General features: G+C 60.0%; 101 protein-coding genes and 4 pseudogenes (1 of these 105 only partly in view). 40 read left to right on the top strand and 65 right to left on the bottom strand.

Annotated features, from left to right (window positions below; all coding sequences use genetic code 11):
- From AACY30_RS07450 to AACY30_RS07420, 7 genes and pseudogenes are all read right to left on the bottom strand, one after another.
- A protein-coding gene (locus AACY30_RS07450; RefSeq protein ID WP_339470722.1) for a CheR family methyltransferase crosses the window boundary here: on the bottom strand, positions 1-364 show its 5' end (the start). 446 nt of this gene lie to the left of the window's left edge; only the first 364 of its 810 coding nucleotides appear in the window; it begins with the start codon at positions 362-364; its stop codon lies off the left edge, out of view.
- Positions 365-373: 9 nt separating this feature from the next.
- The gene (locus AACY30_RS07445; RefSeq protein WP_339420649.1) at positions 374-913 is read right to left on the bottom strand and encodes a chemotaxis protein CheW; all 540 of its coding nucleotides are present in this window, start codon (positions 911-913) and stop codon (positions 374-376) included.
- 39 nt (positions 914-952) lie between these two features.
- Positions 953-2,611: a methyl-accepting chemotaxis protein gene (locus AACY30_RS07440; RefSeq protein WP_339540085.1), complete on the bottom strand. Its 1,659-nt coding sequence runs from the start codon at positions 2,609-2,611 to the stop codon at positions 953-955.
- Between the two features lie 29 nt (positions 2,612-2,640).
- The gene (locus tag AACY30_RS07435; RefSeq protein ID WP_339540084.1) at positions 2,641-4,680 is read right to left on the bottom strand and encodes a chemotaxis protein CheA; all 2,040 of its coding nucleotides are present in this window, start codon (positions 4,678-4,680) and stop codon (positions 2,641-2,643) included.
- Positions 4,681-4,720: 40 nt separating this feature from the next.
- The gene (locus tag AACY30_RS07430) at positions 4,721-5,008 is read right to left on the bottom strand and encodes an STAS domain-containing protein (RefSeq protein ID WP_339470715.1); all 288 of its coding nucleotides are present in this window, start codon (positions 5,006-5,008) and stop codon (positions 4,721-4,723) included.
- 23 nt (positions 5,009-5,031) lie between these two features.
- Positions 5,032-5,400 (bottom strand): response regulator, encoded by a 369-nt coding sequence (locus AACY30_RS07425; protein ID WP_058423391.1) that lies wholly within the window; start codon positions 5,398-5,400, stop codon positions 5,032-5,034.
- Positions 5,401-5,409: 9 nt separating this feature from the next.
- Positions 5,410-6,357, bottom strand: a pseudogene (locus AACY30_RS07420) (methyl-accepting chemotaxis protein); the annotation flags it as partial.
- A gap of 502 nt (positions 6,358-6,859) precedes the next feature.
- Here AACY30_RS07420 and AACY30_RS07415 point away from each other — a divergent pair.
- Both AACY30_RS07415 and AACY30_RS07410 read left to right on the top strand, forming a co-directional pair.
- Positions 6,860-7,240, top strand: coding sequence for a cupin domain-containing protein (locus AACY30_RS07415; RefSeq protein WP_339470710.1), 381 nt, complete (start codon positions 6,860-6,862; stop codon positions 7,238-7,240).
- 618 nt (positions 7,241-7,858) lie between these two features.
- Positions 7,859-8,188 carry a hypothetical protein gene (locus AACY30_RS07410; RefSeq protein ID WP_339540083.1) on the top strand — a complete coding sequence of 110 codons (330 nt, stop codon included), beginning with the start codon at positions 7,859-7,861 and terminating at the stop codon, positions 8,186-8,188.
- A gap of 6 nt (positions 8,189-8,194) precedes the next feature.
- Here the strand turns inward: AACY30_RS07410 and AACY30_RS07405 are convergent, their stop codons facing one another.
- From AACY30_RS07405 to AACY30_RS07390, 4 genes are all read right to left on the bottom strand, one after another.
- Entirely contained in the window at positions 8,195-8,830 is a 636-nt protein-coding gene (locus AACY30_RS07405; protein ID WP_339470705.1) for a LysE family translocator, read from the bottom strand.
- Positions 8,831-9,105: 275 nt separating this feature from the next.
- The gene (locus tag AACY30_RS07400) at positions 9,106-9,672 is read right to left on the bottom strand and encodes a hypothetical protein (protein ID WP_339420661.1); all 567 of its coding nucleotides are present in this window, start codon (positions 9,670-9,672) and stop codon (positions 9,106-9,108) included.
- 36 nt (positions 9,673-9,708) lie between these two features.
- Positions 9,709-11,787: a hypothetical protein gene (locus AACY30_RS07395; protein ID WP_339540082.1), complete on the bottom strand. Its 2,079-nt coding sequence runs from the start codon at positions 11,785-11,787 to the stop codon at positions 9,709-9,711.
- Positions 11,788-11,841: 54 nt separating this feature from the next.
- Positions 11,842-12,225, bottom strand: a complete 384-nt coding sequence (locus AACY30_RS07390; protein WP_339470769.1) for a c-type cytochrome — start codon at positions 12,223-12,225, stop codon at positions 11,842-11,844.
- A gap of 178 nt (positions 12,226-12,403) precedes the next feature.
- Here AACY30_RS07390 and AACY30_RS07385 point away from each other — a divergent pair, with 178 nt between their 5' ends.
- From AACY30_RS07385 to AACY30_RS07360, 6 genes are all read left to right on the top strand, one after another.
- A complete protein-coding gene (locus tag AACY30_RS07385; RefSeq protein WP_339540081.1) occupies positions 12,404-12,784 on the top strand; it encodes a response regulator in 381 nt (126 codons plus the stop codon).
- A gap of 195 nt (positions 12,785-12,979) precedes the next feature.
- Positions 12,980-13,594, top strand: a complete 615-nt coding sequence (locus AACY30_RS07380; protein WP_339540080.1) for a biliverdin-producing heme oxygenase — start codon at positions 12,980-12,982, stop codon at positions 13,592-13,594.
- Positions 13,591-15,834, top strand: a complete 2,244-nt coding sequence (locus AACY30_RS07375; protein ID WP_339540079.1) for an ATP-binding protein — start codon at positions 13,591-13,593, stop codon at positions 15,832-15,834. The genes AACY30_RS07380 and AACY30_RS07375 overlap by 4 nt, the downstream gene beginning before the upstream one ends.
- A gap of 176 nt (positions 15,835-16,010) precedes the next feature.
- Complete coding sequence (locus AACY30_RS07370; RefSeq protein ID WP_339470688.1) at positions 16,011-16,217, top strand: hypothetical protein; 207 nt, start codon at positions 16,011-16,013, stop codon at positions 16,215-16,217.
- Between the two features lie 112 nt (positions 16,218-16,329).
- On the top strand, positions 16,330-18,222 hold the full coding sequence (locus tag AACY30_RS07365; protein WP_339470687.1) for an alkaline phosphatase family protein: 1,893 nt from the start codon (positions 16,330-16,332) through the stop codon (positions 18,220-18,222).
- A 137-nt stretch (positions 18,223-18,359) separates the two neighbouring features.
- A complete protein-coding gene (locus tag AACY30_RS07360) occupies positions 18,360-19,373 on the top strand; it encodes a diguanylate cyclase domain-containing protein (protein WP_339470686.1) in 1,014 nt (337 codons plus the stop codon).
- Positions 19,374-19,424: 51 nt separating this feature from the next.
- Here AACY30_RS07360 and AACY30_RS07355 read toward each other — a convergent pair whose 3' ends face one another.
- Positions 19,425-20,453, bottom strand: coding sequence for an amino acid ABC transporter substrate-binding protein (locus AACY30_RS07355; RefSeq protein WP_339435960.1), 1,029 nt, complete (start codon positions 20,451-20,453; stop codon positions 19,425-19,427).
- Positions 20,454-20,597: 144 nt separating this feature from the next.
- Between AACY30_RS07355 and AACY30_RS07350 the strand changes: the two genes are divergently transcribed.
- The 3 genes from AACY30_RS07350 to AACY30_RS07340 all read left to right on the top strand — a co-directional run bounded on the left by AACY30_RS07350 (position 20,598) and on the right by AACY30_RS07340 (position 23,726).
- Entirely contained in the window at positions 20,598-21,491 is an 894-nt protein-coding gene (locus AACY30_RS07350; protein ID WP_339470683.1) for a LysR substrate-binding domain-containing protein, read from the top strand.
- Positions 21,492-21,580: 89 nt separating this feature from the next.
- Positions 21,581-22,834 carry a 2-aminoadipate transaminase gene (locus tag AACY30_RS07345; protein ID WP_339540078.1) on the top strand — a complete coding sequence of 418 codons (1,254 nt, stop codon included), beginning with the start codon at positions 21,581-21,583 and terminating at the stop codon, positions 22,832-22,834.
- Between the two features lie 172 nt (positions 22,835-23,006).
- Positions 23,007-23,726, top strand: a complete 720-nt coding sequence (locus AACY30_RS07340) for a hypothetical protein (protein ID WP_339540077.1) — start codon at positions 23,007-23,009, stop codon at positions 23,724-23,726.
- 73 nt (positions 23,727-23,799) lie between these two features.
- Here the strand turns inward: AACY30_RS07340 and ptaA are convergent, their stop codons facing one another.
- The 8 genes from ptaA to hmpA all read right to left on the bottom strand — a co-directional run bounded on the left by ptaA (position 23,800) and on the right by hmpA (position 32,557).
- Complete coding sequence (gene ptaA, locus AACY30_RS07335) at positions 23,800-24,894, bottom strand: pyoverdine biosynthesis transaminase PtaA (RefSeq protein WP_339540076.1); 1,095 nt, start codon at positions 24,892-24,894, stop codon at positions 23,800-23,802.
- Positions 24,895-25,043: 149 nt separating this feature from the next.
- Positions 25,044-25,931 carry a heme o synthase gene (gene cyoE, locus AACY30_RS07330; protein WP_049711593.1) on the bottom strand — a complete coding sequence of 296 codons (888 nt, stop codon included), beginning with the start codon at positions 25,929-25,931 and terminating at the stop codon, positions 25,044-25,046.
- Positions 25,932-25,942: 11 nt separating this feature from the next.
- Positions 25,943-26,284: a cytochrome o ubiquinol oxidase subunit IV gene (gene cyoD / locus AACY30_RS07325; RefSeq protein ID WP_010206434.1), complete on the bottom strand. Its 342-nt coding sequence runs from the start codon at positions 26,282-26,284 to the stop codon at positions 25,943-25,945.
- On the bottom strand, positions 26,284-26,910 hold the full coding sequence (locus AACY30_RS07320; protein ID WP_017734786.1) for a cytochrome o ubiquinol oxidase subunit III: 627 nt from the start codon (positions 26,908-26,910) through the stop codon (positions 26,284-26,286). Before AACY30_RS07320 ends, cyoD begins: the two co-directional genes overlap by 1 nt.
- A gap of 3 nt (positions 26,911-26,913) precedes the next feature.
- Positions 26,914-28,932 (bottom strand): cytochrome o ubiquinol oxidase subunit I, encoded by a 2,019-nt coding sequence (cyoB, locus tag AACY30_RS07315; RefSeq protein ID WP_339420675.1) that lies wholly within the window; start codon positions 28,930-28,932, stop codon positions 26,914-26,916.
- 3 nt (positions 28,933-28,935) lie between these two features.
- A complete protein-coding gene (cyoA, locus tag AACY30_RS07310) occupies positions 28,936-29,877 on the bottom strand; it encodes a ubiquinol oxidase subunit II (protein ID WP_339470768.1) in 942 nt (313 codons plus the stop codon).
- Positions 29,878-30,670: 793 nt separating this feature from the next.
- The gene (locus AACY30_RS07300) at positions 30,671-31,177 is read right to left on the bottom strand and encodes a disulfide bond formation protein B (RefSeq protein WP_339540075.1); all 507 of its coding nucleotides are present in this window, start codon (positions 31,175-31,177) and stop codon (positions 30,671-30,673) included.
- Between the two features lie 198 nt (positions 31,178-31,375).
- Positions 31,376-32,557, bottom strand: coding sequence for an NO-inducible flavohemoprotein (gene hmpA / locus AACY30_RS07295; RefSeq protein ID WP_339540074.1), 1,182 nt, complete (start codon positions 32,555-32,557; stop codon positions 31,376-31,378).
- A gap of 147 nt (positions 32,558-32,704) precedes the next feature.
- On the opposite strand from hmpA, the gene norR reads away from it, so the two are divergent.
- Positions 32,705-34,249, top strand: a complete 1,545-nt coding sequence (gene norR / locus AACY30_RS07290; protein ID WP_339540073.1) for a nitric oxide reductase transcriptional regulator NorR — start codon at positions 32,705-32,707, stop codon at positions 34,247-34,249.
- A 22-nt stretch (positions 34,250-34,271) separates the two neighbouring features.
- On the opposite strand, the gene AACY30_RS07285 is transcribed toward norR, so the two are convergent.
- Entirely contained in the window at positions 34,272-35,174 is a 903-nt protein-coding gene (locus AACY30_RS07285; RefSeq protein ID WP_339470674.1) for a DMT family transporter, read from the bottom strand.
- Positions 35,175-35,312: 138 nt separating this feature from the next.
- Between AACY30_RS07285 and AACY30_RS07280 the strand changes: the two genes are divergently transcribed.
- Positions 35,313-36,188, top strand: coding sequence for a helix-turn-helix transcriptional regulator (locus AACY30_RS07280; RefSeq protein WP_339470673.1), 876 nt, complete (start codon positions 35,313-35,315; stop codon positions 36,186-36,188).
- Here the strand turns inward: AACY30_RS07280 and AACY30_RS07275 are convergent.
- The 7 genes from AACY30_RS07275 to AACY30_RS07245 all read right to left on the bottom strand — a co-directional run bounded on the left by AACY30_RS07275 (position 36,185) and on the right by AACY30_RS07245 (position 45,990).
- Positions 36,185-38,686 (bottom strand): LuxR C-terminal-related transcriptional regulator, encoded by a 2,502-nt coding sequence (locus tag AACY30_RS07275; RefSeq protein WP_339540072.1) that lies wholly within the window; start codon positions 38,684-38,686, stop codon positions 36,185-36,187. The genes AACY30_RS07280 and AACY30_RS07275 overlap by 4 nt on opposite strands.
- Positions 38,687-38,915: 229 nt before the next feature.
- Positions 38,916-40,274, bottom strand: coding sequence for a DUF1329 domain-containing protein (locus AACY30_RS07270; protein ID WP_339470670.1), 1,359 nt, complete (start codon positions 40,272-40,274; stop codon positions 38,916-38,918).
- A 26-nt stretch (positions 40,275-40,300) separates the two neighbouring features.
- Positions 40,301-42,091, bottom strand: a complete 1,791-nt coding sequence (locus tag AACY30_RS07265) for a DUF1302 domain-containing protein (protein ID WP_339470668.1) — start codon at positions 42,089-42,091, stop codon at positions 40,301-40,303.
- A gap of 483 nt (positions 42,092-42,574) precedes the next feature.
- Positions 42,575-43,486 carry an SDR family oxidoreductase gene (locus AACY30_RS07260; RefSeq protein WP_049711581.1) on the bottom strand — a complete coding sequence of 304 codons (912 nt, stop codon included), beginning with the start codon at positions 43,484-43,486 and terminating at the stop codon, positions 42,575-42,577.
- 154 nt (positions 43,487-43,640) lie between these two features.
- Positions 43,641-44,546, bottom strand: coding sequence for an alpha/beta fold hydrolase (locus AACY30_RS07255; protein WP_339470667.1), 906 nt, complete (start codon positions 44,544-44,546; stop codon positions 43,641-43,643).
- On the bottom strand, positions 44,546-45,328 hold the full coding sequence (locus AACY30_RS07250) for a class II aldolase/adducin family protein (protein ID WP_339540071.1): 783 nt from the start codon (positions 45,326-45,328) through the stop codon (positions 44,546-44,548). Before AACY30_RS07250 ends, AACY30_RS07255 begins: the two co-directional genes overlap by 1 nt.
- 206 nt (positions 45,329-45,534) lie before the next feature.
- Complete coding sequence (locus tag AACY30_RS07245; RefSeq protein WP_339470663.1) at positions 45,535-45,990, bottom strand: flavodoxin; 456 nt, start codon at positions 45,988-45,990, stop codon at positions 45,535-45,537.
- A gap of 136 nt (positions 45,991-46,126) precedes the next feature.
- On the opposite strand from AACY30_RS07245, the gene AACY30_RS07240 reads away from it, so the two are divergent.
- Entirely contained in the window at positions 46,127-46,594 is a 468-nt protein-coding gene (locus AACY30_RS07240) for a PAS domain-containing protein (RefSeq protein WP_339470661.1), read from the top strand.
- 58 nt (positions 46,595-46,652) lie between these two features.
- Positions 46,653-47,258, top strand: a complete 606-nt coding sequence (locus tag AACY30_RS07235) for a hypothetical protein (RefSeq protein WP_339540070.1) — start codon at positions 46,653-46,655, stop codon at positions 47,256-47,258.
- 2 nt (positions 47,259-47,260) lie between these two features.
- Here the strand turns inward: AACY30_RS07235 and AACY30_RS07230 are convergent, their stop codons facing one another.
- Complete coding sequence (locus tag AACY30_RS07230) at positions 47,261-48,211, bottom strand: MerR family transcriptional regulator (protein ID WP_339540069.1); 951 nt, start codon at positions 48,209-48,211, stop codon at positions 47,261-47,263.
- Between the two features lie 215 nt (positions 48,212-48,426).
- On the opposite strand from AACY30_RS07230, the gene AACY30_RS07225 reads away from it, so the two are divergent.
- The 6 genes from AACY30_RS07225 (at position 48,427) to AACY30_RS07200 (ending at position 51,433) form a co-directional block, all read left to right on the top strand.
- Complete coding sequence (locus AACY30_RS07225; protein ID WP_065874470.1) at positions 48,427-48,984, top strand: antibiotic biosynthesis monooxygenase; 558 nt, start codon at positions 48,427-48,429, stop codon at positions 48,982-48,984.
- A gap of 57 nt (positions 48,985-49,041) precedes the next feature.
- Positions 49,042-49,752 carry a dihydromonapterin reductase gene (gene folM, locus AACY30_RS07220; RefSeq protein ID WP_339435951.1) on the top strand — a complete coding sequence of 237 codons (711 nt, stop codon included), beginning with the start codon at positions 49,042-49,044 and terminating at the stop codon, positions 49,750-49,752.
- 20 nt (positions 49,753-49,772) lie between these two features.
- Positions 49,773-50,333, top strand: a complete 561-nt coding sequence (folE, locus tag AACY30_RS07215) for a GTP cyclohydrolase I FolE (protein WP_339470655.1) — start codon at positions 49,773-49,775, stop codon at positions 50,331-50,333.
- A 2-nt stretch (positions 50,334-50,335) separates the two neighbouring features.
- The gene (gene folX / locus AACY30_RS07210) at positions 50,336-50,740 is read left to right on the top strand and encodes a dihydroneopterin triphosphate 2'-epimerase (RefSeq protein WP_339470653.1); all 405 of its coding nucleotides are present in this window, start codon (positions 50,336-50,338) and stop codon (positions 50,738-50,740) included.
- A 65-nt stretch (positions 50,741-50,805) separates the two neighbouring features.
- Entirely contained in the window at positions 50,806-51,102 is a 297-nt protein-coding gene (locus tag AACY30_RS07205; RefSeq protein ID WP_339420692.1) for a DUF1244 domain-containing protein, read from the top strand.
- Positions 51,095-51,433, top strand: coding sequence for a HopJ type III effector protein (locus AACY30_RS07200; protein WP_339435950.1), 339 nt, complete (start codon positions 51,095-51,097; stop codon positions 51,431-51,433). The genes AACY30_RS07205 and AACY30_RS07200 overlap by 8 nt, the downstream gene beginning before the upstream one ends.
- A gap of 185 nt (positions 51,434-51,618) precedes the next feature.
- Here AACY30_RS07200 and trxB read toward each other — a convergent pair whose 3' ends face one another.
- Positions 51,619-52,581: a thioredoxin-disulfide reductase gene (trxB, locus tag AACY30_RS07195; protein WP_003176041.1), complete on the bottom strand. Its 963-nt coding sequence runs from the start codon at positions 52,579-52,581 to the stop codon at positions 51,619-51,621.
- A 283-nt stretch (positions 52,582-52,864) separates the two neighbouring features.
- Here trxB and cysZ point away from each other — a divergent pair, with 283 nt between their 5' ends.
- Together cysZ and AACY30_RS07185 are read left to right on the top strand one after the other, a co-directional pair.
- On the top strand, positions 52,865-53,632 hold the full coding sequence (gene cysZ / locus AACY30_RS07190) for a sulfate transporter CysZ (protein ID WP_339420550.1): 768 nt from the start codon (positions 52,865-52,867) through the stop codon (positions 53,630-53,632).
- A gap of 54 nt (positions 53,633-53,686) precedes the next feature.
- Positions 53,687-54,889, top strand: coding sequence for a glycosyltransferase family 4 protein (locus AACY30_RS07185; RefSeq protein WP_339436059.1), 1,203 nt, complete (start codon positions 53,687-53,689; stop codon positions 54,887-54,889).
- On the opposite strand, the gene AACY30_RS07180 is transcribed toward AACY30_RS07185, so the two are convergent.
- The 7 genes from AACY30_RS07180 to rplU form a co-directional block, all read right to left on the bottom strand.
- On the bottom strand, positions 54,858-55,961 hold the full coding sequence (locus AACY30_RS07180) for an NADH:flavin oxidoreductase (protein WP_339470649.1): 1,104 nt from the start codon (positions 55,959-55,961) through the stop codon (positions 54,858-54,860). The genes AACY30_RS07185 and AACY30_RS07180 overlap by 32 nt on opposite strands.
- Before the next feature lie 194 nt (positions 55,962-56,155).
- Positions 56,156-56,638 carry a glutathione peroxidase gene (locus AACY30_RS07175; protein WP_339420547.1) on the bottom strand — a complete coding sequence of 161 codons (483 nt, stop codon included), beginning with the start codon at positions 56,636-56,638 and terminating at the stop codon, positions 56,156-56,158.
- A gap of 101 nt (positions 56,639-56,739) precedes the next feature.
- Entirely contained in the window at positions 56,740-57,204 is a 465-nt protein-coding gene (locus AACY30_RS07170; RefSeq protein ID WP_065874460.1) for a CreA family protein, read from the bottom strand.
- Between the two features lie 15 nt (positions 57,205-57,219).
- On the bottom strand, positions 57,220-58,338 hold the full coding sequence (proB, locus tag AACY30_RS07165; RefSeq protein ID WP_005791305.1) for a glutamate 5-kinase: 1,119 nt from the start codon (positions 58,336-58,338) through the stop codon (positions 57,220-57,222).
- A gap of 111 nt (positions 58,339-58,449) precedes the next feature.
- Positions 58,450-59,673, bottom strand: a complete 1,224-nt coding sequence (gene cgtA / locus AACY30_RS07160; protein ID WP_339470648.1) for an Obg family GTPase CgtA — start codon at positions 59,671-59,673, stop codon at positions 58,450-58,452.
- Between the two features lie 193 nt (positions 59,674-59,866).
- Positions 59,867-60,124 carry a 50S ribosomal protein L27 gene (gene rpmA, locus AACY30_RS07155; protein ID WP_003176049.1) on the bottom strand — a complete coding sequence of 86 codons (258 nt, stop codon included), beginning with the start codon at positions 60,122-60,124 and terminating at the stop codon, positions 59,867-59,869.
- Between the two features lie 34 nt (positions 60,125-60,158).
- Positions 60,159-60,473 carry a 50S ribosomal protein L21 gene (gene rplU / locus AACY30_RS07150; protein WP_003176051.1) on the bottom strand — a complete coding sequence of 105 codons (315 nt, stop codon included), beginning with the start codon at positions 60,471-60,473 and terminating at the stop codon, positions 60,159-60,161.
- Between the two features lie 239 nt (positions 60,474-60,712).
- On the opposite strand from rplU, the gene AACY30_RS07145 reads away from it, so the two are divergent.
- The 3 genes from AACY30_RS07145 (at position 60,713) to AACY30_RS07135 (ending at position 62,610) form a co-directional block, all read left to right on the top strand.
- Complete coding sequence (locus tag AACY30_RS07145; protein WP_339470647.1) at positions 60,713-61,681, top strand: polyprenyl synthetase family protein; 969 nt, start codon at positions 60,713-60,715, stop codon at positions 61,679-61,681.
- Positions 61,682-61,848: 167 nt separating this feature from the next.
- Complete coding sequence (locus AACY30_RS07140) at positions 61,849-62,190, top strand: zinc ribbon domain-containing protein YjdM (RefSeq protein WP_339420544.1); 342 nt, start codon at positions 61,849-61,851, stop codon at positions 62,188-62,190.
- 162 nt (positions 62,191-62,352) lie between these two features.
- Entirely contained in the window at positions 62,353-62,610 is a 258-nt protein-coding gene (locus tag AACY30_RS07135) for a PA4570 family protein (RefSeq protein WP_003194088.1), read from the top strand.
- A gap of 162 nt (positions 62,611-62,772) precedes the next feature.
- On the opposite strand, the gene AACY30_RS07130 is transcribed toward AACY30_RS07135, so the two are convergent.
- The gene (locus tag AACY30_RS07130; RefSeq protein ID WP_003176055.1) at positions 62,773-63,390 is read right to left on the bottom strand and encodes an FKBP-type peptidyl-prolyl cis-trans isomerase; all 618 of its coding nucleotides are present in this window, start codon (positions 63,388-63,390) and stop codon (positions 62,773-62,775) included.
- 204 nt (positions 63,391-63,594) lie between these two features.
- On the opposite strand from AACY30_RS07130, the gene AACY30_RS07125 reads away from it, so the two are divergent.
- The 3 genes and pseudogenes from AACY30_RS07125 to AACY30_RS27365 all read left to right on the top strand — a co-directional run bounded on the left by AACY30_RS07125 (position 63,595) and on the right by AACY30_RS27365 (position 71,362).
- Positions 63,595-69,264, top strand: a complete 5,670-nt coding sequence (locus AACY30_RS07125; protein ID WP_339540068.1) for a membrane-targeted effector domain-containing toxin — start codon at positions 63,595-63,597, stop codon at positions 69,262-69,264.
- Positions 69,265-69,442: 178 nt separating this feature from the next.
- Positions 69,443-70,507 (top strand): annotated as a pseudogene (locus AACY30_RS27370) (methyl-accepting chemotaxis protein); the annotation flags it as partial.
- The gene (locus tag AACY30_RS27365; protein ID WP_370467837.1) at positions 70,499-71,362 is read left to right on the top strand and encodes a methyl-accepting chemotaxis protein; all 864 of its coding nucleotides are present in this window, start codon (positions 70,499-70,501) and stop codon (positions 71,360-71,362) included. The pseudogene AACY30_RS27370 and the gene AACY30_RS27365, both read left to right, overlap by 9 nt.
- A gap of 319 nt (positions 71,363-71,681) precedes the next feature.
- Here AACY30_RS27365 and AACY30_RS07115 read toward each other — a convergent pair whose 3' ends face one another.
- The 4 genes from AACY30_RS07115 to AACY30_RS07100 all read right to left on the bottom strand — a co-directional run bounded on the left by AACY30_RS07115 (position 71,682) and on the right by AACY30_RS07100 (position 75,903).
- Positions 71,682-72,050, bottom strand: coding sequence for a glyoxalase superfamily protein (locus tag AACY30_RS07115; RefSeq protein ID WP_339420541.1), 369 nt, complete (start codon positions 72,048-72,050; stop codon positions 71,682-71,684).
- A 162-nt stretch (positions 72,051-72,212) separates the two neighbouring features.
- A complete protein-coding gene (locus AACY30_RS07110; RefSeq protein WP_339470640.1) occupies positions 72,213-73,679 on the bottom strand; it encodes an N-acyl-D-amino-acid deacylase family protein in 1,467 nt (488 codons plus the stop codon).
- Between the two features lies 1 nt (position 73,680).
- The gene (locus tag AACY30_RS07105) at positions 73,681-74,541 is read right to left on the bottom strand and encodes a MurR/RpiR family transcriptional regulator (protein ID WP_339420539.1); all 861 of its coding nucleotides are present in this window, start codon (positions 74,539-74,541) and stop codon (positions 73,681-73,683) included.
- Between the two features lie 12 nt (positions 74,542-74,553).
- The gene (locus AACY30_RS07100) at positions 74,554-75,903 is read right to left on the bottom strand and encodes a GntT/GntP/DsdX family permease (RefSeq protein ID WP_339540067.1); all 1,350 of its coding nucleotides are present in this window, start codon (positions 75,901-75,903) and stop codon (positions 74,554-74,556) included.
- A gap of 248 nt (positions 75,904-76,151) precedes the next feature.
- On the opposite strand from AACY30_RS07100, the gene AACY30_RS07095 reads away from it, so the two are divergent.
- Complete coding sequence (locus tag AACY30_RS07095) at positions 76,152-76,532, top strand: lysozyme inhibitor LprI family protein (protein ID WP_339470638.1); 381 nt, start codon at positions 76,152-76,154, stop codon at positions 76,530-76,532.
- Between the two features lie 4 nt (positions 76,533-76,536).
- Here AACY30_RS07095 and AACY30_RS07090 read toward each other — a convergent pair whose 3' ends face one another.
- The 4 genes and pseudogenes from AACY30_RS07090 to AACY30_RS27360 form a co-directional block, all read right to left on the bottom strand.
- The gene (locus AACY30_RS07090; RefSeq protein WP_339470637.1) at positions 76,537-77,982 is read right to left on the bottom strand and encodes a SulP family inorganic anion transporter; all 1,446 of its coding nucleotides are present in this window, start codon (positions 77,980-77,982) and stop codon (positions 76,537-76,539) included.
- 200 nt (positions 77,983-78,182) lie between these two features.
- Positions 78,183-79,076: an NAD-dependent epimerase/dehydratase family protein gene (locus tag AACY30_RS07085; protein ID WP_339470636.1), complete on the bottom strand. Its 894-nt coding sequence runs from the start codon at positions 79,074-79,076 to the stop codon at positions 78,183-78,185.
- Between the two features lie 103 nt (positions 79,077-79,179).
- Positions 79,180-80,076 (bottom strand): LysR family transcriptional regulator, encoded by an 897-nt coding sequence (locus tag AACY30_RS07080; RefSeq protein ID WP_339437461.1) that lies wholly within the window; start codon positions 80,074-80,076, stop codon positions 79,180-79,182.
- Positions 80,077-80,136: 60 nt separating this feature from the next.
- Positions 80,137-80,214: pseudogene (locus AACY30_RS27360) on the bottom strand (sulfite exporter TauE/SafE family protein); the annotation flags it as partial.
- On the opposite strand from AACY30_RS27360, the pseudogene AACY30_RS07075 reads away from it, so the two are divergent.
- Positions 80,198-80,797 (top strand): annotated as a pseudogene (locus tag AACY30_RS07075) (LysR substrate-binding domain-containing protein); the annotation flags it as partial. The pseudogenes AACY30_RS27360 and AACY30_RS07075 overlap by 17 nt on opposite strands.
- On the opposite strand, the gene AACY30_RS07070 reads toward AACY30_RS07075, so the two are convergent.
- Positions 80,743-82,149 carry an amino acid permease gene (locus AACY30_RS07070; protein WP_339540066.1) on the bottom strand — a complete coding sequence of 469 codons (1,407 nt, stop codon included), beginning with the start codon at positions 82,147-82,149 and terminating at the stop codon, positions 80,743-80,745. The pseudogene AACY30_RS07075 and the gene AACY30_RS07070 sit on opposite strands and share 55 nt — an antisense overlap.
- Before the next feature lie 137 nt (positions 82,150-82,286).
- A complete protein-coding gene (gene kynU / locus AACY30_RS07065) occupies positions 82,287-83,537 on the bottom strand; it encodes a kynureninase (protein WP_339540065.1) in 1,251 nt (416 codons plus the stop codon).
- A gap of 144 nt (positions 83,538-83,681) precedes the next feature.
- On the opposite strand from kynU, the gene AACY30_RS07060 reads away from it, so the two are divergent.
- Positions 83,682-84,155: an Lrp/AsnC family transcriptional regulator gene (locus AACY30_RS07060; RefSeq protein WP_339437464.1), complete on the top strand. Its 474-nt coding sequence runs from the start codon at positions 83,682-83,684 to the stop codon at positions 84,153-84,155.
- A gap of 111 nt (positions 84,156-84,266) precedes the next feature.
- Here the strand turns inward: AACY30_RS07060 and catA are convergent, their stop codons facing one another.
- From catA to AACY30_RS07045, 3 genes are read right to left on the bottom strand one after another with little or no spacing between them, the layout of a single operon-like run.
- A complete protein-coding gene (catA, locus tag AACY30_RS07055; RefSeq protein ID WP_339540064.1) occupies positions 84,267-85,196 on the bottom strand; it encodes a catechol 1,2-dioxygenase in 930 nt (309 codons plus the stop codon).
- Between the two features lie 41 nt (positions 85,197-85,237).
- Positions 85,238-85,528 (bottom strand): muconolactone Delta-isomerase, encoded by a 291-nt coding sequence (gene catC, locus AACY30_RS07050; protein WP_065874670.1) that lies wholly within the window; start codon positions 85,526-85,528, stop codon positions 85,238-85,240.
- A gap of 12 nt (positions 85,529-85,540) precedes the next feature.
- On the bottom strand, positions 85,541-86,668 hold the full coding sequence (locus tag AACY30_RS07045; protein ID WP_339540063.1) for a muconate cycloisomerase family protein: 1,128 nt from the start codon (positions 86,666-86,668) through the stop codon (positions 85,541-85,543).
- A gap of 114 nt (positions 86,669-86,782) precedes the next feature.
- On the opposite strand from AACY30_RS07045, the gene AACY30_RS07040 reads away from it, so the two are divergent.
- Positions 86,783-87,658 carry a LysR family transcriptional regulator gene (locus tag AACY30_RS07040; protein WP_339420527.1) on the top strand — a complete coding sequence of 292 codons (876 nt, stop codon included), beginning with the start codon at positions 86,783-86,785 and terminating at the stop codon, positions 87,656-87,658.
- A 63-nt stretch (positions 87,659-87,721) separates the two neighbouring features.
- Here the strand turns inward: AACY30_RS07040 and AACY30_RS07035 are convergent, their stop codons facing one another.
- Entirely contained in the window at positions 87,722-88,702 is a 981-nt protein-coding gene (locus tag AACY30_RS07035) for an AraC family transcriptional regulator (RefSeq protein WP_339540062.1), read from the bottom strand.
- 311 nt (positions 88,703-89,013) lie between these two features.
- Here AACY30_RS07035 and antA point away from each other — a divergent pair, with 311 nt between their 5' ends.
- The 4 genes from antA (at position 89,014) to AACY30_RS07015 (ending at position 93,418) form a co-directional block, all read left to right on the top strand.
- Positions 89,014-90,405, top strand: a complete 1,392-nt coding sequence (gene antA / locus AACY30_RS07030) for an anthranilate 1,2-dioxygenase large subunit (RefSeq protein WP_339540061.1) — start codon at positions 89,014-89,016, stop codon at positions 90,403-90,405.
- Entirely contained in the window at positions 90,405-90,896 is a 492-nt protein-coding gene (gene antB / locus AACY30_RS07025) for an anthranilate 1,2-dioxygenase small subunit (RefSeq protein ID WP_339420524.1), read from the top strand. Before antA ends, antB begins: the two co-directional genes overlap by 1 nt.
- Before the next feature lie 41 nt (positions 90,897-90,937).
- Positions 90,938-91,945 carry an anthranilate 1,2-dioxygenase electron transfer component AntC gene (gene antC / locus AACY30_RS07020; protein ID WP_339470623.1) on the top strand — a complete coding sequence of 336 codons (1,008 nt, stop codon included), beginning with the start codon at positions 90,938-90,940 and terminating at the stop codon, positions 91,943-91,945.
- A 72-nt stretch (positions 91,946-92,017) separates the two neighbouring features.
- Positions 92,018-93,418, top strand: coding sequence for an amino acid permease (locus AACY30_RS07015; protein ID WP_339427499.1), 1,401 nt, complete (start codon positions 92,018-92,020; stop codon positions 93,416-93,418).
- Positions 93,419-93,500: 82 nt separating this feature from the next.
- Here AACY30_RS07015 and kynA read toward each other — a convergent pair whose 3' ends face one another.
- Positions 93,501-94,358, bottom strand: a complete 858-nt coding sequence (gene kynA, locus AACY30_RS07010) for a tryptophan 2,3-dioxygenase (protein WP_219269019.1) — start codon at positions 94,356-94,358, stop codon at positions 93,501-93,503.
- Positions 94,355-95,005, bottom strand: a complete 651-nt coding sequence (gene kynB, locus AACY30_RS07005) for an arylformamidase (protein WP_339470622.1) — start codon at positions 95,003-95,005, stop codon at positions 94,355-94,357. Before kynB ends, kynA begins: the two co-directional genes overlap by 4 nt.
- Before the next feature lie 299 nt (positions 95,006-95,304).
- Here kynB and AACY30_RS07000 point away from each other — a divergent pair, with 299 nt between their 5' ends.
- Entirely contained in the window at positions 95,305-95,649 is a 345-nt protein-coding gene (locus AACY30_RS07000; RefSeq protein WP_049711538.1) for a cupin domain-containing protein, read from the top strand.
- 64 nt (positions 95,650-95,713) lie between these two features.
- On the opposite strand, the gene mmsB is transcribed toward AACY30_RS07000, so the two are convergent.
- Entirely contained in the window at positions 95,714-96,601 is an 888-nt protein-coding gene (gene mmsB / locus AACY30_RS06995; RefSeq protein WP_339420520.1) for a 3-hydroxyisobutyrate dehydrogenase, read from the bottom strand.
- A gap of 14 nt (positions 96,602-96,615) precedes the next feature.
- Positions 96,616-98,133: a CoA-acylating methylmalonate-semialdehyde dehydrogenase gene (locus AACY30_RS06990; RefSeq protein ID WP_339540060.1), complete on the bottom strand. Its 1,518-nt coding sequence runs from the start codon at positions 98,131-98,133 to the stop codon at positions 96,616-96,618.
- Between the two features lie 131 nt (positions 98,134-98,264).
- Here AACY30_RS06990 and AACY30_RS06985 point away from each other — a divergent pair, with 131 nt between their 5' ends.
- Complete coding sequence (locus AACY30_RS06985; RefSeq protein ID WP_339420518.1) at positions 98,265-99,212, top strand: LysR family transcriptional regulator; 948 nt, start codon at positions 98,265-98,267, stop codon at positions 99,210-99,212.
- A 314-nt stretch (positions 99,213-99,526) separates the two neighbouring features.
- The gene (locus tag AACY30_RS06980) at positions 99,527-99,817 is read left to right on the top strand and encodes a DUF3077 domain-containing protein (RefSeq protein ID WP_339470620.1); all 291 of its coding nucleotides are present in this window, start codon (positions 99,527-99,529) and stop codon (positions 99,815-99,817) included.
- Positions 99,818-99,862: 45 nt separating this feature from the next.
- Here AACY30_RS06980 and AACY30_RS06975 read toward each other — a convergent pair whose 3' ends face one another.
- The 9 genes from AACY30_RS06975 to recC form a co-directional block, all read right to left on the bottom strand.
- Positions 99,863-100,810 (bottom strand): LysR substrate-binding domain-containing protein, encoded by a 948-nt coding sequence (locus AACY30_RS06975; RefSeq protein WP_339540059.1) that lies wholly within the window; start codon positions 100,808-100,810, stop codon positions 99,863-99,865.
- A complete protein-coding gene (locus AACY30_RS06970) occupies positions 100,810-101,658 on the bottom strand; it encodes an EamA family transporter (RefSeq protein ID WP_339437468.1) in 849 nt (282 codons plus the stop codon). The genes AACY30_RS06975 and AACY30_RS06970 overlap by 1 nt, the downstream gene beginning before the upstream one ends.
- A gap of 54 nt (positions 101,659-101,712) precedes the next feature.
- Positions 101,713-102,660 carry a TauD/TfdA family dioxygenase gene (locus AACY30_RS06965; RefSeq protein ID WP_339540058.1) on the bottom strand — a complete coding sequence of 316 codons (948 nt, stop codon included), beginning with the start codon at positions 102,658-102,660 and terminating at the stop codon, positions 101,713-101,715.
- A 345-nt stretch (positions 102,661-103,005) separates the two neighbouring features.
- Positions 103,006-103,497 carry an OmpA family protein gene (locus AACY30_RS06960; protein WP_339470616.1) on the bottom strand — a complete coding sequence of 164 codons (492 nt, stop codon included), beginning with the start codon at positions 103,495-103,497 and terminating at the stop codon, positions 103,006-103,008.
- A gap of 3 nt (positions 103,498-103,500) precedes the next feature.
- The gene (locus AACY30_RS06955; protein ID WP_339470613.1) at positions 103,501-104,763 is read right to left on the bottom strand and encodes a diguanylate cyclase domain-containing protein; all 1,263 of its coding nucleotides are present in this window, start codon (positions 104,761-104,763) and stop codon (positions 103,501-103,503) included.
- Entirely contained in the window at positions 104,760-105,335 is a 576-nt protein-coding gene (locus tag AACY30_RS06950; protein WP_339540057.1) for a YfiR family protein, read from the bottom strand. The genes AACY30_RS06955 and AACY30_RS06950 overlap by 4 nt, the downstream gene beginning before the upstream one ends.
- A gap of 141 nt (positions 105,336-105,476) precedes the next feature.
- On the bottom strand, positions 105,477-107,549 hold the full coding sequence (recD, locus tag AACY30_RS06945; RefSeq protein ID WP_339540056.1) for an exodeoxyribonuclease V subunit alpha: 2,073 nt from the start codon (positions 107,547-107,549) through the stop codon (positions 105,477-105,479).
- Complete coding sequence (recB, locus tag AACY30_RS06940) at positions 107,546-111,220, bottom strand: exodeoxyribonuclease V subunit beta (protein WP_339540055.1); 3,675 nt, start codon at positions 111,218-111,220, stop codon at positions 107,546-107,548. The genes recD and recB overlap by 4 nt, the downstream gene beginning before the upstream one ends.
- The gene (gene recC / locus AACY30_RS06935; protein WP_339540054.1) at positions 111,217-114,669 is read right to left on the bottom strand and encodes an exodeoxyribonuclease V subunit gamma; all 3,453 of its coding nucleotides are present in this window, start codon (positions 114,667-114,669) and stop codon (positions 111,217-111,219) included. Before recC ends, recB begins: the two co-directional genes overlap by 4 nt.
- Positions 114,670-114,885 lie beyond the last annotated feature (216 nt).

Genomic DNA, 114,885 nt, shown 5'->3' with positions numbered 1-114,885 from the left:
CCAGGCTGTAGGGCTCTTCACCTGTGGAACTGGCCGCGCTCCACACGCGAAACATCCGGCCCGGCGTGGCCTGGGGCAGCACGTGCTGACGCAGGAAGTCGAAGTGCTTGGGCTCGCGAAAAAAATAGGTTTCGTTGGTGGTCAGCAAATCCAGCGCAACCTGCAGTTCGCCCTTGCGCTGGTCATTCATGATCAGCTTGAAATACTCACCATAGCTCTGCAGCTCATAGTGCTTGAGGCGCTTGAACAGGCGCCCGGCCACCAAGGCTTTCTTGGCCGGCGACAGGTTGATGCCGGCCGCGCGGTACAGCCAGGTCTGGAACTGACCGAATTCACGATCGTCGATTGAGACGGTGTCTGACATGATCGAGCCTCAACGCGGGTCGAGGTCAGGGGCTGGCGCCTGGCCGGCCTCGGCGAGGCTGGACATCTCGTCGATGGACAGCACCTTGTCCACTTCCAGCACGATCACGAATTTGCCGTCGACCTTGGCCATGCCACTGATGAAATCCGCGCGAATTCGCGCACCGAAGCTGGGTGGCGGTTCGATCTGCGTGGTCGGGATTTCCTGCACGGCAGACACCGTATCGACCAGCAGCCCGATGTCCTGTGGCTGGCCGTCCTCGGTACTCGCCTCGATGATGATCACGCAGGAGCGCCGGGTGATCGCTGAGTTGGCCCGACCAAAGCGCGCCGACAAGTCCACCACCGGCACCACTGCGCCGCGCAGGTTGATTACCCCGCGCACGAAAGCGGGCATCATCGGCACCACGGTCAGGCTACCGTATTCGATAATTTCCTTGATCCCCAGGATGCCGATGGCGAACATTTCGCCGCCCAGCATGAAGGTCAGGTACTGCGCATCCTCATCGACCGCCACCGCGGTCTGCCGAGTCGTCATTACTGCGCCCATGTCACTACTCTCCCTTGTAGGCCCGCATCGATCGTGCGATCAGAAGCGGGTGAAATCCGATTCGTCCGGGGCACTGGCCATGGTGTAGGCGAAGGCCTTGCGCGGCGCCGTTGGTTTAGTGCGTGGCGGCTGACGGTTGGGCGTGCTGCCGGGGCCGTCCACGCTGTTGCTTTGCACCGCGGCCTTGGACGCTGAATCCAGCACGAAGAAACTCATGGCCTGTTGCAGTTGCTCGGCCTGGCTGCTCATTTCTTCGGCCGTGGCCGCCAGTTCTTCGCTGCTCGAAGCGTTTTGCTGGGTCACTTGGTTGAGCTGGGTCATCGCCGTGTTGATCTGGGCGACACCGGCGGCCTGTTCTTCGGACGCAGCGCTGATTTCCTGCACAAGGTCGGACGTCTTGTTGATGGAAGGCACCATTTCGTCGAGCAACTTGCCGGCTTTCTCGGCCATGTCCACGCTGCTGGAAGACAGTTCCCCGATTTCCTGGGCGGCCACCTGGCTGCGTTCGGCCAGCTTGCGCACTTCGGCGGCCACCACGGCGAAACCCTTGCCGTGCTCGCCGGCCCGAGCGGCCTCGATGGCGGCATTGAGCGCGAGCAGATTGGTCTGGTAGGCGATGTCATCGATGATGCTGATGCGCTGGGCGATTTTCTTCATCGCCACCACCGTCTGCTGTACCGATTCGCCGCCCTCGGTGGCTTCCTTGGCAGCTTTGCTGGCCATGCCATCAGTGACCTTGGCGTTTTCGGTGTTTTGGTTGATGCTGGCGCTCATCTGCTCGACCGACGCACTGGTTTCCTCGACACTGGCGGCCTGCTCACTGGTGGCCTGGCTCATCGATTGCGCGGTGGCGCTGACCTGTTCGGAGGCGCTGGCGAGGTTATCGGAGGCGTTACGCACTTCGCCGATGATATGTGCCAGCTTGCCGACCATATTGCGCATGGCGTTGAGCACCATGCCGGTTTCATCTTTGCCACCTGGCTCGATGTGTGCGTTAAGGTTGCCTTCGGCCAATTGCTCGGCGGCGCTCGCTGCTTGGCGCAACGGGCGGGAAATGATCCGCGCGATGAATATCGCCAGGCCCAGACCGATCAACAGGGACGCGACCAGTACCGCGATGATCGACACGCGTGAGCTTTCATACAGCACCGTGCCCTTGTCACCCGCGGCAGTCGCGCCGGCGTCATTGAGCTCGACCATTTTCTGCAGGCGGTTGGTCACCTCATCGAAATGCCCTCTGGATTGCCCCCTGAGCAAACTGCGGGCCTGGACCTCCTGGTTCTGACGGGAAAACTCCAGGACCTGCTTGCTGCTCGCAATGTAGGCGTCCCACGCGCTTTTCACGCTGAGCAGGAGTTGACGATCGTCATCGTTCGACACCAATTGCTCGTAGGTCTGCATGCGGGTTTCGAACTGCTGGCGCGCCTCGGTGGCCTCGCGTTCGGCCTGGGCCTTTTCTTCGGCCATCTCGGTACCGATGTGGCGGTTTTCTTTCAAGCGATAGTTGGCGGCATAAAAACGCATGCCTGCCGCTGCGCGCATGGATGGCATCCAGTTGCCCTTAATGTCCTGGGCGGCATGGTTGACGGCACCGAGTTGAAGGATAGCGAAGCCGCCCATGGCCCCGGTGAGCGCCAGTACCACCAGGAACGAACTGATCAGCTTGGTGGAAATTTTAAGATCGTAGAACCATTTCATCGGAGAACCTCCATGGAATTGCAAAGACATCAGCGGGCGACGACCGGTGGCGACTGAGGCGCCATGGACGTGCGGGCTTCCAGTTGTACGATTTGATTGAGCAGTGCCGGTACATCCAGGATCAGGGCCACCGCGCCGCTGCCCAGGATGGTCGAGCCACTGATACCGCGCAGTGCGCCGAACAACTTGCCCAAGGGTTTGATCACGGTCTGAAACTCACCGAGCAGGTCATCCACCACCAGCCCGGCCTTATGCTCGGCGTAGCGCACCACCACCACATTCTGGCGTCGGGCAACGGGGCCTTCATGGCTGAAGTGGTCACGCAGGTGCACCAACGGCAACACCTCGCCACGCAGGTCCAGATAGCCCGTGTCGCGGCTGGACTGGCGCTGGTGTTCATCCAGCTCGATACATTCCTGGACCATGTCCAGGGGAATCACGTAGGTGGATTGGTCGATGCCGACCAGGAAGCCATTGATGATCGCCAGGGTCAGCGGCAAGCGAATGCGCACCACGGTGCCCTGGCCGGGACGGCTGTCGAGGTCGACGGTGCCGCGCAACAAGGTGATATTGCGCTTGACCACGTCCATGCCGACGCCGCGCCCGGACAGGTTGGTCACGGCCTCGGCGGTCGAGAAACCCGCTTCGAAGATCAGGTTGTAGATCTCCTGGTCGGTGAGCACCGCGCCGCTGGCCACCAGCCCGCGTTCCTGGGCTTTTTCCAGAATGCGGTCGCGGTTGAGCCCGGCGCCGTCATCGGCGATTTCGATGACGATGCTTCCGGAGTCGTGATAAGCATTGAGGCTCAGATGACCCTTGCTCGACTTGCCCGCCGAACGTCGCACATCGGCGCTTTCGATACCGTGGTCCATGGCGTTGCGCAGCAGGTGCATCAGCGGGTCGCCGATCTTCTCTACCACGGTCTTGTCCAGCTCGGTTTCCGCGCCGCTGATGATCAGCTCGATGTCCTTACCCAGTTCCTGGCTGACATCGCGCACCACGCGGCGGAAGCGGTTGAACGTGTCGCCGATGGGGATCATGCGCAGGTGCAGGGCGCCATCGAGGATCTCTTCCACCAGCCCCGACACCGTCGAAGTGGCCTCCTGCAGCGGGTCGTTGTTACAGGAACGCGCCAACAGGCTTGCGCCGGCGCTGGCGATCACCAATTCGCCGACCAGGTTGATCAACTCGTCGAGCTTGTCGGCGTTGACCCGCACATAACTGCCGTCGCGGGTTTTCGCCTCGCTGTTCGCCGGCAGGCGCTGGGGCGAGGCGGGAGCCGGACCTTGCTCGGCTTGTGCGATCAAGTCAATGCCGATGGCGACGCTGCTTTCCGGCGTTTCGTCGACCGCGCGGATGTGCACGTCACAGTCGTCGCGCACGAAGTCGAACACTTCGTTGAGCGTGGCATGGCTGGCCGTCGACCGCAGGTCGATCTCGAAGCCCAGGTAGCAGCTTTCCGGGTCCCAGCTCTCCAGGGCGGGGATGTTGTCGGTCAGGGTGGTGACCTGCACCATGTGCCCCAGCGTATCGAGGTAACGCAGGAACGACAGCGGGTCCATGCCATTACGGAACACCTCCACGCCAAAGCGCAGAGAAATATGCCAAAGCACTTCGCCCCCCGGGTCGTCGTCCACCGCAGCGGGTACGACGTCGGCAGTGGCGGTGCGCAGCGGCTGATAGTCGCTCAGCGCCTCGCGCAAGGTCTCACCGCGCTCCAGCGCGGCTGGGGTCGGCGCCTCACCGCGGCTGGCAATCACGTCGATCAGTTCAAGCATATGGTCGCCGCACTTGAGCAGCAGCGCGATCAAGGCAGCGTCCACCGCCACACTGCCGTCGCGCAGTCGGTCGAGAACGTCTTCGACGATATGCGTGAACCCCACGATCGGCGCGAGGCCGAACAACCCGGCGGAACCCTTGATGGTGTGCGCGGCGCGGAAAATCGCGCCGATGGCATCCTGGTCGCCGGGGTCGCGTTCCAACTGCAGCAGGGATTGCTCCATGGCCTGCAGCAGTTCGCGGGCCTCGACGATGAAGGTCTGCAGTGCCTGATCGAGATTGATGCTCACCTGGACTTTCCTTGTCGATCAATGAACGGGGCAGTGCCGATTAAAGCGCGGCGCTGCGACACAGTTGGAGCGCCTGCATGACCGCCTGGCTCTGGCCGGTCACACTCAAGGCGGTGCCGGCAATGCCGGCTTCACGCTGGATGACTGCCAGCAACTGCAGGCCGGCACCATCCATTTCCGTGACCTGGGACAGGTCCAGGTCCAGGCGCGGCGCCGCGCCCATCTGCGACAACAACGCGCCCGCCAGTTCAGCGACGGTGTAGATCGTGAGTTCGCCGTCGATGCCCACATGGGCGGTGCCGTCGATTGTTTCGTGAGTGATCGGCATGTTGGTCTCCCTGGCGCCGGGTGTCAGGGCAGGATCAATTTGGAGACCGCCGCCAGCATCTGCGCCGGCTGGAACGGCTTGACCACCCACGCCTTGGCGCCCGCGGCCTGGCCTTCGGCCTTCTTCGATTCCTGAGACTCGGTGGTCAGCATGATGATCGGTGTGAACTTGTAGTTGGCCAGCTTCTTGACCTCCTTGACGAAGGTGATGCCATCCATGTTAGGCATGTTCACGTCACTGATGATCAGGTGCACTTTTTGCCCGGTCAGCTTGTTCAGGGCGTCCTTGCCGTCACTGGCCTCGATCACGTCGTAACCGGCGCTTTTCAAGGCGATGCCAACCACTTGCCGCACGCTGCTGGAGTCGTCGACCACTAATACATTCTTCGCCATGATGCGCTCCTAAAAGAAAGTGATGTCTTGAGAATTCTGCTGCACAGCCGCCTCGCCATGATGGAGGCGCCGTTGCTCATCGGTGGCGTAGGTGGCTTCCATGCGCGCCAGCCATTGGCGGGCGTCGATGGCCAGCGGCTGGTCCGGGGCCTGGTTGGCCTGCACGAGATGGTCATGCAGGGCGTGCATGTTGTCGCGCACGTGACTGAGGATCTGGCTGACCCGATCCTGGAATTGCAGGTTGACCAACACCTCGGTCATCTCATCCCGGATGCCGTAGCTTTCCTGCTTGAGCAGGTCGGCGGATTCGGCCAGGCGCCCAGTGATGCTCTGGAAACGTGTGAGCACCACTTGAATACTGTTTTCGGACTCCGCCACAGAATGGCTGTCCTGGTCGGCGCTGCTGGACGCGGCCTGCACCAATTGAGTAATGGCGTTATTGATGATGTCGACCTTCGCCGACATCTGCTGGCCCGTTTCACTGGACTTGCTCGACAGGCTGCGCACCGCATCGGCCACCACCGCGAAGCCGCGACCGGCCTCACCGGCACGCGCCGCTTCGATGGCCGCGTTGAGGGCCAGCAGGTTGGTTTGTGCGGCAATCGCCGCCACATCAGCGGCCATGGTGCGCAGTTCGCCCGTGTAGGCGGTCAGGCTGCGCACCTGAGCCAGGGTCTGATCACGGCTGGCTTGAGTGGCCTTGAGCGAATTGATCACCTGGCTCAACTCGCTGTCACTGCGCGCCAGCACCTCAAGCGCACCGTCGGCGGAGTGCCCGTCCAGTTCGCCGGCCGCGTGCTGCGACGCTTGTACCGTTTCCTGCAAGCGTGTGGCGATCCCGGTGAAACGGTTCGCCAGGCTCACGATCGCTTCTTCGGTCTGATCGCGCGAGCTTTCCACCTGCTTGGCCCAGATGGGCATGGCGCCCAGCAATACCTCATCGAGCTGTGCGCGGGAGGCCATGCCGTTATGGGCATGCGCACTTGACTGGCTTGCCTGCGCCTGCGCAATCGCTCGCTGCATTGCGTTGCGCTGTGCAACCGCGCTCCAGGCACAGGCACCCAGGCCGATCATCACCACTGCCGTGCAGGCCAGCAGATTGGCCATCGAGGTTGATTGCACGAGTATCCACAAAACGGCCGGCACGACTGGGATCAAGGCGAACCAACGGAAACGAGGATAAGCGGGAAGGTGCATGCGGCTGGATGAGCGCTGAGGCATGAATTCGGTCCTTGAACAGTGTTGCGCATGTAAACGACATAGAGTTTATCCGCTCTTTACGCCGCAACTTTAGGTCTGGTGTATGCCTTCCGTCTGGTTTGTGACCGATGTGTGAATGAGCGGGAAGTTAAGTGTAGGCGACGCCAGCCGACACGCTCAGACTGCTTGCAGGATCGTACAAGCGCCCTCGCCCCCTCGTTCGCTAACCTGACGACTCTTGTCTAGCAGAGTATCCGTCATGCCTCAGCCGCAGCCCCCGACAAAACCCATAAATCTCACCCAAAAAGCCGACCTGATCGACCAACAATGGAGCCCACGCGTCGTCGCCGAAATGAACGACTACCAGTTCAAAGTAGTACGCATCGAAGGCGAGTTCATCTGGCACTCCCACCCCGAAACCGACGAAGCCTTTCTGGTACTTGAAGGCACCCTGCGTATCGACCTCCCAGACGGCCCGGTTTATGTCGCACCGGGTGAGCTGTACGTTGTCCCGCGTGGCGTAGAGCACCGCACAGCCGCTGAAGGCGAGACCAAGCTGATGATGATCGAGCCACGGGGCATCTTGAACACCGGGCATGAAGGTGGGGAGCGTACGGCTGTGAATGACCAGTGGATCTGAGGCTGGCGTCGCCCGCTCGCTCACACCACTTACCGTGGCAGCCTTGAACAGGTCGAGACGCGGCCGGCCTGGCCTAGCGGCCGGTTGGGTTATTTCAGCAAGGCAATCAGTGTGCAGCCCACCATGATCACCAGCGCCGGCCACTGCATCGGCATGAAAAAGAAGTGGTGGCGGACGCCATCGGCGTGCGGCTGTCAGTTCAGTGCATCAGCGATGTGTTGCCGGGTTTGACGCTGGGGTCGGGCCACAGCCACATCAATAGCCGCGCCATCACCACCGGTGTAAACAACGTCAGCCAGCCTGCGCCGCGATAAATCATCGATTAATCCATAGGCCGGCTTAAGCCAGCTCGCGTGTCTGTGGATGCTTGGGGGGGGAGTGACTGCATGCGTGTTTGCGTCCTTGTAATGGGTTGAGCCTTGCACCGCCTCCGTCTGGTGACCGGGTGCATTTGGCACGGCGAGTTGCAACATAGCCATTCAATATCGTTGCTCGGGCGGATGACGTTGCGTTGGCGGGAGCTGACCCGTTCGCGGCATGGGGTCTTTTTTTTCATGCGCAGAACAGTGATCATCGCCCTCCCCCACTCTCCCTCCAAAACACCGAGGAACCGAAACCATGGAATTGACGCTGGAAGCGGTTGCGCTTTTTGCACTGAAGCTGGTGCACGAGACGGACGGTGGCAGCCCGGTTTTGCGGGATGATCCGGTGATGGATCGGTATGACCGGGAAGTGTTCGGGTTGTTGGTGCGGCAGGGGGATCTGGCCGTTATTCAATCCAAACTCGCGGAATGTGTTGATCAAGCACTTGAGGCATTGGGCGGGACCGATACGGTGATGGGTCGCGAGCTGCAACGGTTGGCGAGTGATGTGCAAAACGCGGCTCAGTTGGATGAACTGCGCGGGCCACTGACCCACCTGCAGGATTACCTCAAAGACATCCAGTGAGGCACCCTACCGCCGCCCTTCAACCGCCATCCGCACCGCCAGCCCCATCAGCACCGACCCCATCAGCCAGCGCTGCACCACCTGCCAACCCGGCCGGGTAACGAAAAACACCGCGATCGAACCCGCCATGGCAGCAATCGCCGCATTGACGCTCACGCTGATAAAAATCTGCGTAAAGCCCAGCGCCAGGGATTGCGTCAACACACTGCCATGGCCGTTCGGGTCGATGAACTGCGGCAGTAACGACAAATACATCACCGCCACCTTGGGGTTCAACAGGTTGGTCACCAGGCCCATGGTGAACAGCTTGCGTGGGCTGTCCTTGGGCAACTCTCGCACCTGGAATGGTGAGCGTCCGCCTGGCCTGATCGCCTGCCAAGCCATGTATGCAAGGTACAACGCACCGCCGAAGCGCAGCGCGTCGTAGGCAAATGGCACCGCCATGACCAAGGCCGTGATACCCAAGGCGGCGCACAGCATGTAAACCAGAAAACCCAACGCCACACCTGCCAGAGAAATATACCCGGCGGTGCGGCCCTGGCAGATCGAGCGTGAAATCAGGTAAATCATGTTCGGGCCGGGCGTCAGCACCATGCCGAGGGAGATAAACGCGTAGGCCAGCCAACTGGACAGTTCAGGCATTGTTGGACTCCTGGGGTGTTCGTTTGTCGACGCGAAACATTTGGCCAAGGTTGTCGGCTTGGCCCCCATGGTAGGGCGTTCAAAATGCGCGCGTTAGATACAGATCCGCGAGCAAAACGGCATACACCCACGAGGCAGGACATGATCGAAACAAACGAAAATCGAAATATTCCCCACAGCTGACGCCCGAGCAGATGCCCTCCTTCTGCAACTGCTGCACCCACACCCTCAACGGTGTGGTATGCCCGCAGGGTCTACCGCACCGCGGCTAACCCTCAACCCGACTTAACCCCACTCCCCGCCTCAGCCACCGGTACCCGATTCGCCGGATCCGTCACGTCATACACATGCTGCTCACACCCCGAGCCCTTGAATTGGAATTCCACCAGATACACTTTTGCCTTCTCCGGGCGGAACGTATTTATCTCCGGCCCGCAGGTGTAGTAGTAACCGGTGCGGGTGTCGTTCGCGTAACCCGATACAGTGAGTTTCTTGCCGGGGTCGGCCTGGATTTCCAGTTGTGGAAAACGCTTGAGCGTGGCGCTGGCGACGGTTTGGTTGAGCTTGGCGATCCAGTTGAAGACCTTGCCTTCGCCGGTGTCCATCACCTTACCGAGGGCTTCCATGCGTGAGTCGGGGTCGCCTTCGCGGCTGATCGAGAAGTCGACGGCGGGAGTGCCGCCACTGGACTTCATGATGACCTTGGCGTGTTCCGCATCCACAGCCACGGTTTTCTGGCGAAACTGAATGCCGTCCTTGAGCAGGCTGGGCGATGAGTCGCGTTGGTTGGATTGGCAGGCGCCCAGGGCCAGGGCGATGGAGAGCAGCGCGACTCGCTTCACGGGGGATGTCCTTATCGAATGAGGGTGACGAATAGACTAGGGCTCACTGGCAATGTTCCACACTTTGTCACCTTCAATTTTGCGCAGCTTGCCGCCTGAAACCGACTGCGCTACAGCCAATTGTTCCTCGAAGCTGAAACCTGAAAGCTCGTAGAACAGACTCCGCACCGGCTGAGCCTGCTCGCCCCGCAGGGGGTACCGGTGCAGACGGGGCTGGGCCATGGCTCGGTAAATCCTGATCAAGGCCGGGCTCGCAGCATAACCTGCGAACTCACGCTGTGCGCCTTCGACATCGTTATACAGGGCATAGCCGTAGTCGTACGCGGTATCGGAGTCCGCACGTCCTCCAAACCGAACTTCGCCATCCTTGAGAAAATGCCTGAGCAAGTGGGCGTCCAGAATGGGCACGTCGTCACATGCAAAACCGGCGTGGTAAGGACCACTGACGATCACCAGCGGCAGCACAGTGACTTCGGACGCGTCGCTGAGGTGAGGAAAATACTGGCTGCAAAATGCCCCCAGTGCTTGCTGAATATGCTGGGCTTTTCGGCGCGCCTGGCGGGTTTTATGGGTGATGCCATTGTTATCGGAAAAATCGTTGTGGTAATCCAGCGGCGTTATCGGTGCTCGCCGACTGCGCAGTTCGCACACCACCAGCAGCCTGCCAAACGAGAACACTAGGTCGATCTCCTCGACAACATTGGACGTTCCTCTGAACTTAACCGCCCCCAACCACTTCAAGTCCGCCATGATCGGATTAGTTCTGCGACAATCTTCCAACACCGCGAGCAGGTAACGTTCAAACAATCGTCCGCGCTGCTTGCCTTTGGGGTCGATGATGTTGAGCCAGATATCAAAATTCCTGGAGATGCTGGCCGTCAACGGCGCACTGATCGGAATCAGCACGTCGTCATCCACCTTCACCAACGGTCGCGACCACAGGTCATGCTGCAGGCTCTTGGCCTCATAAATGAGCAGATCAATGGCCGCATCGACCTGTTCAGACGCGAGCCCAGTGCACTCTGCAAGCCGCGCAGCAAGCGTTTCACGGGAGAACCGCGGACACAGCTTGAGCAGATCTTCCCACTGCTGCGGCGCAGACATCTGAGCATAGTGTTCTTTAAGTTGAGCCGCGATCACCGAAAGGTGCAGCCAGATATGCAGCAGGTTCTGGCACTCGATACTTTTTATAGCGGGCTCGGGAGAAGCATCGAACAACGGATGCAGGTACTCGTCGATCATGTAATACGGCGACAGGTACGCATAAAGCGCGGCTGTCTGGACGCTGTCGCTTAATTCAGACCACTTGCCGATCGATAACGCGCCAGTGCCGGCGCATTTGATATAGCGCTGCCCCCCAAGCTGAGGCGCATAGTTTTGGCGACCCTGCTGAATTTCACCGGAAATTCTCAGACCGTTGGTACCGTTGTGGTGATCACGGCGGTATTCATAAATCACTTTGACCAGATCCAGATGCTCCGACGCAGAAGAGAGCAGCACGCCTTTGGAATCGGCAAAAAATTCCATGCCGCCGTACAACAACTCCTGCCAGATTTTTTTGAAACTATGGGTCAGTTGCACCAAATCGCTTTCATAGGCAAAAAAGTTGATAGCACTGAGCATATGCGGGCAATTGTCGGGGAACAGCACACGCAGGTCATGGCGGTTTTGATACAGATCCCAGATCGGCCCGCAGAGCGAATCCAGGCGCAACATATTGAGATGATCCGGTGGCAGGCCGGACTCACCGTTAGTCAACGAAGATCGGAATGAAAGGTGCTCTTCAAGGGACGCTACCGGGTTGGCCTTGACGGCCTGCAGCGCCTCGGCGGCCATTGCGCAGAAGAAGTGATTGGCCGCCCCGATATGTGCGCTGATCAGCGCGTCATATGTCAGCGGCTCATTTGTACTGAACGAATAGTGCAGACGGCTGCTCTGCACCCGTTTAAATTGGCTGTTCAACCAGCGTGCACCTTCCAGAAAGCCTCTTTCGAGGCTGTGCCTTGGATAAAGCGCCTGATACTTTGCAATCCAATCGTTGATGTCGAACTCGTCGAGCATCGCGGGGTGCGCCAGCTGTTTGTTGCGGGCGAGCTTGAGCAGTTGCCGGTCCATCAGCGTGCCTCTGGGTTTTGTAAGGTGGCGCCCTTAGGCTTCGATCGACACCGATCACTTGGGCTGGAAGGTTTCCAGGTACGCCAGGATGTTCTCGATTTTTTCCTGATCACTAATGCCCCAGAAGATCATCCGCGTACCCCTTACCACCTTCTTCGGCGCCTCGATGTAGGCGGCGAGTTTGTCCCGGGTCCAGACCACACCGGAGTTTTTCATCGCATCGGAATACTGATAGTCAGTGGTAATCCCCGCAGGTCGGCCGATGATGCCGTTGAGTTCAGGGCCGAAACCACCGCGTGCACCCTCGCCGACACTGTGGCAGCCGCCGCAGGTCTTGGTGAAAAGTTTGCCGCCAGCTTCGGCGTCACCCGCAGCATAGGTCAGGGGGCTGGACATACCAGCGGCAAGAATCAGCGCCAGTGAGGCGGTATATTTCATAGGGTGCTCCACATCGAGTGCTGCTGGCAGCAACGGTGGTGCAATTATGCCTGCTAGCCAGCCCAGTGCACCAAACCGTGCCACAACACGACCATCCATCGGCAAAAAACCTTTGCATCGAAACTCTTACATTCCTGACCCACTCCACCTTATGAACCCTGATGGTGGAGTAACGATCATGGCTCAGCCATCGATATTAGTATTGGAAGACGACGAAATCATTCGGACGTTGATGGTGGATGTACTGGAAGATTTTGGGGCGGTCGTGACGTCATTTCCTTCGGCGGATGAGGGAATGATTTATTTGGAGCGCGAGGATGACCCGGTGCACCTGATCGTCAGCGATGTGCAGATGCCAGGTTTGCTCAACGGTTATGACTTGAGCCGAGTGGTCGCGCATCGGTGGCCAACGGTGCCGGTGGTGTTGACGTCCGGAAACACCAGTATTGCAGCACAACTAGGTGGATCGGTGCGTTTCTTGCCTAAACCCTGGAGCACTGAGCACCTGATCGACTGTGTGCAAGCGGCGTTGACCCAGAAGGGGCTGTCCATGCATTGATAGCGTCGCGACATCATTTCAGCCGAACTTCACCGCATGCGCTGCGGTCTCTGAATGAACAAGCAGCGACTTTTCTAATCCGCTGGTCAGCCTTTTCGCTTTGCGCGTACAGCTGCCCGCCATTAGTTGTGTAGAATTATCGCCGATTTAAATGCGTCATTCATGGCCGAGAGGCCCACAGTTCGAGCTCACTGAATGCATTCACAGGCCCATGACGTCGGCGCGCCCTCTTTGCTAGAAACGTTGCGCACAGGTACGGCCCTGCTGCATGTGACGTTGGAAAAGCGCCTGCCGTTTTTCTCCGAGCGCATGGATGCCGATTGGTATCAGCGCTTATTGCAGGCGTATTACGGGTTTTATGGGCCAATGGAAGCGGCGCTGTACGAATGCGATTTGATCCCTGAAGGCTTCGACCAGGGGGTGCGTACGAAAACGCCGACTCTACTGAATGACCTCAACGCGCTGGGCTTGGATGAGCAGGCTATTGACGCCCTGCCCCGCTGCGCCGAGCTCCCGCCCCTTGACACCCCCGCCGCCTGCCTCGGTGCCCTGTACGTGCTGGAAGGCGCGACCCTCGGCGGCCAAGTGCTGCGCCGGGAAATGGCCCAGCGTCTGCGCGTCAATGCTGACAACGGTGGCGCGTTTCTCGATGTATACGGTGCCGAGACAGGTCGGCGCTGGAAAGACTTTCTCGATTACCTGGGGCGCCTGCCGCTGGATGCCCGTGCCAAACAGCGCGCGGTGGATGCTGCCCGTTCGACATTCAGCTGCTTTGAGCAATGGCTCGACAGCCAGAAGGTACTGCTATGAAAACCGAACATTTTGAAGAGCTGCTTGCCAACTGTGCCGACGAGCCCATCCGCTTTCCGGGGGCGATCCAACCCCACGGTGTGCTGCTGACGTTATCGGAGCCGGGGCTGAATATCATCCAGGTCAGTGCCAACGTCGACACGTTGTTCGGGCACGCACCCGAAGTGTTGCTGGGCCAGCCGCTGCACACGCTGATAGGCACCGAGCACGCCAATGCCGTCGGCGCCATGGCCGAAAACAATACGTTTTTCGACGCAGCACCTCTGCACGTCACGCTCAACGGCGCGGAGTTCGAAGGCCTGCTGCACCGCCATCAGAATGTGCTGGTGCTGGAGTTCGAACCACGGCTCAAGGACTTCCGCCCACGGGCACTGAACGGCCGCACCAGTGACCTGGGCAAAATGCTGCAGCGTTTGCAGTCGGCGAAAACTCTGCAAGCGCTGTACGAAATCAGCGTGACTGAAATCCAGGCCATGACCGGCTACGACCGCGTGCTGATCTACCGCTTCGAAGACGAAGGTCACGGCCAGGTGATCGCCGAAGCGTCGTCACCCTCCATGGAGCTGTTCAACGGGCTGTTCTTCCCCGCGTCCGACATCCCGGAGCAGGCCCGTGAGCTGTATCGCACCAATTGGTTGCGCATCATCCCGAACGCCGCCTACGAGCCGGTGCCGCTGTTGCCCAAGTTGCGCCCTGACTCCGAGCAGCCCTTGGACCTGAGTTTCGCCACCCTGCGTAGCGTGTCGCCAATTCACTGCCAGTACATGCAGAACATGGGCGTGCTGTCGTCCATGAGCATCTCGCTGATGAAAGGCGACAAGCTTTGGGGTCTGATCAGCTGCGGCAACCGCGAACCGCTGATGGTGCCGAATGACCTGCGCACCGCCTGCCAGACTATCGGCCAGGTCTTGTCGTTGCAGATCAGCGCCATGGAGGCCTTGGACCTGACACGTCAGCGTGAAGAGAAAGTCGAGACCCTGACGCTGCTGGATCAAGCGATGAAAGCGTCGCAAGAAAGCGTGTTCGGGGGCCTGGCCCAGCAACCGCGCTTGCTGATGGACCTGACCGTTTCGGGCGGCGTTGCGATCATCGAAGACAAGCAACTGCGCCGCTATGGCAATTGCCCGGAGCCAGCGCAGATCCGTGCGTTGCACAAATGGTTGCAGATGAGCGGCGAGCCGGTGTTCGCCAGTCATCACCTGGCGTCGGTGTATCCGCCGGCCTCCGAGTACCAGCAGGTGGCCAGCGGTGTCCTGGCCTTGAGCCTGCCGAAGCCGGTGGACAACGGTTTGCTGTGGTTTCGCCCGGAAGTCAAAGAGAACATCCACTGGAGCGGCGACCCAAAAAAGCCACTGAACCTGGAAAATTCCGACGCGGGTCTAAGCCTTCGCCCACGTACCTCGTTTGAAATCTGGAAAGTCGAGATGGCTGGCATCTCCTCCAAATGGAGCCATGGCGACCTTTTCGCCGCCAACGACCTGCGTCGCTCGGCCCTGGAAAACGACCTGGCTCGCCAGGTACTGCGCGAACAACAAGCCGTGCGCGCCCGCGATGAGCTGGTGGCAGTGGTGTCACACGACTTGCGTAACCCGATGACGGTTATCTCCATGCTCTGCGGCATGATGCAGAACGCCTTCAGCTCCGATGGTCCCCACACCTCACGGCGGATTTCCTCGGCCATCGACACCATGCAACAGGCGACCGCGCGCATGAATGTGCTGCTGGAAGATTTGCTCGACACCTCGAAAATCGAGGCCGGACGCTATGTGGTCAAGCTGGTGGTGCTCGACGTGAGCCAGATGTTTGAAGAGGCCTACGCCCTGCTCGCACCGCTGGCGATGGAAAAAGGCATCGACCTGTCGTTCAACGCCGAGTCTGGCCTACTGATCAACGGCGACCCCGAGCGCCTGTTTCAGGTGCTGTCGAACCTGATCGGCAACGCCATCAAGTTTACCCCGCGCCAGGGCAGCATCGGTATCAGCGCCATGAGCACCGACGACGCCGTCGTCTTCTCGGTGCGCGACTCCGGAGAAGGCATTGCACCCGAGCACTTGCCTCACGTGTTCGATCGTTACTGGACCCAGGCGGAGAACAACCCGACCGGAAGCGGCCTGGGGCTGTACATCACGCAAGGTATCGTGCAGGCCCATGGCGGCAGGATCGTTGCCGAAAGTGAATTGGGGCGTGGCAGTGAGTTCCGATTCACGGTGCCGAAGTTAATTGAAGTCTCGCCAACCTGACACGGTAAAACCGTGAGAGCGGCGGTGCGCCTCTGATGACGTCTGAAGCGCGTTTACCCACGTCAGTCATATCTTGCAGCAGCGCGTTTATAGCTGGCCCGCTTCGCCCTCTATAAGTTTGGTCTCACTTCGCTCTCACAGGCGGAGTAATCCCTACCCAATAGAAGGAAACATCCATGCTTAACGCTATCAACCACTCGCTGGGCCACTTTCACTACCCACCGCTGCAGAAGGATGATGCAGAGCCCCAACGCAGGAAGCGCAGTATTGACGACACACAAACGCAACTGCATGCCGCTGACCCTGGAAGTACGGCAGCCAATGACCGTCGACGCAAAAACGGCGGTGGGCTAGACAGCCTGGGGCAAGGCCGCCTGCTTTAACCGGCCTTATACGGAGGGCAGTGCACGGCCCTTCGTACGCTCGCCCTTAACAAAACGATGACATTCACGGGGTTAATCTTGCCGGTTCACCCTGCATGGAATCCTTGCCTGCATGCCGCATCCCGACACACTGCCCGCCGTACTGGCCGGCCCACTGCTGCGGCGTCTCGAACCTCGGCGCCTGGTGTTGTGGCTGGTGGGAAGCCGCGCACTTGAATTGACGCTGAAATTGCATCTGCCAACTCAGACACTGGAGATCACCCTGGACCAGTGCCAGGTTGTGGCCGTAGGGCGCCAGGCATTTATCCATTTGATCGACGTGTCACTGGACGATGCACTGCCCCTGGACGTGGCGATCGACTACGACCTGTTGTTCGACAGCACCGGCATTGCTGACTGGGCACCGCACCTGCTGTACGCCAACGCCCACCTTCCGAGTTTCGTGTTGCACAGCCGTATCCACCAGTTGGTGCACGGCTCATGCCGCAAACCCCATCACAGTGCCGACGAGGGTTTGCTGTGTGTCGACCGCCTGCTGGCAGACGCCCACACCCCAACCGATCGCCCAGCCTTGCTGATGATGAGCGGCGATCAGGTCTACGCCGATGATGTGGCCGGGCCGATGCTGCGGGCGATACATTCATTGATCGCACGCCTGGGCCTGTTCGATGAATACCTGGAGGGCGCCGTGGTCGATGACAGCGCCAGCCTCTACAGGCACAGCGCCAGCTACTACCATCGCGCCGACTTGCTGCCCGCACTGGACAGCAACGAAACCCTGCGCGAACGCTTCTTTGGTGGTGTAAAAAAGCCCATCTTCACCAGCAGCACCGCCGACAATCATCTGGTGACATTCGCTGAAGTCATCGCAATGTACTTGCTGGTATGGTCGCCCACGCCCTGGACGTTGATTGCACCTCAACCTGCGCAACTGAACGTAGAAAGACACCAGCGCTACGCGCGCGAACAGGTACAGATCAATAAATTTCGCGACGGCCTACAGGGCGTCGCGCGGGTATTCGCCCACCTGTCGACCTTGATGATCTTTGACGATCACGACATCACCGACGACTGGAACCTTAGCGCCCAATGGGAGGAGACTGCCTACGGCCACCCTTTCTCCAAGCGCATCATCGGCAACGCCCTGCTTGCCTATTTGCTGTGCCAGGGCTGGGGCAACCAACCGGACGCGTTTGGCGAACTGGTCAGCCAAACCCAAGCCCTCACGGCTCAGCCCAAAGCCAATCATTTGGACGCGGGCGCGCAGGATGAACTGCTCGAAACGTTGCTGAAATTCCAGCGCTGGCATTACGTACTGCCCACCACCCCCGCCCTGGTGGTGCTCGACACCCGCACTCGCCGTTGGCGCAGCGAGTTCACCCTCAAACAACCTTCCGGCCTGCTGGACTGGGAGGCCTTGAGCGAACTGCAACAGGAACTGCTGGATCACCCCTCGGTCATCATCGTCTCGCCCGCGCCAATCTTCGGCGTCAAGTTGATCGAGACAGTGCAGAAGGTGTTCAGTTGGTGCGGCCACCCCTTGCTGGTGGATGCCGAAAACTGGATGGCCCATCGCGGAGCCGCCCAAGTGATCCTCAATATCTTCCGTCATTCCCGCACGCCGGGTAGCTACGTGATCCTCTCCGGTGACGTGCACTACTCGTTCGTCTACGAAGTGCTGATCCGCCATCGCAACGCCGGCCCCAGGATCTGGCAGATCACCAGCAGCGGTATCAAGAACGAATTCCCACCCCGCCTGCTAGAGTGGTTCGACCGCCTTAATCGCTGGCTCTACTCGCCGCGCTCGCCGCTCAACTGGTTCACCCGCCGTCGCACCATGCAGGTGGTGCCCCATATTCCGGAGCACGCCGAAGCCGGCGAGCGGTTATGGAATTCGGCAGGGATTGGCCAAGTATTTTTCAATGAGCAGGGTCAGCCCGACGCGATTTATCAGCACAACGCAGATGGGAAGGAGCAGACGAGGATGGTGGCGCCGAAGCAATAGCTATCTTCCATCAATCTTTCGCCGTACACCTTCCCTATTCAAAGCATCCAGGCTCCGTTGTACAGTAGCTCCAGCCACGGAGTATCGGCGACAACAGGGGTAGGCGTTGAATGCCTGCCCTCGCAAGGAATGCACAGATGAACGATACCTCCGACACTAATCCGTTAAAGCAAGATTTCTCTCACTTCAACGCCGACATGCTACACACCGTTCTGGAGCTGGTCAGTGACGGGATCTGGGATTGGAATGCCAACACAGGTTTCGTCTACCGCAATCCAGGCTGGTACGAAATGCTTGGCTATCACCGCCATGCACTAGAGAACACTGTGTTCATCTGGGAGAACGTGATTCACCCGGACGACTACCCCCAGGTGATGAAGCTGTTCGACGACTACATCCACCGTCGCGCCCCCCACTACCAAGTCGAATATCGCTGCCGCAAAAAAGATGGCAGCTACCTGTGGATCGAAGACCGCGGCTACGTGATTGCACGTAACGCCGACGGCTCGGTGGCGCGAATGGTGGGCGCCCATCGCGATATTCATCTGCGCAAATGCTCCGTCGAACAGCTGGAAAAGCGCAATCAATCGCTTGAGGCACTGGTGGCCGAACGCACGTGCGAGCTGTCGCGGGTCAATCAGCAGCTGCAGCTGCAATTGGATGAAAATCGCACCTTGGCCGAACGGGATGCGCTGACCCTGGTTGCCAATCGCTATCGCCTGGAGAAAGTGCTGCTCGAAGAATGCGACCGTGCCCAGCGCTTTCGCCTGCCGCTGGCATTGATTGCCATAGACATCGATAACTTCAAGCTGATCAATGACCGCTACGGTCATGGTGTGGGCGACCAGACCTTGGTGCGGGTGGTGGGATGCCTGGAAAGTTGTATCCGCCCTAATGACCTGCTGGCCCGATGGGGCGGCGATGAGTTTGTGCTGGTCCTGCCCCAAACCTCGCTGGACATCGCAAAGGCGCAGGCAGAAAACATCCGCCAGACGTTCAGGAATCGCCCGCAAAGGGATGATTTCAAGGTAACCCTGAGCCTGGGTGTTGCTGTGCATCTAAGGGATGAGCCCCCTGCGGCCCTGATGGCGCGCGCTGATCAGGCGTTGTATCGCGCCAAGGCGGCGGGGAAGGACGGCGTGTCCGAATGAGCAATGTTCACTGTAGGCGCAGGCTTGCCAGCGCCTACAGCGGGACCGCGTTTATCTGACTGGCGGCGCGTATTGGATGCCGCCGTTGTTCCACAGCGCATTGAGCCCGCGCTTGATTTTCAGCACGCTGCCCTGGCCGATGTTGCGCTCGAATACTTCGCCATAGTTGCCCACTTGCTTGACGATCTGAACCACCCAATCCTTGCGCAGTTTCAAGTCCTTGCCGTATTCGCCATCAACTCCCAGCAACCGCGCAATGTCCGGATTCTTGGTGGTCTTGGCCTGCTCTTCGACATTCTGCGAGGTGATGCCCATTTCCTCGGCGTTGAGCATCGCGAACAAGGTCCATTTGACGATACTGAACCACTCGTCATCGCCTTTACGCACCAGCGGCCCCAAGGGTTCCTTGGAGATCACTTCCGGCAACACCACAAACTCGTCCGGGTGGGCCATCTTGATTCGCTGGGCATACAAGCCCGATTGGTCGGTGGTGAGTACATCGCAACGCCCGGCTTCCAGGGCCTTGGCGCTTTCGTCGGCGGTGTCAAAGGTGATCGGTATGTACTTCATCCCGTTGGTGCGGAAGTAATCGGAAACATTGAGTTCAGTCGTAGTACCGGCCTGGATGCACACGGTGGCGCCGTCCAATTGCTTGGCGCCAGTAACGCCCAGCTTGTTGTTCACCAGAAAACCAATGCCGTCGTAGTAGGTCACGCCGGTGAACACTAAGCCCATACCCGAATCACGGGAGCTGGTCCAGGTGGTGTTACGTGAGATCAGGTCGATCTCACCGGACTGCAGCGCCGTGAAACGCTCCTTGGCGGTCAACTGCGTGAACTTCACTTTCGACGCGTCGCCGAATACGGCTGCCGCCACTGCGTGGCATACGTCCACATCGATACCGGTCATCTTGCCCTGGCTGTTGGGCACGCCGAAGCCCGGTAGCCCATCGCTGACACCACATTGGATAAAGCCTTTTTTCTGGATGGCGTCCAGGGTTGCGCCCGCGTGGGCGGTGCCTGCCAGGCCAAGCACGGCGCTGGCGCCAATCGCGGCCAACGTAATTTTGAATGAGTTCATGCAAGGCTCTCCCTGTCATTCCTTATTATTCGGCGCCGTATTGCCCGCGCCGGTTTATAGTGCTGCCGGGCAGTATCCACGGCTTTACGCCGCTGCCACAAACGACCTTTAGGCAAAGGCTCCTTCCGATTTGGAATGAACTGCATGATTTCAAAACGCTTGACCCCTTCGATGACGGCCTTGCAATGCTTCGAAGCCGCCGCCCGCCACTTGAGTTTCACCCGTGCCGCCGAAGAGCTGCACCTGACCCAGAGTGCCGTCAGCAAGCAGGTGGCGCAGTTGGAAGAAATGCTCTGCCACAACCTGTTCGAACGGGTCCGCCAGCGCTTGTACCTGTCGCCAGCGGGGTCGCTGTACCTGGCCGAAGTGCACAAAATCCTGACCCAGGTGGACATCTCCAGCCGCTACATCCTCACCTACGGCGGCGAGACCGAAGTGCTGCGCATCGCCACCCAGCCGACCTTCGGCGATCGCTGGCTGGTGCCCAAGCTCAAGGATTTCGCGGCGAAACACCCGAATATCCACCTGGATGTGCGCAACGAGCTGGAGCCTTTCGATGTGTTGCAGGCCAAGGCCGATATCGCGTTTTTCTATGGGCAGGGCTCATGGCCGGGCGCGACGTGCATCGAGCTGTTCCGTGAAGCGGTGGTGCCGGTGTGCGCACCGGGCTTTGTTGCCGAAGGCAGCGATGCTTCGTCGCGCCACACGTTGCTGCAATGCACCTCGCGCCCGGAAGCCTGGCACGAATGGTTCCTCGAACAGGGGCTGCACTCGCAGAACAGCTACCACGGGCCGCGTTTCGACACGTTCTACATGTGCATTCGCGCAGCACAATCGGGCTACGGCGTAGCGTTGGTGCCGCAGTATCTGGTGGCCGAAGAGTTGGCCCAGGGCAGCCTGATGATTGCGTGGGACTACGCAATGCCCAGCAGCGGCGCGCACTTTATCGCCCATGCCGAGCATGCCGGCGAGGTCCCCAAGGTGAAGGCCTTCCTGAACTGGATGGTGGACTACGTCCGCTCACATCCCGACTTTTAATAATGACCCGGCGACTTTATTTCGTTTGCGACAAGGGCGGGCGCCCAGCTTAGATAAAAAGACGCCCGTCACTGCCGAGTCCCCGATTCATGAGCCACGAAACCATCAGCCAGTCGATTTCCATCGTTCATCCCATCAGCCTCAGCCACGGGAAAAACGCCGAAGTCTGGGACACCTCGGGCAAACGCTATATCGATTTTGTTGGCGGCATCGGTGTGCTGAACCTCGGCCATTGCCACCCGGGCGTGGTCGAGGCGATTCGTGAACAAGCGACCAAACTGACCCACTACGCGTTCAACGCCGCCCCGCACGCGCCCTACATCGAACTGATGGAGCGCCTGAGCGCGTTTATCCCGGTGGACTACCCAGTCAGCGGCATGCTCACCAACAGCGGCGCGGAGGCGGCGGAAAATGCGCTGAAGATCGTGCGCGGCGCCACCGGCCGTACGGCGGTGATTGCATTTGACGGTGCCTTCCACGGCCGCACCCTGGCCACGCTCAACCTCAACGGCAAGGTCGCGCCCTACAAACAAAAGGTCGGTGTACTGCCCGGCCCGGTGTTCCACCTGCCCTACCCCAGTGCTGATAACGACGTGACCTGCGCTGAGGCACTGAAAGCCATGGACCGCCTGTTCAGCGTAGAAATCGACGTCAACGATGTGGCCTGTTTCATTATCGAACCGGTGCAGGGCGAAGGGGGGTTCCTGGCGCTAGATATCCAGTTCGCCCAGGCTCTTCGGCGCTTTTGCGATGAGAAGAACATCCTGCTGATTGCCGATGAAATCCAATCCGGCTTTGGCCGTACCGGCCAGCGTTTTGCGTTCTCACGCCTGGGGATCGAACCGGACTTGATCCTGCTGGGTAAAAGCATCGCCGGGGGTGTCCCGCTGGGCGCCGTAGTGGGGCGCAAGGCGTTGATGGACAACCTGCCGAAGGGCGGTCTGGGCGGCACGTATTCCGGCAACCCTATTGCGTGTGCCGCAGCATTAGCCACCCTTGACGCAATGACAGATGAGCACCTGAACACTTGGGGAGCGCAACAGCAAGAAACCATCGTCAGCCGCTATGAAGCCTGGTGCGCACAAGGCCTCACGCCCTACCTCGGCCGCCTGACCGGCGTCGGCGCCATGCGCGGCATCGAGCTGGCGAACGCCGATGGCACCCCCGCACCGAAACAGCTTGCTCAACTGTTGGGCCTGGCACGGGATGCCGGGTTGCTGCTAATGCCCAGCGGCAAGTCGCGGCATATCATCCGTTTACTGGCACCGCTGACGATTGAGCCGGCGGTGTTGGAGGAGGGCTTGGATATCCTCGAAGCGTGCCTGAGGCACTTGTCCCAGTAAGGAAGGCCGGGGGTTATCGTAGATCTGTTTTGCAGGCGGGCAGTCCGGCTGCAATGGGCGCTGCCGGCGTTACGTCGTGATAAGGGCATTGTGCTGCCTTGACCTGATCCCCCTCCCCCCTGAAAATGCCCGACGCTTTTTTGTCCTCGTTTACTGAAGTAGTGAAATTTCAATGCCCGATTCCTACACCATCGAAGAATCCGCCGAAAAATCCGTAGCCGCCTTGCACGCCAAAGCCGAATACGAAAACGCCATCAATCTTTCACAGCATGTGCCAGCAGCCAAGATCATCAGCGAGATGGTGCTGGACGCGTTCCATACGTCCAAGGAAAGCGACCAGATCCGCGAACTGCGCGTGGCCATCCGCCAGGCCCACGATGCCTTCGACGACGACAAAGCCTACGATTTGATGGGCCAGCTCAAGCAATTGAAAGACGCCGAGGCGGCCGACAATGCTGCCCTGGAAGACCTGAGCAGCAAGTTCTCGATCAGCCGTATCCTGTCGAGTTTCAAGGACGACCCCGAGTTCCAGGAGCTGGTCTACGGCCTGGCCTTGAAAGTACTGAACCAGAGCCACCAGGCCATCAGCAACCCAAGCGCCGGCAAGAGCAAGGCTTCACGGCCCAAGAAAGAAGCCGAAGTGTTTGTGATCAGCAAGGATGGCATCAGCGTAACCCTGCCACTGCGCACGCCGCGCTCCAAGCTGAACGTTGACCGTGAGGCGTTTGAGTTTTTGGGTTTCAGCTTTGTGGGTGAAGGCGATGAAGCGGAGCTTACGGTTGAGAGCTTTGTGGACAACGCCGGTGCAGAACAGCCGTTGAGCCGCAAAAGCGTCATTACTGCGTTGCAACAGCAGACTGCGTTTGAGGGGTACAGCATCGCTCAGCAGTAACTCGTAGCAAGCTACACCGCAGAATCAAATGTGGGAGCTGGCTTGCCTGCTCCCACATTTGATCTGTGCTGTGTCAACTGACCCGTTCGACTTGCGCTGCAAACACCTCGCGAAACCGTGCCATCTCCCGCTTGCCTCCCACCGTCACCCGCACCCACTGCGGCCAGCTTTTAAACACCCGGCCGATCAGCACGCCCTGCGCCGCCAGCTGCTCGATCACCTGCTCCGCCGGTTGCTTCACGTCGATCATGAAGCAGTTGGCCTGGGAGGCGGTGCAGGTGAAACCACGGCCTTTCAGCCAGGCCACGGTCTCGTCACGCAGCAGGTTATTGAGCGCCTTGCGTTGCGGCAGCAGTTTCACGTCTTCCAGGCTGGCAATGCCGCCGAGCAGTGTGGAACCTGCCGGTACGTTGTCGCCGCCAAACACGGCCAGCCGCTCCAGCAACGCAGGGTGGCCGATTGCCAGGCCCAGACGGGCGCCGGCCATACCGTAGATTTTCGAGAACGTGCGCAGCACCAGCAGGTCGTCATGGTCCTTGACCCAACTGACAACGCTGGGGACGTCGGCGAAGTCGATATAGGCCTCGTCCACCACCAGCACACTGCCTTTGGGTTTGTTTGCCAGTGCCTGGCGGATGGCCTCGGTAGACGTGACAGTGCCAGTGGGGTTATTGGGATTGCACAGGTAGAGCATGCCCGCCTGGGGATCGGCGGCGAGCATGGCCGGGATGTCGTGGGCGTAGTCGGCGCTCAGACTGACTTCCTTCACCGGCGCCTTGTTCGACTCGGCCGCCTGGCGCGGCACTTCGTAGGACGGCGCGGCCATCACCAGGCCACGGGTTTCACTGGTGAATGCCAATACGGCATAGCGCAAGGCCGCCATCGAGCCTGCAAATACCGCCACCTGTTCCTCGGCAATTTCTTGCTGTTGGGCAAACAGCCGGGCTAAAGCATACATATGGCCGTAAGGATAACGTCCGGAGGTGGCGATGCCCCGCTGCATCGCCTGCCGCGCAGCGCCTGAAGGGCCGTAGGGGCTTTCGTTGTAGTTGAGCCTTACCTTGTCAGACGTTGCCGGCGACGGCGCCGCAACCGCCCAATCCATGCGCCCCAGCAACGGCAGGGCGGCGCCTACGGCGAGAAGGGACCGACGACTAACGCTGACCATGTGACAACTCCTTGTTGTAGGGCGGGTGATGGATTCGCACAGCTCGTACAAAAGTGTATGACGAGAAAGGCGTCGGCCGATTTAACCGAACGCCCAAGAAAAAGCCCCGCGCTTCTCTCGAAGGCGGGGCTTTTTCACTGCGGGACTCTTCAGTGAGCGTAGGTCAGCAACAGCTCTTTCGGCACTTGGAAATCCAGGGACATCATCACGCTAAGCGCGGTGATGGTGAAGATCGAGAACACGAACAGCTTGCGCGCCCAGACGGTGTCATCCACCGCCTTGTAGCCGGTCCAGGCCATGTACAACCAGTACATGCCCATGGCGGCGGCGACAGCAAGGTAGCTCATGCCGGCGTAGCCACTGAAGGTCAACATCAAGGTCGCCACAAGGAAGGCCAGGATGTACAGCAGGATGTGTTTCTTGGCGACCTGGATGCCACGTTTAACCGGCAAAACCGGAATCGACGCAGCCAGGTAGTCATTGAAGCGGAAAATCGCGATGGCGTAGGAATGCGGCATCTGCCACAGGCTGAACATCACCAGTAGCACCAGCGCGGCCATGTCGAAGCTATTGGTCACAGCCACATAACCAATTACCGGAGGCATCGCCCCCGACAGACTGCCCACCAGCGTGCCGTGAACCGACTTGCGCTTGAGGTACAGGCTGTAGAGGCCGACGTAGATGACAAAGCCGATCACGGCAAACAGCGCCGCCAGCGGGTTAGCCACCTTGTACAACAGCACCACACCGGCAACACCCAGGACGGTCGCGAACAGCAGCGCCAGCTTCAGGGAAACCAGACCCTGGACCAGCGCGCGGTTCTTGGTGCGCTCCATCTTGATGTCGATGTCGCGGTCGATGCAGTTGTTGAACACACATCCGGAAGCTACCACCAGGGATGTGCCAATCATTGCAGCCAGGAAGATGGCCAGATCGACATGTCCCTTGGAGGCCAGGAAGAAACCGCCCGCCACAGAAAGCACGTTACCGAAAATGATCCCCGGTTTGGTGATTTGGATAAAGTGCTTAAGCGACATCGGGTCTTACCTCACTTCGCCATCATGAACGTATGGATGCTGAACATGATCCATATCGACAGGCCAACCAGCAGCAGGATTACTAAGCCTGCGAACACGAACGCAATCACGTTATCGCGCTGCTCTTTCGAGCGATCCAAGTGCAGGAAGTACACCAGGTGAACCAGCACCTGAATCACCGCGAACGCCAGCACGATCATCAACGTGATCGACTTCGGCAGGGTTGGGTACATCACCAGGCCGAACGGGATCAGGGTCAGGATTACCGACAGGATGAAGCCGATGGCGTACGACTTAACGCTGCCGTGGCTCGCATCATGGCTGTCATGGTCATGGGAGTGTGCATTAGCCATTACAGAGTCCCCATCAGGTAAACAACGGTGAAGACGCAGATCCAGACCACGTCCAGGAAGTGCCAGAACAGGCTCAGGCAGCTCAGGCGAGTCTTGTTGGTGTTGGTCAGGCCGTGTTTATTGACCTGATACATCATCACCGCCATCCACAGCAGGCCTGCCGTCACGTGCAGACCGTGAGTGCCTACCAGCGTGAAGAACGCGGACAGGAAGCCGGAACGGTGCGGGCCGTAGCCTTCGGAGATCAGCAGATGGAACTCGTTGATCTCCATGCCGATGAAGCCCAGGCCGAACAGGAAGGTCAGACCCAACCAGCTCAGTACGCCCTTCTTGTTGCCCTTGTAGAAGGCCAACATGGCGAAGCCGTAGGTGATCGAACTGAACAACAGCAAGGCGGTTTCGCCGAGCACGTAAGGCAGTTCGAAGATGTCGTGGCCCGACGGGCCACCCGCTACGTTGTTTACCAGTACCGCGTACACCGCGAAGATCGACGCAAACAAGATGCAGTCGGTCATCAGGTAGAGCCAGAAACCGAAAACGGTCATCGGCCCCGAGTCGTGGTGATGGTCATCGTGCCCATGGTCATCGACATGGGCGTGTCCAGCATTGGTCACTAAGTTCGACATGGTTTAAGCCTGTTCCAACGAGGTTTCTACACGGTTGGCCGGGATTTTCTTCTCGGCGACCAGGCGAGCGTGCTGCTCGGCTTCGATGCGCTCGATCGTTTCGACCGGCACCATGTAGCCTTGATCATCACGTGCAGCGTGGACAATGAAGTAGCCGATGGTACCCACCAGGCCAACGATTGCCAGCCACCAGATGTGCCAGATCATCGCGAAACCGAACACGGTCAACAGCGCACCCATCACCACGCCAGTGGCGGTGTTGCTTGGCATGTGGATCGGTTCGTAGTGCTTAGGCTTCTGGTACGCAGTACCGTCTTCCTTGGCTTCGGTGAACGCATCAATGGTGTTCGCAGTAGGGATCACGGCGAAGTTGTAGAACGGAGGTGGCGAGGACGTCGACCATTCCAGGGTGTGGCCGTTCCATGGGTCGCCGGAGTCGCAAGCGTTCTGCTTACGGTCACGGATGCTCACGTACAGCTGGATCAACTGGCAGGCAATACCCACAGCGATCATGATTGCACCGAACATGGCAACGTACAGGTACGGTACCCACTCAGGGTTGGTGGTAGCGTTCAGACGACGGGTCATGCCCATGAAGCCCAGTGCATAGAGCGGCATGAACGCGACGAAGAAGCCCGAGATCCAGAACCAGAATGCAGCCTTGCCCCAGCCTTCGTGCAGCTTGAAGCCGAACGCTTTCGGGAAGTAGAAGCTGAAACCAGCGATGTAGCCGAATACAGCACCACCGATGATCACGTTGTGGAAGTGAGCGATCACGAACAGGCTGTTGTGCAGGACGAAGTCAGCACCCGGGATGGCCAGCAGTACGCCGGTCATGCCGCCAATGGCGAAGGTCACCATGAAGCCCAGGGTCCACAGGACCTGGCTGGTCATGCGCAAACGACCGTGGTAGATGGTGAACAGCCAGTTGAATAGCTTCACCCCCGTCGGGATGGAAATCAGCATCGTTGCCAGGCCGAAGAAGGCGTTGACGCTGGCCCCCGACCCCATGGTGAAGAAGTGGTGCAGCCAAACCATGAAGCCCAGTACAGAGATCGCGCCCGATGCGTAAACCATCGAGTGGTGACCGAACAGGCGCTTGCCGGTAAAGGTCGAGATCACTTCGGAGAAGATACCGAACGCTGGCAGGATCAGGATGTACACCTCAGGGTGACCCCATGCCCAGAACAGGTTCACGTACATCATTGGATTGCCACCAAGTTCATTGGTGAAAATGTGGAAATCCAGGTAACGGTCAAGCGACAGCAGCGCCATGGTAGCGGCCAGGATCGGGAACGAAGCCACGATCAGGACGTTGGCCCAGGTGCAGGTCCAGGTGAAGATCGGCATGTCCATCAGCTTCATGCCAGGGGCGCGCATTTTCAGCACGGTGGCCAAGAAGTTGACCCCCGTCAGCGTCGTCCCGAGTCCTGATAACTGTAGCGCCCAGATGTAGTAGTCCACACCCACGCCAGGGCTGTATTGCAGGCCCGACAATGGCGGATACGCAACCCAACCGGTCTTGGCAAATTCGCCGACGCCCAGGGAAAGGTTGATCAGCACGACGCCGGAAACCAGCAGCCAGAAGCTCAGGGAGTTCAGGAACGGGTAAGCCACGTCACGCGCGCCGATCTGCAGCGGCACTGCAAGGTTCATCAGGCCAGTGAAGAAAGGCATCGCCATGAAGATGATCATGATCACACCGTGGGCGGTGAAGATCTGGTCATAGTGTTCAGGCGGCAGGTAACCAGGCGAACCCTCGGTGGCCATGGCCAATTGGGTACGCATCATGATGGCGTCGGCAAAACCACGCAGCAACATGACCATGGCGACGATGATGTACATCACGCCGATTTTCTTGTGGTCGACCGACGTCAGCCACTCGGTCCACAGGTAGGTCCACTTCTTGAAATAAGTGATTGCCGCAAACAGTGCCAGACCACCCAACGCGATCATGGCGATGGTAATCATCACAATCGGCTCGTGGAACGGGACCGCATCCCAACTTAATTTACCAAACATCGTTTACTCCTCTGCCCCAGCAGTTGAATGCGAGCCCGCGTCAGAACCTTCAACCGCGGCCACTTCTTTCTTCTCGTGCTTGACCGGCTTGCCTGGCTTCATACCTTCGTACTTGTCGACGATTTTCTGAAACAGGTTCGGCTCAAACGCGGAGTACAGCGCGACTGGGTTGTTCTGGCTTGGTTTGGTCAGGGCATCGTATTCAGCTTGATCAAGCTGTTTAGGTGCGGCCTTGACTTTGGCGACCCAGGCGTTGAAATCTTCCTGGCTCGTCGAGATCGCTTTGAATTTCATGCCGGTGAAGCCAGCGCCGCTGTAGTTCGCGGAGATGCCTTCCATTTCAGCTTTTTCGTTGGCGATCAGGTGCAGTCGGGTCTGCATGCCTGCCATCGCGTAGATCTGACCGCCCAGGGCTGGGATGAAGAACGAGTTCATCACGGCGTCGGAGGTAATCCGGAAATTAAGCGGAGTGTTCTCCGGGAACTGGATCTGGTTGACAGTGGCGATACCCAGGTCCGGGTAGATGAACAGCCACTTCCAGTCCAGCGCAACCACTTCGATATTGATCGGCTTGACGTCGGATTCCAGCGGACGGTAAGGGTCTAGCTCGTGGGTCGACTTATAGGTGATGTAACCCAGGGCGATGATGATGAGGATCGGAACCAGCCACACCGCGATTTCGATCTTGGTGGAGTGCGACCACTTCGGCGCGTAAGTCGCGCTGGTGTTCGACGCACGGTATTTCCAGGCGAAGGCGAAGGTCATGATGATCACAGGGACCACGACCAGCAGCATCAGCAGGGTGGCGGTGATGATCAGGTTTCGTTGATCCAGACCGATCTGTCCTTTTGGGTCCATCAAGGTCCACTTACAGCCTCCCAGCATTAACATCATGCCAAGCAGCGGCAAAAAGCCTAGTAATCGGGGGTACCTGTTTTTACTCATCTCACGACCTCTAAAGCAGCTTGCGCAATGCAGTTGGGTTTTGATCGCCAACACTTCACCCTGCCAAGGGTTGGCATTTCTCTTCGATTGAATAAGAGCCTGCCCGTCACGCCATAAATCTACGTTTCACGGACCTGCGGTGAGTTCTTATTCGATTTCGTGGCTAAAGGCCTTGTTACAGACCAATTCCATTTGGTGCGGGTAGTTGAAAGGCTGCCGGAACCTTGGGGTCGCACAGAGCCATCCATCTGCCCCTCGACCGCTCCAGTGCTCAAAGATTGAACAGCACCGGACATCCAGTGCGGGCGATTGTAGTTAGCTAGCGATGTATAAACCATGTCTGATAAAGAAATAATTTTTATCGATTACAGCAATAATCCTTCACCTTTATTGCAAAGGTTCACGATCTTACCGTGTTCGATTCTTCACAAAAACCACAAAAAATGCTGTGTTATAGGGCGATATGCGGCAGTCCTTACGGTCTGTAAGGGCACGCAAAACCGATGCAAGCCCCCATAAAACAAGGCATTCAGACATCACGAAATCGCGGGAGCGGCGTGAGGTGCACGCCACTGTCAGAGCCACGAAGTGACAGCACATCTTGGCCGCATGATGCAAATTTAAGCGGCCGTTTGGCGGGTCAGAAACGTCCTGCGGCCGCTTCTGTGTGACAACATGTCGCATGCTGCGCGCACTCGCCATTGTCCTGCGTCACGCTCTGCTCGCAAATCCCCACAAGCAAAAAACACCCCGGCCCTCCCTCAAGAAGGACCGGGGTGTTTCAAGGATGGGCTCAGGCTTTGCGCTGGCGATTCCGGTAAATGCCCAACGGCACCAGGATCACGGTCAGCACAAACGCGACCAACGCCCACTGCGCCAGGGACAGGCCCAGCACAGGCGGGTACGGAGTGCTGCAGAAGCCATCGACCTGGAAACCCAGGGGGAACACCTTGGCCAGGGGCAGGTCATCGACGATCGGTTGCAGCACATCAATGCCGCAGCTGACCTGTGGATAAAACTGGGTGTACACATGGTGACCGGCTGTGGCCACACCACCGAGGGCGCAGAGGATCACCAGCCCTTCGAAAAAGGTGAGCGCCCCTTTGGTGCGCATGGCCGCGCCGATGAACGCGAAGATCGCGATCAGCAATAAAGCATAGCGTTGCAGAATGCACAGCGGGCATGGCGCCTCGCCCAGCACCACCTGCATGTAGAGCGCACCGCCGATCAACGCCAGGCAGATGATCCCCAGCAACACCAGAAAGCGCCGCTCCCTGCCTAAACGCAATTCGTCACTCATTTCCGGTTCCCTTTGTTTGGTTGTGCCAATGGCCGCAAGTTTACACACAGGGAGTGGTTTAAACAGAGAGGGGTTAACGGGGGATTAATGGGGGGGGGTAGCGAAAAGCTTCAAGCTTCAAGCGTCAAGTGAGAGCGGGCTTCGATCCGGCTTTTACTTGTCGCTTGCAGCTTAAAGCTTGCAGCTACCCCAAAGGGGTTATTCCAAGGTGGCAGCCGGGCCGAAGAATTCGTAGCGGCTTTGTTTTTCGGGGACACCCAAGGCCTTGAGGTGGCGCTTGATCGCGGCCATGAAGCCTTTGGGGCCGAGGAAGTACGCATCCACATCGCGCTGCTCGGGCAACCAGGTGGCCAGTTGTTCCTGGCTGAGCAGGCCGACCTTGTCCGCCGCCGGGCTCACACCATCGTCTTCGGCGTAGCAATAGAAGCGCTTGAGCTGCGGGTGCTTGGCGGCCAGGGCATCCACCCAGTCACGGAATGCATGCACGCCGCCATTGCGCGCGCAGTGAATGAAATGCACCGGACGCTCGGTGGCCAGGGCGGCTTCGAGCATCGGCAAGGTGGGCGTGATGCCGACCCCGCCGCTGATCAGCACCAGCGGTTTATCGCTGGCCGCCAGGGTGAACTCACCCGACGGCGGGAACAGGTCGATGGTCGCGCCGACGTGCAACTGGTTATGCAGGTAGTTGGACACCCGCCCACCGGCTTCGCGCTTGACGCTGATACGGTACAGGCCCACGTCAGTCAGGGCCGACAGGGAATAGTTGCGGCGCACCTCCTCGCCATCCAGTACCAGTTTCATGCCGATGTACTGGCCCGGCGCGGCATTGAGGATCGGGCCGTTGTCCACCGGGGCAAAGTAGAAGGAGATGATCTCGTCGCTCTCCTCCACCCGCTTGACCAGCAGGAACGGCCGCGCACCACGCCAGCCACCGGGTGCCTGGGCTTTCTCTTCATAGATCGCCGCCTCAGCGCCGATCAGGATATCCGCCAGCTGGCCGTACGCCGCGCCCCAGGCACTCATCACTTCGGGGGTCGCGATCTCGCTGCCCAGCACTTCGGAAATCGCCCGCAGCAGGCAGGCACCGACGATCGGGTAATGCTCCGGCAGGATCTGCAGGGCGACGTGCTTGTTGATGATCTTGGCCACCAAATCACCCAGTTGATCCAACTGGTCGATATGCCGCGCGTACATCAACACACCCTTGGCCAGGGCGCGGGGCTGGTCGCCGCTGGCCTGGTGCGCCTGATTGAACAGCGGACGAACCTCTGGGTACTCGGAGAGCATCACGCGGTAGAAATGGGTGATCAACGCTTCGCCGCCGCTTTCCAGCAGGGGCACGGTAGATTTGACGATGGCACGGTCTTGGGCGCTAAGCATGGGAGCCTCCTGGGCTTCTTCACTGGTTACCCTGAATTACTCAGTATTCGTGCCAACTTATTAATCGTTATTTTTCAACCAGTTAAATTACATGTAGTCAGTATGACCTCCTACACCTTATAGTCATAAAGACTACAAGGAGTCTTTATGACTGCGCACTCATTGCTCACCACCCTGCTGCCTCTGGTCGCCGACCTGTCTCGCGAACTGCCTGAAGGCGAGCGTTACCGCCGCCTGCTGCAAGCGATGCGCGCCCTGCTCCCTTGCGATGCCGCCGCGTTGTTGCGCCTGGAAGGCGAATGGCTGGTGCCACTGGCCGTCGATGGCTTGAGCGCCGACACCTTGGGTCGACGCTTCAAGGTCAGTGAGCATCCGCGCTTTGCCGTGCTGCTGAGCAGCCCCGGCCCCACGCGCTTTGACAGTGACAGCGAATTGCCCGATCCCTATGACGGCTTGGTGGATGGCCTGCATGGACACCTGGAAGTACACGACTGCATGGGCTGCCCGCTGTTCGTCGACGACCAGCCCTGGGGCCTGCTGACCCTGGATGCCCTCGACACCGAACGCTTCGAACGCGTGGAACTCGATGCCCTGCAAGCCTTCGCCAGCCTCGCCGCCGCCACCGTCAACGTAGCCGAGCGCATCGAGCGCCTGGCCTTGCGCGCCGAAGACGAACACCAGCGTGCCGAGATTTACCGCCAGGCCAGCGGCCAGCAGCACAAGGAAATGATCGGCCAAAGTAAAAGCCACAAGCGCCTGGTCGAGGAGACCAAATGGGTCGGTGGCAGCGACCTGACCGTACTGATCACTGGCGAAACCGGAGTGGGCAAGGAACTGGTGGCCCACGCCATCCACGCCGCATCAACACGCGCGGACAAACCGCTGATCAGCCTCAATTGCGCCGCCCTACCGGAAACCCTGGTGGAAAGCGAGCTGTTCGGCCATGTGCGCGGCGCCTTCACCGGTGCGTTGAATGAGCGCCGCGGCAAATTCGAGCTGGCCAATGGCGGTACGTTGTTCCTGGATGAAGTGGGCGAACTGTCACTGACGGTGCAAGCCAAGCTGCTGCGGGTACTGCAAAGCGGCCAGTTGCAGCGGCTGGGCTCGGACAAGGAACACCAAGTGGACGTGCGCCTGATCGCCGCCACCAACCGCGACCTGGCCTTTGAGGTGCGCAACGGCCGCTACCGCGCCGACTTTTACCACCGACTCAGCGTGTACCCCCTGCAAGTACCGGCGCTGCGCGAACGCGGGCGCGATGTGCTGCTGCTGGCCGGCTACTTCCTCGAACAGAACCGCTCACGCATGGGCCTGGGCAGCTTGCGCCTGACCAGCGATGCCCAGGCGGCGATGCTGGCCTATAACTGGCCGGGCAACGTGCGAGAGCTGGAACATTTGATCGGACGCAGCGCGCTGAAAGCCTTGGGGAACTGTCGCGAACGTCCGAGGATTTTAAGCTTGAGTGCCCGGGACCTCGACCTGCCCGATGTCAGCGCGCCGCTGATCGAAGAACAGACTGACATGGTGACCGCCGTCACCGGCGACCTGCGCCAGGCCACAGAGCACTACCAGCGCCAAATCATCAGCGCCTGCCTGGAACGCCACCAGCACAACTGGGCCAGCGCCGCCCGCGAACTCGGCCTGGACCGCGCCAACCTAGGCCGAATGGCCAAGCGCCTAGGCCTCAAATAGCCCAAACAACTCGCTCCCACATTTAGGTTTGTTGTGCCTTGAAGACAGGGTTCACACGCTTCACCTTCCGAAACACCAACACATTCCCCACCATTACCAGCACCAACCCCACCAACGCCGGTGCAGTCCACTGATACCCCTCAACAAACGTCGACACATTCAGCGCCACCACCGGAAACAACACCGTGCAATACGCCGCACGCTCCGGCCCCATCCGACCCACCAACGTCAGATAAGCCGTAAACCCAATCACCGACCCCGGAATCACCAGGTACCACAACGCGCCGACATACCGCGCGCTCCAGTCCATCTCGAACGGAATCCCGCGCACCACGCAATACGTTGCCAACATCGCCGCACCATACGCCATGCCCCAGGCATTGGTGGTCAGCGGCCTGAGCCCGGCCTTCTGCTGCAGGCTCGACAACATATTGCCCGCCGAGAAACACATCGTCCCGAGCAACGCCAACCCCAAGCCGAGCCAGGTCTGCGGGCTGGCGGTATGCCCCACCAGTTCCGGCCAGAACAGCAAGCCCAGTCCCAGCAAGCCAAGGCCGCCGCCCATCAACACATTACGCGCCACCCGCTGGCCGAAAAACACCCGGGCATTCAGCGCGTTCCACAGCGTAGCCGTGGAGAACACCACCGCCACCAACCCACTGGGAATCCACTGGCTGGCCGTAAGAAAGCACATGAAGTTGACGCAGAACAGGCACAGCCCTTGGGCCAGGCAGATCAAGTGCCCACGCCTGTTCATCACCTGCAACGTGCGGCTGAGCAACAACAGCGCAAACAACACCAGCGCCGCCAAGCCAAAGCGATAAACGATGGACACGGGGATTGCCACCACGCCCAGCTGCCACTTGAGGGCGATCCAGGTGGTGCCCCAAATCAGCACGGTGAGTAAATACAGGGAAAGGTTCATAGCGGGCTCCATCGGTTGAGCCACAGTCTGGCCCTCCCTCCGTGGCGCGCTCTTGCACAATCTTGCGCTTTTGTCGGACGACGGGATCACAGCGCCAACCGCGGGGAGTAGGATGCAAAGCGTCGGAGAGTACTCACCATGCCTGATCTGGAATCCCTGCAAGTCTTTCAAGCCCTTAATCGCTCGCCCAACGCACGCCTTGAGGCCTGCGCCGAGCTCGGTGACGGCTTGTCTTCAGCATTGTGGAGCAACCACCACGACTCGCAGGATTATCAAGCGCCGAGCCATCACACGCTGTCGTGCTACATCGGCGGCGGCACCGGCACCTTTCGGCGTGACCAGCCGGGCACCAAGGGCGGGCCCGACAAGCTGTGCATCCTGCCCGCCGAGCATCAGTCGGCATGGGTGATCAACGGCGAGATTCGCCTGGCCCACGTGTACTTCAGCCCGGAGCAGTTTGCCTTGGGCTGCATCACCCTGCTCGACCGCGAGCCCCGCACCTTGCACCTGCGCGAAAGCACCTTCCTGGAAGACGCCAGCCAGGCCCGGCGCTTTCATCAATTGATCGCGCTGAACTGGCACGAACCCGCAGAGCGCTTGCTGACCAGCAGCCTGGCCCATGAAATGCTCAGCCACACCCTGCTCAGCCAGGTGGGCGCGCGCGAAGGGCTACGCCTGAAAGGCGGGTTGGCGGCGTACCAGCGACGACTGTTGGTCGACTACATCGACCAATACCTGGAAGACCCGATAAGCCTGGGTCAATTGGCCGGGATGTGTGCGCTGTCGGAGTACCATTTCGCAAGGATGTTCCGCCAGACGTTCGGCCTGCCGCCCCATCAATATTTGTTGGCGCGGCGATTGACCCGTGCCCAGGCCCTGCTGCGCAGCGGCGCCCTGCCCCTGGGCGAGATCGCCTTGATGTGCGGTTTCTCCAGCGCCAGCCACTTCACCCATCGCTTTCGCCAGGCCATGGGCGCCACACCCGGCGAGTATCGCCAGGCGTTCTGCACCTAGATCATCAACCCCAGTGTCTTGGCCTTGGCCACCGCTTGCGTACGCCGCTCCACGCCGAGTTTGCTGTGGATGCGCCGCGCGTGGGTCTTGACGGTGTGCAGGGAGATAAACAGGCGGTCGGCGATTTCCAGGTTGGAGTTACCCAGGGCGATCAACTGCAGCACTTCCAGCTCGCGCTGGCTGAGTGGGTTCTCGACCGCTCCTGACGTTGAGGCTTGGGGCTCCATGCCCAGCTCGCTCAACACCCCCGGCGAGCGCAGCCGCAGCTCGCGAATAGCCTGCTGCACCTGGCAACGCTCCGCCAGCTCCAGCCCGGTTTGCAGCGAACGGCGCGCCAGGGAGGCGTCGCCGACCTGCCAGGCCACTTCGCCGAGCACCAGGTACAGCTCGGTTTCCAGACAGAGCATGCCGCGTTGGTGGGCGCTGCCCAGCAAGGCCGTAAGCCGTGCTACGGGGTGCTCGGCACAGCCCAGTTTCACCTCCGCGAGCACCAGCAGGTATTCCAGGCGCGGGATCAGTTCCAGGGTGGCCGGCGGCGCCTGCTTGGCCTGGGGCCCCCGGAAGTGTCGCAGTACGCGGCGCACCGCTTCCACCGTCAGGTCAGCGCGCCCCTGTTGCAACCAGAAATGCCCGCTGACCAACAGCAGCACCGCGCGATACACCCTGTCGGGCACCTGGCGTTGTTGCATCAGCCGTTCGGCTTCGCGCAGTTGGTCAAAGGCTTGGGCGTAATCGCCACGATTGGCTGCCATCAGCGCCAAGCCGAGAAACCCGTAGAGCACGCGCTTGTCCTGGCTGTGCAGGCACACCTTCAAGCCTGTTTCGAAGCATTCGGCGGCCAGGCTGTCTTGCCCCTGGCGCAACGCCAGATGCCCGCGCCGCAGGGCAATGCGCCCGACCAAGGGCCCGGCCTTGAGCCGCTGTTCGAGCAACATCGCCTGCACATTTTCCAGCAGGCTTTGCGCCCGATACGGCGCGCCGCGCTGTTCCAGTAATTGCGCGTGATCCAGTTCGAGCAAGGCCTCGAGCAGCAACGAACCGTGGGCCCGGGCCAGGCACAACGCTTCACGGCTCAGGCTCTGGGCCACGTCCAACTCGCCACGCAGCAAGGCTTGCTGGGTCAGGCCCGACAGGCACATCAGCCGCGACGTCCAGGCACTGTCGGGCAAGGCTTGCAGTGCCTCAAGGAAATGTTCGCGAGAGCGCTCGGCATCGCCGCCCAAATGCAGCAGCCAGCCCCATTGCGCCTGCCAGCGCGCCAGCAGATAGCGTTGTTGCGCCGCCGTCGGTTGCGGAGCGAACCGCGCAAGCTGGTCGATGCATTGCGCGGCCTGGTCAAAACGCCCGGCGAACAGCAATGCCGCCGTCACCAGCCCGACCAGTTGCGCCGAGCCGAGCATCAATTCATCGCCATGCTGTTCATGCAGACGCAAAAGCAACACCGCGTTCTGCTGGCGGAACAGGTCCTCGAAACTGAAGTACTTCAGCAAGCTCACCGCGGCTTCATATTCTTCGGCCAGCAAGGCTTGTTCAAATGCTGCCTGCCAGTCCTGTTCGGCGGTGAACCATTGGCAGGCGCGCCGGTGCCAGGAGCGCTTGGCCGGCCAGGGCTCATCACGCATCAGCTGTGCCAGCGGCGGGAAAACCTGTTGCCAGCCCGTGTCTTCCCAAGGCTGGATAAACGCACCGAGGGCCTGCAAGCCCCGCAGGTATTGGACACCGTCGCCAACGCCGAACAGGTGCTCGCACAACCCCGTATTGAAACGCGGCAGATGGGCCAGCACGCGCCAGGCTTCAGCCAGCTCGGTCGGCAAGGTGCTGAACAGCTCGTGTTGCAAATAGTCGAGCAAGGTTTTGTCCGGGTGACCATCGCCGAGCAGCGCGATGCGCACACCGGCGCACCAGCCGGCGCTGAACTGCAACACACGGTCGACGGACTGCCCTGGCGCATGGCTGAGCAGTTGCTTGATTTCCTCAGCATCAAACGCCAACTCGGCGCCACACTCCAGCAACTCATCGTCGAGCAACAGCCGCGGCCAGTTGCACGCCGGCCGGCGCCGCGCCCCAAGCCACCAGCTCAACGCCGGGCTGCTGGCAGTGAGCAGGCGGTCGAGCAAGGCGTCGGTGTCGGGCGCGGGCAAGCGGCAGAAGTCATCGAGGAACACCCACGCCGAGGTGTGCCAGCGGCCAAGGTCCAGCAGCAACGTGGCTTCATCGGTGAATGGCAAGCCGAGGCTTTGCGCCAGGCGCAGGCACAGATCAAGAGGGCTGAGGGCAACACCATTGAGCGCCAACCAATACACTTGGCAATCCTTGGGTGCCTGCAATGCGCACTCGGCGAGCAACGCGCTCTTGCCACTGCCACCCGGCGCGCGCAACAGCTTCACCCGCGCCGAAGCCGCCAGCAAAGGGCCCGCCAAGCGCGGGCGCAGCAGATGGTGGGCGGACAGCCGAGGCATGAATCCAGGACGGTCCAGGCAGCGTGTCATGGCGGTCATTGCTGCATCCTGCGTTTTTATTGTTATGCAACGTGGCGACTACCCTAGTCCTGTGGTCGGCGGTTGTTGAAGAAAGATTCAGCACAATGATTGTAAGACATGCACAAAGCCCAATGTGGGAGCGGGCTTGCTCGCGAATGCGGTGGATCAGCCTAAGAATTCGGTGACTGATACTCCGCATTCGCGAGCAAGACCGCTCCCACAGTTGGATTGCATTTTCACACCAACATCAGCGAACGCCTTCAGTCCTCAACGCCGCCGGTGTGTAATCCGCAGCCTTGGCTTTGAACCCAAACACAAAACTGCTCTTCTCCTCGTTCTTCATCCCCAGGGCGATATAGCGCCCGGCGATGATGTCGTACAGCGTCTCCACCGTGTAGGCCGGCACCTGGTGGTTGTAGTAGAACTGCGCATGACCCTCGGCAACCCGCCACAGTTGGCCTCGGCCGTCGTAGTGATCCACCAATGCCACCTGCCAGCTGTCTTCATCGATGTACATGTGGCGCTTGGCGTAGATGTGCCGCTCGCTCGGCTTGACCGTGCCAACCACTTCCCACACGCGGTGCAGCTCATAGCGGGTCAGGTCCTGATTGATGTGGCCGGCCTTGATGATGTCGTCGTACTTGAGCGTAGGCTGGTCCAGCTTGTAGCTGTTGTAGGGGATGTACATCTCCTTCTTGCCCACCAGCTTCCAGTCATAACGGTCAGGCGCGCCGGAGAACATATCGAAGTTATCCGTGGTGCGCAGCCCATCGGATGCAGTACCCGGACCGTCATACGACACCTGCGGCGCGCGACGCACGCGGCGCTGGCCAGCGTTGTAGATCCAGGCCAGGCGCGGCTCCTTCACCTGGTCGAGGGTTTCGTGCACCAATAGCACGTTGCCCGCCAGCCGCGCCGGCGCCGTCACCGATTGCTTGAAAAAGCTCAGTACGTTGGCGGCCTTGGCCTGGTCCATGTCCGGGATCGCTTGCGGCACCGCCACTTCTTCTTCGAAGCGGATCGGCGTGTAACCGCCGTTGGTCTGCGGGGTGGCCTGGATGATGATGCGGCGCAGGTTGCCACCGTGGTAACGGGTGATGTGGTTCCACAGCACCTCCACGCCATTCTTGGGAATCGGGAACGCGTAGTAGCGGTTGCCGGTGAAATTTTCCAGGCCATTACCGTCGTTGATGGCCTTGACGTTCAGCGCGCTGCGCTTGATCGACTCGTAGATCTCCGGCGGCAGATTGACCGTGCGGTGGCTTGGATACACGGGAATTTTATAGGTCTCGGGATAGCGCTTGAACATCGCTACCTGGCCGTCAGACAGCTTGTCTTTATATTTGTCGACGGTGGCGGCGGTGATCACGAACAACGGTTTTTCACTGGCGAACGGGTCGGCGAGGAAGCCCTTGCTGTCCACCGCACCGGCGTTTTTGGGAATGCCGCCAGTCCAGGCCGGGATCGAGCCATCGGCATTGCCGGCTTTTTCGGCGCCCACCGGGGTCAGGGTGGTGCCCAGCTTGGCCGCCTCTTCCGGCGACACCGCCGCCATCACGTTGGCGGCCAACAGGCTGAGGGCCATTACCGCAATTATCTTACGCATAGAGTCTTGTCCTTCTTTAAGCCAAATCAGAAGTTCACGCCGAAGCTGAGGGCGAGGAAGTCACGGTCGGTCAGGGTGTTGTAGTCGCCACCAAAGAAGTCGGTGTAGCTGAGGCTGGCGGTGTAGGTGTTGCGGTAGTCCGCATCGACCCCTGCACTGATCGCCTTGGCGCCTTTGTTGAACAGGCCGTTGGGGCCGTAGCCGGCAACGTCATGGGACCAGGACAGGTTGGGCTTGAGGTTGATCCCGGCGATCACGTTGTTGTAGTCAAGGATCGCCCGCGCGCGATAACCCCAGGAGGTGGACGTGACAAAACCATCGGTGTCGCCTTGGAAACCATAAGCGCCGTACACCGAGTCGCGGCCGTAACGCAGCTTGGATTTATCCTCCAGGCCGCCGACGTGCACGATGGCCGCTTCGCCCACCAGCGTCAGGCGCTCAGCGCCCAGCACTTGGTCGAAGAACTGGGTCATGCTGCTTTGGATCTGGGTGATTTCCTTGCGGCGGTAGCCTTTGTTGTCGTCGCCGAAATTGCTACGAATGGGTGAGGCCAGTTGGCCGGAAGTGGGGTTGATCAGGGCCAGGGTGAGGTCGGTTGTATTCAGTTGCACCGGTGCGTTCGGTCGGTAGCTGATCTCGCCAGTCCACGCCGTACCGGTGGGCAAGGTGGTGGAGAAGCTGGCGCCAAACAGGCGGATATCTTCCGGGTATTCAAGGTAATACTGGCCACGTCCGAGCATAGTGCTGGTGACCAAACCGTCCCCGGTTCCCGGCCGCAGGAAGTTGGCAAGGTTACGGATGGAATCCATCGTCGTCGCGTTAGAGTTGTTGGTAATCGTGCCTACCGTGGGCGTTCGACTGTGGTAATTCATGAAGTACACGCCGTACTCGGTGTCATCGCCCAACCAACGCAGTGCGGCACCAAATTGGCCGGAGTCGCGTGCGTCACGATCGCCGGCGCGGCGCACGATTACCCCCTCATTGGTCACACTGAACCCTTGGCCAAAGTTCGCTGCCACCGGCTGCAAAGGCGCGATCGCAGGGTTACCCACGGTGTAGTTGTTGGTGCAACCATCCGCCGCCACATCGCTGCCAAAAAACGTGCCGCAGTTATCCAGCACCGTCTGGTCCCATTCCAACTGGTAGAACCCTTCTACGGTCAGTTGGTTGGTCAGGCTTTGTGAAGCGAACAGCATGTTGACCGGGATCAGCCCTTCCTTGATCTCGGCACCCGGTCTACGGAAGGCAGACACGTCAATCGGGTTGATGCTGTTGATGGAGTTGCCGATGAAGGTACTTTCACCCCAACTCACCACCTGTTTACCCGCGCGCACGGTGCCCGGCAGATTGCCCAGTGAGTAGTTGTGATAAACGAAGGCATCGAGGATCTGCGCACCGCTGGACTTGGCGCCTTCCTTGCGGTTGTGGTCGCTGATCTGCTTGAACTCGCGATCTTCGTCCTTGAGTTCGAAGTCGTACCAGTATTTGCCACGGACAAACACGCCCGTGTCGCCGTACTTCAATTCAAGGTCGTGCAAACCTTTGAAAATTTTCGAGAAGGTTTCGCCCTTCTTGAAGTTCAGGCGCCCGTCATCCCCGGTGGAAGCCTGGCCGCTACCGCCATTGACGGTGCCCACCAGCTTTTTGTCCGCATCGCGCATGCCCCAACTTGCGCCCACCGACAGTGAGGAATCGAATTGCCCTTCGATCTCGCCAATGTTGAACGAAACAGCCTGTGCCTGCGCACAGCAACCCAACGCAACCGCAGCGGCCAGCGCCTGTGGCCTGAAGATGGCGCGCATTGTTGTTCTTGTCATGCGTCTTCCCCGATGAGTGACAGAAGGCCCCACCCTACTGCCGACCATCAGGAGGGATAAGCGCACCAAGGAGGGATTCGTGTTGTCGCTCGAAAGGATTACCGGGCGCTCTGGCCTGGGTCTGCGCGCGGGCATGCACCGTGTGGATGGCGGGTTATCAGGAAGATGGATGGAGCAGGTCATAACTGTTGCTGATTCAGCAACAGTCCTTGTCATGAATCGCCATTACTCATTTTGTTACTAACGGCTATTCTTGCCGGGCTTTCAGGGCCAACGGCCCGCTTTCCTAACCGGAAGAAAAGCCAGATTCAAATGGATTGATGATTATTTTCAATCCGTTACCGGTGTTCACTGACGTTGATTTGTCGCTCCTTGATCCAACGTCTTACTTCGGCCGCTGCCTATGCAGCGGCCTTTTTTATGCCTTAAATAAAACGGGGCGCCATCAGCGCCCCGCAGGATTCAATCTTTTTCAAGCAACGATCACAGGCTGTATTTCTGCAGATTGGCCATCATCTCCTTCAATGCCTCGATATTGTCCTTGGGGTGGGCTGCACCGTCGAAGTCGCAGATCTGCTGCCAGTGTGCGGCCACATCGTCGGGCGAGAAGCCGGCTTCCGGGTCAAAGCCCACGCCCAGGCTACGCTCCCAGCGGGTCTTGCCGATCCAGCCGCCGCCTACTTCAAACAGCCCCGAGGTTTCCTGACACGCCTCGCTGCCCAGGTACACCACCAGCGGGCTGACCAGCTCCGGCTTGAGGCGCTCGAACACTTGCGGCGGGATCAAGCCTTCGGTCATGCGCGTGCCGCCAGTGGGGGCAATGGCGTTCACCAGAATGTTGTTCTTGCGCCCTTCCAGCGCCAGCGTGCGGGTCAGCCCATAGAGGCCAAGCTTGGCCATGCCGTAGTTGGACTGGCCAAAGTTGCCATAGATGCCCGAGGTGGACGCCGTGAAAATCACCCGGCCGTAAGCTTGCTCGCGCAGATGGGGCCAAGCAGCGCGGGTGACTTTGTAGGCGCCTTCGACATGCACCCGGTAAACCAGGTCCCAATCGCTGTCGTCCATTTTGTGGAAGGTCTTGTCACGCAGAATGCCAGCGTTATTGACCACCACATCGATACGGCCGAAGGCATCGAGGGCGTTCTGCACGATCTTGTCACCGTCGGTGACAGAGTCATGGTTGGCCTCGGCGATACCGCCCGCTTCACGAATCTCGGCCACGACCCGGTCGGCGGCCGAGGCATTCGCGCCTTCACCCTGGGTAGAACCACCGAGGTCGTTGACCAACACTTTGGCGCCATGTTTAGCGAACAACAGCGCATGGGCCCGGCCCAATCCGCCGCCGGCACCGGTGACGATCACGACCTTATCCTGGAACTGCACTGACTCACTCATACCGAACTCCAATGGCGACAATGGGAATGGGTCGAGTGTCAGGCACCGGGGCTCTGGTCACAATAGATACGGCAGGGGCTGAATGGTGCTCGATAAGGTAGGGGGATGATTATGATGGGCTAACGAAAATCTAATTGTGTGTAGATACCTATGGCTATCGCAGGCAAGCCAGCTCCCGCACTGGGCCAGCAATTCGCTCGCGAAACGCCAGGTAGTGCTTGAGCACCTGCACCGGCGCCTCGATCTGCGGATAGTGGCCGATATTGGCCAGCAAGACCGTGTCGGCGTGGGGCACCAACGCGTGGTAACGCTCAACCATGTGGGCGCCGGAGATCGGGTCTATCTCGCCATCAATCACCCGCAGTGGGACTTCAGCCTGCTGCATTGCCGCGACCCAACGATCACGCAGGCGCCGACGCTGAGGAATGTAGGCGACGAGCTTGTGCAGGATGCGCGTGCCTTCTTGGCACTCGATCAGGCTCCAGAAATCATCCAGGGCGCTTTCGCTGGGGCGGGTATTGAGGCCGAATATCTGGCTGAAGCTGTTCGCCAGGGCATTGCGCCCAAACGCACGGCCGATCATCCAGCCCAGGGGGCTGAGCAAGAGCTTTTGTACCAGCGCCGGGCGATGGGTCTCAGGAAACAACCCCCCGTTGAGAAACACACAACTGGCCATCTGAAAGCGACCTTCATAGTGCCGCGCCAGCAATTCCTGGGCGACGCTGTCGCCGTAGTCATGGGCCAGCACATGCACCGGCTGCTCGACTCGCAGGTGTTCCAGCAGTGCCTGCTGCAAGTCCGCCTGTTCCAGTAGGCAATAACCGTGGTCCAGCGGCTTGGCCGAGTCGCCAAAACCGAGCATGTCGCAGGCGATCACCAAGTTGCGCTGGGCCAGGGGCTGCCACAAGTAGTGCCAGTCCCAACTGGCAGTGGGAAAGCCATGGATCAGCAGCAACGGCTCGCCCTGCCCCGCCACCCAGTAACGGATGGTGCGGCCGTGGAATTCGAATGCCTGGCTGCGTTTGCGCCAGACACTGAGCGGAATCTCGGCGAGTGGCATCAGGTTTTATACCCAGGATCGACGCGGTCCAACTTGCGCAGCAACGCCGGCCAGGCCAGCGCGCCCCCCATACCTTGTGCGCTCTTTGTGACCGCCGCCACCATTGCCTTGGCACCGGCGAGTATCTGTGGCCCGATGGCGATCAATTCAGCGCCGCCATTTTGCGCCAGCACCTGGATATCGCAGGCGCGCTGGAAGGTAAACATCATCAAAAAAGTGTCGGCGATGGTGCTGCCGCAAGTCAGAAGACCGTGGTTGTGCAGCATCAGGAAATTGTTTTCGCCAAGATCGGCCTGCAAGCGGGCCTTCTCTTCATGGTTCAACGCCACCCCTTCGTAGGCGTGATAGGCCAGGCTCGACAGCACGAACAGGGACTGCTGGCTGATCGGCAACACGCCTTGTTTCTGCGCAGCCACCGCAACACCCGAAGCGGTGTGGGTGTGCAGCACACAGGTCACGTCGTGGCGAACTTCATGGATGGCGCTGTGGATGGTGTAGCCCGCGGGGTTGATCTCGTAGGGGCTCTCCATCAGCTTGTTGCCGGCCTGATCGACCTTGACCAGGCTCGACGCGGTAATCTCGTCAAACATCAACCCATAAGGGTTGATCAGGAAATCATCGGTGCCCGGCACCTTGGCCGAGATATGCGTAAAGATCAGGTCATCCCAACCATGCAGCGCCACCAGGCGATAACAGGCTGCCAGGTCGACGCGGGTTTGCCACTCGGCAGCGCTGACCTGGTCTTTGACATTCTGTGGCGATAGAACGGGGGCTAGGCTCACGGTAACGACCTCCTTGGCGCACTTTCTTATTGTTTTTTTGAGTGATGGGCCAGTCTAGTCAGACGTCGTGGCCGCCGTAGTTGCCTTGGCAGCCAGCTTGATGACCGTACGAGTCAGCGTTGAGAATAGTTTAAATTCGTGTGAACAACGTCAGAGAAGTGCCGCCAATAAAGGGGCGGCACAGGCATTGGTGCGCGAATGAGCGCTCAACCGCGCAGTGCAGTGACCAATTCGGCCAGCCACGGTTCGGCGTCAGTTTCCGGGGTGACACTTTCGCTGGCGTCCAGGCGCAGCATCGGCAGCACTTCGCGCACGCCCAGCTCAGCAAACAGCTCGCGCATTTGCTCGCCGCCACCGCAGAAAGTATCGCCATAGCTGGCGTCGCCCAGGCCGATGACTGCACCGGGCAGGCCACGCCAGGCGGCGGGCAGTTGGTCGCGAATCGTCGAATACAGGGGTTGCAGGTTGTCGGGCAACTCGCCCATGCCGGTGGTGGACGTCACCGCCAGAAAAGCGTCCGGCGCAAATGCCTGCACCTGCGCCAGACTGGCGCGGGGGTTGTGCCAGGCCTCGAAACCTGCGGCATTGAGGATACTGCCAGCATGGCGAGCGACATCTTCAGCAGTGCCGTAGACCGAGCCGGAAAGGATGGCGACTTTCATCAATCTAATCCTGTAGTTGAGCGAAAGCCTGGGATATTAGCAGCTCAACCGACCCCTTCAAAAAAACGTCGCGCCCGGATGGAAAGAATGCCGGGGTGTCTTAGACTTGCGACACCTCACATGGATGAAGCCCCGCATGATTAACGCTCAATTGATGCAAATGGTCATCGACGCCTCGAATGACGGCATTGTTATCGCTGAACGGGAAGGCAAGGACTTGCCACTGATCTACGTCAACCCTGCTTTTGAGCGGCTGACCGGCTACGCCCGCGATGAAATCCTCTACCAGGATTGTCGTTTCCTGCAATCGGGAGACCGGGACCAACCGGGCCTTATCGCCATTCGAGAAGCGCTGGGCAATGATGGCAATTGTCGCGAAACCCTGCGCAATTACCGCAAGGACGGCACGCACTTCTGGAATGAGCTGTCGATATCCACCCTTTACAACGCGGCAGACAAACAGACTTACTTCATCGGCGTTCAAAAGGACGTCACCGTTCAAGTCAAAGCCCAGCAGCGCGTGGCCCAATTGGAAGCGCAAGTCGCCGAACTCAAGGCAGAGCTGGCCGCACTCAAGACGACGATCGAATCTAACAAAGATTAGATAAAACGGTGATTAAGAGGATAATGGCGTTTTACCCCCTACCCGTTGAGCAGGCCTCATGCAACGCGACGCACTCCTGACGCAGGACGAACTGGATTTTATCCAGACCATGCAGCACAACCCACAGTTGAACCTGCGGGATGCGTCGTCGAGCCTGACGGTTAATGGGGGTGCGCAAATTCGCGACCTGCTCACTCGCCTGGCCGCCCACGACCATCTCACCATCCAGGCGCAGTTCGACAACCAGCAACTGACCTTCCCGCTGCACTTGGTCGAAGATGAGTTTCACGCGGTTCACCTGCGCTTGGGCGTGCCGAGTATTTTCGAAGACGGGCCAATGATCCGGCCGTGGCGCCTGGCGCTTGAAACCCCTGTGGCGCTGGAAAATATCAAGGGCAACCCGGGCGCGATGTGGGTGCATGAGGTGTCGTTCAAAGGCGTACTGGTAGAGATTCGGGGCCGGATCAAGCCACCCAAAACTTTTTCACTGTGGTTTAGCCCGTCGGGCTATGAGCGCATTGCGTTGCGCGGAACGTTCGAACGAGAAACCGCGCGCGGGTTGTTCGCCTATCGACTGAACCAGAGCGACGCCGGAGAAATCGAGCGCCTGCGCCAGTTCATCCTGCACCAGCACCGCTTGGCCCATCCAGAGGTTCATGCCTGAGCTCAGGTATCCAGGCCACCCGCCAGGAATTGCTGTAAGCGGCGCTGCATCAGCCGCCCCTCGTTACCCAGGCAACCGATTGGCGAGTCCTTAAGGCTTTCCTGCGCCAGGTCGGCGGCATCACCTGCCAGCAGCAACGGGCAATTCAGGGTCAGCGCCAGACGCTTGAGTCGCAGCGGCAGTTCGCTGCCGGGTGCGCGATTGGAGAACAGTACCAAGGCTTGCGGCTGGGTCTTTTCGCAGATCAGCGTCAATTCATCGAATGGCTGGCCTACGCCCATGACCTTCACCGCGAGCGTTTCCCCCGACATCAGCAGGCCCGCGACCAGCAACTCCAACTCGCGGCATTCCCCGGCAACGGCCGCCAGCAATACCCGAGGCACCGACGCGGCCGCTGCCACTTGCAGACGTTGCGCGGTGCGCGAGCGCAGGTGATTGTCGAAGAACAGCCACTCGCTGGCTTGGCCGAAGCGCCCTTGGTGGCGCAGCAATGCCTGCCACAGCGGCATGAGAATGTCTTGAAACACGACGGCAATCGGGTAGGCGGAAAAGACCTGGCCGTACAGTCGGTCCAACTCACGGTCATCGAATGCGCTGATTGCAAGGCGCAGGCGCCCCTGCCACTGGACCCACTCCACCTGCGTTTCAGGCGCGGTGCCAGGTTCGCTGAGCGGCTCGTCTCGTGCGAGGAGTTTGCCGACTTTGCTCACCGCGACGCCACGTTCGATCCAGTCCAGCACCCGGTGCACGGTGTCGATATCGTTGCGCGAGTACAACCGATGCCCGCTTTCGGTGCGCTTTGGCTGGATCAGGCCGTAGCGACGCTCCCAGGCGCGCAGAGTGACCGGGTTGACGCCGGTCAGCCGGGCGACTTCACGAATAGGGAAAAGGTCGTCGCAATCAGTGACATTGTCAGGCGTCTTTTCGCGCTGGGGAGCAGTAATTTCGGGCATCAGAGATGAAAAACATCCGTGTCAATTTGAACACTATTTAACGCTTATTCGGCGGCGCGATACAAGTTACAGGGCGACGCGACCAAAGTATCTGGTGTATTTCGATAAAACAGGAATAATCCTTGCCTGTTTTTTCTACGTCGCTGCCACACCCCGCAGCCTCGTTTGTGTGCCGCCTACCCGGCCCAGCGCACCCGCACACTTGGAGATACACAATGTCTACCTCACCCGTCACCCTGATGGTTGCGCGCCGCGTGGCCAAGGGTCGCTACGAAGAACTGATGGCCTGGCTGCGCGAAGGCGAGCAATTGGCCACCGACTTTCCTGGCTACCTGGGCTCAGGCGTTCTTGCCCCGCCGCCCAATGATGATGAGTTCCAGATCATTTTCCGCTTCGCCGATGAGCACACCCTGCATGCCTGGGAGTTTTCTGCCTCCCGCAGTGCCTGGTTGAGCCGTGGCAGCGAATTGTTTGCCGACCCGTCCGAGCACCGCGTACGCGGCATCGACGGCTGGTTCGGCGCGGTGGGTGCGCGCCCGCCACGCTGGAAGCAGGCCGTGGCGATCTGGCTGGCGTTCTTCCCGGTATCGCTGCTGTTCAACTTTGTATTGGGCCCGCTGCTCAATGAACTGGAGCTGGTGCCACGTGTGCTGGTCAGCACCCTGGCGCTCACGCCCTTGATGGTTTATCTGTTTATCCCACTCTCGACCCACCTGCTGGCGAATTGGCTACATCCTTCCCCACCGCGCAAGGTCACTGAAGCTGCCGCATGAGTACAGGGGCGGGCGGTCGCTGGTATAGTTTCAATCTGCCAGCGACCCGAGCCTCTCATGACTGCAACGAACGCCCCGATTCTGATCACCGGCGCCGGCCAGCGTGTCGGCCTGCATTGCGCCCAGCGCCTGCTGGACGAAGGCCACTCGGTGATTTTCAGCTACCGCAGCGAGCGGCCCGGCGTGCAGGCGTTGCGCGAGCGTGGGGCCATCGGTGTATATGCCGATTTCTCTGACGAAGCCGGAATTCTCGCGTTTATCGCCGAGCTGCACACCCACACCCAGAGCCTGCGCGCGATCATCCATAACGCCTCGGCCTGGGTCGCGGAAACGCCTGGCGACGAAAGCCGCGCTTTTACCGACATGTTCAGCGTGCACATGCTTGCGCCGTACCTGATCAACCTGCATTGTTCACCCTTGCTGCAACGCTCGACACCGGCCGACATCGTGCATATCAGCGATGACGTGGTGCGCAAGGGCAGCCGCCAGCACATCGCCTACTGCGCCACCAAGGCCGGGCTCGACAGCCTTACGCTGTCATTTGCCGCGCAGTTCGCGCCGCTGATCAAGGTCAACGGCATCGCACCGGCGATGGTGATGTTCAACGACGGCGACGATGCTGCCTACCGCGCCAAGGTACTGGCCAAGTCGGCACTGGGCATCGAGCCTGGCCCCGAGGTGATCTACCAGAGCGTGCGCTACCTGCTGGACAACCCTTATGTCACCGGAACCACCCTGACCGTCAACGGCGGGCGGCATATCAAGTAAGCCGTTTGTGAGGATGTTGTATGACCTTATCCCTGCCCCAACACTACCGCGAGATCCTTAAAGGCCTGGGCGAAGACCCCGAGCGCGAAGGCTTGCTCGATACCCCCAAGCGCGCCGCCAAGGCCATGCAATACCTGTGTAATGGCTACGCGCAGAACCTGGAGGAGATCGTCAACGGCGCGCTGTTCGCCTCTGACAATGACGAGATGGTGATCCTCAAGGACATCGAGTTGTACTCGCTGTGCGAACACCACCTGCTGCCCTTTATCGGCAAGGCCCATGTGGCCTATATTCCGACCGGCAAGGTGCTGGGCCTGTCGAAACTGGCGCGTATCGTCGACATGTTCGCCCGGCGCCTGCAGATCCAGGAAAACCTCACGCGGCAAATTGCCGACGCCATCCAGGACGTGACCCAGGCGGCCGGCGTGGCCGTGGTGATCGAAGCCAAGCATATGTGCATGATGATGCGCGGCGTGGAAAAACAGAATTCAACCATGAACACCTCGGTGATGCTCGGCGCGTTCCGCGAGTCGAACACCACGCGCATGGAGTTCCTGCAACTGATCGGACGGAGCAAGTAGCAATGCCACAACTTCAACCAGGCATGGCGCGTATCCGGGTCAAGGACCTGTGCCTGCGCACCTATATCGGTATCAACGAGGACGAAATCCTCAACAAGCAGGATGTGCTGATCAACCTGACCATCCTGTATGCCGCCCAGGAAGCCGTGCGCGACAATGACATCGACCATGCGCTGAACTACCGCACCATCACCAAGGCGATCATCGCCCATGTGGAAGGCAACCGCTTTGCCTTGCTGGAGCGCTTGACCCAGGAATTGCTGGACCTGGTGATGAGCAATGAGTCGGTGCTGTACGCCGAAGTCGAAGTCGACAAGCCCCACGCGCTGCGCTTTGCCGAATCGGTTTCGATAACGCTCGCGGCGAGCCGCTCAGCCTCAAGCGATAAGCTTCAAGCCACACGTTAAAGCCAACCTCATTCCAACTTGCAGCTTGAAGCTTACCCGCTGATAGCTGTCTCGAAGAGACCACCATGAACGATCAACAACGCCTCGAACTCGAAGCCGCCGCCTTTCGCCGGCTGGTAGCCCACCTGGACAGCCGTAAGGATGTGCAGAACATCGACCTGATGAACCTCTCGGGCTTCTGCCGCAACTGCTTGTCCAAGTGGTACAAGGCCGAGGCTGACGAGCGTCAGATCGAGCTGAGCCTCGATGACGCCCGTGAGGTGGTGTACGGCATGCCATACGCCGAGTGGAAAGCCACCTACCAGAAAGAAGCCAGCGCCGACCAACAGGCAGCGTTCGCGAAAGGAAAGACCCATGACTGATTTGAACACCCTGCGCGTAAGCCTCAACAGTGGCGAACATGTGTTTGCCGATACCTTGGCGTTTGTTGCTGCTGGTTACGACTACCAGCCGCAGGCCTTCACCAACGGCCATGTAGAAAATGCGGCCGGGCAGAATGAGGGTTCGTGCAAGACACTGGGTTTGGCCCTGCTGGAAAGTCTGAGCGATCAGGAAGCGCTGCTGGCTTTTGGCGAGCATTACCGTTCGGTGGTGGCGACGCCTGAGGGCAGCGACCACGGCAACATCCGCGCACTGATCGCGCATGGCCTGGCCGGCGTGAAGTTCACCGCACACCCCCTGACACGCCGCTGATTCAATCTAGAAACCCGTTCACTGTGGGAGCCGGGCTTGCCCGCGATGGCGATGGTGACTGACACGCCGCTATCGCAGGCAAGCCAGCTCCCACAAGGACTGGGTTAACACTTCATGACCTGGGTGTTAGTTGAATCGCGGACATAAAAAACCGGCCTCACAGCCGGTTTTTTAGTTCAACGGGGTCAGAACGAAGCGTTCTGCAGGCCGTCCAGGTAACGCTCGGCATCCAGTGCCGCCATGCAACCGGCGCCGGCCGAGGTGATGGCCTGGCGGTAAACGTGGTCGGCTACGTCACCGGCAGCGAAGATACCTTCGATGTTGGTGGCGGTGGCGTTGCCTTCACGGCCGCCCTGCACCACCAGGTAACCGTCTTTGGCTTCCAGCACGCCTTCGAACAGCGAGGTGTTCGGGGTGTGGCCGATGGCGATGAACACGCCGTCGACTTTCAGTTCGTCAAAGCTGCCGTCGTTGTTTTTCAGACGGGCGCCGGTCACGCCCATGTTGTCGCCCAGGACTTCGTCCAGGGTGGCGTTGAGCTTGAGGATAATCTTACCTTCAGCGACACGGGCGTGCAGCTTGTCGATCAGGATCTTCTCGGCGCGGAAGGTCTCGCGGCGGTGAACCAGGGTCACGGTGCTGGCGATGTTCGCCAGGTACAGCGCCTCTTCCACGGCCGTGTTGCCGCCGCCGACCACGGCGACGGGTTTGTTGCGATAGAAGAAACCATCGCAGGTCGCGCAGGCGGACACGCCCTTGCCCATGAACGCTTCTTCCGATGGCAGGCCCAGGTAGCGGGCGCTGGCACCAGTGGCGATGATCAGCGCGTCACAGGTGTATACGCCGCTGTCGCCGGTCAGGCTGTAAGGCTTTTTCGAGAAGTCGACTTTGTTGATGTGATCAAACACGATTTCGGTTTCAAAGCGCTCGGCGTGTTCTTTCATACGCTCCATCAGCACCGGGCCGGTGAGGCCATGGACGTCGCCCGGCCAGTTGTCGACTTCGGTGGTGGTGGTCAACTGACCACCCGCCTGCATGCCGGTGATCAGCAGCGGCTTGAGGTTGGCCCGGGCAGCGTAGACAGCAGCGCTATAACCGGCAGGGCCGGAACCGAGAATAATCACTCGCGAATGACGGGTATCAGACATGACTCACTCCTATCGACCGCCCGGACTACAAGGCGGCTGGAATAAAAAAGGGACCACGAAGCACTTGGGGAAGGCTTGAACTCGCAGACCCTGAAAAATAATGGGTGCAGCGTATCGAGGGGGGCAAGATTAAGGAAATACGGAATAACAATCCAGCTCATAGGTGGTCTCTATGCAGTCGGCTTGGTTCATCGACACGTTTGTTACCGCTGATGTCGCCGCTTTCGCCTAAGGTGCAAAGTCGGTAAGGTCGGCGCGTTCGCCACTTTGCTCGGAGTTCTCCATGCCCGCCCCTGCTCTTTCCGGCCCGCAATACCTGCGTGAAGGCCTCAAACTGGTGTTGAGCCCTGGCCTGCGCCTGTTTGTTTTGCTACCGCTGGCGATCAACCTGGTGCTGTTCGTCGGCTTGATCTATTTCGCCGGTCATCAATTCAGTTTGTGGGTCGACCATTTGATGCCGACGCTGCCGAGCTGGCTGAGTTTTCTGAATTACCTCATCTGGCCTCTGTTTGTGGTGCTAGTGGTGCTGATGGTGTTTTTCACCTTCACCATGCTGGCCAACATCATCGCCGCGCCCTTTAACGGCTTTCTCTCGGAGAAGGTCGAAGTGGTGGTACGTGGCACGGACGATTTTCCGGCCTTCAGCTGGGGCGAGTTGGTCGCCATGGTCCCGCGCACGCTGGCCCGGGAAATGCGCAAGCTGGGCTACTTCCTGCCACGGGCCATCGGCTTGTTTATCCTGTCATTCATTCCGGTGGTCAACCTGATCGCCGCGCCACTATGGCTGTTGTTTGGCGTGTGGATGATGGCGATCCAGTACATCGACTACCCGGCGGACAACCACAAGCTGGGCTGGAACGAGATGCTCGCCTGGCTGCGCCAGAAACGTTGGCAGAGCATGAGTTTCGGCGGCATCGTCTACCTGGTGCTGCTGGTGCCAGTGGTCAACCTGCTGATGATGCCGGCGGCAGTCGCCGGTGCCACGTTGTTCTGGGTGCGAGAGCAAGGTGCCGAAGCGATGGCGCAGCCGAAAAAAGTGACCCAGTCATAAATCCATCATGCCGATGACACAATGACGACATGGCCCACGGCGACACTGTGGGTCATGATGACAGCCTCGCTTCACATCACCCTGATTACCGAAACCTTCCCGCCAGAGATCAACGGGGTGGCCAATACCCTTGGCCGCTTGTGCGAGGGGTTGCGGGCGCGCGGCCATCAAGTCGAGCTGGTGCGCCCGCGCCAGGGCGTCGACCAGAGCCGCCCCAGCGACGATGAGTTGCTGCTGTGCCGTGGCTGGCCGCTACCCGGGTACCCGGGCCTGCAATGGGGACAGTCGTCGATGCACAAATTGCTGCGACGCTGGACCCGTCAGCGTCCGGACGTGCTGTACATCGCCACTGAGGGGCCATTGGGTCTCTCTGCCCTGCGCGCCGCGCGGCGCCTGGGGATCAGCGTGGTCAGTGGCTTTCATACCAATTTCCAGCAGTACTCGAACCAATACGGCTTGAGCATGCTGAGCCGAATGGTCACTCACTACCTACGCTGGTTTCATAACCGTTCGACCTTGACCCTGGTGCCCAGCGCCAGCCAGCGCCTGGAGTTGGAGCGCAGGCATTTCGAGCGTCTGGGGATGTTGTCACGCGGGGTGGACAGCCAGTTGTTCCACCCGGCCAGACGCGACAACGCGCTGCGGGAAAGCTGGGCATTGAACAGTGAGCAAACTGCCGTGCTCTACGTAGGCAGACTTGCGCAGGAGAAGAACCTGGGATTGCTCAAGCGTTGCTTTGAGACGTTGCAGGACACTTATCCCCAGCGTCAGATGAAGCTGATCATCGTCGGCGATGGCCCGCAACGGGCGATGATGGAAAAGGAACTGCCGGAAGCGATCTTCTGCGGCACCTTGCGAGGCGAGGAACTGGCGCGGCATTACGCGTCAGGCGATGTGTTCCTGTTCCCCAGCCTGACCGAAACCTTCGGCAACGTGGTGTTGGAGGCGATGGCCTCGGGCTTGGGTGTGGTGGCCTACGATCAGGCGGCTGCGACCCAGCATATTCGCCATGGCTACAACGGTGTGCTGGCGATGCCGGGAGATGAGAATGCGTTTTGTGAGGCCGCTAACTGGTTACTGGAGGACGCAGAAAGCTTGCGCCGCATGCGCCTGAATGCCCGTCAGCATGCGAGCCGCCAGGGTTGGCCGGCGATTATCGAACAGTTTGAGCGCCAACTGCGCGGGGTATGCAAGGACGGGCCCCCAGTGCCCGCCCTGTCGCCGCTTACACCAGGGTCGTCAACGCCTCACGACTGAATGGCAGGATATCGCTCTCCCGGCCTTCGCGCACTTTCACGGCCCAATCCGGATCAACCAGCAGGGCGCGGCCCACGGCGACCAGGTCGAACTCGTCGTTGTTCAGGCGCTCCAGCAGTTTCTCAAGACTGGCCGGTTGCGCGACCTTGTCGGTGTTGACCATGAACTGCAGGAACTCGCCATCCAGGCCCACGCTGCCCACGGTAATGGTCGGCTTACCGGTGAGCTTGCGCGTCCAGCCGGCCAGGTTGAGGTTGGAGCCTTCAAACTCCGGTTCCCAGAAGCGACGGGTGGAGCAGTGGAAAATGTCCACACCGGCGTCAGACAACGGCTTGAGGAACTCGCCCAACGCTTCCGGGGTTTGCACCAGGCGAGCGGTGTAGTCCTGCTGTTTCCACTGGGAGAAACGGAAGATGATCGGAAAGTCCGGGCCAACTGCGGCGCGGGTGGCCTCGATCAGCTCGATCGCAAAGCGCGAACGGTTGGCCAGACTGCCACCGTATTCGTCGGTGCGCTGGTTGCTGCCTTCCCAGAAGAACTGGTCCACCAGGTAGCCGTGGGCGCCGTGGATCTCTACACCGTCCATGCCGATGCTCTGTGCATCCCTGGCGGCCTCGGCGAAGGCGTTGATCACTTCTTTGATGTCCTGAGTGGTCATGCCGTGGACGACCACGTTGCCATCCTTGAGTTTTTCCATCGGGCCATAGGCTGGCACGCTGGCATCTGGCTCGGTGCCGATACGACGCACGCTGCCTACGTGCCACAATTGCGGAACGATCTTGCCGCCTTCAGCGTGCACCGCGTCGACTACCTTCTTCCAGCCAGCCAGGGCGGCTTCACCGTAGAAATGCGGAACATTGGGGTAGCCGTTTGAGGCTTGATGGCCGACCACCGTACCTTCGGTGATGATCAGGCCCACGCCTGCGGCGGCGCGGCGACGGTAGTACTCGATGACGTTGGAATTAGGGACGCCACCCGGGGAGAACGAGCGGGTCATCGGCGCCATGACCACGCGCGTCGACAGTTGCAATGCACCGAGCTGGAACGGTTTGAACAAGGCTTGGACAGGCATGGGAGCACTCCACGGGAGACTTAGTTTATGACGCAGATAATATGGGGAGTGCGCAGCGCTGAGTAGCACTATTGATCCGAGTGATTAAGGGGTATGAAAGCAGTCAGTAGCTACACGCTTGAAGCTGCAAGAAGAGCGCTGGCGCTTATTCTTGCGGCTTTCAACTTGAGACTTGAAGCTACACCGAAAGGGGTTCAGCTCAGGGCTTTTTCGATGGCCTGGACGATCGTCGGATCATCCGGCGCTGTACGCGGCGAAAAGCGCGCGAGCACCCGGCCGTCTTTACCCAGCAGGAATTTTTCGAAATTCCACGTGATATCCCCGGGGAACTCGGCGCCCTCACCTGCCAGCAAGCGGTACAGTTGATGCCGATCAGGGCCGTTGACCTCGAGCTTGCTGCCCAGCGGGAACGTTACCCCGTAGTTCAGGCTGCAGAACGCCTGGATCTCTTCCTCAGTACCCGGCTCCTGGCCGGCAAACTGATTGCACGGCAAGCCAAGTACGGTGAAGCCCTGGCCCTTGTACTGCTGGTAGAGTTTTTCCAACGCGGCGTATTGCGGGGTCAAACCACATTTGGAGGCCACGTTGACCACCAACACCACTTGCCCCTTTAAGGGCGCCAGCGGCAGCTCGTGTCCGTCCAACGCTTTGAGTTTCAGGTCGTGGAAAGCACTCATGACGAACTCCAGATATCCCATATTCTTCGCATTGCGGCGCTTCGAGATTACAGCTCGCAAGCCTGCAATCATAGACGCCGATTGCAAAACTCGCCTACGGGTTACTGAGCGGTCGGCCAGGGCAAAATCGGAATCGCCGTCACGGCGTTCTGCGGGCTGCCTTCGATCAGTCGGTCGCTGTACACCAGGTACACCAGGGTGTTGCGCTTCTTGTCGAGGAAACGCACCACCTGCATGGTCTTGAACACCAGCGAGGTGCGCTCCTTGAACACTTCGTCGCCATCCTTGAGCTCGCCCTTGAAGCGGATCGGCCCTACCTGACGGCAGGCGATCGAGGCTTCGGCGCGGTCTTCAGCCAGGCCCAGGCCGCCTTTGACGCCGCCGGTCTTGGCGCGCGAGAGGTAGCACGTCACGCCGTCGACCTTGGGGTCATCAAACGCTTCGACCACGATCCGGTCGTTGGGGCCGACAAACTTGAACACCGTCGACACCTGGCCGACTTCCTCGGCGGACGCCAGCAGCGGCATGGCCAACAGCAGGCCGAGCATTCCCTTCATTAAACGCATCGTGTATTCCTTTGGTTAGACTAGGATCAGGTTGTCGCGGTGCACCAGTTCAGGTTCCGCCATGTAACCCAATAGTCCGACAATCGCATCAGAGGATTGTCCAATGATTTTCTGCGCTTCAAGGGCGCTGTAGTTGGCCAGGCCACGGGCAATTTCACGACCGTCCGGCGCAACGCAGACCACCATCTCGCCACGGCGGAAGCTGCCCTGCACCAATTTGACGCCCACCGGCAGCAGGCTCTTGTTGCCTTGGGACAACGCTGATACGGCCCCCTCGTCCAGCACCAGCGTGCCTCGGGTTTGCAGATGACCGGCCAGCCACTGTTTGCGCGCCGCCAGCATGCCGCGTTCCGGCGACAACAGGGTGCCGATGCGCTCACCGGCCTTGAGGCGGTCCAGCACGCGCTCCAGGCGCCCGCCGACGATGATGGTGTGCGCGCCGGAACGTGCGGCCAGGCGTGCGGCACGCAGTTTGGTCTGCATGCCGCCACGGCCCAGGGCGCCGCCGACACTGCCGGCCACGGCGTCCAGCGCCGGGTCATCGGCGCGCGCTTCGTAGATAAGCTGGGCGTCAGGGTTATTGCGCGGGTCGGCGTCGAACATGCCGTCGCGGTCGGTAAGAATGACCAGCAGGTCGGCTTCCACCAGGTTGGCTACCAGGGCGGCCAGGGTGTCGTTGTCACCGAAGCGGATTTCGTCGGTGACCACCGTGTCGTTTTCGTTGATGACCGGGATGACCTTGAGCTCCACCAGCGCACGCAGGGTGCTGCGGGCGTTGAGGTAGCGCTTGCGGTCGGACAGGTCGTCGTGGGTCAGCAGGATCTGCGCCGTGTGGCGACCGTGCTCGGCAAAGCTGGATTCCCAGGCTTGCACCAGGCCCATCTGGCCGATGGCAGCGGCGGCTTGCAGCTCGTGCATCGCGCTGGGTCGCGCGGTCCAGCCGAGGCGGCTCATCCCGGCAGCAACGGCCCCGGACGACACCAGCACCAACTCGACGCCTGCTTCATGCAAGGCCACCATCTGCTCGACCCAGACGCTCATGGCTGCGCGATCCAGACCTTTGCCATCCGCCGTCAGCAGCGCACTTCCAATCTTTACGACCCAGCGCTGCGCACCTGTCACTTTGCTCCGCATCATCTTCAACCCTAGAGTGATGGCTGCGCGACCCAGCGCCGCCCATAACGTTATACCCAGATACTAAAACGCCGCTCTAAAAGGAGCGGCGTTCAAGTTTATCGCAACAGATCAGTCGCGCACGTAAATGATTTCCGGACCGTCGTCATCATCCACGTCTTCTTCGTCCCAATCATCGTCGCCGATGTCATGGACCGACTTCACGCCGCTGCGGCGCAGGGCACGCTGGTCGTCCAGGGCTTGCAACTGGGCACGGGCTTCGTCTTCGATCTGCTGATCGAGTTCAGCCAGTTCGGCCTTGAACACCGGGTCGGCCGCCAGGCGGTCGGCACGGTCTTCGAGGTAGCGCATGATGTCGCGGGTCAGGCGCTCGGTGCCTTCTTTGGCGATAGCCGAGATCACGTAGACCGGGCCAGTCCATTCCAGGCGGTCAACGATCTCCTTGACGCGCTCTTCGTGCTCTTCTTCGAGGATCTGGTCGCACTTGTTCAGCACCAACCAGCGATCACGCTCGGCCAGGGCCGGGCTGAACTTGGTCAGCTCGCTGACGATCACTTCGGCGGCGTCCGGTGCACTGGTGTCATCCAGCGGCGCCATGTCGACGAGGTGCAGCAGCAAACGGGTACGCGACAAGTGCTTGAGGAAGCGAATCCCCAGGCCAGCACCGTCGGAAGCACCTTCGATCAGGCCAGGAATGTCGGCGATCACGAAGCTTTTCCAACGGTCGACGCTGACCACGCCCAGGTTAGGTACCAGGGTGGTGAACGGGTAGTCGGCGACCTTCGGCTTGGCGGCCGATACCGAGCGAATGAAGGTACTTTTACCGGCATTTGGCAGGCCCAACAGGCCTACGTCGGCGAGGACTTTCATTTCCAGTTTGAGGTCACGCTGCTCGCCCGGCTTGCCTGGCGTGGTCTGGCGTGGCGCGCGGTTGGTACTGGACTTGAATCGGGTGTTACCCAGACCGTGCCAGCCGCCCTGCACAACCATCAGCTTCTGGCCGGCCTTGGTCAGGTCGCCAATCACTTCCTGGGTGGCCGAGTCGATGATCGTGGTGCCAACCGGTACGCGCAGTACCAGGTCTTCGCCTTTTTTACCGGTGCAGTCGGTGCTGCCGCCGTTGGAGCCACGCTCGGCATCAAAGTGCCGGGTGTAACGGTAGTCGACCAGGGTGTTGAGGTTTTCGTCGGCCATCATGTAGATGGAACCGCCGTCACCGCCGTCACCGCCGTTAGGGCCACCGTTTTCGATGAATTTTTCGCGACGGAAACTCATGCAACCGTTACCGCCGTCGCCTGCTTTTACTCGGATGGAAACTTCATCAACGAACTTCATAACAAAACGCCTCTCGCCGCACGGACGAGCTTAAGAAACCAAGACATAAGACTCTTGCAAAAATGAGCGCAGCGACCTCAATCAACGACCGCACATCCCGCGCCTGAGCCCATTACAAACAGCTTTGCAAGAGACTCACCCCACAAACGAAAAAGCCCCGTCGCGAGACAGGGCTTTTCCAGCGATCTCGCAGTTAAGCTGCGACAACGCTCACGTAACGGCGGTTGAACGCGCCTTTTACTTCAAACTTGATCACGCCTTCGATTTTAGCGAAGAGGGTGTGATCTTTACCCATGCCAACACCGTAACCGGCGTGGAATTGGGTGCCGCGCTGACGCACGATGATGTTGCCCGGAATGATTTTCTGGCCGCCATACATCTTAACGCCAAGGCGTTTGGCTTCTGAGTCGCGACCGTTACGGGTACTACCACCAGCTTTTTTGTGTGCCATGAGTCAATTCTCCTAGTGAGGAATTAGGCTGAAATTAAGCCTGAATACCGGTGATTTTGATCTCGGTGTACCACTGGCGGTGGCCCATACGCTTCATGTGGTGCTTACGACGACGGAACTTGATGATGCGGACTTTATCGTGACGACCTTGGGAGATCACTTCAGCCACAACGGTAGCGCCAGCAACAACTGGAGCGCCGATGTTCACGTCATCGCCATTGGCGACCAACAGAACGCGATCAAAAGTAACGGATTCGCCGGTAGCGATTTCCAGTTTTTCGATCTTCAGGTATTCACCTGGGGCGACTTTGTATTGCTTGCCACCAGTAACAATTACTGCGTACGACATGGTATTTCTCCGATAATCCTGCTCACCCAGCGCTTTATAAGAAGAGGTATTGGCTGGCATGGCTGCATGGGATGGACGTCCCGAATGCAATTGCGTAAGGCAGGTGCTGCCCAGGAAGTTCAGGGTGCGCGATTGTACGCAAGGCTTTGACGCGTTGCAAGTGGCCGTCTATCGCGCCTTGACACCCGGGGGCCTGGGTCCTAGCATGCCGCGCAACCCTTCTGGAGCGACTGTCGCTGATGCAACCCCAAGCTTTCTACCGCGCGGTCGCGGACGATTTTAGCGCCGTCGACGGCATCATCAAGAAGCAGCTGACTTCTAAAGTGCCGCTGGTCTCCAAAATTGGCGACTATATTACGTCGGCGGGCGGTAAACGCCTGCGTCCTTTATTAGTGTTGCTGTGCGGCAAGGCCCTGGGTCGCGAAGGCGATGACCTGCGCCTGCTGGCGGCCACTATCGAGTTCCTGCACACCGCCACCCTGCTGCATGACGACGTGGTCGACATGTCCGGCATGCGCCGTGGCCGCGAGACCGCCAATGCCATGTGGGGCAATGCCCCTAGCGTACTGGTGGGCGACTTCCTGTACTCGCGCTCGTTTGAAATGATGGTTGAACTTGGCTCGATGCCGGTGATGAAAATTCTTTCACAGGCCACGCGCATCATCGCCGAAGGCGAAGTGCTGCAACTGTCGAAGGTCCGGGACGCCAGCACCACCGAAGAAACCTACATGGAAGTGATTCGCGGCAAAACCGCGATGCTCTTCGAAGCCTCCACACACAGCGCCGCTGCACTGTGTGGCGCGACGGCCGAACAGTCCGAAGCCCTGCGCACGTTTGGCGACCACCTGGGCGTAGCCTTCCAACTGGTGGACGACCTGCTCGACTACCGTGGCGACGCAGAGACCTTGGGCAAGAACGTCGGCGACGACCTGGCCGAAGGCAAGCCGACCTTGCCGCTGATCTACACCATGCGCGAAGGCACGCTGGAACAGGCCGCCTTGGTGCGCAAGGCGATCCAGAAAGGCGGGATCGAAGACCTGGAGGCCATCCGTGCCGCCGTCGAGGCGTCAGGCTCGCTGGCGTACACCGCGCAGTTGGCGCGTGATTATGTCGCCCGTGCGATCAAGTGCCTGGACGCCCTGCCGGCCAGTGAATACCGGGACGCCCTGGTTGAGCTGAGTGAGTTTGCGGTCGCACGTACGCACTGATACTGCCCGGTTTCATGTGGGAGCTGGCTTGCCAGCGATGACTTTAGCGAGTTCACTGCCGCTATCGCAGGCAAGCCAGCTCCCACAGAGTTCCGCGGCGCCCCAACCTTGCGATAAACCCTATATAATGTGCGACTTTTAGCCATCCTGACTTTTAAGGAGCTTTAGTGAGCACGTTGCCACCCTGCCCGAAATGCAACTCCGAATACACCTACGAAGACGGCACCCAGCTGATCTGCCCGGAATGCGCCCATGAGTGGTCCGCCAATGGCGAGGCCGAAGCGGCCAGCGACGAAACCGTGAAGAAAGACTCCGTCGGCAATGTGCTGCAGGACGGCGACACCATCACCGTGATCAAGGACCTCAAGGTCAAGGGCACCTCCCTGGTGGTCAAGGTCGGCACCAAGGTCAAGAACATCCGCCTGTGCGACGGCGACCACGATATCGATTGCAAGATCGACGGTATCGGCCCGATGAAGCTCAAGTCCGAGTTCGTGCGCAAAGTCTGAATGTGCTACCTCCATCCCGCGCCCGCCGCGGGATGGCGTTTCGCCCTCTACGTTGCACCCCACGCAATATCCACACAGAAAAAACCAGAAACCGCCAATAGGCACTTGCTATTCTATGAATAAGAATTATTCTCATTGAAATCCATCAAGGAGATGCGACCCATGACTTATTTGATAGATGCCTGGCTGGACCGCCCACACCCTTACCTGCGGATCCTGCATCGGGAAACCGGCGAAGTCTGTGCGGTACTGGAAGAAGAAGCCCTGAATGAACTGCAGGATCAGGGTGACCTGGACGTCAACGGGCTGAGTTCAAGTGAACCTGGCGTGTTGAAGGAAGTGGTGCGCAATCTGTTTCTGTTCTGCTATGCCCGAGCGTTGCGCCCGGCCACGGAGCTCAATGGCAAGTTTCATCCATGAGCGACACGACAACCCACGAATGCACCGGCCTGATGTGGGAGTCGGCGGTTCGATGCTTCGACTTGCCCGCGATGCAGACGACTCGGTCAACCTTGCTACCGAGGTGATGCTATCGCAGGCAAGCCAGCCCCCACATCAAGCTGGCGTCAATGCTACCCAGTCTTACAGAACGTCGAGCAGTTCGACGTCGAACACCAGAACGCTGTGCGGCGGGATGCTGCCAACGCCTTGAGCGCCGTAAGCCAGTTCGCTCGGCACATACAGACGCCATTTGCTGCCGGCATTCATCAATTGCAGGGCTTCGGTCCAACCGGCGATCACGCCGCCAACCGGGAATTCTGCAGGCTGGCCGCGCTCATAGGAGCTGTCGAACACAGTGCCGTCGATCAGGGTGCCGTGGTAGTGAGTACGCACTTGGTCTTCACGGGTTGGCTTGGCGCCATCACCTGCGGTCAGCACTTCGAATTGCAGGCCGGAAGCCAGGGTGGTGATGCCATCACGCTTGGCGTTTTCAGCCAGGAACGCCAGGCCGGCGCCCGCTGCGGCTTCAGCCTTGGCAGCCGCTTCGGCTTGCATGATTTCGCGGATCACTTTGAAGCTGGCGGCCATCTGCTCTTGGTCCACACGGCTTGGCTTGCCGGCGAAGGCGTCGGTCAGGCCGGCCAGGATCGCGTCAAGGCTCACGCCCGGCGGCGGGTTGTCGCGCAGTTGGTCACCCAACTGACGGCCAATACCGTAGCTGACGCGGGTTTCGTCGGTGGACAGATTAACTTCGGACATGAAGAGGCTCCGCTGTAGGAAGACACCGAAAAAGCTGCATGAGCGCTGCGCTTCCCGTGCCATCCAGAACTAAAAGGGCCAGCAGACTAGCACAGAAAACCTGCCCCTGATGAGCCCCACCCCTGCCCCTAGCTATCTACCGCTGCGCCGCCCGGGCGTTACCTCATGCTGAGGATTCATTCCATCATCATGGGGACTGTGCCGATGAGCACCCAGACCGAACCCACCCTCGAGCAGCTCGAGACCCAACTGCTCGAGATCGACCCGACACTGCGCGGCCAGACGCTGCGCCCCGTCCAATTGCCGCACACGCTCCAGGCGCTGGAAAAAGTGAACGCCACGCTCAAGCAAGCCAACGCGGCTTTCTTCACACAGGCCCGCGCGCTCTACAAAGGCCTTGCCGAAGACGACACCTCGCTCGCGCGCTTGAAAACCAATCTAGACCAGCAACTGCAAACCCTGGATGAAACCAGCCGCGTGGATGGCCAGGGCCGCAAGGCCTACATGACCTATACCGCAGGCAGCACCGCGCTGGAACAGGAAGCGAGCCTCAACGCCAAGGATTACCTGCTCACACCGTCCGACCAGCGCATGGTGGAAGACTGCTCCCGCGGCCCGGCGTTTCGTCCAGGCATGTATGCACTGACGTTCACCTATCAGGAACAGACCGTGGCCTTTGCCGGCGCCTTCGTGCTCACGCGCCAGGCCAGCCCCGTGGTGAACGACTTGACCTGCGGCGAGCCGGTCGGTCCGGTACTGCTATTCACGCCATCCCGTGGCCTGGAACCCTTCGACTCGTTGCAAGACCTCGACCAGGGCCTGCTGACAATCATGGCAACCGCCACCGACCGGGACGTGCTCACTCGCCACCTGCCTGTGGCTTATCAACACGTGCACAGCGCCGGTATCTGGCCCCTGGAACTGCAACCGATCACCGGCCAGCCGCTGTTCGAATTCAGCTACCAGGCGCTGCTGAACAAACGCAGCCTCGACATCGAAGCCGCCCTGACGCACCACACGCCTGCCACACGGGTTCCATTGCTGGACGCCGCCATTCAGGCGGCGCTGCCCGACCTCAGCGAACGCCTGGAATTTCGCGCCCAACGCCTGTTGGAACAAGCCCTCTACAACCGTTTGCCCGCCTGGTACCGCAATGCCGCAGCGACTGACCAACACGCGTTAATCGCGAAACTGGCGAACTACAATCAGGCCCGCCAGTCATTCCTCGACCTGTTCGGCCCTGCCGCCACACCACAGGCCCTGGCGCACTACCAACTGGTAGAGCGGCTGGCAGACGACATGGATATCCACGACCTCGATCCGCACCAACTGCACATCACCACCCAGCGCAAGGTCTCCCTCGTCGGCGACTATGCACAACGCCATAACCTGGTGGCGTTGGCATTGGCAGGCCTGCACACCGACGACGATTTGCCTGGCTCCGACTTCCTGCAGCGCAGCCAACTCACCTACGCCGACGCGCCGTTGCAGGGTGATCATGCCCAACTGACTCCGCAAGCTTTGTCCCTCCTGTTACAACACCTGCATCCGCGCCTGGACTTCGCCGCCGAGCAAAAAAGCATGCTCGGTACGCCTGAAATCAAACAGGCGACTAGGGCGCTGCTCGATCAACGCCTGCTCACGCTGGCGACCCTCGCCAGGCTCCAGGGCCATCTGGACACGGCCGACTACCGGCGCTTCGAACAACTGCGCGCCAATCTTCATCCGCACCTGCGGGCGCAACCGGTGCTGGTACATGGCGCGCAACTCAAGGACCTGTGGCTACTGCGCGACGAAGCTGCCAGCGGCCAGGTCAAGCGCCTGCTGCTATGCACTCCCGAAGCCCCGCGCGCTCGGCAGTTCATGGCCTTCGACAGCCTGCGGGAATGCCAGACCCACATTATCGGCTGGGCGGATGAAGCGTCCGGGGCGATGCGTGACTATGTGATCCAGCAAGTCCCCGTGCGCTTTCGTCCCAAGATGGCGACCTTTATGAACAACCTGAGCTTTAAGCCAGGGGACGACGAGTATCAGGAAGTCACCTTCGGCCCGGCGTGTAACCATGCCGACTGCCTGGACGCGATGGTCGCCCATTGGCTCGAATCCCAGGCGCTGGACGATTACCAACACAGCAGCCCACCCTGGTATCGAGCAGCGTCGGCAGCCAACCGAATCAAACTCACCAGCCTGGCCGAGGATACCCAGGGCGCACAGCGCACCTACGATGCCCGGCCCGATTCGGAGGCGCGCCTGCCGACGTTTGAGGCGTATGTGCATGAGCACGCCAAAGCCAGCCTCAATCGGCTGTTGGGGCATCAGCAGAATGATGTCGATCCAGACACGGTTTTCGTCTACTCGCCCAAGCCGCTGCTGGGGCCGAAAACCGAAATGCCCTACACCCAGTTGTACCGCGACGGTTACGAAGACGGCGTGGGGTTCCTCGACGAAAAATTCTCCGCCAGCGCCACTTTCCGCGGCCCGGCAGGTGTGGACCTGAGCCGGCTGACTGCGCAGAACGTGGCCCGCTCAGTGACCGGGGTGTGGATCGGCCAGCGCTACATCGAGCGGGTCCGCCTGCAACTGCAAACCGATAGCCCAGGGTATGACGACCGGCGCAACGCCATCCTGAAGATCAACCAACTGCAGATGAAAAGCGCCGCCCTCGAGTCCCGTCTCCAGGGCCACATCGCCAGTGCCGACCTGGCCTGGCTGGAGCGCGCCATCGATGGCCTGGGCGACAAGGCCGTCAGCCAACGCAACAGCTACCGCGTGTACCGTGTGTTCATCGACGGTGAATGGGTGATCGGCAACTACCTGTTCAGTCACGCCGACAACCCCACGCTGCTCTATACCCCGAATGCTCCGGATGGCATCAGTTTTCGCGAGGCCAGGCTGTTCAACTATCTGCTCAAGCAGGTCGACGGTATGCCGGCCTACTTCTGTGGACGCGTGCCGACGCAGTCCCGATCGCGGGTCAGCGGATTTCTGGAGAGCGTGCGTAAAGGCCTGCCCAGTGATATCAACCGCACTACGCCAAGCCCGGCCCGCTATGACGCGATCGCCCACGTGGCCCCCCTGGCCAATCTGCGCCATGAGTTCTACAACATGGCGCTGCAACGCAAGATCGATGAGGTCAACGCCACCACCGTCAACCGCATGCAGAAAATCACCGGCATTCTCTGGACCTGCGTGGAATGGCTCACCGCCGTCGCCACGATCCCATTCCCGCCCCTGAGCCTGAGCCTGGGCGGCCTGCTGGCATTCAAGGACGCCATGCTGGCGCTCAACGCCTATCAGCAGCGCGACAAAGCCATGGCGCTGCAGCACTTTCTCGGTTACTTGCTTAACAGCGGCGGTGCCTTGCTGTTTGATTACCGCCAGGTTCTGAAGGGGACATTTAATTTGCTGTCGCCCCTGCGGCCGGTGATTCCCGCCAGCACGCAGGCCCTGAAAACCGCTGCACTCAAGCCACTCAAAAGCACCGTGCCACTCGGCCTGCAACCCGTGCTGTTTGAAGGCCAGTCACTGTGGGCCGCGCAACAACCCGATGCGCTGGGACGGCATCTGCTCTATCGCCTTGACGCGCGAACGGGCCACTATCGTTCAACGGCACGCCTGGTCAATCAGGACGCCAGCGGCAACTGGATGCGTTCCGGCCTGGCGGGAGGCGGTAAGACGAAATACGAAAAGCTGGCGGAGGGCGTCGATAACCCCTTGGCCCCGTATGAGATTGCTCCCGATCAGAGCAAGAATTTCAGGGCTGTACTGGCGCCCGACTTCCTTAAGGAGCAGAGCGATTGGGGCGCTGGCCTGGCCGATGCGTCCCGCACACAGGCCAGCGCAGCGCTGGCCCCGCTCAGAGAAACGTACCCCGCGCAGGTATTACGCCTGACTGAAGATGCCAACCAGTTCTTCCAGACCCCAGGACCGCGTCCTGCCCGGACCGCCGCGCCGGCACTGGCCCCCGCCGCCTCCCACGCGGGCATCTTGCAAACCCTGTTCGCGCCCAGCAAACGCTTGATCATCGGGGCCCATCACAACGCCATCGCCAGCAAGCAATTGCTCATCGAGCACATGCCGGCGCTGGCCAAGCAAGGCTTGAAGCGCCTGTATATCGAAAACCTGCCGGCGGATATTTGGCGCAGCAAACTGCAGGTGCTGAACAAGCAGGCCAAGGGCGATATCGCACGCGCACTGAAGCAGGTGGAAGACCACCTGGCCGAGGTCGACAGCGCGCTCGGACTGCACCGCGACGCCCCCTTCACTTACCGCAAACTGATGCTTGCCGCCCACCGGGACACTATCGCGGTGGAGGCGTTGGATGGCTCTGCCTCCTACCATCTGGAACACGTACTCGCCCTGGGGGACGGCGAGCGTTTTATCCCTCGCGCCAGCACCTTGAGAAACTTCTATTCCCACAAAATCCTGGAACGCGATGCCGCAGACGGTTGGATCGCTTTGGTCGAACAAAATCGCCTTGGCACCTATGATCAGATACCGGGCCTGGCCGACCTGCAGAATGCGCTGGCCTTACGGGTCGAGGAGGTACCGCCAGGCGGGGTGAACGGTATCTGGCCCGACGTCAGCGGTGCCGCCCAATCCCGAGGGGATTACAGGCTCGCCATGACGACCGCCCACCGCGTGCTGCCATCACCCGGCTCGTCACGGGTTATGCAGGCGGCGGCGGTGTCATCGCATTTCGACACGTTCGACCTCCCCGCGACACTTCACGAGGACATCACGCAACTGGCCAGCGAGCGCCGCGGCCTCGACCCGCGCTACGCCTCGCAGCACCGGTCGAAGACACAACAGGCCGCTATCCAGAGCTTTACCGAACAGCGAGACCAGTTGCATCGGCAAGCCAGCCGTTTCGTTGCCGATTACACCTTCACGACACGCCCGTCATTGACGCTCCCGGCCACAGCAACCACAGAAGTGGCGTTTCTGGAGCGCCTTTATCAGTCAAGGCTCGGGCTGGTGATTGGCGAAGTGCATTCGGCCATATCACCTAAGCAGTTTCTGATCAAACACATGAAATGGCTGAAGAAACAGGGGGTCCGGACCCTCTATGTGGAACACCTGCTGACGGACTTGCATCAGGCACAGTTGGACGCTTTCCACAGCGGTTTGAAAATGCCCGAGCGCTTGCAACGTTATGTAAAGCAGCAAGACCTCGGCCATATGTGGAACTACACCGGACCCAATACCTACACCGGTGTGCTGAGCGCGGCCAATAAATACGGGATCCGCGTGCGAGCGCTTGATTGCACCGCCAGCTACCACACCAAGGGCATCGGCGGCGCCAACGTTCGGCCTACGCTGTTCAGCTATTTCGCCAACGAAGTGATCAAGGCCGACCAGGCGGCGCAAGGTGCGCATAAATGGGTGGCGCTGATGGGCACGGCCCACACCGACACCCATTACCTGGTACCGGGGATTGCGCAATTGCAGAACGCCGTCAGCCTGCATATTCACGATGTAGCCCCAAGCCTCGCAAAGCCGTTGCACGTCGGCGCCTGGGAAACGGCTGACGATGCCGGCGGAATAGCCTTGCGCAGCGACTTCAAACTGACCGTCGGCGTGCCGGGCCGAGCGCTCCCGGCGCCAGTAGCACTACCTGATCGGAGCAAACTCAAGCGGGCCGGTGAGTTCCTGATTGAGCGGCGTTCGTCGACTGAAATCAACCTGGTGCATCGTTCCAGAAACGATGAAATTGTGACCACCGCCATTCAAATCGACGAGCGCGGACGCTACTTCATCAATCGATGGGACCGACTCAACGAACAGCGCTTCCTGCACCTGTCGCAATTGATCGAGGCGCTCAAGAGCCATCCGCCCCTGGGCATTGGGCCGGGCCTGCGACCGGTGACCTGACTTACACCTGAAGGCCCCGCCCATTGCCAGGGTGGGACCGTTTTCGACCGTTTGGTCATTCGGGCGACAAAAGTATTTCAGGTTCACGCATTGCCGCCGATACAGGTCTACATAATTCAGCTGGCCCCAACAACAACAACACCGTCCAGCACACCGAAATCATTCTTGCGGAGTATCGATGAACAGCTGGTTCGGCAACATCAGCGTCAACCTCAAACTCGGCCTGGGCTTTGGCCTGGTGCTGGTTCTCACCTCAATTCTGGCGCTCACCGGCTGGACCAGCCTGGGCGGCTTGATCGACCGCAGCAACTGGATGAGCGACATCACCCAGCTCAACGCCTCCCTGACCAAACTGCGAATCGTGCGCCTGCAGTACATGCTCGCCAACGGCGACGAAGCCGTGGCGCAGAACGTACAGACCAGCCTGGATACCTTCGCTGCCCAGCAGCAGAAACTGCTGGACAGCTTCAAGAGCCCGGCAAACCTCAAGCTGCTCAACGAGCAGAAATCCATCATCACCGCTTACCAGCAATCGCTGAACAAAATGCGCGAGGCTTACCGTAACGGCAACGCCTCGCGCCAGGTAATGGGCGACAAGGCTGATATCGCCAATGCTCAGATCGACGCGTTGGAAGCCAGCGTTAAACAGATGCCCGACAGTTCGGAGTACCTTGCCCAATTCCAGGCAGTGACCGACGCGAAGATGCAATTCCAATTGGCCCGCTACGAAGTGCGTGGCTACACCGCCAACGTCAGTCCGGAGACCGAAGCCCGCGCCGCAGCGCAAATCGAGAATGCCATTGCAGGCTTGAAAGGCCTGAACACTGCCTTTGGCACCCGCCAGCAAAGCGAGTTGACCGCATTGGAAACAGCCTTGGGTGCCTATCGCAGCGCCGTGCAGAACTACAAGGCCGCCAACGCCAACATCGTATCCGCCCGTGCCGAGATGACCACCCAGGGCGCCGACATCGTCACGATCAGCGACAAGCTGTACGACATCCAGTTGACCCGTCGCGATGCCGAAAGCACCCAGGCGCGCAGCCTGCAGTTGATCAGCACACTGCTGGCGCTGCTGGTGGGCGTTATCGCCGCATGGGCCATCACTCGCCAGATCACTCGCCCGATCCAGGACACCCTGGCCGTGGTGGAACGCATTGCCTCCGGCGACCTGAGCCACACCATCCAAGTGACCCGCCGCGATGAACTGGGTGTGCTGCAACAAGGCATCCAGCGCATGGGCACCACCCTGCGTGAGTTGATCAGTGGTATTCGCGACGGCGTAACCCAGATCGCCAGCGCCGCCGAGGAACTGTCGGCCGTGACCGAGCAGACCAGCGCCGGTGTGAACAGCCAGAAGATCGAAACCGATCAGGTCGCTACGGCGATGCACGAAATGACCGCCACCGTGCAGGAAGTTGCGCGCAACGCCGAGCAAGCTTCCCTGGCCGCGGCCGAGGCCGACGGCCAAGCCCGCGCCGGCGACAAAGTGGTCGCCGAGGCCATTGCCCAGATCGAGCGCCTCGCCGCCGAAGTGGCGCGTTCCACCGACGCCATGGCGCACCTGCAACAAGAGAGCAACAAGATCGGCAGCGTGATGGACGTGATCAAGGCCGTGGCCGAACAGACCAACCTGCTGGCCCTCAACGCGGCGATTGAAGCGGCGCGTGCCGGTGAAGCCGGTCGTGGGTTTGCCGTGGTAGCCGATGAAGTGCGCGGCCTGGCCCAGCGCACCCAGAAATCCACTGAAGAAATCGAAGGCCTGGTTGCCGGTTTGCAGAACGGTACTCAGCAAGTCGCCTCAGTGATGAACAACAGCCGCAGCCTCACCGACAGCAGCGTCGAGCTGACACGCAAGGCTGGCGTGTCCCTGGAAAACATCACCCGGACGGTGTCGAACATCCAGTCGATGAACCAGCAGATCGCTGCCGCCGCCGAACAGCAAAGCGCCGTGGCCGAAGAGATCAGCCGCAGCATCGTGAATGTGCGTGATGTCTCGGAGCAGACGGCGACGGCGAGTGATGAGACGGCCAAGTCGAGTGTGGAACTGGCGCGGTTGGGTAGCCAGTTGCAGCAGATGGTCAGCCACTTCCGGGTTTAAGAAACCAAAAAGCCGCCTCGGCCTACACCGAAGCGGCTCCACTTCTCAGACCTTAACGGTCATCAAAGCTGTCCCGCAGGAACTTCCATACGTGATAAGCACGCAGGCAGTTCACTACGAGGTTCCATGTACGTCGTGCAAACTTAAACATAATCGGCCCTCCGTAAGTTGGGCCTTACCTCCAGCGCACTTACCGGAACACGTGAGCCTTAGGATGCTGGTCATAGCTTCCAATGAGGTCGCAACCCCAGCCACTAACTGGGATTGCAATAAAAAACCGCCCTACCAAGGCGGTTTTTTATTGCCTGCGATTTACCCCTCAGCCCTCGCTCTCCTCGACAAACACCACCCGATTCCCGAACGGATCCTTGATGCTCATCTCGCGCGAGCCCCAAGGCGTGTCCTCAACTTCAGGCTTGGCATACCGGTAATCCTTGCCCGCCAATTGCTGCTGATACGCATCCACTCCCTGCGCCTGAATACGCACTGCCGAGCCCGGCGAGGCGTCGCCATGATGCTCAGTCAAATGCAGCACGCACTCACCCAGCGACACCTGCAGGTACAACGGATAATTCGCCTCGAAACGGTGTTGCCAATCTACCTTGAACCCCAGGAAGTCGACGTAGAATTCCAACGCCTTGGCCTCGTCGAAAATCCGCACTATGGGGGTAACTTTTCCTAAGTGCATGTATCCGCCTCCGTATCTGAAAGCCACAACTATAGAGGGTTTCCCGTGTTGAATGACAGATCGCGATCCCAGGCAAGCCAGCGCCCACAGATGATCGAATGTGGCTGGATAAATACGATCAACTGTGGGAGCCGGCTTGCCTGCGATGAACGATAAACCGGTCTATCCACCCGCCACGAATCCACGGCGCAAATCCCCACTGCGTGCCAGGAAGCGCCCTGCGCGCCGGCCATTCGCGCGCCCATTGCTGTAGCTCAACGCGCCGTTGACCCACACACCATCGATGCCTTCCGCCGCCCGCTGCGGTGCTTTGAAATCCGCCACATCGCGCACGCGCAGCGGATCGAACAACACCAGGTCGGCCCAGTGCCCTTCACGGATTTCACCGCGCTCGGCCAAACCAAAACGCGCCGCCGACAAGCCGGTCATTTTGTGCACCGCCGTGTGCAGCGCAAACAACCCGACATCCCGGCTGAAATGCCCCAATACCCGTGGAAACGCCCCCCACAAACGCGGATGTGGAAACGGGTCTTCCGGCAGCCCATCCGACCCGACCATCGACAATGGATGCGCCAGGATCTTGCGCACATCGTCTTCATCCATCCCGTAATACACAGCCCCTGCCGGTTGCAGGCGGCGCGCTGCATCCATCAACGAAACGCCCCACTCGGCGGCGATATCCTGCAAGTCGCGCCCGCCCAGCTCCGGGTGCGGTGTCGACCAGGTGATGGTGATGCGAAACGCGTCAGTCACCTGCTTGAGGTCCAGGGTCGAAGAACTCGCCGCATAGGGATAACAATCACACCCCACTGGATGGGTTCTAGCAGCCGCTTCCAGCGATGCCAGCAGCTGCGGGCTACGCCCCCAATTCCCCGCGCCGGCGCATTTGAGGTGGGAAATAATCACCGGCGCCTTGGCATGCCGGCCAATCAAAAACGCCTCGTCCATCGCCTCCAGCACCGGCTCGAATTCACTGCGCAAATGGGTGGTGTACACCGCGCCATACGCGGTGAGTTCTTCACTCAGTTGCAGCACTTCATCAGTCTCGGCATTGAACGCACTGGCATAGGCCAGGCCTGTGGATAAACCAAGGGCGCCGGCTTCAAGGCTTTCCTGCAACTGCACGCGCATGGCGGTGATTTCATCCAGCGAGGCGCTGCGGTGCAGGTCGTCCATATGGTTGTTGCGTAGCGCCGTATGACCGACCAGTGCGGCAACGTTCACCGCCGGATGCGCCGCGTCCACCGCCGCGCGGTAGTCGGCAAAACGTGGATAAGTGAACGCCTCGCGCGTGCCCAACAAGTTCATCGGGTCCGGCGGATCGCTGCGCAAACTCACCGGCGTGGCGCTGATGCCACAATTGCCGACGATCACCGTGGTCACACCCTGGCTGAGCTTGGGCAGCATTTGCGGATGGCGAATCACCACGGTGTCATCGTGGGTGTGCACGTCGATAAAACCCGGCGCCAGCACGCGCCCCATGGCGTCGATTTCATGCTCGGCCACGGCCGCCGACAAGTCACCGATCGTCTCGATGCGCCCGTCGCGCAACCCCACATCAGCAACGTAGCCGGGCGTATTGCGGCCATCGATGATCAGCGCCTGGCGTATCAACGTGTCGTACTTCATATCAGTCTCCAAGCGGCAGGCTATCGGGACCGCCGCGGTAATCGTCCAGGGCCAGCTTGATCCGGCGCAGGCGTTCCTGGTTGTCGTCGGGCATAGCCAGCGCCAGCTCGGTGGCGAGCAGGTCGATGGCCAGCAGCATGCCGTAGCGCGCGGCGGTGGGCTTGTAGATAAAACTGGTTTCGGCCGGTTGCAACGGCAGCAGCACATCCGCCAACTGGGCCAAGGGCGAATCGGCCAGGGTGATGGCGACGACACGCGCGTCGTAGTTGCGCGCCAGTTCCACCACGTCCAGTAACTCGGGGGTGAGGCCGGTCAGGGAACACACAATCAATGCATGGTCCGGGCCCAAGGTCGCTGCCGTGACGCGCATCATCAGCGGGTCATGACAAGCCGCAATCGGATAGCCCAGGCGCACCAAGCGCACCTGTAATTCATCACTGCACAGGCTCGACGGGCCGCCCATACCGAACGCGTGGATCATCCGTGCCTTGCCCAGCAGGCTGACCGCGTCAACGAAACTCGCCTGGTTGAACCCCGACAAGTGCTGACGCAAAGTCGCCTCGATATCACCCAGAATCTGCCGATGAAACGCCGATTGCTCCGGCAACCCCGCCGGGTCCAGGAAGCGGCTACCGACGCCACTGGCTTGGGCCAATTGCAGGCGCAAGTCGCGCAAATCCCGGCACCCCACACTGCGCGCAAACCGCGACAAGGTCGCCGTGCTGACCTCGGCCCGCTGGGACAACGCTTCCAGGCTGGCCGAAGCGGCAAAGCCTACGTCCTCCAGCATCAGCCTGGCGATACGCCCTTCACCGGCGCTGAAGGAATCCTGGCGGGCGCGGATCTGGTAGAGGATGTCCATGGGGTCTCCGGGTTACAAAATGCAGGACAGACCGTACGTCAGACCAAAGGCGACAAGAGAGATCAATGTCTCCAGCACGGTCCAGGTCTTGAAGGTCTGGATCACCGTCATATTGAAGTATTCCTTGATCAGCCAGAAGCCGCCGTCGTTAACGTGAGAAAAGATCACCGAACCCGCGCCGGTGGCCAGCACCAGCAATTCGGGGTGTGGACAACCCAGGCCCATGGCGACCGGCGCCACCACGCCGGAGGCGGTGGTCATAGCGACAGTGGCAGAGCCTGTAGCAATACGCATCAGTGCAGCGAACAGCCAACCCATCACCAGCGGCGACAGATGGAAGGCATGGGCCAACCCGAGGATTTCGTGGGTGACGCCAGCGTCCACAAGGATTCGATTCAACCCGCCGCCCGCCCCCACCAGCAAGGTGATACTGGCGGTCGGCGCCAGGCACTCATTGGTAAACCTGAGGATTGACTCGCGGTTGAAGCCCTGGGCCAGGCCCAAGGTCCAGAAACTGACCAACGTCGCCACCAACAACGCGATCACCGAGTTACCGATAAACAGCAGGAATTGATTAAAGCCCGTGCCCGGGGTGGAAATCACGTTGGCCCAGCCGCCAATCATCATCAACACTACCGGCAACAGGATAGTGCCCATGGTCAGCGCGAAGCTCGGCAGGCGCGTGCGCGGTTCGCGCTCGATGAACTGGCGTTCCAGCGGGTTTTCCGCCGGCAGATGAATACGCGGCACGATGAATTTGGCATAGACCGGGCCGGCAATGATTGCCGTGGGAATGCCGATCAAAATCGCATACAGCACGGTCTGCCCTACCGAGGCGTTGTACGCCAGTACCGCCATCATCGCCGCCGGGTGCGGCGGCACCAGCGCATGCACCACCGACAAACCGGCGACCATCGGCAAGCCGACCATCAGGATCGACACGCCCACGCGCCGCGCTACGGTAAAGGCGATCGGCACCAGCAACACAAAACCGACTTCGAAAAACAGCGGCAGCCCCACCAGGAACGCGATGCACACCATCGCCCAGTGCGCGTTGCGTTCGCCAAACCGGTTGATCAGCGTGCGCGCCACCTGCTCGGCACCGCCAGACTCGGCCATCATCTTGCCCAGCATGGTGCCCAGTGCCACCACCAAAGCAATATGTCCCAGGGTCTTGCCGACGCCCGCCTCGTACGAGCCCATGATGGTATCCGCCGGCATCCCGGCCATCAGCGCCAGGCCGATGGACACCAGGGTGATGACGATAAACGGGTTGAGCCGGTAACGTGCAATCAGCACGATCAAAGCAATGATGGCGATGGCAGCGTATGCCAATAGCCCGAAGCCCGGTGATGCGGCCATGCGGTACTCCTCGGAAAGGGTCACGTCGAGTTGGTTGTGAAACTCATAAATCATTACCGAAGGGCATTTTCAAATGCTATGAAAGTGATTTTCGCCCACGGGTAAGCGCTGTCGCGTTGGGGTATGCGCGACAGCCGTACATGAAAACTCGGGGGGTGTTCTTACATGAGGTTCAGAAAAGGCTGGAAACTCAGCGCGAGCGCTTGAGTCATAGAATGCACATCCCTTTAAGCCCAGGAATATCGACCATGATTCGCACATCCCTTGCTGCCGGTGCCGTGCTTCTAGCCCTGTGTGGCACTGCTTCAGCCGCCGACAACGCGGCCTTGAAAAAATGCATGGACGGCGCCAACACGACCGTAGAAATGGTCAGTTGCAACGTCAAAGAAGCCAAGGTCCAGGACACGCGCCTGAACAAGGCCTACAAAACCGCCCTCGCCGCCCAGAAAGGCGCGCGCAAGCAACAACTGCAAGACGTGCAGCGCCTGTGGATAAAGTACCGTGACGCCAATTGCGCCTTCGCAGGGTCCGCCACCGGCGGCACCATCGACCAGGTCAACGGTACCGGCTGCATGCTGGACATGACCCAGACCCGCGCCCAGGAACTGGAAACCCTGGTCGGGCCTTGATCACTTACTCATGATGTACCCGGGCGCGCTTGAGCAACTTCTTGCAGCGCTCGGACAAATGCAGCACCCGCAGATGCTTGCCAGCCTTGGTGTAGCGCTCGCGCAGGGTCATCAGTGCAGCAATCGCCGAGTAATCGACAAAGCTCAGGTGGCGGCAATCCAGTGTCACCCGGTCCGGATCATTGGCCGTATCGAATTGATTCAGGAACGGTGTGGTCGAGGCAAAGAACAGCGTGCCGTGCAGGCGATAGAGCTTGCTGCCATCGGCCTCCAGATGCTCATCGGCATACAACTCGCGCGCTTGTTGCCAGGCGAAATTCAACGCTGCGATCACAATGCCGCACAGCACCGCCGTGGCCAGGTCGGTGAACACGGTGATCACCGTCACCGCGATAATCACCAGCACGTCATTGAGCGGCACCTTGTTGATCACGCGCAGCGACGCCCAGGCGAAAGTCTGTTGCGACACCACAAACATCACCCCCACCAGCGCCGCCAGCGGAATCCGCTCGATAAACGGTGACAGAAACAGAATGAACAGCAAGATCATCACCCCGGCAAACACCCCGGAGAAACGCCCGCGCCCGCCGGAGCTGAGATTGATCACGGTTTGCCCGATCATCGCGCAACCGCCCATACCGCCGAACAGGCCCGAAACCATATTCGCTGCGCCAAGGGCCACGCTTTCGCGGTCGGGGTAGCCACGGGTCTCAGTGATTTCGTCGGTGAGGTTGAGGGTGAGCAGGGTTTCCAACAGCCCAACCATCGCCATCAGGAACGCGTAGGGCGCGATGATGCCGAGGGTTTCCAGGGTCCAGGGGATTTGCGGCAGCGCGAACGTTGGCAGGCCACCGGCGATGTGGGCCATGTCGCCAAGGGTGCGGGTTGGCAGGCCAAGCAGGTAGACCGCCAGGCCGACGCCGAGGATCGCCACCAACGCGGGCGGCACGGCGCGGGTGATGCGCGGCAGCAGGTAGACGATGGCCATGGTCACCAGCACCAGGCCGGCCATCACGTACAGCGGCGTACCGCTGAGCCAGGTTTCACCGCTTTTGAAATGCTCCAACTGTGCCAGGGCGATGATAATCGCCAGGCCGTTGACGAAGCCGAGCATCACCGGGTGCGGCACCATGCGCACCAGCTTGCCCAGGCGCAGCAGGCCGAAGGCAACCATGATTAACCCGCCCAGCAATACCGTGGCCAGCAGATACTCCACGCCGTGTTGCACCACCAACGCAACAATCACGACAGCCATCGAGCCTGCCGCACCGGACACCATGCCGGGTCGACCACCAAACAACGCCGTGAGGGTGCAGATGATAAAAGCGCCGTAGAGCCCCATCAGCGGGTTGAGATGGGCCACCAGGGCAAAGGCGATGCATTCGGGCAGCAACGCAAAAGAGGTGGTGAGGCCAGCCAGGGCATCAGCGCGCAGACGGGTGAGGTTCATGAGGTACCAGGGTAATGCGGGGGATAAGGCGGGGAATGGTACGGAATTGAGCGCGGCGGGGCCAGTCTCGGGTGAACCAGACGGACCGAGTGGCCCCTTTCGCGAGCAAGCCCGCGCACACTTGACCGAGTTTCAACGTTGGAATGCAGTCAAATGTGTGGGCTTGCTCGCGAAGGCAGCAGCTCGGTCTCAAGCGAACATCACACCCTCTCGTGGCGAATCCACTCCACAACGGAAGTCCGCTTCGGCGCCCAGCCCAACAGTTCACGGGCATGCTTGCCCCGCACCCGGCTGTTGGAGCCCAAACCATAATTCGCCATTTCATAGCCCCACTCGGCCTCGGCGTCGGCCAGTGGCCAATCCTGCGGTTTACCCAGTTTCAAGGCTTCGGCAATGGCCGTGGTCATGTCGATAAACGACGCCTCGCCGCTTTCAACGAAGTAAAAAGTGCCTGGCACATTCTTGGCCAGCGCCAGCAAGTACAGCGCAACCACGTCTTCAATGTGCACGTTGGACCACATGTTCTGCCCGCTGCCCACATGACGCACCACCCCGCTCTTGCGGGCTTGCTTGAGCAGACGCGGCAATTGCACGCTGTCGCGCTTCACGCCCAGGCTGTGGCCGTAGATCAACGTATTGCAGATCACTGCCGAATTCACACCGTCCTGAGCGGCGGCCAGGATCAGGTTATCGATGGCGACACGGGCCGCTTTATCGACAGTCGGCTCAGGAAGGTTGTCTTCGAAGTAGATGACATCACTGCCTTTGCCACCCGACGCATCACCGACGATGCTTGAACCGCTGGTGTGCAGGAACGGCTTGTTCGAGCCCTTCAATGCTGCCAGCAGGGTTTCAACGGCCGCACGATGGTCGCTGCTCGCGGCATTGATCACCGCATCGGCCTTTTGCGCCTGCTCGGTCAACACGGCGCTGTCATCCAAGGTGCCGATTACCGGGGTGATGCCCAGGGCGGTCAACTCGGCGGCTTGTTCGGCACTGCGCACCAGGCCGGTAACGGTGTGGCCGGCCATGACCAGGCCAGTGGCGATGGAACCACCGATAAAACCGGCTGCGCCGGTGACGAATACGTTCATGGAGAGTGCTCCTGACTGAATAAGTGATGGGGCCAGTATCACGGGCTGATCCATGACGAATAAGCCCCGTTTACCCAATTCACTCTTGCGCAAGAGTCACGAATCAGCGCGCATACCGCGCCAGCTTGGCCTGGATAAAGTCGAGGAAACACTGGATGCGCAACGCCAGTTGCGAGTTGCGGTAGAACACCGCGTGGATTGGTTGGCGATAGCCACTGTTGAACGCTTCCAGCACCGGCACCAGGCGCCCGGCGTCGATGTCGGCGCCGGTCATGAAGTTCGACAGGCAGCAAATACCCTGGCCCTCCAGCGCCAACTGGCGCACGGTCTCGCCGCTGGAGGCGGCCACGCTGGGCTGGATCAGCCAGCGGTCACCGTCTGCATGGCGCAGCGGCCAGTGGTTGAGGGTTTCAGTCTGGGTGAACCCCAGCAAGGTGTGGTCCGCCAACTCGGTGACCGTGGACGGTGTGCCGTATTGCTTGAGGTAGTCGGGGCTGGCGAGGATATGCAGCGGCGTACTGCCAAGGGCTCGTGCATGCAGGGTGGAATCGGCCAGGGCGCCGATGCGAATGGCGATGTCGGTGCTTTGCTCAAGCAAATCGATAATCAGATCATCGCTGTTCAGCTCCAGCTGGATCTGTGGGTAGAGGCTGCGAAACTCGGCGATGTACGGCACGATGCCATGCAGCATGAACGGCACGGCGGCATTGATGCGCAGACGCCCGGCGGGCTTTTTCTGGCGCGACGACAGGCGTTCCTCCAGCTCATCCATCTGCGCCAGGATCACCTTGGCCTGCTCGAAGAAGTACTTGCCCTCCTCGGTCAGGTCCATGCGCCGCGTAGTGCGGTTGATCAGCGTGGTGTCGAGCTTGGCTTCCAGGCGCGACAAGGTGCGGCTGACCGCCGAGGGCGTATACCCGACCTGTTCGGCGGCGGCGGAAATCGAACCGCACTCAATCACGCTGACGAAGATCTGTAGCTCATCGGATCGGGCTTTCACACGTCGTTCTCTCTTATCCGTTCGCAGCAGCTTACACCGAGAGATTGAACTGTTGCGCCTTTAACCACTGATCAGCAAGTGACCGCCCAATAGCGCCATGCCGATGAAAAATACGCGTTTGAACAGCACCGCCCTCAGCGAATACTTACCCGAGTTGCTGGCGGACTTTTTGCGCGAGCACCCCAACCTCGATATCGACCTGCAAGAGCTTCCGAGCCTGCGCATTACCCAGGCCTTGCGTCAGGGCACGGCGGACCTTGGGATCATTTCCGACGCCGTAGACACCCACGGCCTGCAGACCCTGGCGTTTCGTGACGATCCGCTGGCGCTGATCATGCCGCTGGATCATCCACTGACGACGCAACACGTGAGCTTCATCGACAGCCTGCAACACGACTACGTAGGCCTCGCCGCCAACAGCGCGCTGTCGGTGTACCTGGAAGAACAGGCGCTGCACGCAGGCTTTCGCTTGCAGACGCGCATCCGTGCCGAGGGTTTTGATGGCGTCATTCGCATGGTCGCCGGTGGCGCCGGCCTGGGTATCGTGCCCCAGGCCGCACTGGAGCGTGGGCAGCCGGAACGTCGCTTCAAGGCCCAACCGTTGCAAGAGGATTGGGCCTGCCGAAAGCTGCTGCTATGTGCGCGCTCGTTCGAACAGCTGCCGGGCTACGCCAAAGCCTTGTTCGACGCCTTGGCCCTGCCTTTGCGGAAAAACCCGTAGTAAACCGCCGACAGAATCAATAGAAACGGCACACCAAACACCAACGTCATCTTGAACGCCTCGGTGAAATAGGTGGTGATCATCACCGCGCCCATCAGCACCAGCCCCAGCAGGGTGCTGTACGGGAACAACCGCATCTGGAAGGATAACGTCGGCCCGCCGTGAAGCGTGCGATAGCGCCGGAAAAACAGGTGCGTGAGGAAGATCATGAACCAGGTGAAGATCGCGCCAAACATCGAAATCGCCATCATCAGGGTGAACGAGCTTTCCGGGTACACCACATTGAGCAACGTCGCCAGGGCGATGCCCGAGCTGGACAGCAACAATGCGTTCAACGGAATGCCGCTCTTACTCAAGGCGCCCATGGACTTGGGCGCAAAGCCGGCGCGGGACAAACTGAACATCATGCGCGTGGTGATGTAGAGCTGGCTGTTCATGGCCGACAGCGCCGCAATCAGGATTACAAAATTCATTACCCCGGTGGCGCCGGGAATGCCGATGGTCTGCATCACTGTGACGAATGGGCTCTGGGTTTGCCCGGCCTGGTTCCACGGCACGATGGCGAGCATCAGCGCCAGGGTCAGCAGGTAAAACACCACGAGGCGCACGATGGTGGCGCGGAACGCTTTCTTCACTGCTTGTTGCGGGTCCGCCGCTTCACCGGCGGCCACCGCGATCATCTCCACGCTCAAGTAGCTGAAGATCGACACGATCACCGCGATCCACATGCCGCTCAAGCCATGGGGAAAAAAGCCGTCATGGGCGGTGTAGTTCTGCACCCCGTAGTCCGGGTTACCGGAGCCGAATACTACGTACACCGCGAGAATAATGAAGCCGACGATCGCGCTGATTTTGATCGTCGAGAACCAGTATTCGAAGTTGCCGAAGGTCTTCACGCTGATCGCATTGAGCACAATCAACACGCTGGAAAACGACACGATCCACACCCATTCCGGTACGTTGGCGAACCAGTACTTCATGTACATCGCCACCGCCGTGACCTCGGCCCCCACCGCCAGTACTATCGCTGCCCAGTAGGCATACCGCACCAGAAAGCCCGCCAGCGGGCTGATATAGAACTCGGCGTAGGCGCCAAAGGAGCCCGAGGTGGAATGCGCCACGGTCATTTCCGCCAGACAGCCCATCAACAGCAAGGTGATCAACGCACCAATGGCGTAGCTCACCAGCACACTGGGCCCGGCATAACCGATGGCGTAGGCGCTGCCCATGAACAGCCCGGTGCCGATGGCGCCACCGATGGCGATCATGCTCATCTGGCCGCAAGTGAGCTGGCGCCGCAGGCCCAGTTCGCGGTGGGTGATCTCTGCAAAGCCGTTGTCTGGCGTGGTCACGTGGTGTGCCCCTTTATTATTGTGAGGGTTGTTGCTGGCGCTGAACCCTGTGGGAGCTGGCTTGCCTGCGATGGCGATGGTGAATTCACTACCGTCTTCGCAGGCAAGCCAGCTCCCACATTGGATTTGGGTTGTGCTTAAGTGACGCTGTTTCGGACTTTGTATTGCGGCTGGTCCCAGGTGTGGTTGTCGAGGATGTCGCCGAGGATTTCCACCGCATCGAATACCTCGGTAAAGCTGGTGTACAGCGGGGTAAAACCAAAGCGCATGATGCGCGGTTCACGGTAATCGCCGATCACTCCACGGGCGATCAAGGCCTGGATCACCGCGTAGCCTTCGGGGTGTTCAAAGCTCACATGACTGCCGCGCCTGGCGTGCTCACGCGGGGTGATCAGTTCCAGACCGTGGGCGCCGCAACGGGCCTCGACCAGGGCAATAAACAGGTCAGTCAGGGCCAGGGATTTGCTGCGCAGACTCGCCATGTCGGTCTGGGCAAAAATCTCCAGGCCGCATTCCACCATGGCCAGCGAGGTAATCGGCTGGGTGCCGCACAAGTAACGCGCGATGCCTGCGCTCGGTGCGTAAGTCGACTCCATGGCGAACTGGCGGTTGTGCCCGAACCAGCCGGACAACGGCTGACGCACCACATCCACCAACGCCGGGTTGACCCACACAAACGCCTGGGAGCCCGGGCCACCGTTAAGGTATTTGTAGGTGCAGCCAATCGCATAGTCGGCACCCGCCTGATGCAGGTCGATGGGCACGGCACCTGCCGAATGCGCCAGGTCCCAGATACTCAACGCGCCACATTCATGGCTCAGGGCGGTCAGCGACTGCATGTCGTACATGTAGCCGGTTTTGTAGTTGACGTGGGTAAGCATCACCACCGCCACGTCCTCATCGATGGCCTGGGGCAACTCTTCCGGGCTGTTTACCAGGCGCAGGGAATAACCTTGCTGCAGCAGCTCGGCCAGGCCCTCGGCAATGTACAAATCGGTAGGAAAGTTGCTCGCTTCGCTGACGATCACTTTGCGATGAGGCTGGCGTTGACGTTGCACAGTCAACGCCGCGCTGAGCACCTTGAACAGGTTGATCGAGGTGGTATCGGTGATCACCACTTCGCCGTCATGCGCACCCATCAGCGGCGCCAGGCGGTTGCCCAGGCGCTGGGACAAGTCCGCCCAACCGGCGCTGTTCCAGCTGCGAATCAGGCCATTGCCCCATTCTTCGGCAATCACCGCCTGCGCCCGCGCCAGCGCCGCCACCGGACGCGCGCCGAGGGAGTTGCCGTCGAGGTAGATCACGCCCTCAGGCAAGGCGAACTGACGACGCAACGCTGCCAGCGAATCCTGGGCATCGAGGGCTTGGCAATGGCTTCGAGTGGTCATGGGTTGTCCTGGCTTTTATAAGTGAGAATGGACCAAATAATGAACGAAGTTTTAGAGAATTTTCGTGCAAAGTGGTGGGTAACAGGCTAATTAAGCTGTAGGAAATTCGAATTTAACCCCCAAACACGCGGATTTATTCTAACCATGATTCTTGACGCCACCGACCTGCGCCTCCTGCATTTCCTGCAACAGGATGGTCGTATCAGCAACCAGGAGCTGGCGGAAAAAGTTGCATTGTCGCCTTCCGCCTGCCTACGCCGTTTGCGCCTGTTGGAGAGTGAGGGAATCGTCAGCGGCTATCGCGCAGTGCTGAATGCCGAGCAATTGGGAATCGAGCTGGAAGCCATCGTCCACCTGTCGTTGCGCCAGGACGTGGAAGATTGGCATGAGACGTTTATCAAGAAGGTGCAGGGCTGGCCGGAAGTCGCCAGTGCCTATGTGATCACGGGTGCCAGCAACTATGTGCTGCGCGTGCAGGCGAGGAATCTGAAGCACTTTTCCGACTTTATCGTGAACCACTTGAACCGCACGGCGGGGGTGATGGATATCCGTTCGGAGATTGTGTTGCAGAAGATCAAGGATCGGGATGAGGTGCTGGATCTGGTCATCCGCAAATAACCGTAACACCCCAGAACCCAAGCGGGCTTGCTCGCGAATGCGGTGTATCAGTCGCCGAATATATTGACTGAGATACCGCATTCGCGAGCAAGCCCACATTTTTAACCGCGTTTAATCTTCCAAAGCGCGTACGCGTTGCATGCGTTTTTGCTCTACCGGCGCGTCAGCCACGTGCAATTCAAAGTCAAAATCAATCTGCGCAAACCGACCCTCCACGCCAAACCCGCGCGCCAGTTGCGGGTCGTCACTGAAGCGAATCTGCGCAATCAATTCATCCCGCGTGGCGTAGGCAAAATCATCATGCAGGTACGGGTCGTCCGACAGGTTGATCTGCGTGGTCAGGTGCCGATGCCCCGGCGCCGAGATAAAGAAGTGGATATGCGCCGGCCGCTGTCCGTGACGCCCGAGTTGATCGAGCAGTTGCTGGGTCGGCCCGCTCGGCGGGCAACCGTAACCCGACGGCACGATGCTGCGAAAACGGTAGTTGCCCTGGGCATCGGTCTCGATGCGACGGCGCAGGTTGAATTCGGATTGCGTCGGGTCGAACCACGAATACGTACCCGCGGTGTTGGCCTGCCACACATCCACAATCGCCCCCGCCACCGGCTTGCCATCGATGTCACGCACCTGCCCGCGCATGAACAGCGGCACCGCATCATCCTTGCCATCATCCAGCCGTGCCTCGTACTTCGACAACGGCGCCCCGGCCACGTACAACGGGCCTTCGATGGTGCGCGGGGTACCGCCGGACTTGCCGGCCTCTTCATCGGCGGCGTCCATCAACAGGTCCAGGTAATGTTCCAGGCCCAACCCGGCGGCAAGTAAACCGGCTTCCTGGTTTTTGCCCAGTTCGTTGAGGTAGTTGACGGCCTTCCAGAACTCTTCCGGGGTCACCTCCAGGTCTTCGATGATGTTCACGGCGTCACGCAGGATCCGGTAGATCAGCGATTTAGTGCGCGGATTGCCGCGGTCGTTAAGGTTGCCGCTGGCTTCTTCGAGAAACTGTTGGGCATAGGCAGTCTGGGACAGTCGGATGGACATGGTGCATTCCTCATCTTGTAGTTATTAGTTTGAAAATCGACCTAGCGGTCATCCTCATGGATCGACGACGGGTGCCGGCACAAGGCATTCACTTCGATAGCCATGTAGGGGTAAAGCGGCAGTTGCATCAGCAGGTCGTGCAGTTCCTGCACACTGTCGACGTCAAACACGCTGTAGTTGGCGTAGTGCCCGGCGATGCGCCACAGGTGGCGCCATTTGCCGTCTTGTTGCAGGCGTTGCGCCAAGGCTTTCTCATCGGCCTTGAGGCTGGCTGCACGTTCGGGGTTCATGTCGACGGGCAGGTTCACGGTCATTTTTACGTGGAACAACATGGCAGACGCCTCTTAGTGTTTGTCACGACGGAAGAACGCCAGGCGCTCCTCATCAATGGCCAGGCCCAGGCCCGGTGCGTTGGAGACATGCAGCTGAAAATCGCGATAAACCGGTGGCTCGGTGAGGATGTCTTCGGTCAGCAGCAACGGACCAAACAGTTCGGTGTCCCACGCCAGTTTGTTCAGCGTGAGAAAGGCATGTGCAGAAGCCAGGGTGCCGATACCGCCCTCGAGCATGGTACCGCCGTACAGGCCAATACCCGCCGCCTCGGCAATCGCAGCAGTGCGCAACACCGCACGGGGGCCGCCGTTCTTGGCGATTTTGAGGGCGAACACCGACGCCGCGCCTTCGCGGGCCAGGTTGAAGGCATCCTCGACACACTCAATGGACTCATCGGCCATGATCGGCGCCGGGCTCGACAGGTTGAGCCGCGCCATGCCGCCACGGTTATTGCGTGAGATCGGTTGTTCGATCAGGTCGATCCCGTTGTCGCCGAGCACCTTGCATGCCCGCAGTGCCACGGCTTCATCCCACGCCTGGTTGACGTCGACACGCACACTGGCACGCTCGCCAAGGGCCTTTTTGATCGCGATCACATGGGCCAGGTCATGGCTGACTTCGCCCGCACCAATCTTCAATTTGAAGATGCGGTGGCGGCGCAGGTCGAGCATCTTTTCTGCCTCGGCAATGTCCTTTTCGGTGTTGCCGCTGGCCAGGGTCCAGGCCACCGGCAACGCGTCACGCACACGGCCGCCGAGCAACTCGCTGACCGGCAGGTTCTGGCGTTTGCCCAGCGCGTCGAGCAAGGCGCTTTCGATACCGGACTTGGCAAAGGTGTTGCCGCGAATGCTGCGCTCCAGGCGCAACATGGCCGCGTTGATATTGCTCGCGTCCTGGCCAATCAACAGCGGTGCGAAATGGCGGTCGATGTTGACCTTAATGCTGTCGGGGCTTTCATTGCCGTAGCTCAGGCCGCCAATGGTAGTGGCTTCGCCGATGCCTTCGATGCCGTCGGCGCAGCGCAGGCGGATGATCACCAGCGTCTGGTTTTGCATCGTGTGCATCGCCAACTTGTGCGGGCGAATAGTGGGGAGGTCGACGATGACAGTGTCGATCGACTCAATGGCGCAAATCGGCATGACTATACCCGTTGGGTTATTTTTAGAGTTGAGCCGATTCTGTTCCGCATCTTTCGAGGCTTCCAATATAGAATTAGTCTCGACCAATACCCCAAAGGTATGAAAGGAGCCGTCATGGAACTGCGTCACTTGCGCTATTTCCAGGTGCTGGGAGAAACCCTGAACTTCACCCGCGCCGCCGAACGTCTGCACATCGCCCAGCCGCCGTTGAGTCGGCAGATCCAGCAATTGGAGGATGAGCTGGGCGTGATTTTGCTGGAGCGTGGCCGGCCGCTGCGGCTGACCGAGGCCGGGCGGTTCTTCTATGAGCACGCCAATGTGCTGCTGGAGCAACTGAACAAAGTCTGCGACAACACGCGCCGCATCGGCCAGGGTGAAAAGACCTGGCTGGGTATCGGTTTTGCACCCTCGACCTTGTACGGCGTGCTGCCTGAATTGATTCGGCGATTGCGCAGTCACGAGGCGCTGGAGCTGGAATTGGGGCTGTCGGAGATGACCACCTTGCAGCAGGTCGAGGCGCTCAAGGCTGGGCGGATTGATGTGGGGTTCGGGCGGATTCGTATCGACGATCCGGCCATCGTCCAGCGTGTGCTGGTGCAGGACCGGCTGGTCGCCGTGTTGCCCGCCGGTCACCCCTTGCTGGGCGCGCCCGCCACCCTCACTCAACTCGCCGCCGAGCCGTTTGTGCTTTACCCCGGCAACCCGCGCCCCAGCTATGCCGACCATGTGATTGCGCTGTTCGACGCCCATGGCCTGAGCCTCAAAGTGGCGCAGTGGACCAACGAACTGCAGACCGCTATCGGGCTGGTCGGGGCCGGGATGGGGGTGACGTTGGTGCCGGCTTCGGTGCAGGTGCTGCACCGGGCGGATATTGGCTACACGCCGATTGTGGAAGCCACGGCGACGTCGCCGATCATCCTCAGCCGACGGGTGAATGATCAGTCGCCGGGGCTGAATCATTGCCTGCACCTGGTGGAAGAACTGATCTGAGCCTCCCAAACACTGAGAATCCAATGTGGGAGCAGGCAAGCCACAGTTTGATGTTCATTGCCTTCAGATACTGCGCATGCGCTTGCGCTGCTGGGTCTGGCTGGGGGACTCGTCGAACAGTTTTCGGTATTCGGCTGAAAACCGGCCCAGATGAGTAAACCCCCAACCTAGAGCGATTTCGGAAATGGTGCGAGTGGAGCCATGCTCAAGGATTTCCTGGCGAACCGAACTCAGTCGGTACTTCTTCAAATAAGCCATCGGCGACAGTGCGAAATACTTACGAAACGCATCGAACAGCTTGAACCGCGACACCCCTGCGGCCGCTTCGAGGTCTTCCAGATGCACGGCTTCGCGAGCGTTGTCGTGGATGTACTGGCGCGCACGGATCAGGTAGTGCGGCAGTTTCACGCCCAATACGTCGCGCAGTTCTTCGGAGTAATTGTTCGGCTGGGCCAGGATCAGGCCCTTAATCAACGAACTTTCCAGGTCGCGGGTGAACGCAGCCTGCTCATACAACTCGCTGCCGTGTTCCAGCTCCGCAATGAAGTAACGCGCCATGCGCCACCATGACGCTGAAGCGCCGTCCACCGCGTCCATCAACGACTCAAAGCGCAACGGCGCCTCAATCGGCCGATGCAGCAACCCTTCCAGGGACTCGCTCATCGCTGCGCGCGTGATCACCACCTGCAACTTGCGACAGTCACCGGAAATCGCCAGCACCTGGTGCTCGTTAGGCGAGATGATCACCCCTTGGTCACGGTTGGAACTCAGGCGCTCGCCGTTCTTGCTCAATTCCTGCTCGCCCACCAGCGGCAGGCTCAGGCTATAGCTGCTGAAGTGCTCGGCGTCTTCGATGTCGATGGTCACGTCGGTGCCGTATTCGATCATGCCCAAGGTAGTGGCGCGCGACTTGAACACGTTGGCGCTGTGATGAAAACGCAGGCGTTCGGGCGTGGCGGTGGCCAGGCGATGGGGCCCGCAGATGCCGGACATCCAGCTGCGGGCGCCTTCCAGGTCGAAGCGTTGAATCGTTTGGCTGCTCATCAGGGTGCACCCACGGCGGTTAGGCATTTGCGCGCTCTGACGGCGCGTCCTGTCGATCAAGGCAAGTTCCAAGCCACACCTGCCGTATCGCAACCCGATGGATAGCAACGGTCGACTATGTGGATAAGTAGCCGGCTTTTTTCGCCTCTTGCCCTGCCAGACAGTAGCGCATCCCGTCACCGGCCTGCACTGGGTTGGGTATTTGCTGCCCAATTATCCGGCTCAGGTTCCCCCATTAAGTGGATAGCCCGCGCCCTGCCCCGCTGCCTCTAATGAACCACCGTTTAGCCCCAATCAAAAAGGTGCCTCCCATGAGTGGTGCAAGAAGCGTCGAGCAATGGAAAAGCTTTATCGACAGTTGCCTGGATTTTCGCCCGGCAGATGAAGTGTTCCGCATCGCCCGCGACATGTTCACTGAACCGGAACTGTTCGACCTGGAGATGGAACTGATCTTCGAGAAAAACTGGATCTACGCCTGCCACGAAAGCGAACTGGCGAACAACCACGACTTCGTGACGATGCGTGCCGGGCGCCAGCCAATGATCATCACCCGCGATGGCGACGGCCAGCTCAACGCGCTGATCAACGCCTGCCAGCATCGCGGCACCACGTTGACGCGAGTCGGCAAAGGTAATCAGTCGACATTCACGTGCCCATTCCACGCCTGGTGCTACAAGAGCGATGGCCGGTTGGTGAAGGTCAAGGCGCCAGGGGAATACCCGGAAGGTTTCGACAAAGCCACACGCGGCCTGAAAAAAGCCCGCATCGAAAGCTACAAAGGGTTCGTGTTTATCAGCCTGGACGTGAACGGCACGGACAGCCTGGAAGACTTCCTCGGCGATGCGAACGTGTTTTTCGACATGATGGTCGCCCAGTCCGCCACCGGTGAGCTGGAAGTGCTGCGGGGCAAGTCCGCCTACACCTACGATGGCAACTGGAAATTGCAGAACGAAAACGGCCTGGACGGTTATCACGTCAGCACCGTGCACTACAACTACGTGGCCACGGTGCAGCACCGCCAACAGGTGAATACCGAGAACGGCAGCGCGTCCGGCACCACTCTGGACTACAGCAAACTCGGCGCCGGCGACGCGAATACCGACGACGGTTGGTTCGCCTTCAACAACGGCCACAGCCTGCTGTTCAGTGACATGCCCAACCCCAGCGTACGTTCCGGCTACGCCACCATCATGCCGCGCCTGGTCGAAGAGCACGGCCAGCAAAAGGCCGAGTGGATGATGCACCGCCTGCGCAACCTGAACATCTACCCGAGCCTGTTCTTCCTCGACCAGATCAGCTCGCAACTGCGCATTATCCGGCCGGTGGCGTGGAACAAGACCGAAATTATCAGCCAGTGCCTGGGGGTGAAAAACGAATCCGACGCCGACCGCGAAAACCGTATTCGTCAGTTTGAAGATTTTTTCAACGTTTCGGGCATGGGCACGCCGGACGACCTGGTGGAGTTTCGCGAAGCCCAGCGCGGTTTCCAGGGCCGGCTGGAGCGCTGGAGCGATATCTCGCGCGGCAGCCATCGCTGGGAAAGCGGCCCAACGCCCAACAGCGAAGCCATCGGCATCCAGCCGGCCATGACCGGCACCGAGTTCACCCACGAAGGCCTCTACGTGAACCAGCACCGCAACTGGCAGCGATTTCTGTTGGATGGCCTGGACCGGCAAGCGCTGAAACTGCGGGAGGTGGAATGATGAACGCGCACCTGCAATACCAGATAGAGCAGTTTTTCTACCGCAAATCCGAGCTGTGCGACGCCCAGGACTGGGATGCCTATGTGCAACTGTTCGATCCGCAGAGTGAATTCCACCTGCCGCAATGGGACTCGGAACACGTCTACACCCGCGACCCCAAGCGCGAGATGTCGTTGATCTATTACGCCAACCGTTCGGGCCTGGAAGACCGCGTGTTCCGGTTGCGCACGGGCAAAGCCGCGTCGGCGACACCCATGCCGCGTACCGTTCACCTGATCAACAACGTACGCATCGCCGAGCAGGCGGATGGCATGCTGGAAGTGCGGCTGAACTGGCACACGTTGTTTTGTCGGTTGGCCACTTCGGAGCAGTTTTACGGGCATGCCACCTACAGCCTCAAGCCCCATGGCGACAGTTGGTTGATTACGCGCAAGCACGCGTTGCTGCTCAACGACACCATCAACTCGGTGCTGGACTTCTATCACCTGTGAACACCTCCACAGCTGCTACGGGGTGTTTGGAGAGCAATCAGATGAATCACAAAGTGGCCTTCAGTTTTGCCGATGGCAAGACTCTGTTTTTCCCGGTAGGCACCCATGAAATCCTGCTGGACGCAGCACTGCGCAACGGCATCAAAATCCCTCTGGACTGTCGCGAAGGCGTGTGCGGCACCTGCCAGGGTCGTTGCGAGTCAGGCGATTACAGCCAGGATTATGTGGACGAAGAAGCGCTGTCGAGCCTCGATCTGCAACAGCGCAAGATGCTCAGTTGCCAGACGCGGGTGAAGTCCGACGCAACGTTCTATTTCGACTTTGATTCAAGCCTGTGCAATGCGCCCGGTCCGGTGCAGGTGCGAGGCACGGTGAGCGCGGTGCAGCAGGTGTCGGCGAGTACGGCGATCCTGCAGGTGCAGTTGGATCAGGCGCTGGATTTTCTGCCGGGTCAATACGCACGCCTGTCGGTGCCTGGCACGGACCGTTGGCGGTCTTACTCCTTCGCCAACCTTGCGGGCAATCAACTGCAGTTTCTGATCCGCCTGTTGCCCGATGGGGTGATGAGCAACTACATCCGCGAGCGCTGCCAGGTGGGCGATGAGCTGTTGATGGAAGCGCCACTCGGTGCCTTCTACCTGCGCCACGTCACCCAACCGCTGGTGCTGGTGGCGGGCGGAACCGGGCTTTCGGCCTTGCTGGGGATGCTGGATGAACTGGCTGCCAATGGCTGCAACCAGCCCGTGCACCTGTACTACGGCGTGCGCGGCGCCGAAGACTTATGTGAGGTGGCACGCATCCAAGGTTATGCCACAAAAATCGCTGATTTTCGCTACACCGAAGTATTGAGTGCCCCGTCAGATGAATGGCCCGGCAAACGGGGCTACCTCACCGAGCATTTCGACTTGGCTGAATTGCGGGACAGATCGGCGGATATGTACCTGTGCGGCCCCCCTCCAATGGTCGAGTCCATCCAACAATGGCTGGCGGATCAGGCACTTGATGGCGTTCAGCTGTATTACGAAAAGTTTACGCAGAGTAATATCTGACCCCTCAGCACTTCTGAGGGGTTGGTGCTGCGTGCAATCAACCCTGAGAAAAACAAGTAGAAGGGAATGTTAATGGCGGATGACATGGTTAACCCGGTAGGCCTCAAGCGTGGCCTGAAGAACCGGCACATTCAGCTGATCGCCTTGGGAGGGGCGATCGGCACGGGGTTGTTCCTCGGCTCGGCCGGGGTGCTCAAGTCGGCGGGGCCGTCGATGATCCTCGGTTACGCGATTGCCGGTTTTATCGCGTTCCTGATCATGCGCCAGCTCGGTGAAATGATCGTCGAAGAGCCGGTGGCCGGGTCCTTCAGCCACTTCGCCCACAAATACTGGGGCGGTTACGCAGGCTTCCTGGCGGGCTGGAACTACTGGGTACTCTACGTGCTGGTGGGCATGGCCGAACTGACGGCCGTGGGCAAGTACATCCAGTTCTGGTGGCCAGAGATCCCGACCTGGGTCAGTGCGCTGGTGTTCTTTGTCGCGGTGAACCTGATCAACACCCTGAACGTGAAGTTCTTCGGTGAGACCGAGTTCTGGTTCGCGATCATCAAGGTGGTGGCAATTGTCGGCATGATCGTGCTCGGCTGCTACCTGCTGTTCAGCGGTACCGGCGGCCCGCAAGCGTCCGTCAGCAACCTGTGGAGCCACGGCGGGTTCTTCCCGAATGGCGGCATGGGGCTGTTGATGTCCATGGCATTCATCATGTTCTCGTTTGGTGGCCTGGAGCTGGTGGGTATCACCGCCGCCGAGGCCAGCGAGCCGCGCAAAGTGATCCCGAAAGCGATCAACCAGGTCGTCTACCGGATCCTGATCTTCTACGTCGGCGCGCTCACCGTGCTGCTGTCGCTGTACCCGTGGGACCAACTGTTGCAAACCCTCGGCGCGTCGGGCGATCCCTACAGCGGCAGCCCGTTTGTGCAGATCTTCTCGCTGATCGGCAACGACACCGCTGCGCACATCCTCAACTTCGTGGTGCTGACCGCGGCGCTGTCGGTGTACAACAGCGGCGTGTACTGCAACAGTCGCATGCTGTTCGGCCTGGCCGAGCAAGGCGATGCGCCAAAAGCGTTGATGAAACTCAACAAGCAAGGCGTGCCGCTGCGGGCGCTGGCGATTTCGGCACTGGTGACGATGCTGTGCGTGGTGGTCAACTACGTCGCGCCGCAGAGTGCGCTGGAGTTGCTGTTTGCGCTGGTGGTCGCCTCGCTGATGATCAACTGGGCGTTGATCAGCATCACCCATATCAAGTTCCGTAAGGCCATGGGCGAGCAAGGCGTGACGCCGTCGTTCAAGACCTTCTGGTTCCCGTTCAGCAACTACCTGTGCCTGGCGTTCATGCTGATGATCATCAGCGTGATGCTGGCGATCCCGGGTATTCGCGAGTCGGTGTATGCGATGCCGGTATGGGTGGGGATTATCTACATTGCCTACCGGTTGCGGATGAAAAACGCGAAAGTAGCCGTGATGCAATAACCCCTGTGGGAGCGGGCAAGCCCGCTCCCACAATTTTGAGTGCATGCCAAATGAAGAGCCCCGGTGATCCGGGGCTTTTTGTTTACAGCGTGGAGCGAACTCGCCAGAGTTCGGGGAACAGCACGGTATCGAGCATCTTGCGCAAATAGCCCACGCCTTCGGTGCCGCCAGTACCCGGCTGGAAGCCGATAATCCGCTCCACCGTGGTCACATGGCGGAAGCGCCACTGACGGAACGAATCCTCCAGGTCGATAAATTTCTCGGCCAACTGATACAAATCCCAGTACCGGCTTGGATCGCGATACACCTCGCGCCACGCGGCCTCCACGGATTCATCGTGAACCGTCGCCGCCGTCGGGTCGCGCTCGGCACGTTTCGGGTCAATCGCCAAACCTGCCTTGACCATCAGGTTGATCGCTTCGTCATACAGCGACGGCGTAGCAATCGCCACTTTCAACTGATTCAACAGCTCCGGCCGATGGGCGTGGGGCCGCAACAGCGCCGCGCTTTTATTGCCGAGGATAAATTCGATCTCACGGTACTGGAACGACTGGAACCCAGACGACTGCCCGAGGAACGGCCGAATGGCTTTGTACTCCGATGGCGTCATCGTCGCCAGCACCGCCCAGGCGTGCACCAATTGATCAAAGATCCGTGAGACCCGCGCCAGCATCTTGAACGCCGGCGGCAACTCGCCCAGGCGCACGTGCTCGCGGGCGGCCTTGAGTTCGTGGAGCATCAGTTTCATCCACAACTCAGAGGTCTGGTGCTGGATGATGAAGAGCATTTCATTGTGGTCCGGCGACAGCGGATGCTGGGCGCTGAGGACTTTGCCCAGGTCCAGGTAATCGCCGTAGCTCATGGACTCGGAAAAATTCAGTTCGGCGTTATGCCATTCTTCCGGGGGTTGGTAATCAGGCGAGAAAGGACATTGGCTCATCGCGTGGGCTCCTTGAGCGGACGGAGAATGGCGCGGACCGGGCTGGCGTCGAGGTTGGCGAAACGCAGCGGCAGCGCGATCAGTTCATAGTCGCCCTCCGGCACGTCATCGAGCACGATGCCTTCCAGAATCGCCATGCCATGGCGGCACACGGCGTTGTGGGAATCCATGGTCTTGGACTGCTGCGGGTCCAGGGACGGGGTGTCGATACCGATCAAACGCACACCCAGGCTGGCCAGCAGCTCGATGGTTTGCGGGGCAATGGCGGTGAAGTTCGAGTCCCATTCGGTGAGTGGCGCTTTTGGATAAGTGCGCAGCAACACACGCTCCGGCACGTTATCCACACGGCCTTCCAGCTGATGCGGCTGCACCAGCGCAACGCTGTCCAGGCAATGCAGCACACGGCAGGGCCCCATGTACACCTCCAACGACACCTCGCCAATCGGCGCGCCGTCTGCGCTGTAATGCAGCGGTGCATCCACATGGGCACCGGTGTGCGGCGATAGGGTAATGCGCCCGACATTCACCGGGCACTCCGGGCCGAACTGCCACACGCGTTCTTCCTGGAACGGCGTATCGCCCGGCCAGGTCGGGGTCGCCGTGCTCAAGGGTGGGCTGATGTCCCACCACGTTTTTATTGGGTTCATTTGAAGGCTCTCGGCGGTTACTGGGGTGAATGATACGAGGGCCTGCTGCGAATTTTCTTGCGAATTCTGGCGCGAAGCGGGAAATCTTTCGCACTTACTGCGAGGAATGGGTGGATTGGCGCTTAGATATATCATTCCGGCACGGTGGATCAGCCACTGAAGATCCAATGTGGGAGCGCAGGGTGCCAGAGGGATCGCATTCCCCTGCGCTTCTGAGCATCCCAATGTCGAGTTCAGACCACTGGCGCAACGCCAGAGGCCTTAGGGTTCATCTGTCCATTCCCTGCCCTGGAGTCATCATGTCCACGCCCATCACCGTACTGCGCGACACCCACCCCCTGCCGGTCCTGGACGCGTGCAAATGGGAAAAGCTCGAAGGCGACCCGCACACCGTGAACCTCAACGCTTACACCAGCGAAGACGGCAGCAAAATCATGGGTACCTGGATCTGTACACCGGGCAAGTGGTACGTGGACTACGTGAAGTGGGAATACTGCCACTTCCAGGAAGGCTACTGCATCATCACACCAGAAGGCCTGGAACCGATTCATTTGCGAGCTGGGGATATCTTTGTGGTGGAACCGGGGATGAAGGGGACGTGGGAAGTGGTCGAGACGGTGCGTAAGTATTTTGTGTTTGCTTGAAGTTGTTGTAGTGAGCGGGCTTGCCCCGCGCTGGGCAAGCCCGCTCACTACGCGTAGCGGCACCTTATTTGGGCTTGCGATAGCTGTTGATAATCGCCGAGAAGTCCTTGCCCCCTTCCCCACGCTGGCTCATTGATTGATACAACTGCTGGGCCACAGCGCCGAGGATCACCGGCTGCTTGGCCTGGCGCGCCGCTTCAGTGGCCAGGCCCAAATCCTTGAGCATCAAGTCGGCACCAAACCCGCCGGTGTAGCCACGGGACGACGGCGCGGTTTCAATCACGCCCGGCCATGGGTTGTAGGTGTCGGAACTCCAGCAACGCCCGGTGGAGCTGTTGATAATTCCCGCCAGCACTTGCGTGTCGATACCCAAGGCATCGCCTAGGGCCATGGCTTCGCTGACGCCAACCATGCTGATCCCCAGCAACAGGTTGTTGCAGATTTTGGCGATTTGCCCGGTGCCCACGTCGCCGCAATGCACGATGTTGCGGCCCATCTGCGCCAGCACCGGTTGCAGGGTGGCGAACAGTTCAGGGTTGGCGCCGACCATGAAGGTCAGCGTACCGGCCTGGGCGCCGCCCGTGCCGCCAGAGACTGGCGCGTCAGCCACGGCCACGCCTTGCTTCGCCGCTGCAGCCGCCACATCGCGGATGGTTTGCGGGTCGATGGTGCTGCAGTCCACCGCCGGCACGCCTTTGCCGATGCCGGCGAGCACGCCGTCTTCATTCAGCCAGACGCTGCGCACATGCGCAGCAGCGGGCAGCATCGTGATCACTAGCTCCGCGCCGTTGGCCGCATCACGCGGTGAGTCGCTGATAGCGCCGCCCAGCTCGGCCAGTTCCTTGAGCACCGTCTGGTTCAAGTCGAACAGGTTCAACGCGTGGCCGGCCTTGATCAGGTTGCGGGCCATGGGCGCGCCCATGTTGCCCAAGCCGATAAATGCAATCTTCATGGTCGTCTCCCGAATCAGCGCAGGTTGATGGTGGTGTTGACGCCATCGTTGACTGTGTCGTCATCAAACCAGCGGCTGGTGACGGTTTTGGTCTGGGTGTAGAACTGCACCACTTGCTTGCCGTACGGGCCAAGGTCGCCGAGTTTGGAACCACGGGAACCGGTGAAACTGAAGAACGGCACCGGCACCGGAATCGGGATGTTGATGCCGACTTGGCCTACATCGATTTCGCTCTGGAACTTACGCGCCGCCGCGCCGCTCTGGGTGAACAGGCCGGTGCCGTTGCCGAACGGGTTGGCGTTGACCAGTGCGATGGCCTCATCCAGGGTGTCGACTTCCAGCACCACAAGTACCGGCCCGAAAATTTCCTGGGTGTAGATTTGCATATCGGTGGTCACGCCCGAGAACAGGGTCGGGCCGACAAAGTTGCCTTGCTCATAGCCCGGCACCTTGATGTCACGGCCGTCCAGTTCCAGCTTGGCGCCTTCTTTCACGCCGCTTTCGATCAGTTCCAGGATTCGCGCCTTGGCGCGCTTGGAAATCACCGGGCCGACATCGGTACCGACTTCGCTGCCGGCATTGACCTTGAGCTTTTGCGCCAGCGCCTTGAGATCCGGCAGCCACTGCTTCGACGCGCCCACCAGCACCACCACCGAGGTGGCCATGCAACGCTGGCCTGCCGCGCCGAAACCGGCGCCGACCAGGGCGTTGAGGGTGTGTTCACGGTTGGCATCCGGCAGCACCACCGCGTGGTTCTTGGCGCCCATCATCGATTGCACGCGCTTGCCGTGTTTGCCGGCCAGGTCGTAGACGTGAGTGCCCACGGCGGTCGAACCAACGAAGGACACAGCCTTGATGTCTTTATGGGTGCACAGCGCATCCACCACATCCTTACCGCCGTGCACCACGTTGAGCACGCCGGCAGGCACCCCGGCCTCCAGCGCTAGCTCCACCAGCAGCATGGTCGACAGCGGGTCCTGCTCGGAAGGCTTGAGGACGAAGGTGTTACCGCAGGCAATCGCCATCGGGAACATCCACAGTGGAATCATCGCCGGGAAGTTGAACGGCGTAATACCGGCGCACACGCCGATAGGCTGGCGCAGGGTGTAGGTGTCGACGCCACCGGCGACGTTTTCAGCGAACTCGCCCATTTGCAGGGTGCCGATGGAACAGGCGTGTTCCACCACTTCCAGGCCACGAAAAATGTCGCCTTCGGCATCGGCAATGGTCTTGCCCTGCTCGTTGCTGAGGACCACCGCAATGCGCTTGGAATGTTCGCGGATCAAGGCTTGCAGCTTGAGCATGATGCGCATGCGCGCGCCGATCGGCGTCAGCTTCCAGGTCTGGAAGGCGCGATGGGCGGCGTCGATGGCGGCGTTCACTTCATCAGCGGTGGCGAACGGAACTTTGGCCAGCACCTGCTGGGTGGCCGGGTTGACGATGTCTTGCCATTCGGTGGTCTTGGACTCGACCCACTCGCCGTTGATCAGCAACTTGACCTGTTGCACGGAAATATCGGCAGATGCGTTCATGTGGTCTCCAATCTTATATTTATGCAGAGAACCAAGGCGTTGAATCGCCTTGAAGAATGAGGCGTTCGGACTGTTTTTGGAGTATAGATGTGCAAATCTCTAATAAGAACGCACATAAAAGCCGGACCAATATGCAAAAAAACATCACGTCACTGGGCTCCCTGAACTGGGATGACCTGAAGTTTTTCCTTGAGGTAGCCCGCACCCGCAAGGCCAGCGTCGCCGCCAAGCGCCTGGCGGTGGACTACACCACCGTGTCACGGCGCATCAGTTCGCTGGAAATGTCACTCGGTACCCTGCTCTTCGAAAAATCCCGGACCAACGGTTTCGTCCTCACCCCCGAGGGCCAGCGTTTACTGGGCTATGCGGAGTCCATCGAAAGCACCCTGCATATGGCCTGCGAACAGGTGTCCGGCTCCGGCGTGGCACTGTCCGGCCATGTGCGCATGGGCTGCACCGAGGGCTTTGGCAGCTTTTTCGTCACCCCGCAATTGAGCCACTTCGTCGACACCTACCCGGCGATCTCAGTGGATATCCTGCCCCTGCCCCACTTCATTAGCCTGTCCAAGCGCGAAGCCGATATCGTCATCGCCCTGGAGCGCCCGGAACACGGGCCCTACGTGTGCTGCAAACTGTGTGATTACAAACTGCAGCTGTACGCGACCCAGGAATACCTCGATCAACACCCGCCGATACAACGCCCGGCGGATTTGGCTGAGCATCCGTTCATCAGCTACGTGGATGACCTGGCGTTCAGTTCGGAACTGCTTTACCTGGCGAATGTGGTGCCCGGCGCCAGCGCCAGTTTGCGCAGTACCAGCGTGATCGCGCAGTACGTGGCGGCGCAACAGGGGCGGTCGATGGCGATATTGCCGTGCTTTCTGGCGGCGCAGGATCCGCGGTTGCTGCCGGTGTTGGGGGAGCAGATTGCGATTACGCGGCAGTTCTGGATGTATTGCCGGGAGGATTTGAGGAAGCTGAAGCGGATTACGTTGTTGTGGGATTACATCAGGGAAGTGACGGAGCAGAATCAGGGGTTGTTGATGGGGGAGACGCGGGAGATTAGGTTCGCGGATTAAAGGGCCATCAACGACGATTCGCTTTAATTTGCAGGACGTTTCCTAGAGAATCTCCGGCCTATCGTGCCGTAGGGTTCGAGTCATTAGCCTCCGTACTTCGCTGACATCAGCGAACGGGTTTAGCGACCCGAACCCGGACACAGCCTCCAACGGCAAGAGCTTCGTGCTCGTCGTTCTCGTGTTATGGCGGCTGTGCGTGGGAGACCCTCGGGTCTGCCGGGTCCTGGGTCCGGTTCGCTAACCTGCGTACAGCTGCCACCCTTTCATGTTTAGCGACATGAATGGGTGGTTCCTAAAACTCCCAGGTATGAATCATGACTAAAATCGTCCCCGACCCACCGCGTTCCTCCATCACCACCCTCGGCGTAGTCACATTCGGCGACTACGGCGAAAACGAAAAAACCCTGTTCCGCGTCAACTCCGGCATGCCGATTGAGGAAGCTTTGGAACATGCCTCCACCCTACTTTTTTACTCCAAGAAACTCGCGATGGAAGCCGCCATGGATGTACGCGGCGAGCAATACGCATGGGCTGCGCATTACCTGTGTGAAATGGGCAAGGCCGTGGTGGATGACCTGACGCAGGCGATGACACCGGGCCGATAAGCAAATACCGTTCGAATGCGGGAGGAGCCTTGCTCCTTCCTACATTTAAACCGCACCAGCCCCGGCAATTTGCGGATACCGAGCCCGAACTTCGCGCAGAAACTTACTCGCACTGGTCTTGAGCCATTCAATCAGCCGAGCGATATCCGGCTCTAATTGCCGCCCGTTTCGACAAATGATGTAGTACGCCGCTGGCGACATCATCGCGGGGCTTTTCAACGCAACCAACGCGCCGTCTTCCAATTGGTCGTATACCAACGCAGTCCTGCCCAGTGCGATGCCTGTGCCCTTCACCGCCAGGCTGATCGCCAAGCTCGAATCCGGAAATCGTGGCCCATGGTGATAAGGAGGTGCCGCCAGCCCTTGAAACGCAAACCAACTTTCCCACCCCGGACACACCTGATCGTCCACTCGATGAATCAGCGGGTACCGGGCGACATCCTCCAGTGAAATATCCCCCTTCAACCGTAGAAATTCCGGCGAGCAAACGGGAAATACTGCGTCGCACATCAGCAGTTCAACATGGTGATCCGGATACTCGCCGTACCCCATCACCACCGCGACATCGTATTGATGAGCTTCCAGGCTGGTGCTGTTCATATCGGCGCTAGTCAACACCAGATCAAGGTTGAACGACGCCTCTGTGTGCGACCCATGCATCCTGGGGATTAGCCACGTCGAACAGAGAGAAGACGTGCATGAGAGGTACAACGGTCGGGATTTACCGGGGTTGAGAGATTGCAGTACCCCATCCAGCGCCTTGAAAAAACCATCGGTAACCGGCAACAAGGCTTGCCCCGCCTGGGTCAGCTTGACGCCGCGTGAATGCCGCTCAAACAACTGCACGCCCCACCATTCCTCCAGGCCTGCAATTTGATGACTAATGGCGCTGGCAGTGAGGTTAAGCTCAGACGCCGCACGCGCAAAACTACCGGTTTGCGCAGCGCTGACGAACGCTTGAAGCATCGGTGTGGGAGGCGGACGCTGAGCCATCAGGTGCTCACTTTGATCAAGATGATCCCGCTAACAATGACGAATGCCGACAGCATCCGTCGCCAACCGAACCGTTCATGAAAGAACAGCGCGGCAATAATGGCGCCGATAATAACACTGGTTTCCCGCAGCGCTGAGACCTTGGCCACCGCGTCCAGCGACAACGCAAACAACACCAGTGCGTAGGACGCCAAGTAAAAAACGCCGCCTAATAGGCCAACTCGCCAATGCCCACGTATCGCTTGAGCCAAAGCCGAGCGCTCTTTGGAAAACGCCAGCAGTGGGATCGGAATACTCTGGAACACCGTCAGGTAGATGATGTACTGCAGCACCGTCTCACTGGCTCTTACACCTTTGGCGTCCACTACCGTGTAAGACGCGATAAATGCTCCAGCGCACACCGCCATCAGAATCGGCTTGAACATCTGCGCCGTCATCCTGCGCACAAAGGTCAGGCTGATAATTCCCACACATATCAGCGCCCCCCCCACCAGCGCCAGCAGTGACAACTGTTCATGCAACAGAAAGTAGGAAAACAATGCGACAAATACCGGCGGTACCCCACGCATCACCGGATAAACCTGACCGAAGTCACCCGTTTCGTAAGCTTTGATCAGAAATAACCGATAGACCGTATTGAGTACCACGGAGACGAGGATATAACCCCCTACCTCCAGGCTGGGCACACTGACAAGCGGCAACGCCAACAGGCATATCACCAGCGCGGTGCCATCCACCATGGCCAAGGTCATGAAGCGACTGCTACCGGCGCGGACTACGGCGTTCCAAGTGGCGTGCATAAAGGCAGAGATCAGGACCAGCGTGATCGCGATATCGGAGTTGTCCATGGGGTTCGGCTTATGGCGGATAGTGGGGGGATGTAAGTTATGAGCATCGGGGCATCACTGCTTGCGCAACCACATCCGTAGCATGTAGCGATTTAGATCGTTCAAGGACTTCGCATCATCAATCACGCAACGTGGAGTATTCATATCTATAAAGTGCGTGCGGGTGTGGAGAAACTTGTTATCGGCTGAAATGAGTACCTGCCCTGGTTCCAGCAACACTCGATGCTGAACCGATGACTGATCGAGAGCGGTGTCCAGAAAGTCTAGCGCCTGGGATTGGGCCGCTGTTAATGGCACTCCCGCTTTAAGGTGAGCGGACTCAATGTAGACGCGAAAGTATCTGATCAGCGGAATACCTTCATTGGAAAAGCTCAGAATAGGTGCTTTGAACAACTGTTCCTCATCTGACATACCGCGGTTTTCAAAAAAGAAGTCGCACTTAAGCTCTTCCAATATTTCTGGAAACGCCATCAGCTCCGCGTATACCGCGCTTGCATCAATCAGAATACTCTCACCTCCCAAAAGCGCTTTTTGTCCGCAAGCCAGGATCAAGTAATCGATAGGCAACGGGTCGCTCACTCCATCGTTGTGCACATAGGCACCTTGGCGGGTTTGATGGTATCTCGCACCGTCCTCAATGCTCTTACCGCCCCTGTCATAAACCTCAATCACCTTATGACCGAGATGGTTCTGCACCATTGGCACACCGAGTAGAGAGCCAAATGTCCATATCAGCGACTTGAAAATCGAAAGTTTGTCGACCTTAAAGCCATCAAGAATCAAGATATGGCTTTCATGATCGATCATGGTTCGGATTCTATCTAGCTCCTTATTCAGGACGGGTAATTGTAGAGGATTGATGTGCGCGGCGTTGGTATCGAATCGAATTCCCTGACGCTCAGACTCGAACAACTCACTTGCGCTCAACAGCTCTTCAAAAGCAATGTTTGAAAGTCTAGTTTTAGAAACTTCCTGGCGGAAATTACTGACGTTTATGCTCATCGCAGTCCTTTACGGTGGTTAGTTCGAGCGGCCATTTAACTAAGCCCACCCTTTGCGAAAAAGCGAAACCTCGTCAGCCTAGCCATCAAGATTCGTCATGGCAGACTTCTCCTACAGGAAACATGCTTGACGGTCTTTGCTGAGATACGGTGATGGTGCGTCAACGCAGGCGATGACACCGGGCCGCTAAGCGAACGCTGTAGCAAGGCACCGCAAAACCCACTGTGGGAGCTGGCTTGCCTGCGATGGCAGTATGTCAGTCAGTACATCCAGTACTGAGACACCGCTATCGCCGGCCAGCTCCCACAGTTGATGGGGTTTCACATTGAGGTCGGCGGGACGGGCTCAATCCGCGATCACAACAATCGACACCCGCCGATTCTCGGTGCGCCCTTCAGCGGTGTCATTGGAGGCTACCGGTTTGCTACTGCCCAAGCCGCGTAGCTGGATGTTTTCTTCTTTCATGCCCACGCCGGTCAGCACCGTGGCCACGCTTTTGGCACGACGCAGGGACAGTTGTTGGTTGTAGGTTTCCTTGCCAGACGCATCGGTGTGGCCATCGACACGAACGCGTTCGATACCTACGCCAAGCAGGGCCTTGCCGATGCGCTGGACGATGTCGGTGCTGGGTTGGTTGAGGGTCTCGACATCGCTGCCAAACAGCACTTTGCCGGACAGGCCGAATGACCAGCCTTCGTCGGTCATTTCAAAGCCTTGCTGCTTGAGGACCGCGACCTGCGCCGGGGTCAGGCCTTTGGGTGGGGGCGTCTGACAGCCGCCGAGGGCGAGCAGTGCCATCAGCAGGGTGATAAACATAAAACGTGCGGTGGTGAACAAGGGTCAACTCCTGTGTTGAAGATTGACGGCGGCGTGCTCCGACTCCGCCGTGTGCTGGCCGCCCGAGGACAGGCGCTTGGCCTGGTACATCGCCGCGTCGGCCGCATTGAGCAGGGTGCCGGGAGTGGCACCATGATCGGGGTAGATGGCGATGCCGATACTGAGGGAGGTCAATACCTCGGTATTGCCGGGCACGGGGATCGGCAGGTCCATGCTGGCAATGATCTTGTCGGCGATACGCTTAGCGTCTGCCACCTTGTGCAACGGCGCCAGCAGGACAGCGAACTCATCCCCCCCCAGTCGCGCTACCAGGTCATCTTCACGCAATTGCGCACGCACACGCTGGGCGACGGCCACGAGGACGGCATCGCCGGCGGCATGACCAAAGCTGTCATTGACCTCTTTGAAGCGGTCGCTGTCGAGGTAGAGCACCGCCACTTGCTCTTTGGCCTTGGCGGCGCTGCGCAGAGCGCGAATCAGACGGCCTTCGAAGAACGCCCGGTTGGGCAAACCGGTGAGGCTGTCGTGGTTGGCCTGGTGGGCGAGGAATTCGTTTTCGCTCTGCAGGTGGCTTTGCCAGGCTTCCATCTCGCCGAGCAAGGCATTGAAGTCACTGCCCAGGCTGTCGAGCTCAGCGATTTGCGCCGGCGGTACGCGGCGGTCGAAGTCACGTTCGCTGCGAGCGGCATGGGCCACGGCGGCAAGGCTTTGCAGGGGACCTGTGATGCCACGTAACAAGCGTCGCGCAAGGTGCAGGGCGACCCACGCGCTGAGCGCGGTGCACATGAGAATTCCAGCCAGCCCGCTGAGCAGGAACCGCAGCAGACTACCGCCGTGACCGGTGAGATTAACGCTGCCGACGGCGCGCCCTTGATGCAGAATCGGCTGGCTGATGGGTTGTTCGAGCAAGGTATGCGCCAGCGCCAATTCAACTCGCGAAAGCATGCCCGTTTCCGGACGTATCCACTGCGCCAACAACCTGCCGTTGATATCGAAGACGTCTGCCCGCGCCACCTCTTCGGTGGAGGCAATCAGGCTGAGGGCCTCGGTGGCCGCCGCGCTGTCGTTGAACACCACCGCCGCCTCAACGGTGTAGCTGATAGAGCGCGCGATCAGGTGCAGGTTGTGTTCGGCGTAGACCCTCAGCGCCAGCACGCCGAGCAGCGTCAGGGAAACACTGGCCAGGATCACCGCCACCAGCGCCAGGATCAGGTGCCCCCGGCCGATGACCGAGCGCAGCGTCGGTCGCACTTTATCGGCCTTCATGGCGCGGGCGCTCGGCGACGTGACAACTGCAGCACGCTGGGGTGAATACGTACGCCACTGCGGGCGACGGAGTCGAGATTGACGTCGAATGACACTTGCTCATCACTCACCCGCAGGCAGAACAGGCTGCCCACGGTGCACTGGTCACCGCCTTCGCTGATGCTAAGCACCGGGTGGCCGATCAATGAGGTAAACAGCTGGCTGCGCTCGTCGGCACTGAGTTTGCCGATGTACACCGCATCGCAGGCGTCGACGATATCAGGATGGCTGGCCAGCATGCGCTGCACCACGACCGGACGGCCGGTGGCCTGGGTGGTGCCTTTGACCAGGTCGTCGGTGTATTGGGTCGGGCCGACGATACACAGGCGCAATTGCGCAGGCTCAGCCGGCCAGCGCGCATAACTGAGGATACCGAGCACCACCTGGGTGACCGCTTGGGCACGGTGGGCGGCAAGGTCAATGGGCTCGGGCGCCTGGGCGAAGGCGCGTGGTGCGAGCACGCACAGGGCCGCCACCAGCAACATGCGTCTCCAGCTCAAACTGCGCTCTGTGGGCGAGACAGCCATGTTCATGCAGAGACACTCTCAGTTTTTTTTCAGATCATGCCGCAACGATAGCACAGTGGTGGAACCCCTCAGCGGAATGGGTCTTCACGTGGCCCGCTCTTTTTTCAGAAAAATCAGACGCCTTAATAAGAAATATTGCATGACCTGTCAGTCAGCTTTTTCTGATTCGTGCCCCAGTTCAAGCATCAACCCACTCAGACGCTTGACCTTGCGCTTTACCGCTTCTTCAAACACGCCACCACGCGGTTCGATTAGGCTGAACCAGCGCTTGGCCCGGGTGATGCCGGTGTAGATCAGTTCTTTGGTGAGCACCGGGTTGAGCGCATCCGGCAGGATCAATGCCGTGTGGATGAACTCAGAGCCCTGGGATTTATGCACGGTCATGGCGTACACGGTTTCCACATCATTCAGACGGCTGGGCAGCACAAAGCGCACGCCGCGCTGACCATCGTTACGTGGGAAGGCCACGCGCAGTACCTGCGGGCCGCCATCGCTTTCGGGCAATTTGAGGGCGATGCCGATGTCGCCGTTCATCAAGCCCAGCCCGTAATCGTTGCGGGTCATGAGCACCGGGCGGCCTTCGTACCATTGCTCGTCACCCTCTACCAGCCGCACCTTGCGCAAGGCTGCGGTGATGCGCAGATTCAGGCCTTCAACACCCCAAGGGCCTTTGCGGACCGCGCAGAGCAGTTGGAAAGCGTCGAAGGCTTGCAGCAGTTGTTGCGCCCATTGGGTCCAGGCGGGGGCTTCACGTGGGGTGTCGGGAGATGGACGCGCGCTTTGCAGCAGGTTGAGGTAGTAACGGTAACCTTGGGCGCCGTCGCTGCCCTGCCCGTCCAGGACCAGACGCTCGAGGGCGTGATCGTGCTCGCCCTTCAGGCTGAGGCAGAACAGGTCACTGTGGCTGCGTGCCGTCAGCAGCTTGCGGGCTTCCTCAGCGTTTTGCTGGTTGACCCAGCGCGCCAGTTGGCCGATACCACTGCCTTCGCCAAAACGTCGCGAGTAACGCAGCATCACCACTTGCTGGGCCAGGGGATGGTTGCCGTCGAGGTCTGCCTGCAGGCCACTGGTGCTGAGGTCTTCGCCACTGACAGCTTGCAGCCATTGGCGGGTCTGGGCGTTATAAAAGCCGGCTTCGGCGTCTCGGCACAAATCACCGAGAACAGCGCCCGCTTCCACCGACGCGAGTTGGTCTTTGTCACCGAGCAATACCAGACGCGCATGGGGCGCCAGGGCGTCGAGCAGGTTGGCCATCATTTCCAGGTCGATCATCGAGGCTTCGTCCACCACCAGCACATCCAAGGGCAACCGGTTGCCGATGTGATGACGAAAATGCCGCGTGCCCGGGCGACTGCCGAGCAAGCGGTGAACGGTGGTGACCTGAGTCGGGATTTTTTCCTTCACGTTGTCCGGCACTTTCAGCGACAGCACTTGCTGGCTGATGGACTCGGTGAGGCGTGCAGCGGCCTTGCCGGTGGGCGCAGCCAGGCGAATGCGCAATGGACTGCCAGTTTCCACCGCCGGCGCCTGCAACAGCGCGAGCAGGCGCACCACGGTGGTGGTCTTGCCAGTGCCGGGGCCGCCAGTGACGATACTGAATGCACCGCGAGTGGCCAGGGCGCAGGCAAGTTTCTGCCAGTCGATCACGCCATCGGGCGGGGGTTGGTCGAACAGGTTGTTCAGACGCTGCGGCAAATCGGCGGCGACACTTTCCTGGCTGGCGAGACGCAGCCGCAAGGCTGTGTCGATGCGTCGCTCGTAGGTCCAGTAGCGGCGCAGGTACAGGCGCTTGCCGGACAGGACCAATGGGCGACGCTGGGCGGCCTCGCTGCCATCAATTGCCAACGCGACCAGATGGCTGGCGGCCAGCGCTTGGCACCAATGGGCGCCGTCGAGGCCATCAAGCAATTGCGACGGCAGCAACATGGCACCGGTTTGCTGGTCGCCTTCAGGCGGCAAGGACAAAGCGAAATCCGGCGCCTTGAGGGTTTCGAACAGGTCGAGGCAAACATGACCATGGCCCAATTGATGGCTGGTCAGCGCAGCGGCCAGCAGCACCAGCGGGTCAGCGTCCGGATCAAGTTCGTGCAGGAAGCCGACGAAGGCTTTGTCCAGGGCGCGCAACCAACCGCGATCCACCCAACGCTCCAGCAGTTGCACCAGGTCATTGGCACGGCTGAGAGGCATCAGGTCCTCAAGCGGTAATGGCGACAGGCTCATAGCAGCACTCCTTGTTCCCAGGCGGGCTCAACCTTGGGCGGGATAGGCTTGCCCTGGAACAGCAGGTCCAGGCCTTCGATCAGTTCCCGTGGTGGCCGGGTGAAATACGCGCCCTGGCTCACGGACTGGGTGCCGCGCAGGAACAGGTAAAGCGCACCGCCGACATGGCGGTCGTAGTCGTAGTCCGGCAGGCGCGCCTTGAGTTGGCGGTGCAGGGCCAGCAGGTAAAGTACGTATTGCAGGTCGTACCGATGCTCGAGGATCGACTGTTCCATGGCGTCCTGTGTGTAGGCTGAATCGTCGGGGCCGAGCCAGTTGGATTTGTAGTCGGCCACGTAATAGCGGCCGTCATGTTCGAACGTCAAATCGATAAAGCCCTTGAACATACCGTTGAGCAGCACGGGTTCGGCGGCGACGCGGGAAATGCCGTTGTGGGTGTACTGGCACACCAGTTTGTCGAGGGCGAGTACGTCGACTTTATGGCTGGCGAACCAGAACTCCATTTCGACCTGGTAATGCTGCAGGCTTTTCAGGCTGACGTGGTTGTTGTCCACAGGCAGCGCCGCTTGCAGCAAGTGGCCCAGCCAACTGCTGAGGGTGACGATCCAACCTTCCCAGTTGCGGCGATTGCAACGAGCCCCTACTGCTTTTTCGATAGCCTCGGGGGTGACGTTGAAACCCTCCTCCCCCGCCCACTCCAGCAGACCGTGGAGAAAGGTCCCAGGGTTCGGGCCACGTGGGAACCGGTGAATGTCGCCGCCGGACGCCGCCACCTCGCGGGGTGCGTCAGGGTCGAGGCGTTCATCATCGAACAGCTTCTGGGCTTGTGCGCTTTCCGGCGCTTCGAGACTGGCGGCACTCATGCTGTCGCCAATGCGCAAGGCGCTGTAGGAGGCGATCCACCAGTTTTCGGCCGCCTTGCGTTTGGGCAGCAAGGGCGCTCTAAGCAGGGCTTCGCTGCGCGGCGGGTGGAAGATGATGTCTTGCGCGTCGGGCACGTGGGCATAGTGGATTGCGGTGCAACCCTCTTGCAGATCCAACAACCAGCGCGCCAGACCCGCGGACTCTCCCAGCGATGTACCCGCGCCAAGCAAATAGCCCAACGCCGATAAGTGCAGCACAGAGCTATTGCTGTTGCCACGCTTGAGGTCGGCGATGCCGAGCCAGCACGCATGCTTGGCGCGGGTCAGGGCGACATAGAACAGGCGCAGGTCTTCGGCCAGACGCTCGTTGTCGGCCTGGGCGATCAACTCAGCGGTCGGACGCAGACTGACCTGCGACTTGCCGTGTTCATCGTGGTAGTGAAGGGGCAAACGGCTGCCGTCGACTGGTTTGGCTGAGCAGATGAAAGGCAGGAAGACCAAGTCGTATTCCAGGCCCTTAGACTTGTGGATAGTCACCACCTTGACCAATTGTTCATCACTTTCCAGGCGCAGGATTTGTTCCTCACCCGCCTGGCCCGACAGCGCCAGGTGTTCGGCCAAGTGGCGGATCAGCGCCTGTTCGCCGTCCAGTTCCGATGCGGCCTGTTGCAGCAGTTCGCTGAGATGCAGCAGGTTGGTCAGCACACGTTCGCCGTCACTGCGCGCGATCAGGGTTTGCGGCAGTTTAAAATCGTGGAGCAGGCGACGCAGCATCGGCAGCACACCTTGGGTGCGCCAGATCACGCGATAGCCACGGAATTGCATGACGCGGCTTTCCCATGCGAGTTCGTCCTGGTTCAGGCGTTCCAGTTCCGGCAGTGACAGGTTCAGGGTGACGCAAGCCAGGGCTGCGCGCAGCGGGCGCTCAACATCCGGCTCGGCGCAGGCCTTGAGCCAGGCCAGCAGGTCGTGGGCTTCCTGGGCGGCGAAGACCGAGTCTTTGTCGGACAGGTACACACTGCGCACGCCACGCGCAGCCAGTTCAGACCGCACGGCTTGAGCTTCCTTGCCGTCGCGAACGAGGATGGCGATATCTGACGGAAGCACGCCGTTGAAGCTCGCGTCCGGCTGTAGGAAACCGGCTGTGCCTTGCTGTCCGCCGTTGAGCAATTCAACAATCTGCGTGGCACAGGCGGCAGCCAATTGCTGACGGTAAACCAGGTTGGAAACCGGCTGCTCGGTGGGCAAATGCCAGAGATTCATCGCCGGCAGCGTTTGGCCATTAACCTGCAATCGTTCCTTGCGGCCTTGGGACAGCACCGAGTGGAACGGCACCGGATTCTGGCCATCCGGTTCGCGGAACAGGAACGCGCCACGGCCTTTTTCTGCGCGCTGGAACACGTGGTTCACTGCCTCGACCATCGCATGGCTGGAGCGGAAGTTGGTGCCCAGCGTGTGGTGGCGGCCAGTGGTGGACTGGCGAGCGCGCAAGTAAGTGTAAATGTCAGCGCCACGGAAGGCGTAGATCGCTTGCTTGGGGTCGCCGATCAGAAACAGGCCACTGTCGAGGTGGTTTTCTTCGATGCGGTAGATGCTGTCGAAGATGCTGTACTGCACCGGGTCGGTGTCCTGGAACTCGTCGATCAGGGCCACCGGGAATTGCTCGCGGATGACACTGGCCAGACGTTCGCCGCCGTCAGCTTTCAGCGCGGCGTTGAGGCGGATGAGCATGTCGTCGAAGCCCATTTCGGCGCGGCGGCGTTTTTCTTCTTCGAAGCGTTTGCCCACCCAGCCGGCGGCGTGTTGCAACACAGCGGCCTCGGGGGTCGGCAACGCATCGAGGGCCGACTTTAGACGGGCCATGGCGTCAATGCCAGGATGCTGGGGCGGCTCGCCCTTCCAGGCTTCGGCCATGCCGTCGGGCGTGAGGCGGGTGAAGCCAGTACCGATATCGAGTTGTTCGAGAGTGTCGTCAGCAGCCCAGGCGCCGATCTTTTCGAACCACGGCTCGAAGTAACGCGCTTGCATCTTGCGGCCGTCGACGGCTTTGGCGGCCACGGCTTGCAGGCAGATGTCGCGTAGCTCGGCGGCCCATTGTTGCCAGGGGGCTTTGAGTTGTGTGAGCGCTTCACGGCGTTCTTGCAGGCAGGCGTTGATCAGCTCGACGGGCTCGCGGACTTCATCGGTGGGCCGTTCGCTGCCGAACAACGCGCGGACTCGCGGCATCAATGCGGCGGGACCGCCCCAGTTGTTGCGTACCCAGTTGAGCGCGTCGTCGTGCATCGGGTAGCAAAACAAACGCCAGTAGTCGCGCAGCACCTCACCGAGCAGGTCGCTGTGGTCGGTTTCCAGGGTCTGGGTGAACAGGCTGCCGCTGTCGAAGGCGTGTTCGCGCAGCATGCGCTGGCACCAACTGTGGATCGTCGAGACGGCGGCTTCGTCCATCCATTGCGCGGCGATGTCCAGGCGGTTGGCACAGGCGGGCCACTGTTCGGGTGGATACTCGTCGCGCAGATCAGCGATCAGGGCGTCAGGCTGTTCAATTTCTTCGCGGAAGAACCGCGCGGCCTCGGCAAGACGAATGCGGATGCGTTCGCGCAGCTCTTTGGTGGCGGCGTCAGTGAATGTCACTACCAGAATTTGCGGCGGCAACAGCTCGCGACCAAAGCCGGACGCTTCGCCACCGTGGCCGAGGACAAGGCGCAGGTAGAGGGCAGAGATAGTGAACGTCTTCCCGGTACCGGCGCTGGCTTCAATCAGCTGGCTACCCTTGAGCGGGAAGGCAAGGGCTAAAGGTTTGCTGGTCATGCGCCGGCCTCCTCACCTGTGAGTGATCGCCATGGGGCGTTGATCAGCGGGCGATAAAGGGTTTCGCACCAACCTTCGAATTCTTCGCTGGCGATGAGCGCGGCGTAGTCGGGGAATTGCCGAGTGAGCGCTGGGGTTTCGCGACGCTCGCCGTCGGAGGTCAGGCCGTCGCCTTCGTAGGCTTTACTGGCGGCCGCCTGGGCCTTGGCAGGATCGGTTTGACCGAGCCAGGCGAAGGCGGTTTTGACAGCTACGGGTAACGGTTTACTCATGCCTTCGTGCCAGGCGAGCAGCAAGTGGCCGAGGATTTCCTGTGCGATGGATTTATCCAGAGGCGGCAGCAGCAAGGTGTCGTCGCTAGCCACCAAGCCGGTGCTTAACGGCAGGCCGCAAGCACAGGCAACCACGTGATTGACCCAAGGGCGGATAAGGCGATGCCACTTGCGGGTCTTGATCGAACCAATGCTGTTGGGAATGGTGGTGACGCTTAGCAACCCGCCATCACTGCGTCGATGCAGACCGCTGATCCAGCCTTCCAACTGAACCCCCTCATGCTCAAAAATGACAGGTTCTGCGCCAGTATGCTGGGTGGGCCAGAGAGCCAACAATTGTCGATAGCGTTGCAGAAGGTCGGGTAAAGGCTCCATCAGTTCGTTGCGGAGGCATTCGCCGAAACCGACCATGGGCAACAGGCCACTGCCTTGCAGTCGCAAGGCCTGGGCGTTCAGGGCCTGGTCGAGATGATCGGGGTTAGTGAGTGCAGCGTTCAGCAAGCTGTCACTCAGGCTATAGCGCTGCAGTGCGTCGAGGACAAAGGGTTCTTCGTCGGCCAACGGCACTTCGGCGGCTTCGAAGAATACTTTCAGACGTTGGCTAAAGAAGTGTTTGGCCGGGTTGCGCAGGAAGTCTTGTAACTGGCCGAGGCTCAGGGGCTCTTCCTGTTCGTGCGGTGGCAGGTCGTGTTCTGTTGAGGGCGCGTCGCAGGCTACGTGGAGCAATTGCCATTCGCGGGCGAAGCTGAACAGCGCGTCGCCCTCATGGAAGTAGCGGGCGCTGAACGGTTGCAGCGGATGCTCTTGGGTCATGGCTTCGATAAGCGCTTCATCGCTGTTTGCGTGATGCCAGCCGCTGGCGAGATGGTCGCGCAGTTGGCCGATCAATACCGAGGCAGGACGATCGCTATTGTCGCGGATGCTGCGACCCACCCAACTGATGTAGAGCTGGTCACGCGCTGAAAGCAGGGCTTCGAGCAGCAGGTACCGATCGTCTTCACGGCGTGAACGGTCGCCGGGGCGGTAATCACTGCCCATCAGGTCGAAGTCCAGCGGTGGTGTGGCGCGGGGGTAATCGCCGTCGTTCATGCCGAGCAGGCAAACGAGCTTGAACGGGATCGCGCGCATGGGCATCAGGGTGCAGAAATTAACAGCCCCGGCGAGAAAGCGCTGGGACAGGCGCCCTTGGTCCAGGCCAGCCAGCCAGGCTTCACGGACTACGGTGAGCGGTAACTCGTCTTGTAGGCCTACGGACTCGCAGGTTTCCAGCCAGGCCTCTCGGAGTTGTTCAAGTTGACCCAACAGGTAGTCGTCGTGTTCGCTGCTCGGCAGAAAGAACAGTTGCATCAGGCGTTGCAGGCGTTCGCCCCACGTCTGCGGAGGCGCGGGGTGCGACAGCGCTTGATGGGCGTCACTGAGTGCGTCGAGTAAGGCGACCAGCGGGCCGATCAGGGCGGCGTCGAGACCACCGATTTCGTCGTAGGGTTCGATGCCGTCGCACGCGGCGCCGGTGCCTACGGCGTAACCGAGCAACATGCGGCGCAGGCCGAAACGCCAACTGTTTTGTTCCAGTTCCGTGGGCAGGCCCAGGCCTGCGCGCTGTTCAGCGTTGAGGCCCCAGCGGATGCCGGCGCCTTCAATCCAGCGGTGCAGTGTGGGCAGGTCGCGTTCCTTGATGGCGAAGCGTTCGCGCAGGGCCGGAACGTCAAGCAGGTCGAGGATTTCGCTGACAGGGAAGCGGCTGTCGGGGAGTTTCAGCAGATGTTCGACTGCGATCAGCAGAGGGTCGCGGCCGCGCTGACCCTGGTCAGTCAGGGTGAACGGGATGAAGCGCGGGTCGTTGCGCTCAAGCTGGCCAAACACGGCGCGGATATGCGGCGCGTAACTGTCGACGTCGGGGACCATGACGATGATGTCCCTGGGACGCAGCGTGGGGTCGGCGCTAAAACGTTGGAGCAGTTGGTCGTGGAGGATTTCTACTTCGCGTTGAGCGCTGTGAGCGATGTGGAAGCGGATTGAGGTATCTCGCTCCAGATCGACGGCAGGCCATAGTTCGCGGGTTTCATTGAGTGGGCGCAGTTCAAGGATATCGTCCTGGAGCTGATTGAGCAGCGTGGTGGGATCGCTGTCACTGAACAGGTCGATACGACCATCGCGGAACGCTGCACGGTAGCTGTTGGGGTCATCGTAGCTGTCTAGCAGGCTGATGTAGTCACGGCCTTGTTTGCCCCAGGCAGCCAGTAGCGGGTGGGCGTGCTGGTGCAGGGTTTGTGGATCGATAGTGACCGGCATGCCGGATTTACGCGCTTGGCGTTTGTATTCGTTACGCAGCAGGTCTTTGTCGGCGACGATGTCGGACCAATGATGGCGACACGGGTTGTGTACGCAAAGCAGGACTTGGCTGAATCGTGCGAGCCCGGCAAGGGCTTCCAGCGCCTGTGCTGGCAACGAGGAGATTCCGAAAACAATGACTCGGGATGGCAGCCCTGGTGGGGTGCTTTCGAGCGTATTGATGCGTTCGATGAAGCGTTGGTGCACGCCTGCGCGGCTTTCGGCCATGCCTTCTTCACCGACATCCAACAGCAGTGCGCGCCACAGTTCGGCTTGCCAGCAGTTAGCAAGATTGAGCGGTTTGGCGTCGCCTCGGCCGTTACGCAGTTGGTGGCGGCCGGCAGCCCAGTCTTCCAGCCAGTCGGCGCGGTAGACCTGGTATTGGTCGAACAAGTCAGCCAGGCGCTCGGCGAGTTGGTAGCGTTTACGCAGGTCGGTGTCGTGGGTGAGGAAGCGCTGCAACGGTTCGAAGTGTGGCTGATCGATAAGCTCTGGGAGCAGGCGCATCAGGCGCCAGGTCAGGGGGGCCTTATCGAGCAGGGACTTGGGTGGGATTTCGTCACGGCCAAGGACCATGCGGTAGAGCTGCCACATGAAGCTACCGGGCAGTTGCACGTCAATTGCTGCAGCGATACCGCAGCCGCCCATGTCGTCCTCTTCCGGATCTTCAGCCAGGGCCAACTTGAGCCATTGAGCGATGCCGTTGCTTTGCACCAGGGCGATTTCGTTTTCCAAGGGCGCCAGGGGGTAGCGGCGCATCCAGCTGACCACCAGGCTGCGCAGTTCATCCAGGCGATTGCCGTGAACCACCATGAATCCAGCGCTGAGGGACGTCGCATCCGGCATAACGGCTTCCTTGGGAAAAGCAAAATCGAGGGTGCGACTTTAGCACTGTGGACAGTTATTGGCGGAATTGGGATGTAGATGTCTTTTCGACCGCCCAAAACAAAACCCCTGTTTGCGTTAGCAAACAGGGGTTTCGGAATTTAATCTTGACGATGACCTACTCTCACATGGGGAAACCCCACACTACCATCGGCGATGCATCGTTTCACTACTGAG

The sequence above is a fragment of the Pseudomonas sp. RA_5y_Pfl1_P24 genome, from assembly GCF_963970945.1.
Lineage (GTDB): Bacteria > Pseudomonadota > Gammaproteobacteria > Pseudomonadales > Pseudomonadaceae > Aquipseudomonas > Aquipseudomonas tritici.
Note: the sequence above shows the minus strand (reverse complement) of the source record. Positions and strands in the feature narration are given on the sequence as shown.

What these genes read in the sequence shown, in the direction of transcription:
- rpmA (WP_003176049.1), bottom strand. Translation starts at nt 60,124, where the DNA reads ATGGCACACAAAAAAGCTGGTGGTAGTACCCGTAACGGTCGCGACTCA.
- AACY30_RS07145 (WP_339470647.1), top strand. Translation starts at nt 60,713, where the DNA reads ATGCAACCCCAAGCTTTCTACCGCGCGGTCGCGGACGATTTTAGCGCC.
- AACY30_RS07385 (WP_339540081.1), top strand. Translation starts at nt 12,404, where the DNA reads ATGGCTCAGCCATCGATATTAGTATTGGAAGACGACGAAATCATTCGG.
- AACY30_RS07280 (WP_339470673.1), top strand. Translation starts at nt 35,313, where the DNA reads ATGCCTGATCTGGAATCCCTGCAAGTCTTTCAAGCCCTTAATCGCTCG.
- AACY30_RS07430 (WP_339470715.1), bottom strand. Translation starts at nt 5,008, where the DNA reads ATGCCGATCACTCACGAAACAATCGACGGCACCGCCCATGTGGGCATC.
- AACY30_RS06965 (WP_339540058.1), bottom strand. Translation starts at nt 102,660, where the DNA reads ATGAGCATAAACGTCAGTAATTTCCGCCAGGAAGTTTCTAAAACTAGA.
- cysZ (WP_339420550.1), top strand. Translation starts at nt 52,865, where the DNA reads ATGCCCGCCCCTGCTCTTTCCGGCCCGCAATACCTGCGTGAAGGCCTC.
- cgtA (WP_339470648.1), bottom strand. Translation starts at nt 59,673, where the DNA reads ATGAAGTTCGTTGATGAAGTTTCCATCCGAGTAAAAGCAGGCGACGGC.
- AACY30_RS06970 (WP_339437468.1), bottom strand. Translation starts at nt 101,658, where the DNA reads ATGGACAACTCCGATATCGCGATCACGCTGGTCCTGATCTCTGCCTTT.
- AACY30_RS07255 (WP_339470667.1), bottom strand. Translation starts at nt 44,546, where the DNA reads ATGCCACTCGCCGAGATTCCGCTCAGTGTCTGGCGCAAACGCAGCCAG.
- AACY30_RS07240 (WP_339470661.1), top strand. Translation starts at nt 46,127, where the DNA reads ATGATTAACGCTCAATTGATGCAAATGGTCATCGACGCCTCGAATGAC.
- AACY30_RS07045 (WP_339540063.1), bottom strand. Translation starts at nt 86,668, where the DNA reads ATGCCGATTTGCGCCATTGAGTCGATCGACACTGTCATCGTCGACCTC.
- cyoA (WP_339470768.1), bottom strand. Translation starts at nt 29,877, where the DNA reads ATGAGTAAAAACAGGTACCCCCGATTACTAGGCTTTTTGCCGCTGCTT.
- AACY30_RS07110 (WP_339470640.1), bottom strand. Translation starts at nt 73,679, where the DNA reads ATGAAGTACGACACGTTGATACGCCAGGCGCTGATCATCGATGGCCGC.
- AACY30_RS07200 (WP_339435950.1), top strand. Translation starts at nt 51,095, where the DNA reads ATGACTGATTTGAACACCCTGCGCGTAAGCCTCAACAGTGGCGAACAT.
- AACY30_RS06980 (WP_339470620.1), top strand. Translation starts at nt 99,527, where the DNA reads ATGACTAAAATCGTCCCCGACCCACCGCGTTCCTCCATCACCACCCTC.
- AACY30_RS07300 (WP_339540075.1), bottom strand. Translation starts at nt 31,177, where the DNA reads ATGAGTGACGAATTGCGTTTAGGCAGGGAGCGGCGCTTTCTGGTGTTG.
- kynA (WP_219269019.1), bottom strand. Translation starts at nt 94,358, where the DNA reads ATGAGCCAATGTCCTTTCTCGCCTGATTACCAACCCCCGGAAGAATGG.
- AACY30_RS07410 (WP_339540083.1), top strand. Translation starts at nt 7,859, where the DNA reads ATGGAATTGACGCTGGAAGCGGTTGCGCTTTTTGCACTGAAGCTGGTG.
- AACY30_RS07345 (WP_339540078.1), top strand. Translation starts at nt 21,581, where the DNA reads ATGAGCCACGAAACCATCAGCCAGTCGATTTCCATCGTTCATCCCATC.
- AACY30_RS06985 (WP_339420518.1), top strand. Translation starts at nt 98,265, where the DNA reads ATGCAAAAAAACATCACGTCACTGGGCTCCCTGAACTGGGATGACCTG.
- trxB (WP_003176041.1), bottom strand. Translation starts at nt 52,581, where the DNA reads ATGTCTGATACCCGTCATTCGCGAGTGATTATTCTCGGTTCCGGCCCT.
- AACY30_RS07230 (WP_339540069.1), bottom strand. Translation starts at nt 48,211, where the DNA reads ATGCCCGAAATTACTGCTCCCCAGCGCGAAAAGACGCCTGACAATGTC.
- catA (WP_339540064.1), bottom strand. Translation starts at nt 85,196, where the DNA reads ATGTCCATCCGACTGTCCCAGACTGCCTATGCCCAACAGTTTCTCGAA.
- AACY30_RS07425 (WP_058423391.1), bottom strand. Translation starts at nt 5,400, where the DNA reads ATGGCGAAGAATGTATTAGTGGTCGACGACTCCAGCAGCGTGCGGCAA.
- AACY30_RS07040 (WP_339420527.1), top strand. Translation starts at nt 86,783, where the DNA reads ATGGAACTGCGTCACTTGCGCTATTTCCAGGTGCTGGGAGAAACCCTG.
- folE (WP_339470655.1), top strand. Translation starts at nt 49,773, where the DNA reads ATGACCTTATCCCTGCCCCAACACTACCGCGAGATCCTTAAAGGCCTG.
- proB (WP_005791305.1), bottom strand. Translation starts at nt 58,338, where the DNA reads ATGCGGAGCAAAGTGACAGGTGCGCAGCGCTGGGTCGTAAAGATTGGA.
- AACY30_RS07115 (WP_339420541.1), bottom strand. Translation starts at nt 72,050, where the DNA reads ATGCACTTAGGAAAAGTTACCCCCATAGTGCGGATTTTCGACGAGGCC.
- AACY30_RS07205 (WP_339420692.1), top strand. Translation starts at nt 50,806, where the DNA reads ATGAACGATCAACAACGCCTCGAACTCGAAGCCGCCGCCTTTCGCCGG.
- AACY30_RS07395 (WP_339540082.1), bottom strand. Translation starts at nt 11,787, where the DNA reads ATGGACCGGCAACTGCTCAAGCTCGCCCGCAACAAACAGCTGGCGCAC.
- AACY30_RS07130 (WP_003176055.1), bottom strand. Translation starts at nt 63,390, where the DNA reads ATGTCCGAAGTTAATCTGTCCACCGACGAAACCCGCGTCAGCTACGGT.
- kynB (WP_339470622.1), bottom strand. Translation starts at nt 95,005, where the DNA reads ATGAACCCAATAAAAACGTGGTGGGACATCAGCCCACCCTTGAGCACG.
- AACY30_RS07275 (WP_339540072.1), bottom strand. Translation starts at nt 38,686, where the DNA reads ATGACCGCCATGACACGCTGCCTGGACCGTCCTGGATTCATGCCTCGG.
- AACY30_RS07180 (WP_339470649.1), bottom strand. Translation starts at nt 55,961, where the DNA reads ATGCCTGTCCAAGCCTTGTTCAAACCGTTCCAGCTCGGTGCATTGCAA.
- AACY30_RS07440 (WP_339540085.1), bottom strand. Translation starts at nt 2,611, where the DNA reads ATGAAATGGTTCTACGATCTTAAAATTTCCACCAAGCTGATCAGTTCG.
- folM (WP_339435951.1), top strand. Translation starts at nt 49,042, where the DNA reads ATGACTGCAACGAACGCCCCGATTCTGATCACCGGCGCCGGCCAGCGT.
- AACY30_RS07135 (WP_003194088.1), top strand. Translation starts at nt 62,353, where the DNA reads ATGACTTATTTGATAGATGCCTGGCTGGACCGCCCACACCCTTACCTG.
- AACY30_RS07390 (WP_339470769.1), bottom strand. Translation starts at nt 12,225, where the DNA reads ATGAAATATACCGCCTCACTGGCGCTGATTCTTGCCGCTGGTATGTCC.
- recB (WP_339540055.1), bottom strand. Translation starts at nt 111,220, where the DNA reads ATGACCAGCAAACCTTTAGCCCTTGCCTTCCCGCTCAAGGGTAGCCAG.
- antC (WP_339470623.1), top strand. Translation starts at nt 90,938, where the DNA reads ATGAATCACAAAGTGGCCTTCAGTTTTGCCGATGGCAAGACTCTGTTT.
- AACY30_RS07085 (WP_339470636.1), bottom strand. Translation starts at nt 79,076, where the DNA reads ATGAACGTATTCGTCACCGGCGCAGCCGGTTTTATCGGTGGTTCCATC.
- AACY30_RS07285 (WP_339470674.1), bottom strand. Translation starts at nt 35,174, where the DNA reads ATGAACCTTTCCCTGTATTTACTCACCGTGCTGATTTGGGGCACCACC.
- AACY30_RS07015 (WP_339427499.1), top strand. Translation starts at nt 92,018, where the DNA reads ATGGCGGATGACATGGTTAACCCGGTAGGCCTCAAGCGTGGCCTGAAG.
- AACY30_RS07095 (WP_339470638.1), top strand. Translation starts at nt 76,152, where the DNA reads ATGATTCGCACATCCCTTGCTGCCGGTGCCGTGCTTCTAGCCCTGTGT.
- AACY30_RS07100 (WP_339540067.1), bottom strand. Translation starts at nt 75,903, where the DNA reads ATGGCCGCATCACCGGGCTTCGGGCTATTGGCATACGCTGCCATCGCC.
- AACY30_RS07320 (WP_017734786.1), bottom strand. Translation starts at nt 26,910, where the DNA reads ATGTCGAACTTAGTGACCAATGCTGGACACGCCCATGTCGATGACCAT.
- mmsB (WP_339420520.1), bottom strand. Translation starts at nt 96,601, where the DNA reads ATGAAGATTGCATTTATCGGCTTGGGCAACATGGGCGCGCCCATGGCC.
- rplU (WP_003176051.1), bottom strand. Translation starts at nt 60,473, where the DNA reads ATGTCGTACGCAGTAATTGTTACTGGTGGCAAGCAATACAAAGTCGCC.
- AACY30_RS07415 (WP_339470710.1), top strand. Translation starts at nt 6,860, where the DNA reads ATGCCTCAGCCGCAGCCCCCGACAAAACCCATAAATCTCACCCAAAAA.
- AACY30_RS07245 (WP_339470663.1), bottom strand. Translation starts at nt 45,990, where the DNA reads ATGAAAGTCGCCATCCTTTCCGGCTCGGTCTACGGCACTGCTGAAGAT.
- AACY30_RS07340 (WP_339540077.1), top strand. Translation starts at nt 23,007, where the DNA reads ATGCCCGATTCCTACACCATCGAAGAATCCGCCGAAAAATCCGTAGCC.
- AACY30_RS27365 (WP_370467837.1), top strand. Translation starts at nt 70,499, where the DNA reads ATGGGCACCACCCTGCGTGAGTTGATCAGTGGTATTCGCGACGGCGTA.
- AACY30_RS07235 (WP_339540070.1), top strand. Translation starts at nt 46,653, where the DNA reads ATGCAACGCGACGCACTCCTGACGCAGGACGAACTGGATTTTATCCAG.
- AACY30_RS07185 (WP_339436059.1), top strand. Translation starts at nt 53,687, where the DNA reads ATGATGACAGCCTCGCTTCACATCACCCTGATTACCGAAACCTTCCCG.
- AACY30_RS07125 (WP_339540068.1), top strand. Translation starts at nt 63,595, where the DNA reads ATGAGCACCCAGACCGAACCCACCCTCGAGCAGCTCGAGACCCAACTG.
- AACY30_RS07375 (WP_339540079.1), top strand. Translation starts at nt 13,591, where the DNA reads ATGAAAACCGAACATTTTGAAGAGCTGCTTGCCAACTGTGCCGACGAG.
- AACY30_RS06950 (WP_339540057.1), bottom strand. Translation starts at nt 105,335, where the DNA reads ATGAACATGGCTGTCTCGCCCACAGAGCGCAGTTTGAGCTGGAGACGC.
- AACY30_RS07175 (WP_339420547.1), bottom strand. Translation starts at nt 56,638, where the DNA reads ATGAGTGCTTTCCACGACCTGAAACTCAAAGCGTTGGACGGACACGAG.
- AACY30_RS07170 (WP_065874460.1), bottom strand. Translation starts at nt 57,204, where the DNA reads ATGCGTTTAATGAAGGGAATGCTCGGCCTGCTGTTGGCCATGCCGCTG.
- AACY30_RS07260 (WP_049711581.1), bottom strand. Translation starts at nt 43,486, where the DNA reads ATGAGTGAGTCAGTGCAGTTCCAGGATAAGGTCGTGATCGTCACCGGT.
- ptaA (WP_339540076.1), bottom strand. Translation starts at nt 24,894, where the DNA reads ATGGTCAGCGTTAGTCGTCGGTCCCTTCTCGCCGTAGGCGCCGCCCTG.
- folX (WP_339470653.1), top strand. Translation starts at nt 50,336, where the DNA reads ATGCCACAACTTCAACCAGGCATGGCGCGTATCCGGGTCAAGGACCTG.
- cyoD (WP_010206434.1), bottom strand. Translation starts at nt 26,284, where the DNA reads ATGGCTAATGCACACTCCCATGACCATGACAGCCATGATGCGAGCCAC.
- kynU (WP_339540065.1), bottom strand. Translation starts at nt 83,537, where the DNA reads ATGACCACTCGAAGCCATTGCCAAGCCCTCGATGCCCAGGATTCGCTG.
- AACY30_RS07360 (WP_339470686.1), top strand. Translation starts at nt 18,360, where the DNA reads ATGAACGATACCTCCGACACTAATCCGTTAAAGCAAGATTTCTCTCAC.
- AACY30_RS07445 (WP_339420649.1), bottom strand. Translation starts at nt 913, where the DNA reads ATGGGCGCAGTAATGACGACTCGGCAGACCGCGGTGGCGGTCGATGAG.
- hmpA (WP_339540074.1), bottom strand. Translation starts at nt 32,557, where the DNA reads ATGCTTAGCGCCCAAGACCGTGCCATCGTCAAATCTACCGTGCCCCTG.
- AACY30_RS07355 (WP_339435960.1), bottom strand. Translation starts at nt 20,453, where the DNA reads ATGAACTCATTCAAAATTACGTTGGCCGCGATTGGCGCCAGCGCCGTG.
- AACY30_RS07105 (WP_339420539.1), bottom strand. Translation starts at nt 74,541, where the DNA reads ATGGACATCCTCTACCAGATCCGCGCCCGCCAGGATTCCTTCAGCGCC.
- AACY30_RS07350 (WP_339470683.1), top strand. Translation starts at nt 20,598, where the DNA reads ATGATTTCAAAACGCTTGACCCCTTCGATGACGGCCTTGCAATGCTTC.
- AACY30_RS07265 (WP_339470668.1), bottom strand. Translation starts at nt 42,091, where the DNA reads ATGACAAGAACAACAATGCGCGCCATCTTCAGGCCACAGGCGCTGGCC.
- AACY30_RS07000 (WP_049711538.1), top strand. Translation starts at nt 95,305, where the DNA reads ATGTCCACGCCCATCACCGTACTGCGCGACACCCACCCCCTGCCGGTC.
- AACY30_RS07035 (WP_339540062.1), bottom strand. Translation starts at nt 88,702, where the DNA reads ATGAGCAGCCAAACGATTCAACGCTTCGACCTGGAAGGCGCCCGCAGC.
- AACY30_RS07380 (WP_339540080.1), top strand. Translation starts at nt 12,980, where the DNA reads ATGCATTCACAGGCCCATGACGTCGGCGCGCCCTCTTTGCTAGAAACG.
- AACY30_RS07370 (WP_339470688.1), top strand. Translation starts at nt 16,011, where the DNA reads ATGCTTAACGCTATCAACCACTCGCTGGGCCACTTTCACTACCCACCG.
- AACY30_RS07225 (WP_065874470.1), top strand. Translation starts at nt 48,427, where the DNA reads ATGTCTACCTCACCCGTCACCCTGATGGTTGCGCGCCGCGTGGCCAAG.
- catC (WP_065874670.1), bottom strand. Translation starts at nt 85,528, where the DNA reads ATGTTGTTCCACGTAAAAATGACCGTGAACCTGCCCGTCGACATGAAC.
- AACY30_RS06955 (WP_339470613.1), bottom strand. Translation starts at nt 104,763, where the DNA reads ATGAAGGCCGATAAAGTGCGACCGACGCTGCGCTCGGTCATCGGCCGG.
- AACY30_RS07090 (WP_339470637.1), bottom strand. Translation starts at nt 77,982, where the DNA reads ATGAACCTCACCCGTCTGCGCGCTGATGCCCTGGCTGGCCTCACCACC.
- cyoB (WP_339420675.1), bottom strand. Translation starts at nt 28,932, where the DNA reads ATGTTTGGTAAATTAAGTTGGGATGCGGTCCCGTTCCACGAGCCGATT.
- AACY30_RS07060 (WP_339437464.1), top strand. Translation starts at nt 83,682, where the DNA reads ATGATTCTTGACGCCACCGACCTGCGCCTCCTGCATTTCCTGCAACAG.
- recC (WP_339540054.1), bottom strand. Translation starts at nt 114,669, where the DNA reads ATGCCGGATGCGACGTCCCTCAGCGCTGGATTCATGGTGGTTCACGGC.
- antA (WP_339540061.1), top strand. Translation starts at nt 89,014, where the DNA reads ATGAGTGGTGCAAGAAGCGTCGAGCAATGGAAAAGCTTTATCGACAGT.
- norR (WP_339540073.1), top strand. Translation starts at nt 32,705, where the DNA reads ATGACTGCGCACTCATTGCTCACCACCCTGCTGCCTCTGGTCGCCGAC.
- cyoE (WP_049711593.1), bottom strand. Translation starts at nt 25,931, where the DNA reads ATGTCGCTTAAGCACTTTATCCAAATCACCAAACCGGGGATCATTTTC.
- recD (WP_339540056.1), bottom strand. Translation starts at nt 107,549, where the DNA reads ATGAGCCTGTCGCCATTACCGCTTGAGGACCTGATGCCTCTCAGCCGT.
- AACY30_RS06975 (WP_339540059.1), bottom strand. Translation starts at nt 100,810, where the DNA reads ATGGCTCAGCGTCCGCCTCCCACACCGATGCTTCAAGCGTTCGTCAGC.
- AACY30_RS07365 (WP_339470687.1), top strand. Translation starts at nt 16,330, where the DNA reads ATGCCGCATCCCGACACACTGCCCGCCGTACTGGCCGGCCCACTGCTG.
- antB (WP_339420524.1), top strand. Translation starts at nt 90,405, where the DNA reads ATGAACGCGCACCTGCAATACCAGATAGAGCAGTTTTTCTACCGCAAA.
- AACY30_RS07405 (WP_339470705.1), bottom strand. Translation starts at nt 8,830, where the DNA reads ATGCCTGAACTGTCCAGTTGGCTGGCCTACGCGTTTATCTCCCTCGGC.
- AACY30_RS06990 (WP_339540060.1), bottom strand. Translation starts at nt 98,133, where the DNA reads ATGAACGCATCTGCCGATATTTCCGTGCAACAGGTCAAGTTGCTGATC.
- AACY30_RS07270 (WP_339470670.1), bottom strand. Translation starts at nt 40,274, where the DNA reads ATGCGTAAGATAATTGCGGTAATGGCCCTCAGCCTGTTGGCCGCCAAC.